Origin of the sequence: Phytobacter sp. RSE-02 (assembly GCF_040578655.1) — a bacterium.
GTDB classification, from domain to species: Bacteria; Pseudomonadota; Gammaproteobacteria; order Enterobacterales; family Enterobacteriaceae; genus Phytobacter; species Phytobacter diazotrophicus.
Map to the genome: position 1 here is coordinate 56,309 of NZ_JBEULY010000011.1, position 111,329 is coordinate 167,637.

Sequence of the window (111,329 nt, forward strand, 5' to 3'; positions counted from 1 at the left end):
AACAAACCACCAACAATCGGAGGCAGAAACGTCAGCAGCGCGGTTTTAAAACGCCCCTGTGCCGAATCATCAAAACCGAACAGATCGGCCAGATAGTCAAACAGGCCCAGGGTCACGCCAAGGAAAGAACTCGCCACCGCAAAGTTGGAGAAGACCACCAGCAGCAGATCCAGACTGCGGCTGTTCAGCACGCCGCTTAACGCCTGCACCAGCACATCAATATTGCCGCCCTTCTGGGCAATGCCGATAAACTCCGGACGTGGAATATTCCCCATCGTGCCCAGCAGCCACACCATATACAGGGCCAGCGCCAGCAACGTGCCATATACCAGGCAACGTGCGATAGTGCGCGGATCTTTACCGTAGAACTTCATCAGGCTCGGCACGTTACCGTGGTAACCAAACGACGCCAGACAAAACGGCAGTGTCATCAGCAAGTACGGCGTATAGGACGCATTGCTTTCCGCCACATTGAATAATGTCGCGGGCTGAACATGCCCCAGCAAACTGCCGAAGGTGAGGAAAAAAGTGATAACTTTCGCCCCCAGCACTATCGCCGTCATCCGGCTCACTGCGCGGGTAGATAGCCAGACAATAAAGGCGACCAGCAGCGCAAACCCAAGGCCTGCAATACGAGACGGGACGTTTAACGACAGCTCAGCAAAGGTGTGATGCAGAATAGAACCGCTCGCTGAAATATAAGCGTAGGTCAGGATATAGAGCACAAAAGCGATGGAGAGACCGTTAATCACATTCCAGCCGTTGCCCAGCAAATCTTTGGTAATGGTATCGAAGCTCGCACCAATGCGGTAATTGAGGTTCGCTTCCAGAATCATTAGCCCGGAATGCAGCATACAAAACCAGGTGAACACCAGGGCCGCTATCGACCAAAAGAACCACGCGCCTGACATGACCACTGGCAGTGAAAACATCCCCGCACCAATCACCGTTCCGCCAATAATCACCACACCGGCAAGCAACGAAGGGGTCGCTTGTGTGGTTGTCAGTGTTGCCATGCTATCTTCTCCAGTAAGGTAAAATACCGATGCATTGTACCAGTACAAGAGTACATAACAGATAAAAGAAACCCCGATGTTTTGCACCGGGGTTGTATCAATTACTTTACGAAGTGTAAAGCTGGCTTACTGCGCGATTATGCGTCACCGAAACGACGACGGCTGGAGCCTTCTTCGCGGTCACGACGCGGAGCGCGACGTTCGCCACTGAAGTTACGACCTTCGCTACGACCGCCTTCACGACGCTCACCACCGAAGCTGCGACCACCTTCACGGCGTTCACCACCGCCGAAGCTGCGGCCACCTTCGCGACGCTCACCACCGCCACGACGCTCAGGACGCGGCTGTGCATCACCCAGAAGCTGCATGTTCATCGGCTTGTTCAGGATGCGGGTGCGAGTAAAGTGCTGCAGAACTTCGCCCGGCATGCCTTTCGGCAGTTCGATGGTAGAGTGGGTACCGAACAGCTTGATGTTACCGATATAACGGCTGCTGATGTCGCCTTCGTTAGCAATCGCGCCAACGATATGACGAACTTCCACACCATCATCACGGCCAACTTCAATACGGTACAGTTCCATTTCGCCAGCATCACGACGTTCACGACGCGGACGATCTTCACCACCACGCTCAGGACGGTCGCCACGCGGACCACGGTCGTTACGATCGCCACGGCGTTCAAAGCGGTCGTCGCGCTCACGGAATTCACGCTTAGGACGCATCGGCGCGTCTGGCGGAACGATCAGCGCACGTTCACCCTGTGCCATTTTCAGCAGAGCAGCGGCCAGCGTTTCGAGATCCAGCTCTTCACCTTCCGCAGACGGCTGGATTTTCGCCAGCAGAGCACGGTACTGATCCAGATCGCTGCTTTCCAGCTGCTGCTGTACTTTCGCGGCGAATTTTTCCAGACGGCGTTTGCCCAGCAGTTCTGCGTTCGGCAGTTCTACTTCTGGAATAGTCAGCTTCATGGTGCGTTCGATGTTACGCAGCAGACGACGTTCGCGGTTCTCAACAAACAGCAACGCACGACCAGCGCGACCTGCACGACCGGTACGGCCGATACGGTGAACGTAAGATTCGGAATCCATCGGGATGTCATAGTTAACAACCAGGCTGATACGCTCAACGTCCAGGCCACGTGCTGCCACGTCGGTTGCAATCAGGATATCCAGACGACCGTCTTTCAGACGCTCCAGAGTCTGCTCACGCAGGGCCTGGTTCATGTCGCCATTCAGCGCGGCGCTGTTATAGCCACTACGCTCCAGCGCTTCTGCCACTTCCAGGGTCGCGTTTTTGGTACGAACGAAGATGATCGCCGCATCAAAATCTTCTGCTTCCAGGAAACGTACCAGCGCTTCGTTTTTACGCATGCCGTACACAGACCAGTAGCTCTGGCTGATGTCCGGGCGAGTAGTCACGCTGGACTGAATGCGCACTTCCTGCGGCTCTTTCATAAAGCGGCGGGTAATGCGGCGAATCGCTTCCGGCATGGTTGCAGAGAACAGTGCGGTCTGATGACCGTCCGGGATCTCCGCCATGATGGTTTCAACGTCTTCGATGAAGCCCATACGCAACATTTCATCGGCTTCGTCCAGCACCAGACCGCTCAGTTTAGAGAGATCCAGCGTACCGCGTTTCAGGTGGTCAAGCAGACGACCCGGGGTACCGACAACAATCTGAGGCCCTTGACGCAGGGCGCGTAACTGCACGTCATAACGCTGGCCGCCATAAAGGGCAACCACGTTCACGCCGCGCATATGTTTAGAGAAATCTGTCATGGCTTCGGCAACCTGAACCGCAAGTTCGCGGGTCGGCGCCAGCACCAGGATTTGCGGTGCTTTCAGCTCAGGATCAAGATTGTTCAGCAGCGGTAATGAAAACGCTGCGGTTTTGCCGCTACCCGTCTGGGCCATACCCAGTACGTCGCGACCGCCCAGCAGATGCGGAATGCACTCTGCCTGGATTGGAGATGGTTTTTCGTAACCCAGATCGTTAAGGGCTTCAAGGATAGGAGCCTTCAGGCCCAGATCTGCAAAAGTGGTTTCGAATTCAGCCATGTAGTACGTGTGCCTCGATATTAATGGCGGCCAGTCTACATAACTCATCGTGAAAATTTTCGGTAATTTTCATTAAAAGTGTGAACCGGCTCAAAGTAGGTGTATTAACGAACAACAACGCCCTCACCCGCGAAGGTGATGGCAATCAAAGTAATGATTACGGGCTGATGTGTACGTCAGCTATTGCTGGTCCGATTCTGCCAGGTCATCTTGCTCCTGGCCCAAGAGCGCTAATTCCAACAATGCATAACGGTGCTCAACAAAATTATGAACGTTGTTAGCCACCGCTAATTTGAACAGTGCCGCAGCGCTGTCCTTTTCCCCCAGACTTAGGTAGTACTTACCTAAATAGAAGTTGGTTTCACTGAGATGCTCAGCGAGCGAGGTGTTATCCGTTGCGTCTGCCTTCAGGCGGTTCATTAGCTCTTGTTCGCTAATATCGCCAAGGTAGAACTCGACAATGTTCCATCCCCATTGCTCTTTGCCCGATTTTTCGAAGCGTTGTTTCAGCGCTTCTTTAGCCTGCTTCTCATCGAGCTTCCGCTCAACGATGTAAAGCCACAGACTCCGGAAAGGGTCATTGGGATCGTCTTGATAAAACGCCAGCAGATCATCTTGCGCTAACTTATCGCGACCGCCGTAATATAATGCGATACCGCGATTCAAGTGCGCGTAGTTGTAAGTTGGATCAAGCTCAAGTACAGAATCAAACGCTTCATAGGCAGCATCAAAATTGCCTGCCTGCGTTAAATAAATGCCTAAGTAATTGAATACTTCCGGCATATCCGGTCGGATGGCCAGCGCTTGTGAAAAATCATTTCGCGCCAGTGCTCTCAAACCAAGACTATCATACAATACTCCGCGCTCATATAAAAGCTGTGCGCGTTCATCATCGGATAAAGCCCGACTGGCAAGAATTTGTTCCATGCGCGCCAGAATCACTTCTTGCTGCAAAGTCGGTTGCAATGGCACCGCGAGGACTTCGCTCTTACGCCAGGCAGAGTTGCTGCATCCTGCCAGCGTTAAAGCTGTCGCAACGAAACACCAGCGCAAAAAAGGCTTCATTTCCCACTCCCGAAGACAACAATTGGATGAACGTCCTGTCCCCCGGCTGCAAACACGGCGTCCTGCCAGTTAAATAACCCTCCGCTTTCGCGGAGGGCAAACACCATTTTACTCGCCCTGCTCTGCTTGCGGCGCTTCCGGCGCTGCTTCAGGCTGAGTTTGTTCAGTGGCTTCTTTAATGCTAAGACGAATACGGCCCTGGCGATCAACTTCCAGAACTTTCACCGGTACTTCCTGACCCATCTGCAGATAGTCAGTCACTTTCTCAACGCGTTTGTCAGCGATCTGAGAGATGTGAACCAGACCTTCTTTACCGCCGCCGATGGCAACGAACGCGCCAAAGTCAACAATGCGGGTCACTTTACCGTTGTAGATACGACCTACTTCGATTTCTGCAGTGATCTCTTCGATACGACGAATAGCGAATTTCGCTTTCTCGCCATCGGTCGCTGCGATTTTCACGGTGCCGTCATCTTCGATTTCGATGGTAGTGCCGGTTTCTTCGGTCAGCGCACGAATCACAGAGCCACCTTTACCGATGACGTCTTTGATTTTGTCCGGGTTGATCTTGATGGTGTGGATACGCGGTGCGAATTCAGAGATATCGCCGCGCGGCGCATTGATCGCCTGCTCCATCACGCTCAGGATGTGCAAACGAGCACCTTTAGCCTGGTTCAGCGCAACCTGCATGATCTCTTTGGTGATGCCTTCAATTTTGATATCCATCTGCAGTGCAGAGATACCGTCGCGGGAGCCCGCTACTTTGAAGTCCATATCGCCAAGGTGATCTTCATCGCCCAGGATGTCAGAAAGAACAACAAAGTTGTCGCCTTCTTTCACCAGGCCCATTGCGATACCCGCAACGGCTGCTTTGATCGGTACGCCTGCGTCCATCAGAGCCAAAGAAGCGCCACACACGGAAGCCATGGAAGAAGAACCGTTGGATTCGGTGATTTCAGACACCACACGAACGGTGTACGGGAATTTATCCGCTTCCGGCATTACAGCCAGTACACCGCGCTTCGCCAGACGACCGTGACCAATTTCACGACGCTTCGGCGAGCCAACCATACCGGTTTCACCTACGGAGTACGGAGGGAAGTTGTAATGGAACAGGAAGCTGTCAGTGCGCTCACCCATCAGCTCATCAATGATCTGCGCATCACGGGCTGTACCCAGCGTTGCGGTAACCAGAGCCTGAGTTTCACCACGGGTAAACAGCGCGGAACCGTGAGTACGCGGCAATACGCCAGTGCGCACGTCCAGACCACGGATCATGTCTTTTTCGCGACCATCGATACGCGGTTCGCCTGCCAGTACGCGGCTACGAACAACATTTTTCTCGATAGCGTGCAGGATGTCGCCCAGCTCGTTGGCATCCAGGGTTTCATCTTCTGCAACCAGCGCAGCTACAACGTCAGATTTAATGACATCAACCTGAGCATAACGCTCTTGTTTGTCAGTGATGCGGTAAGCATCGCTCAGACGCGCTTCAGCCAGAGCAGCAACGCGTGCGTTCAGCGCTTCGTTGACGGCTTCTGGCTGCCAGTCCCAACGCGGTTTGCCCGCTTCTTTTACCAGGTCGTTAATGGCCTGGATAACAACCTGCTGCTGTTCGTGGCCAAATACGACTGCGCCCAGCATCTGGTCTTCGCTCAGCAATTCTGCTTCGGATTCCACCATCAATACCGCACCTTCGGTACCCGCTACCACCAGGTCCAGTTTGCTGGACTTCAGTTCTTCCTGGGTCGGGTTCAGTACGTATTGATCGTTAATGTAACCCACGCGCGCTGCGCCAATCGGTCCATTGAACGGAATACCTGACAGAGACAGTGCTGCGGAAGCACCAATCATAGAAACGATATCCGGGTTAACCTGCGGGTTAACGGAAACCACGGTTGCAATAACCTGAACTTCGTTAACGAAGCCTTCCGGGAACAGCGGACGAACCGGGCGGTCAATCAGACGCGCAATCAGAGTTTCGCCTTCGCTTGGACGGCCTTCACGACGGAAGAAACCACCCGGGATTTTACCAGCAGCGTAGGTACGCTCTTGATAGTTAACAGTTAACGGGAAGAAATCCTGGCCCGGTTTAGCTTTTTTAGCGCCCACAACGGTAACGAATACCGCAGTGTCATCCATGCTAACCATAACGGCTGCCGTCGCCTGACGTGCCATCATGCCGGTTTCCAGCGTAACGGTATGTTGGCCGTACTGGAATTTACGAACGATCGGATTAAGCAAAATATTATCCTTTCTTAATCTTAATGAATGACAGCAACCCCCAGGGATGCTGTCGTTTAAACCCGATCTTCCTGCATCCTCGCGACTAATGACAACCCTAACCCCGCTCTCGTGGGTAAAGCCTCTCATTAGCCGCGCGAACCTCTGCAACGAAGATCATTCATAGCAACAATACATTATTGTACTGTTAATTACTGCCGTCTGGTTGAAAAAAGGGGCCTTACGGCCCCTTTCTTGAAACTCGCAAGAATTAGCGACGCAGACCCAGACGCTCGATCAGCGCGGTGTAGCGTGCAACATCTTTACGTTTCAGGTAGTCGAGCAGTTTACGACGCTGAGAAACCATACGCAGCAGACCACGACGGCTGTGGTGATCTTTTTTGTGCTCTGCAAAGTGGCCCTGCAGGTGGTTGATCTGTGCAGTCAGCAGTGCAACCTGAACTTCGGTAGAACCGCTGTCGTTTTCGCCACGACCAAACTCAGAAACGATTTTTGCTTTAGCTTCAACGCTTAGAGACATTTTGTACTCCAGTGATAAAAAAATGAGAGGGTGCCGATCTCTAATTCAGCAACCCCGGAATTAATACCAGATATTGTTAAACAATTGACCCGGCATTAAGCGCCAATATTCTACTCTCAGTGGCTGGTTATCGCAAGACGAGGCTTAGACTGGCGGGTACTCAACCACCAGACGACGCGGAGCAACACGCCCTTCGTCATCCATTTCGCCCATGCCGATAAATTTCGCCTCTTCACCTTCAGTGACACGCACCAGACCTTCATGCGGCACATCGGTGGTTCGCACTGGATTACCGTTGCGGAAGTAAACCGACGAAGTCAACGGAAGGTTAACAACAGGGTAGTCAGCTGCCGGGCTATCCATGGGCATTAACAACGGATCGAGTAATTGAGCCGCCGGGATATCACGTTGCTCAGCTTGCGCGACCAGGTCATGCAATTGTTCCAGCGTCACCATTCGCTCAGCAGGATATTTACTCACCGCCAGACGGCGCAGATAAATCACATGTGCGCCACAGCCCAGTTTCTCGCCCAGATCGTCAACAATCGTACGAATATAGGTGCCTTTCGAGCAGTGAACTTCCAGTTCCAGTTCATCGCCTTCGTGGCGGATGAACAACAGTTCATACACCGTAATAGGTCGGGCTTCACGTGGAACTTCGATACCCTGGCGCGCGTATTCATACAGCTTTTTGCCCTGATATTTCAGTGCAGAATACATTGAGGGTATTTGTTCGATATCGCCACGAAAGGTCTCCAGCGCGGCGGCAAGTTGCTCAGCGCTAAAATCGACCGGACGCTCTTCGACGATTTGACCATCAGCATCAGAAGTATCGGTGCGCTGGCCCAGCTTCGCAATCACACGGTAACGCTTGTCAGAATCCAGCAGATACTGAGAGAACTTTGTCGCCTCCCCCAGACAAACCGGTAGCATACCCGTGGCCAACGGATCCAACGCGCCAGTATGCCCGGCACGATTGGCATTAAAGAGACGTTTAACTTTTTGCAGTACATCATTGCTGGATGCACCTTGTGGTTTATCCAGCAACAGCACGCCGTGCACATCGCGACCGCGACGACGAGGACGACTCATCAGTCCTCCTTGCTGTCGTCCGTTGGGTTCACACGACGTTCATCGTCATGTTTCACCACGCTGGTGACGAGGTTAGACATACGCATCCCTTCCACCAGTGAGTTGTCGTAGAAGAAGGTCAGTTCTGGCACGATACGCAGGCGCATAGCTTTGCCGAGCAGCGTACGGATGAAACCGGATGCTTCCTGCAGCGCTTTGATGCCCGCTTTAACGGCGGCTTCATCTTTGTCGTTCAGGAAGGTCACAAACACTTTGGCATAGGCCAGATCGCGAGAGACTTCAACGCCCGATACAGTCGTCATCATGCCAACACGCGGGTCTTTAATTTCGCGCTGCAGGATGATGGCGATTTCTTTCTGCATCTCCTGGGCTACGCGCTGTGGGCGACCAAATTCTTTCGCCATAATAAATTCTCCAGACAAAAAAGGGGCTTATAGCCCCTTTTGAAATTCATACCGGGTGGCGCTGCGCTTCCCCGGTCTACGCTAATCAATTTTCTAAGCTTTTGGGATTCCGGCAAGGCGGCACGCTCATCAATCCCCGGGAGCATAGATAACTATGTGACCGGGGTGAGTGAACGTAACCAACACAGTGGCGGCCCAAAAGCCGACGAAAATTAATCGATGCTACGTTGGATCTCGATAATTTCGAACACTTCGATCATATCGCCAACGCGAACGTCGTTGTAGTTCTTAACGCCGATACCACATTCCATGCCGTTACGGACTTCGTTAACGTCATCTTTGAAGCGGCGCAGGGATTCCAGCTCGCCTTCATAGATAACCACGTTGTCACGCAGGACGCGGATTGGGTTATGGCGTTTAATCGTGCCTTCGGTAACCATACAGCCCGCGATCGCACCGAATTTCGGTGATTTGAACACGTCACGAACCTCAGCCAGACCAATGATCTGCTGTTTCAGTTCCGGAGACAGCATGCCGCTCATCGCTGCTTTCACTTCGTCGATCAGGTTATAGATGACGGAGTAGTAACGCAGATCCAGACCTTCGGCTTCGATCACGCGGCGCGCAGAGGCGTCGGCACGAACGTTAAAGCCAACCAGAATGGCATTCGAAGCCGTTGCAAGGGTAGCATCGGTTTCGGTGATACCACCAACACCGGAACCTACGATCTTCACTTTCACTTCGTCAGTAGACAGTTTCAGCAGAGAATCGGTGATCGCTTCCACAGAACCCTGAACGTCCGCTTTCAGAACGACGTTCACTTCGTGGACTTCGCCTTCGGTCATGTTGGCGAACATATTTTCCAGTTTGGATTTCTGCTGACGCGCCAGTTTGACTTCGCGGAATTTACCCTGACGATACAGTGCAACTTCACGCGCTTTCTTCTCGTCACGAACAACCGTCGCTTCATCACCCGCTGCCGGAACACCAGACAGGCCGAGGATTTCAACCGGAATAGACGGACCCGCTTCGCTAACTTCACGACCAAGCTCATCACGCATCGCACGTACGCGGCCATATTCAAAGCCACACAGAACGATATCGCCTTTGTGCAGAGTACCTTCGCGTACCAGAACGGAAGCAACCGGGCCACGACCTTTATCCAGGAAGGATTCGATCACAACACCGCTCGCCATACCGGTACGGATAGCTTTCAGTTCAAGAACTTCAGCCTGCAGCAGGATAGCGTCAAGCAGCTCGTCGATACCGGTACCCGCTTTTGCAGATACATGAACGAACTGGCTTTCGCCGCCCCACTCTTCCGGCATAATGCCGTACTGGGACAATTCATTCTTAACGCGATCCGGATCCGCTTCTGGCTTATCGATTTTGTTCACTGCAACAACAACCGGTACCTGCGCCGCTTTTGCGTGCTGGATAGCTTCGATTGTTTGCGGCATCACGCCATCGTCAGCAGCCACAACCAGAACCACGATATCCGTTGCCTGCGCACCACGTGCACGCATCGCGGTAAACGCGGCGTGGCCCGGGGTATCCAGGAAGGTGATCATGCCGTTTTCGGTTTCGACGTGGTATGCACCGATGTGCTGGGTAATGCCGCCCGCTTCACCTGAGGCTACTTTCGTTGAACGAATGTAGTCCAGCAGAGAGGTTTTACCGTGGTCAACGTGACCCATGATGGTCACGACCGGCGCACGCGGTTCAGCCGCAGCACCCGTATCACGGTCGCTCATTACCGCTTCTTCCAGCTCGTTTTCACGACGGAGGATAACTTTGTGGCCCATTTCTTCGGCTACAAGCTGTGCGGTTTCCTGGTCGATAACCTGGTTGATGGTGGCCATTGCGCCCAGTTTCATCATCGCTTTGATGACCTGAGAGCCTTTCACCGCCATTTTGTTAGCCAGCTCGCCAACGGTCAGCGTTTCACCGATCACAACGTCACGGTTAACTGCCTGTGCAGGCTTCTGGAAGCTCTGTTGCAGGGCAGAACCTTTACGCTGTTTGCCGCCTTTACCACCGCGAATGGCCGCACGGGCTTCTTCACGATCGGCTTTGCTTTCGGCATGCTTGTTGCCTTTTTTCGCTGGGCGTGCCGCTTTCGCGTTACGACCACGACCACGACCACCTTCGACTTCACGGTCGCTATCGTCCTCAGCCTGGCGTGCATGGTGAGAAGTGGTTACATGATAGTCGCTGCTTTCTTCTTCTTTATCGCTGCTGGCATTCCAACGGGATTCGTTTTCCTCAGCCATGCGACGAGCTTCTTCCGCTACGCGACGCGCATTTTCTTCCAGCTTACGACGAGCCTCCTCTTCCGCTTTGCGCTTAAGATCTTGCGCTTCAGCTTCACGACGGGCTTTTTCACCCTGGGCTGTCCTGGTCATTTCGTCAGATTGTTGGTTGCTCACTTTGCTATTTTCCGCAGCTTCACGTTTTGCTTTATCAGCAGACTCGCGTTTGGCTTTTTCATCCGCTTCACGCTTCGCTCTTTCTTCGGCATCACGTTTGGCTTTTTCCTCGGCTTCGCGCTTAGCAGCTTCCTCTGCTTCACGACGGGCCTTATCCTCCGCTTCACGCTTCGCCTCTTCTTCCGCTGCGAGACGTTCCGCCTCTTGTGGATCGCGTTTTACAAAGGTGCGTTTTTTACGGACTTCGATCTGCACCGATTTACTTTTCCCACCGGTGCCCTGAATGCTTAATGTGCTACGCGTCTTGCGCTGCAACGTCAGCTTGTCAGGACCTGAGCCGTGTTCACGGTTCAGATGCGCTAACAGCGTCTGTTTTTCTTGTGCCGTCACTGAGTCTTCAGCGGACTTACGGATCCCTGCATCAGCAAATTGCTGTACCAGGCGGTCCACAGAGGTCTGAATCTCAGCGGCCAGCGTTTTTACGGTTACATCTGTCATGCTGTTCCTTCCTGCTACAGTTTATTACGCTTCGCCACCAAACCAGCAAATATTACGTGCGGCCATGATGAGCTCCCCGGCTTTCTCGTCGGTCAAACCGTCGATATCGCTCAGGTCATCTACGCCCTGGTCGGCGAGATCTTCCAGCGTACAAACACCGCGGGCTGCCAGTTTAAACGCCAACGCACGATCCAAACCTTCCAGGTTCAGCAGATCTTCAGCCGGTTCTTTATTACCGATGCTTTCTTCCTGCGCCAGAGCCAGGGTGGTCAGGGCATTTTTCGCGCGTTCACGCAGGGCTTCAACGGTATCTTCATCCAGACCGTCGATTTCCAGCAGCTCTTTCATTGGCACATAGGCCAGTTCTTCCAGCGTGGAGAAACCTTCTTCAACCAGAACAGTGGCGAAGTCTTCGTCAATGTCGAGGTAGCGAGTGAAGGTGTCGATCGCTGCATGGGCTTCTGCCTGATGCTTCGCCTGCAGGTCTTCAACGGTCATCACGTTGAGTTCCCAGCCGCTCAGCTGCGAAGCCAGACGAACGTTCTGGCCATTACGGCCAATCGCCTGAGCCAGGTTACCGGCTTCAACGGCGATATCCATGGTGTGCTTGTCTTCATCAACAACGATAGAAGCAACATCAGCAGGTGCCATGGCGTTAATAACGAACTGCGCCGGGTTATCATCCCACAGGACGATATCGATTCGCTCGCCGCCCAGTTCGGTTGATACTGCCTGAACACGTGCGCCACGCATCCCTACACACGCACCGACCGGGTCGATACGTTTGTCGTTGGTTTTCACAGCAATTTTTGCACGAGAACCAGGATCGCGAGCAGCCGCTTTGATTTCGATAACTTCTTCGCCGATTTCCGGTACTTCAATGCGGAACAGTTCGATCAGCATCTCAGGTTTGGAACGCGTCACGAACAACTGTGCACCACGCGCTTCGGGACGTACAGCGTAGAGCACGCCGCGAATACGGTCGCCCGGACGGAAGTTTTCACGCGGCAGCATGTCTTCACGCAGAATGACCGCTTCGGCATTGCTACCCAGATCAAGCGTGATGTTGTCGCGGTTCACTTTCTTCACCACACCCGTGATGATCTCGCCTTCATGCTCACGGAACTGGTCAACAACCATTGCACGTTCAGCTTCGCGCACTTTCTGCACGATAACCTGTTTTGCCGTTTGGGTGGTAATACGGTCAAAGGTGACAGATTCAATCTGGTCTTCAACAAAATCACCAACATTCATGCTTTCGTCTTCGAAGCGAGCCGCTTCCAGCGTAATTTCGCGCGTCGGCTGGGTAACTTCTTCGACCACAACCCAACGGCGGAACGTATCGAAATCACCGCTCTTACGATCGATCTCTACGCGGACATCAATCTCTTGCTCGTATTTTTTCTTGGTTGCTGTAGCCAGAGCACTTTCCAGCGCTTCGAAGATTTTTTCACGCGGCAGCGCTTTTTCGTTAGAAACAGCTTCAACAACAGCCAAAATTTCTTTATTCATCGGGGGCCTTTCACCTCAATCCAGACTGTTAAAAGTGGGGGACCAGGTTCGCTTTCTGAATGTTGCTCAATGCGAACACTTCATCTTTACCTTCGACCGTAACGGTGATCATCTCGCCATCGACACCTTTGATAACGCCTTGCCATTTGCGACGGTTCTGTACCGCCATACGCAAGACCAGCGACACCTCTTCACCCGTAAAACGCGCGTAGTGTTCCGCTGTAAATAAGGGACGATCAAGGCCTGGTGAGGACACTTCCAGGTTATAAGCAACGGTAATAGGATCTTCAACATCCATCACCGCGCTGACCTGGTGGCTGACATCGGCACAATCATCAACATTGATGCCATCTTCACTATCAATATAGATGCGCAGTGTAGATGTGCGACCACGCACAAATTCAATACCAACCAGCTCGTAGCCCAGTGCTTCAACCGGTGCTGTGATCATCTCTGTTAATTTTTGCTCTAATGTGGACAAGCCCACCCCCAAGACATAAAAAAAGGGCGTAAAGCCCAGTTATTCCGTAGTCAGATAACAAAAAACCCCGATAAATCGGGGCTTTAAATAACTGAACCCTATAGCCGCAACTGCGGCCTGGAGAACCTTCCGGGAGTATTTTTTTCAAATCCAGCGACGAAGGCGTTAAGTCTTCATAGTATATTTGAAAAAGAACACTTAGGGAAAGTGGTTGCGGGGGCCGGATTTGAACCGACGACCTTCGGGTTATGAGCCCGACGAGCTACCAGGCTGCTCCACCCCGCGCCTGAAACGTGGCAAATTCTACTCGGTTAGCAGAAGATTTGCAAATAATGCTGGGATTTGGTACCGAAGACGGGACGTATAATCTGCGTACATTATATTGATAAACATAACTATCTGTCAACCCTGACAGATATGCCTTTTATGCGCCCGGACTTGTATTATCATGCGCAATGGCGGATGCATTTTCAGAGGGCATTATCAGCCATTATTGCGATGAAAATTGCACTCTTCTCTTCCTGTCATCGCCAAAAGATGTTTAAATGAAAACTCATTTATTTTGCATAACCATTCATTATCGCAACAACAGTGAATGGTATTAAACATCATGGCGTGGCTGTTAAGTCTCTCACCATAGGTATATTAAGCAGGGATTTATTTTATGACGACGATTCTCAAGCATCTTCCGGTTGGTCAACGTATTGGTATCGCCTTCTCAGGGGGCCTGGATACCAGCGCGGCATTGCTGTGGATGCGCAAAAAAGGTGCCGTTCCTTACGCATACACTGCGAATCTGGGTCAACCGGACGAGGACGACTATGACGCAATTCCTCGTCGTGCAAAGGAATATGGCGCGGAGAATGCCCGCCTGATCGACTGCCGTAAGCAACTGGTTGCCGAAGGCATTGCCGCAATTCAGTGCGGCGCGTTTCATAACACAACGGGCGGCCTGACCTACTTCAACACCACCCCGCTCGGTCGTGCGGTAACCGGTACCATGCTCGTTGCTGCAATGAAAGAAGATGGCGTTAACATCTGGGGCGATGGCAGTACCTATAAAGGTAATGATATTGAGCGCTTCTATCGTTATGGCCTGTTGACCAACGCCGAGCTGAAAATCTATAAGCCGTGGCTGGATACCGATTTTATTGATGAGCTGGGCGGCCGTCAGGAAATGTCCGAATTCATGATCGCCTGTGGTTTCGACTACAAAATGTCCGTGGAAAAAGCGTATTCCACCGACTCGAACATGCTCGGCGCAACGCATGAAGCGAAGGACCTCGAATTCCTGAACTCCAGTGTGAAGATCGTAAACCCGATCATGGGCGTTAAGTTCTGGGATGAAAATGTAAAAATCCCGGCAGAAGAAGTGACCGTACGTTTTGAGCAAGGCCATCCGGTTGCCCTGAACGGTAAAACGTTTAGCGATGATGTTGAGCTAATGATGGAAGCTAACCGGATCGGTGGCCGTCACGGTCTGGGCATGAGCGACCAGATTGAAAACCGTATCATCGAAGCGAAAAGCCGCGGCATCTATGAAGCACCAGGGATGGCATTGCTGCATATCGCTTATGAACGTCTGCTGACCGGTATTCACAACGAAGACACTATTGAGCAGTATCATGCGCATGGTCGTCAGTTGGGTCGTTTGCTGTATCAGGGCCGCTGGTTTGACTCTCAGGCACTGATGCTGCGTGATGGTCTGCAACGCTGGGTGGCGAGCCAGATTACGGGCGAAGTGACGCTGGAACTGCGTCGCGGTAACGACTACTCCATCCTGAATACTGTGTCTGATAACCTGACTTATAAGCCAGAACGTCTGACCATGGAGAAAGGCGATTCCGTATTCTCTCCGGATGATCGTATTGGTCAGTTGACGATGCGTAACCTGGACATTACCGATACACGTGAAAAACTGTTCGGTTATGCGCAGTCCGGTCTTCTTTCCGCCTCTTCTGCGACAGGTCTGCCGCAGGTAGAAAATCTGGAAAACAAAGCTAAATAAGCGCTGATCAAAAATGAGAAAAGCCGCGAAAGCGGCTTTTTTTATGCCACGCATTTATGCAGTAACATCACGCCATGGAGAAGATAGCCATCAACCCGTGTCCGAGTCACATACATTCAGGTGCATGGCCTTTTCTACAGACGAAAAAAGACGCTTATTAGCGTCTTTTTTCGGAATATTGGTACCGAGGATGGGACTCGAACCCACAAGCCCGTTAGGGCACTACCACCTCAAGGTAGCGTGTCTACCAATTCCACCACCTCGGTACGACGACTTCTTATTTCGGGATATCGCTGCTCGGCTGCGCCGGAGCTGCTGGCTGAGTCTGCTCAGTTTGAGCCGGAGCACTCAGTCTTTCCCATTCACTTCCTTTATTGGTTTTGTTGGTATTAATGTTACCCAGCACCAGACTGATGATGAAGAACAGTGTCGCCAACACAGCGGTCATACGGGTCATGAAGTTACCAGAACCACTTGAACCGAACAACGTTGCAGAAGCGCCTGCGCCAAATGAGGCTCCCATATCAGCGCCTTTACCTTGCTGCAGCATGATTAAACCAACAAGGCCAATTGCCACAATAAGGAAAACAACTAAAAGAGCTTCGTACATAATCAACCTGTTCCTTGCGGGGTTGCCGCATGCCAATGCTTCAAACCAATAAAAGTGGGGTTGTTAATGTTTCCCACTGAAGCGGGTGTGAATACTAACCAAAGCGAATCACCTTCGCAAGGCCATTTTAATCGCATTTTATCAAGTGAGGAAAAAAACAGCAAAAACGGGGATGTCGCGCATTAAAAAGGCAGCAAACGCCGCCTTTTTAGACACTTAATGGCCGTTAAACCGCTTTAACCGCATCGGCGATACGGTTGGCAAATGCGACAACGTGCTCTTCAACCTCGCCTTCCACCATGACGCGAATCAGTGGTTCAGTGCCGGATTTACGCAACAGCACGCGGCCACGATTCCCCAGTGCCGCTTCAACCTCAGCGGTCACGCTTTTAACCTGCTCATCTTCAAGCGGATCAATATCACTGGAGGTGTAACGCACATTCACCAGTACCTGAGGGAACATTGTCATCCCGCTGCACAAATCATGCAGGCTCATATGATTACGCACCATCGCCGCCACAACCTGCAAGCCCGCGACAATGCCATCGCCTGTCGTGGTTTTGTCCAGCAGAATGACGTGGCCCGAGTTCTCCGCACCAAGGCGCCAGCCTTTCTCCTGCAATTTCTCCAGCACATAGCGGTCGCCCACTTTCGCACGTGCAAACGGAATGCCGAGCTGTTTGAGCGCCAGTTCCAGCCCCATATTGCTCATCAGTGTACCGACAGCACCGCCGCGCAGTTGGCCCTGACGCAGGGCTTCGCGAGCGATGATATAGAGAATTTGGTCACCATCGACTTTGTTACCTTCGTGGTCAACCATGATCACGCGGTCACCGTCGCCATCAAAAGCGATACCTAAATCTGCTTTTTCACTCAGAACGCGTTGCTGCAATGCCCGGACATCCGTAGCGCCACAGTTTTCATTGATGTTGACGCCATCAGGCTCGCAACCCATTGCGATCACTTTCGCACCCAGCTCACGGAAGACACTCGGGGCAATGTGGTAGGTAGCACCGTTCGCGCAGTCCACAACGATTTTAAGCGTGTTCAGGCTGAGCTCGTTCGGGAATGTGGCTTTGCAAAATTCGATATAGCGGCCAGCGGCATCCACGATACGGCTGGCTTTCCCCAGCTCTGCAGAATCCACACAGGTCAGTTCTTTTTCCATCTCAGCTTCAATGGCTTCTTCTACCGCATCCGGCAGCTTGGTACCGTCAATAGAAAAGAACTTAATGCCGTTGTCATAGAAAGGGTTATGTGATGCGGAGATGACAATCCCCGCTTCCGCACGAAACGTACGGGTCAGGTATGCCACTGCGGGAGTCGGCATCGGCCCGGTAAAAGAGGCAGATAACCCCGCAGCAGCGAGACCCGCTTCGAGTGCAGATTCCAGCATATAGCCGGAAATTCGGGTGTCTTTGCCAATAATAATTTTGCGTGAGCCATGACGGGCCAGCACCTTACCAGCCGCCCAGCCCAGCTTAAGCACAAAATCAGGGGTAATTGGCGCATCACCAACGCGACCACGGATGCCATCGGTGCCAAAATATTTACGATTACTCATAGCGTTTATTTTCCTTCGCTGACGCTGACAGTGTGGCTTCCACCACCCGCATGGCTTCAACCGTTTCTTTTACATCGTGGACACGAATAATGTGCGCACCTTGCATGGCGGCAATCACCGCACATGCCAGGCTACCACTCAACCTTTCGTTCGGGCCAACATTCAGTAACTGGCCAACCATCGATTTACGCGACATTCCTACCAACAGGGGCAGGTTAAAATGATGAAACTCCGCCAGGCGGGCGAGGAGCGCGTAGTTGTGTGAGAGATTTTTACCGAAACCAAATCCAGGGTCGAGTAACAATTTCTCTTTTGAGATACCTGCCCGCTCGCACCGGGCAATATGATTTATAAAGAAGCTATTCACATCCGTAAATACGTCATCATACTTAGGCGCTTCCTGCATCGTTTTTGGCTGGCCCTGCATATGCATCAGGCAAACAGGCAAACCTGTTTCCGCAGCGGCTTCCAGCGCGCCGGGTTCAGTCAGCGAACGGATATCATTGATGATATGCGCCCCTACTCTTGCCGACTCACGGATAACGTCGGGTTTAGAGGTATCGACAGAAATCCACACTTCAAAGCGCTGCGCTATCGCTTCGACGACCGGAATAACGCGCTCCAGCTCTTCCTCTACACTGACATCTGCCGCCCCCGGACGCGTAGATTCGCCACCGACATCCACAATCGTTGCGCCAGCATTAATCATCAGATTGGCATGCCTGACCGCCTCGACCAACGTGTTATGCGTTCCGCCATCGGAAAAAGAATCCGGCGTTACATTGAGAATTCCCATCACATGCGGATGAGAAAGATCGAGGGTGGTGCCCTGGGCATGCAATTTCATGACGTAAAACCTTTTTGAATATTTGGTTGCGCAAAAAAGAAAAACCCCGGAGCAAGCCCCAGGGTTTCAGCAAAAGAACACATTATCGACAATAAAAAACTTACTTGTCGCCCAACTGTTCAGACATCGTGTTACCCGGGTTCGGCGTACGCGGTTCATCTACCGGACGCGGTGCACGCGGAGTGCCATTACTGTCAGAATTGTTGGTGCCTGGTTCTTCCCAGCCAGCAGGCGGGCGAACATCACGGCGAGCCATCAGATCATCAATCTGCGGCGCGTCGATGGTCTCATATTTCATGAGCGCATCTTTCATCGCGTGCAGGATGTCCATGTTTTCATTCAGGAGTTGACGCGCACGATTGTAATTACGTTCAATCAGCGATTTCACTTCCTGGTCGATGATACGCGCGGTCTCATCGGACATATGTTTGGCTTTCGCGACGCTACGGCCGAGGAATACTTCACCCTCTTCTTCGGCGTACAGCAACGGACCGAGTTTGTCAGAGAAGCCCCACTGCGTCACCATGTTGCGCGCCAGGTTGGTCGCGACTTTGATGTCGTTCGACGCGCCGGTAGAAACATGTTCAACGCCGTAGATGATCTCTTCCGCCAGACGGCCGCCGTACAGCGTGGAGATCTGGCTTTCCAGCTTCTGACGGCTGGCGCTGATTGCGTCACCTTCAGGCAGGAAGAAGGTCACACCCAGCGCACGGCCGCGCGGAATAATCGTCACTTTATGCACCGGATCGTGTTCCGGCACCAGACGACCAATAATCGCATGGCCCGCCTCGTGGTAAGCGGTAGATTCTTTCTGCGCTTCCGTCATCACCATGGAGCGGCGTTCCGCACCCATCATGATTTTGTCTTTCGCTTTTTCGAACTCAACCATTGAAACGACGCGCTTGTTGCCACGAGCAGCAAACAGCGCTGCCTCATTCACCAGGTTCGCCAGATCCGCACCGGAGAAACCAGGCGTACCACGCGCGATAATTGCCGCATCAATATCCGGAGAGAGCGGTACGCGACGCATATGCACTTTCAGGATTTGCTCACGACCGCGAACATCCGGCAGACCCACAACGACCTGGCGGTCAAAGCGGCCCGGACGCAACAGCGCAGGGTCAAGAACGTCCGGACGGTTAGTCGCAGCAATAACGATGATACCTTCGTTACCTTCGAAACCATCCATCTCAACCAGCATCTGGTTAAGCGTCTGCTCGCGTTCATCGTGACCACCGCCTAAGCCAGCGCCACGCTGGCGACCGACGGCGTCGATTTCATCGATGAAGATAATGCATGGTGCTGCTTTTTTGGCTTGTTCGAACATGTCACGCACACGGGATGCACCGACACCAACGAACATTTCCACAAAGTCAGAACCAGAAATGGTAAAGAATGGAACCTTCGCTTCACCCGCGATAGCTTTTGCGAGCAGTGTTTTACCGGTACCCGGAGGGCCGACCATCAAGACGCCTTTCGGGATTTTACCGCCCAGCTTCTGGAAGCGGCTCGGCTCACGCAGGTACTCAACCAGTTCACCCACTTCTTCTTTCGCTTCGTCACAACCTGCGACATCAGCAAAAGTGGTTTTGATCTGATCTTCCGTCAACATTCGCGCTTTGCTTTTACCGAACGACATGGCGCCTTTGCCACCGCCGCCCTGCATCTGGCGCATAAAGAATATCCAGACCCCAATCAGCAACAGCATCGGGAACCAGGAAATAAAGATCGAAGCCAGCAGGCTCGGTTCTTCCGGCGGCTCGCCAACCACTTTGACATTTTTAGTCAGCAGGTTATCAAGCAGTTTCGGATCGTTCACCGGGATGTAAGTCGTGTAACGGTTACTATCTTTCTTGGTAACGTTGATCTCACGTCCGTTGATACGCGCTTCGCGAACCTGGTCCTGATTGACCTCCTGCAGGAAGGTAGAATAATCCACCTTACGGCCATTAGACTCGCTGGGCCCAAAGCTCTGGAATACTGACATCAGCACAACGGCAATGACCAGCCAGAGTATTAGGTTTTTCGCCATGTCACTCAAGGGATTAACCTCATATTACAACTGTGTTAAAAACAGCGTCAGGTTACTATAGTTTTCGCCCGGTCGCTACAATGTACACTTCTCGTGAACGGGCACGGGAAGAGTCCGGCTTACGAACTTTCACTTTCGTAAACAGAGAGCGAATTTCCCTAAGGTACTCATCGAAACCTTCGCCCTGAAAGACTTTCACAACAAAACCACCACCAGGCGCTAACACATCCCGGCACATCTGCAGCGCCAGTTCCACCAGGTACATAGAGCGGGGAATATCAACTGCTGGGGTTCCGCTCATGTTTGGTGCCATATCTGACATGACAACTTGTACTTTACTGTCCCCGACTCGATCCAGTAATGCTTTCAGGACTAATTCATCACGAAAGTCACCCTGAAGAAAGTCCACACCAACGATTGGATCCATAGGTAAAAGATCACACGCGATGATACGGCCTGTGCCCCCGATTTGCGTGACCGCATATTGCGACCAGCCACCAGGAGCAGCACCGAGATCGACAACCGTCATTCCCGGCTTAAAAAGTTTGTCACTTTGCTGTATTTCATCAAGTTTAAACCAGGCACGGGAACGCAACCCTTTTTTCTGCGCCTGTTGAACATATTTATCGCTAAAGTGTTCCTGAAGCCAGCGACTCGAGCTGGCAGAACGCTTCTTACCTGTCATTTCACATTCCGTCTGGGTTCATCGTATACAGCAACGTAAAATTACACGCGGCGATTTGGTGATATATGGGAGATGGCGGTAGAATGACCCGTTTTCAATCCCAACGTAAGCAAAATATACGATGAATCTGAGTACTAAACAAAAACAGCACCTGAAAGGTCTGGCACATCCGCTCAAGCCTGTAGTTATGCTTGGCAATAATGGTTTGACCGAAGGGGTACTGGCCGAGATCGAACAAGCGTTAGAGCACCATGAACTTATCAAGGTCAAAATCGCTACCGAAGACCGCGAGACTAAGACCTTGATCGTGGACGCTATTGTACGCGAAACCGGCGCCTGTAACGTACAGGTCATCGGTAAAACGCTGGTGCTTTATCGTCCTGCTAAAGAGCGCAAAATCTCGCTGCCGCGCTAAGAATATCCTTAATTGAACACAAAATCTGTGTAAAACGAGGGGTTTTCGCTAACAGACGAGCAAAATGCCATGCTCACTGAGTTGTTAAAAGGCCGCAATGCGGCCTTTTTCTTTTCTTTACAATACGTCAACAACTGCGGTTAACGAAATTATTCAGAGGTATTCCACTTTGATAATTTCGAATTCGACATCACCGCCCGGGGTACGAATGACAACGACATCGTCTTGTTCTTTACCGATCAGGCCACGCGCGATCGGTGAATTTACGGAGATCAGATTCTGCTTAAAGTCAGCTTCGTCGTCACCCACGATGCGATAAGTCTGCTCTTCCTCGGTATCCAGATTAAGCACACTTACCGTACTGCCAAAAATCACACGTCCGTTGTTCGGCATTTTAGTGATATCGATAACCTGTGCGTTGGACAGTTTCGCTTCGATATCTTTGATACGCCCTTCACAAAAGCCTTGCTGTTCGCGGGCCGCATGGTATTCCGCATTTTCTTTCAGGTCACCATGCTCACGCGCTTCCGCGATCGCGGCAATAATTTCAGGACGGCGCACAGATTTCAAAAAATCCAGTTCTTCGCGCAGTTTTTCGGCACCACGTAAGGTCATCGGAATAGCTTGCATTTGTTATACCTCTTAAACATTCCTGTAAGGAGCAGTCTCCCGCCCCGGCTGCTATGTCTGCCCGGATTCAGGCGCATAACCCCCGACCAGAAGCAAAAGAAAACTGACCCGGAGACAAAGCCCCAGGTCAGCAGTAATTTTTCAATTTGATACGCATTTTACCCGGAAGTTCACTATGGGTCATCGTTTACTTTCCGGGTCGATGCGCCGTAGTATGACGGCTTGTTTCCAGGTTGTTAGCGCGAGATTATGCGATTTTCCAGATTTTTCATCGGATTGACCACAAGTATAGCCCTGAATGCCCAGGCCGCGAATGTCGACGAGTACATTAACCAATTACCGGACGGCGCGAACCTTGCCCTCATGGTGCAAAAGGTAGGTGCACAAGAACCGGACATCGATTATCACGGCAAGCAAATGGCTTTACCGGCGAGTACGCAAAAAGTCATTACCGCGCTGGCTGCTTTATTACAGCTTGGCCCTGATTTCCGTTTCACCACCACGCTGGAGAGTAAAGGTACGGTTACCGATGGTGTATTGAAAGGGGACTTAGTAGCGAGATTTGGCGGCGATCCGACGTTAAAACGTCAGAATATCCGCAACATGGTCGCTATCCTGAAAAAATCCGGTGTGCAAAAAATCGAGGGTAATGTTCTTATCGATACATCGATTTTTGCCAGCCATGACAAAGCCCCCGGCTGGCCATGGAACGACATGACACAGTGTTTCAGCGCCCCGCCCGCCGCCGCTATTGTTGACCGCAACTGTTTCTCTGTTTCGTTATACAGCGCGCAGAAACCCGGAGACCTCGTCTATATCCGCGTCGCATCGTACTACCCCGTGAACATGTTCAGCCAGGTTCGTACGCTGGCACGCGGCTCATCCGAAGGGCAATACTGCGAACTGGATGTTGTACCAGGCGATTTAAACCGCTTCACGCTCACCGGCTGCCTGCCACAACGTACTGACCCGCTTCCGCTGGCTTTTGCCATTCAGGATGGCGCCAGTTATGCGGGGGCCATAATCAAGGCAGAACTCAAGGATGCAGGCATTACCTATACGGGGACCCTGCTGCGCCAGACCCAAGTCAACGAACCTGGTACAGTTATCGCCAGCACGCAATCGGCCCCTTTGCACGATTTGCTGAAAATCATGCTGAAAAAATCGGACAACATGATTGCCGATACCGTTTTCCGCATGATTGGTCATGCCCACTTTGGCGTACCGGGAACCTGGCGCGCTGGTTCTGATGCTGTACGTCAAATTCTGCGTCAGCAAGCCGGTGTGGATATCGGAAACACGATCATTGCGGATGGCTCCGGCCTGTCGCGCCATAATCTGATTGCCCCTGCCACTATGATGCAGGTACTCCAGTATATTGCCCAGCATGACAGCGAGCTTAACTACATCTCTATGCTACCGCTTGCGGGCTATGATGGCTCATTGCAGTATCGCGCGGGCCTGCATGAGGCTGGTGTGGACGGCAAGGTTTCCGCCAAAACAGGTTCACTGCAAGGCGTTTACAACCTGGCAGGCTTTATCACTACCGCCAGTGGGCAGAGAATGGCCTTCGTGCAATATCTGTCGGGTTATGCGGTAGAACCCGCCGATCAGCGTAACCGCCGTATTCCACTGGTTCGCTTTGAAAGCCGTCTGTACAAAGATATCTATCAGAACAATTAATAAAAAAGCCGGGTAGCGTTAACGCTTTCCCGGCTCAGAGTGCCTGTAACCCCGTCAGGCTTGCGCCTGCGGGGAAGTAGCAGAATCAATGCTTGTAGATGAACTCAACGCCTTCTTCGTCATCTTCGTCCCAGTCATCATCGTCCAGGTCGTCTTCTTCATTTTCTTCAAGCTGCTGACGGTGGTAATCGTCCCACATAAACTCGACTTTCTCTGGCTGCTTCTCTTCCTGCGCCTGAGTGATCGGATTTTCGATGATAAAGGTCATCACATCCCAGCAGAGATCCTTAACACCTTGCTGGCTGGCCGCAGAGATAAGGTAATATTTATCTTCCCAGCCTAATGCTTCGGTGATCTCTTTGGCTTTTGCTTCTGCTGTGGCTTTGTCCATCAGGTCAATTTTATTGAAGACCAGCCAACGCGGTTTAGCCGCCAGTTTTTCGCTGTATTTTTCCAGCTCGCCAATGATGATCCGCGCGTTATCAACCGGATCAGAACCGTCAATCGGATCGATATCGATCAGATGCAGCAATACGCGGCAGCGCTCAAGATGCTTGAGGAAGCGAATGCCCAGACCGGCGCCTTCGGATGCCCCTTCAATCAGCCCCGGTATGTCCGCGACAACAAAGCTTTTTTCGTTATCCATACGCACGACGCCGAGGCTTGGCACCAGCGTGGTAAACGGATAGTCAGCCACTTTAGGTTTTGCCGCAGAGACCGCACGGATGAAAGTCGATTTGCCCGCATTCGGCATACCCAGCATCCCCACATCCGCCAGCAGCATCAGCTCCAGCATAAGGTCACGTTTATCACCCGGCGTACCCATCGTCTTCTGACGCGGCGTACGGTTAACGGATGATTTGAAACGGGTATTACCCAGACCGTGCCAGCCGCCTTTCGCCACCATCAGGCGCTGACCGTGTTTGGTCATATCGCCCATGGTTTCGCCAGTGCCCTGGTCAATCACACGCGTCCCCACAGGTACTTTCACCGTCACATCTTTACCGCGTTTACCTGTGCAGTCACGGCTTTGACCGTTCTGCCCACGTTCAGCGCGGAAAGATTTTTCAAAGCGGTAGTCAATCAGGGTGTTCAGGTTCTCGTCTGCTTCCAGCCAGACGTCGCCACCATCACCACCGTCACCGCCATCCGGGCCACCGTTAGGAATGTATTTTTCGCGACGGAAGCTCACACAACCGTTACCACCGTCACCCGCCACGACCAGGATGACCGCTTCATCAACAAACTTCATTTTACTCTCCGTAACTCATTCGCCTGAGCGGGGCAAAGTGACAATCACTTCGCGCTTGCGCCAGCGTCCCCAAAGACGATGGCCAATGGCGGAATACATTGCTCCCGCAACCACGACAAACGCACCGAGATAACCGATAAGGTTTAACATCGGTCTGGCGAAAACATCGGGCCAGGCCATTGATAATAAATCTGAAAATAACAGCGTAAACAGCGGCGTCAGGGTGATGAGCGCGCTTACCTGCGCGGCCTGCCAGCGCGCCATTGCTTCTGCCAGTGCGCCATAGCCAACCAGTGTATTCAGGCCACAAAAAAACAGACACGCAAGTTGCCAGTTGCTGAGCAAGGAAATCACTCCGGGTCTGGCTAACGGCAGTAACGCTATCGTACATAAAGTGTACAGCAAAAAGAGTATCTGTTGTGAAGCCAGACGCCTCAATAATACTTTTTGCGCGACACCATAACTGACCCAAACCGTTGCCGCCCCGACACCGAAAATAACGCCCCAGGTGTAGTCGGTCAGTTTGGTAAAAATCTCTATCAGGCTGGTATTGAAAAACATGACCAGACCGCAAAGCAACATAATTGCGCCTATCACCTGCGTCCCGCGCATCTTCTCTTTCAGGATAAAGACGCTGGCTACCATCATGCCGACCGGGGAAAGCTGACCAATCACCTGGGACGCCGTGGGGCTAAGATATTGCAGGGAAGAACTAAACAGGATGAAGTTACCGAACAGCCCCCCCGTCGCAATAGCCAGCATTACCAGCCAGCGCGGCTTACGAAAGATACGCAGCGGTGGAAGCTTGCCTTTAACGGCCAGAATGGCCCCCAGACCGATACTCGCCATTAGAAAGCGATAAAACACTACTGTCGGGGGTTCCATCACTGTCAGCACCTGCTTCATTGCGATTGGCAATGCACCCCAACACATTGCGGTGGTGAGCGCCAAAAGAATACCAATGCCAGCCTGCTGCTTCATGCCCGTTTTCCCTACAGAAACTTTTCCGGACTTCTAATGTAAAAAGCCCCGCAACGTGTTGCGGGGCTTTCATCCGTTACCGGACCACGAAAAACTTACTCAGCAACGATGCTGATGTATTTACGGTTATTCGGGCCTTTAACTTCAAATTTCACTTTACCGTCTGCTTTAGCAAACAGAGTGTGGTCACGACCGCAACCTACGTTAGTACCAGCGTGGAATTTGGTGCCACGTTGACGAACGATGATGCTACCCGCCAGAACGGATTCGCCACCGAAACGCTTAACGCCGAGGCGTTTAGCTTCTGAATCGCGACCGTTACGAGTTGAGCCGCCAGCCTTTTTATGTGCCATTTAAATCTACTCCTCAGGTCTTAGGCGCTGATGCCAGTAATTTTCACATCAGTGAACCACTGACGATGGCCCTGTTGCTTACGATAGTGTTTACGACGACGAAACTTAACGATTTTAACTTTCTCGCCACGACCGTGAGCAACAACTTCAGCTTTGATTACGCCGCCATCAACGAAAGGAACGCCGATTTTGACTTCTTCACCGTTTGCGATCATCAGAACTTCAGCGAATTCAACAGATTCGCCAGTTGCGATGTCCAGCTTTTCCAGGCGAACGGTCTGACCTTCGCTTACTCGGTGTTGTTTACCACCACTTTGGAAAACCGCGTACATAAAAAACTCCGCTTCCGCGCACATCATCGTATGATTCAGAGTGCGCTATAAATATTCACAATAGGGCGCGAATATTACGCAAAACGCGAGCCTTTGACAAGAGCGATCGTCAATCCATGCAGAAAAAAAACACAATGCGTAGGGTAACGTTTATCTGGCGCGTTTTTTCAGTACAATCAACAATACTATTCTAACCCGTAACCCTTCGTTATCCCATTTTGATATGTGGTAAACAGGACTGAAAGCCCGGCTTTTGCGATGAATTTAGAAAAAATCAATGAGTTAACCGCGCAAGATATGGCGGGTGTTAATGCGACAATTCTGCAACAGCTCAACTCTGATGTTCAGCTAATCAACCAGTTGGGTTATTACATTGTTAGCGGCGGCGGTAAACGTATCCGTCCAATGATTGCCGTACTGGCAGCGCGTGCCGTTGGCTACGAAGGCAACGCGCATGTGACCATCGCCGCGTTAATCGAATTTATCCACACGGCGACGCTGCTCCACGACGATGTTGTGGATGAATCAGACATGCGCCGCGGCAAAGCCACCGCTAACGCTGCGTTTGGTAACGCGGCCAGCGTACTGGTCGGTGATTTTATTTACACCCGCGCCTTTCAGATGATGACCAGCCTTGGCTCGCTAAAAGTACTGGAAGTCATGTCCGAAGCGGTGAATGTAATAGCCGAAGGTGAAGTTCTGCAGCTGATGAATGTCAATGACCCGAACATCACTGAAGAGAACTACATGCGCGTAATTTACAGTAAGACCGCGCGTCTGTTTGAAGCGGCAGCCCAGTGTTCGGGTTTGCTGGCGGGCTGCAGTGACGCACAAGAAAAAGCGTTGCAGGATTATGGCCGCTATCTGGGTACTGCCTTCCAGCTCATCGATGATTTGCTGGACTACAGTGCAGATGGTGAAACGCTGGGTAAAAACACCGGCGATGACCTCAACGAAGGTAAACCGACTCTCCCCTTGCTGCATGCGATGCACAATGGCACTGCAGAGCAGGCACAGATGATTCGTGAAGCCATTGAGCAGGGCAACGGACGACATCTTCTGGAACCTGTTCTGGAAGCTATGGCAGCCTGTGGTTCGCTGGAATGGACGCGTCGTCGCGCGGAGGAAGAGGCGGATAAAGCTATCGCTGCTCTACAGATTCTTCCGGACTCCCCATGGCGTGAAGCCCTCATTGGCCTGGCCCATATCGCGGTCCAGCGCGATCACTGATCACCTCGCTTTCCCGCCAGCAACGGGAAAGCGCCAATAAGTTCCTGTAAAAATAAATTCACATCCAAAAAACCACGCTTTGCAACCTTGGTGAATTCTTAAAGCCACCGTTCTTACTTGAACTTTTTAGAGCAAAAGCTCTTATATAAGCATGATAAGTACTCAACACATTGCCATCACGTTTTAATGGCTTTCACCAGGGAGAGAAAATGGAAAGTAAATTCATTGACTGGCACCCGGCGGATATCATTGCCGGACTGCACAAAAAAGGGACATCACTGGCCGCAGAATCACGCAAGTGTGGTTTGAGTTCATCGACACTGGCGAACGCGCTAACACGCTCCTGGCCAAAAGGAGAGCTCATCATTGCCCGCGCGCTGGATACCGATCCCTGGGTGATATGGCCATCGCGCTATCACGATCCCGTAACCCATGAATTTATCGACAGAACCAGCATGATGCGGCAAAGGAAGCCAAAATAAACAGGATAACCCCCTTCCCGAAACGGGTTGGGGGTTTTAGTGCAAAGAGAGATTATTCGCCTTTTACGCGCTCAATATGGGCGCCCAGCGCACTCAGCTTGTCTTCAATGCGTTCGTAACCGCGATCGATATGGTAAATACGATCCACGATTGTCGTCCCTTCCGCGATACAACCCGCCAGCACGAGGCTTGCAGACGCGCGCAGGTCGGTCGCCATCACTTGCGCGCCGGAGAGTTTTTCAACGCCGTGACAAATCGCGGTGTTGCTTTCGATTTCCGCATGCGCGCCCATACGAATCAGTTCCGGGATATGCATAAAACGGTTTTCGAAGATCGTCTCGGTGATCACACCTGTGCCTTCCGCAACCAGGTTCAGCAATGTGAACTGTGCCTGCATGTCTGTCGGGAACGCCGGGTGCGGCGCAGTGCGCACGTTGACGGCCTTCGGACGCTTACCATGCATATCCAGGCTTACCCAGTCGTCGCCTACTTCGATTTCCGCACCGGCTTCGCGCAGCTTAGCCAGCACGGCGTCAAGGGTATCGGGTTTCGCGTTACGGCATACGATTTTGCCACCAGAGATTGCGGCAGCCACCAGGAAGGTACCTGTTTCAATGCGGTCCGGCAGCACACGATAGACACCGCCGCCCAGACGCTCAACGCCTTCAATGGTGACCCGGTCGGTGCCCTGACCGCTGATTTTCGCACCCAGTGCATTGAGGAAGTTTGCAGTATCAACGATTTCCGGCTCACGCGCGGCGTTTTCGATGATAGTTGTCCCTTCAGCCAGGGTTGCCGCCGTCATGATGGTGACGGTCGCGCCGACGCTGACCTTATCCATGACGATATGCGCGCCTTTCAGGCGACCATTAACGCTCGCTTTGACATAACCTTCTTCCAGCTTAATTTCTGCACCAAGCTGTTCCAGACCCGTGATATGCAGATCTACCGGACGCGCGCCAATGGCACAGCCCCCCGGTAAGGAAACCTGTCCCTGACCAAAACGCGCGACCAGTGGTCCCAGCGCCCAGATAGAGGCACGCATGGTTTTGACCAGATCGTAAGGCGCGCAGAATACGTTAACCTTGCTTGCATCGATCCAGACTGACCCGTTGCGTTCAACTTTGGTACCCAGCTGGCTCAGCAGCTTCATGGTGGTATCAATGTCTTTCAGTTTCGGAACGTTGCGGATCTCTACCGGTTCTTCTGCCAGCAGTGCGGCAAAAAGGATCGGTAACGCGGCGTTTTTAGCACCTGAAATTGTGACTTCGCCCTGGAGCCGGGTTGGCCCCTGTACACGAAACTTATCCATTCATCTGATCTCTGTTAAGAATTCACACGCGCTGCGGGCGTAATACCCGTAGCTCAAAAACCGTTTAGTTTGCGATCGCGAGCCCACTCTTGCGGGGTATACGCTTTGATCGAGAGAGCGTGAATGCGGTTATCCGCTATATATTCCGCTAATGGGCCATACACGGCCTGCTGTTTTTTGACCCGGCTCATGCCGTCAAAAATCTCACCCACAGCAATAACCTGAAAGTGACTGCCGTCGCCAGTGACGTGGGCTTCCTGGAGAGAGAGTGCGTTCATCAGCACTGTCTGAATTTCATGATTTTCCATGGGCGTTAATTTCATCTGATAGTGAAAACAGCCCCACATCTTAGAGGAAAGTGAGGCGGTCTTAAATAAGCAAAAAGCCCCGTTGGTATACCAAACGAGGCTTTAAAGAGTAACGTACTGAAAAAATTAGCGAGGCAATACGTCTGCAGGCAAATTATATAATGCAGCAAGCGTCTGCAAATTCTCGCTGATCCCTTCGAGTGAAACCTGGTGACCCTGCATTTTCCCCTGAGCAATCAGGTGAATTAATAGTGCCACACCAGCAGTATCAACGCGCGATACGGCGTGAAGATCGATGCAGGTTGTCCCTTTCATTGCCTCCTGACGAGCATTCCACAGAGGATTCAGCACATCCTGATCGAGCTCACCCTGCAACACCAGCCTTTCACCTTCACGCACCCAGCTTAATTGCGGCGTCATTATTTCTTCTGGTCCAGAGTAATTTTCTGGTGAGAAATGGACTGCAACTGCACGGTCAGACCATCGATACCTTTGGTGCGCAACAGGTCGCTCCATTCATTTTGCTTGGTGGTGATCATGCTCACCCCTTCGGCAATCATGTCATACGCCTGCCAGTTACCGGACTGCGTGTTTTTGCGCCACTGAAAGTCCAGACGCACTGGCGGACGACCGTTAGGATCGATAATGGTCACACGGATCGGCACGATCGTGGCATCACCCAGCGGTTGCTCCGGGGCAATCTCGTATGTCTGACCGTGGTACATTGCCAGCGCCTGGCCATAGGCCTGTTTCAGATATTCACGGAAAGCAGCGAAGTAGGCTTCGCGCTGTGCAGGGGTTGCGTCTTTATAGTAACGCCCCAGTACCAGAGCACCGGCATATTTAATCTGGACGTATGGCAGTAATTCCTGGTCAACCACATCACGTAAATAATCAGGATTCGCGCGAATCTTCGGCTGCTCATTTTTGAGGCGATCAAATGTTTTCTTTGCCGCTTCCTGCATTGCTTTGTACGGATTAGCTTGCTCCGCCGCGTTGGCGAGCCCAAGTGGCGCGATAACCAGCATGGCAACCATTAATAGACGTTTAAACATGCGTCAACTCTCCTCGTTAATTCGTCTTACCAGCAGACGGTGCGCTGGAAGTATCATCCTGCGGTTTTGACTGCGCATCGCCAGAATTCTTATTGTCACTGCCTTTACTGTTGTAAAGGAATTGTCCGATCAGGTCCTCAAGCACCATGGCGGATTTCGTATCCTGGATTGTGCTGCCTTCTTTAAGCATAGAAGTTCCCAGCTCAGGATCCTCAAAACCTATGTTCAAAGCCAAATATTGCTCACCCAGCAAACCTGACGTGCGAATAGCCAGCGAACTTGTATCCGGAATCTGGTTATAACGTTCTTCGATATCCATCGCGACGCGCGGCAGATAGGTTTTCGGATCGAGCTCAATATCCGCAACACGACCAACCACTACGCCACCAATACGGACCGGCGAGCGTGCCTTCAGACCGCCAATGTTGTCGAAGGTTGCGTACACGCGATACGTCGGTTCGGTGCGCATAGAGGCGACATCGGCCGCTTTCAGGCAGATAAACAGCCCCGCCAGCAGCGCCAGTAACAGAAAAATGCCTACCCAAATTTCACTTTTTTTCGTTTGCATGAACTCAATTCCCAAACATCAATGCGGTGAGCACAAAATCCAGACCAAGAACGGCCAGTGAAGAGTGCACAACGGTACGCGTCGTTGCCCGACTGATCCCGGCAGAAGTCGGGATCGCGTCGTAACCATTAAATAAAGCAATCCAGGTTACAGTGATAGCAAAGACGACGCTCTTAATCAGACAGTTCACCAGATCCAGTCGCCAGTCGACGGCATTTTGCATCGCCGACCAGAAGAACCCTGAGTCGATTCCTTTCCAGTTCACACCCACCAGCGAGCCGCCCCATATACCAACCGCAACGAAGATAATTGTCAGCAATGGCAAGGAGATAACACCCGCCCAAAAGCGAGGGGAAATCACGCGCCGCAGTGGATCAACAGCCATCATTTCAAGGCTTGAAAGTTGCTCAGTCGCGCGCATCAGGCCAATTTCCGCAGTCAGTGCAGACCCCGCACGCCCTGCATAAAGCAGCGCAGCGACAACCGGCCCCAACTCACGCAACAAGGAGAGTGCCACCAGCATTCCCAGACTGGTTTCCGCGCTGTAGGTCGTCAGCACCAGATAGCCCTGCAAGCCAAGCACCATGCCAATAAAGACGCCGGACACGATAATAATGAGCATCGACAGGACACCCACATTATAGAGTTGGCGCACCAGCAACGGCGCGTGTTTGCCAAATTCCGGCTTACCGACCAGCGCGTTGAAGAGCATTAAACCAGCGCGGCCAAACGTCGCGATCGTCTTGATCCCGCGATGTCCAAGCGACGCCAGTGCATGTAACAACATGAGTGGCTTAACTCCCTGTCTCAAATAAATCGGATTGATATTGACCTGCGGGATAGCGGAACGGCACGGGTCCGTCAGCAATGCCGTCGAGGAACTGACGGACACGAGGGTCGGCGTTTTCTTGCAAGCCTTGCGCGCTGCCCTGCGCCACAATTTTCCGGTCTGCAACTATATACGCATAATCGGCGATGCTCAGCACTTCCGGCACGTCATGGGAGACGACAACACAGGTTACGCCCAGCGCGCTATTCAGTTCAGAGATAAGCTTCACCAGCACACCCATGGTAATAGGATCCTGGCCAACAAAAGGTTCGTCGAACATGATTAAATCAGGTTCCAGCGCGATAGCCCTTGCCAGCGCCGCACGACGCGCCATCCCACCAGAAAGTTCAGAGGGCATGAGTTTTGCCGCACCGCGCAGCCCTACCGCCTCCAGTTTCATCATGACCGTACTTTTCAGCAACGCAGCCGGTAAGTTCGTATGTTCGCGCAGCGGATAGGCAACATTATCGAACACGGTCATATCGGTAAATAATGCGCCGGACTGGAACAACATGCTCATCCGTTTACGCACGGTAAATAGCCGGGAGCGACTCATCTCGGGGATATTCTCGCCGTCAAAGAGGATCTCACCCGCGTCTGGCGGTATCTGTCCACCAATAAGACGAAGCAACGTTGTTTTACCAATCCCGGACGGCCCCATGATGGCGGTAATTTTACCGCGCGGCACCGTCAGCGAGATATTGTCGAAAATACGCCGACTTCCACGGGAGAAGCTCACGCCACGGATATCGACCAGATTCGCCACAGTCTGGCTCATTCTTTCTTCCTTATAAGCCTTGATTGGGTCTAAGCATGATGCCGGATAACAGCAAGAACCCACCATTTTTACAGAATATTACCCGTATGAGTTAGCGAAAGCTGGCATTTGTTTTACTTTTGAGCCGCATAAAGTCAAAATTAAGAATTCTCTACGCCGCTTAAAATTCCCGGTTTTCCCCGGCAATCGCAGCCTGCGGACCGGCAGATTATACCTCAAGAAAGGACTTTAGATGCTTTTAGCGACGGCGCTGTTAATTATTGGTTTACTGTTAGTGGTATACAGCGCTGACCGACTGGTATTCGCCGCCTCGATTTTATGCCGCAGTCTTGGCATTCCACCGTTACTCATTGGGATGACAGTGGTGAGCATCGGCACCTCTCTTCCGGAGATGATTGTCTCCGTTGCTGCCGCCATGCATGGTCAGCTTGATCTGGCGATGGGTACGGCCCTCGGCTCTAATATCACCAATATTCTGTTGATTCTTGGACTCGCTGCGCTTCTGCATCCATTTACCGTCCATTCCGATATCTTGCGCCGTGAATTGCCGCTAATGTTAATAACCAGCCTGCTGGCAGGGTTCGTCCTGTTTGACGGGCAACTTACCCGGCTGGACGGCCTGTTTTTACTTCTGCTGGCCGTGCTATGGCTGGTATACATTGTTAAAATCGCCCGTCTGGCTGAACTGCAAGGTAGCGATACGCTAACACGTGAACAAGTTGCAGAGTTGCCGCGTGGCGGCAGCCTGTCAGTGGCATTCTTGTGGCTTGGCGTTGCACTCATCATTATGCCGATGTCAACGCGTATGGTCGTAGACAATGCCACGGTGGTCGCAAACTATTTCGCGATGAGCGAATTAACCATCGGCCTGACGGTGATTGCCATTGTGACCGGGCTGCCGGAACTGGCGACAGCTATTGCCGGGGCACGTAAAGGAGAAGACGATATTGCGATCGGTAATATCATCGGCTCAAATATTTTCAACATCACGCTGGTGCTGGGTTTACCCGCGCTGATAGCGCCGGGTCATTTTAACAGCCTGGCTTTTACGCGAGATTACGGCGTGATGTTACTGGTGAGCGTCATTTTTGCCCTCACCTGCTGGCGGCGTAAGCAGCAGACAGGCAAAGGAACTGGCGCATTATTATTAGGCGGTTTTATCACCTGGTTGGCACTACTGTACTGGGTTACGCCGCGTTTGACAGGATAACTGGACACACATTTATGTCGCATATCGATCTGCAACCGGGCTTCGACTTTCAGCAGGCTGGCCGTGACGTTTTGCAAATTGAACGTGAAGGCCTGGCTCAGCTTGATCAATACATCAATCAGGATTTTGCACAGGCCTGTGAGAAAATTTTCTATTGCAGCGGCAAAGTCGTCGTAATGGGAATGGGGAAATCCGGTCACATCGGCCGCAAAATGGCCGCAACATTCGCCAGTACCGGGACCTCTTCTTTCTTTGTTCATCCGGGAGAAGCGGCGCATGGCGATCTGGGTATGGTCGGTTCGCAGGATGTGGTGATCGCGCTGTCGAACTCCGGTGAGTCGAATGAGATCCTGGCGTTGATCCCGGTGCTCAAACGACTCAAAGTCTTTCTGATCTGTATGACAAGCCGTCCGGACAGCAGTATGGGCCGCGCGGCTGACATTCATCTGTGCGTGAAGGTGCCGCAAGAAGCCTGTCCATTAGGGCTGGCACCGACATCCAGTACAACCGCCGCACTGGTCATGGGAGATGCCCTGGCCGTCGCGCTGTTAAAAGCCCGGGGTTTTACAGCAGAGGATTTTGCGCTTTCCCACCCCGGTGGTGCGCTTGGGCGTAAGCTCCTGCTGCGGGTCAATGACATCATGCATACCGGGGATGAAATTCCGCATGTGAGTAAAGAGGCCACGCTGCGTGACGCCCTGCTCGAAATCACGCGCAAGAATTTAGGCCTGACGGTTATTTGCGACGATCTGATGAAAATCGAAGGCATTTTTACTGATGGCGATTTGCGCCGCGTATTTGATATGGGCGTAGATGTGCGAAGTTTAGGTATTGCTGAGGTCATGACGCCAGGCGGTATTCGCGTACGTCCTGGCACACTGGCGGTGGACGCGCTCAATCTGATGCAGTCCCGCCATATCACCTCTGTTTTGGTTGCCGATGGCGACCAATTGCTGGGTGTGTTACATATGCATGATTTGCTGCGCGCGGGCGTGGTGTGAAAAAGGATCGAAGAATGAGTAAGGTTGGAGCGTCGCTTGCGACATGCTACGGACCCGTCAGTACGCAGGTAATGGCGAAGGCAGAAAAAATTAAGCTGTTAATTCTTGATGTAGATGGTGTTTTATCTGATGGATCTATCTACATGGGTAATAATGGAGAAGAGTTGAAAGCGTTCAACGTTCGCGATGGTTACGGTATCCGTTGTGCATTAACGTCCGACATTGAGGTTGCCATTATTACTGGCCGAAAAGCTAAACTGATGGAAGACCGCTGCGAAACGCTGGGCATTACGCACCTCTATCAAGGGCAATCAGATAAGTTGTTGGCTTATCGCGAGTTATTGAGCAAACTTTCGCTGACGCCGGAACACGTTGCGTATGTGGGAGACGACCTCATCGACTGGCCTGTGATGGCTGAAATCGGTTTAAGCGTGGCGGTGGCGGATGCGCATCCGTTGCTCATTCCTCGGGCGAATTATGTCACCCGTACAGCAGGCGGGCGTGGTGCGGTTCGTGAAGTGTGTGATTTGTTATTGCTGGCGCAAGGCAAGCTTGATGAGGCCAAAGGGCAATCAATATGAGTAAAACCAGACGTTGGGTCATCATTGTGCTGTCACTGGTCGCACTGATACTGATTGGGGTGAACCTGGCCGATCGCGAACAGCCAGAACAAGTGACCGTTAACAATACTGACCCAACGTATAAAAGCGAGCATACCGATACAGTAGTCTACAGTCCGGAAGGTGCATTGAACTATCGGCTGATAGCACAGCATGTTGAATACTATTCTGCTGATGCGATCACCTGGTTTACCCAACCGGTGCTAACCACTTTCGACAAAGATAAAATTCCCGAGTGGTCCATTAAGGCGGATAAAGCGAAGCTGACCAATGACCGGATGCTTTACCTTTACGGACATGTTGAGGTCAACGCCCTGACCGCGGATGCTCAACTGCGAAAAATTACGACGGATAATGCACAGATAAACTTGATCACGCAGGATGTCGCCTCTGATGATCAAGTCACGTTATACGGAACAACATTTAATTCCACCGGCCTGAAAATGCGCGGCAATTTACGCAGCAAAAACGCCGAGCTTATTGAAAAGGTTAGAAGCTCCTATGAAATTCAGAACAAACAAACTCAGCCTTAATTTTGCCCTGGCCAGTGTCCTTTTTGCCGCCAGTCTTCCGGCGCTTGCGGTGACCGGCGATACCGAGCAACCGATCCATATCGACTCCGATCAGCAGGCGCTGGATATGCAGGGGAATGTGGTGACCTTCACCGGTAATGTTGTCGTGACCCAGGGCACCATCAAAATCAATGCCGACAAGGTTGTGGTAACACGCCCTGGCGGTCAGCAAGGTAAAGAAATCATTGATGGCTACGGTAATCCTGCCACCTTTTATCAGATGCAGGATAACGGCAAACCCGTGAAAGGCCACGCCTCCCAGATGCACTATGAGCTGGAAAAAGATTTCGTGGTCCTGACAGGCAATGCCTACCTTGAACAGCTTGATAGCAACATCACGGGCGACAAAATTACCTATCTGGTGAAAGAGCAGAAAATGCAGGCTTTCAGCGATAAAGGCAAACGCGTGACGACGGTTCTGGTGCCGTCGCAGTTGCAGGATAAGAGCAACAATAAAACCCCGGCTCCGGCTCCGGCTCCGGCTCCGGCTCCGGCGCAAAAAAAGAGTAACTAATTCGTTATGGCAACATTAACTGCAAAGAATCTCGCCAAGGCCTACAAAGGTCGTCGTGTGGTGGAAGATGTCAGTCTGACAGTCAATTCAGGCGAAATTGTCGGGCTGCTCGGTCCTAACGGTGCAGGTAAAACCACGACGTTCTACATGGTCGTTGGTATCGTGTCGCGTGATGCGGGCAATATCATCATTGATGATGAAGATATCAGTCTGCTGCCGCTGCATGCCCGGGCACGTCGAGGTATCGGCTATTTGCCGCAGGAAGCCTCTATTTTCCGGCGCCTGAGCGTATTTGACAATCTCATGGCGGTACTGCAAATTCGCGACGATCTCACATCTGAACAGCGTGTGGATCGGGCGAACGAGCTGATGGAAGAGTTTCATATTGAACATCTGCGCGACAATATGGGGCAGGCGCTTTCTGGTGGTGAACGTCGTCGTGTCGAAATTGCTCGCGCGCTGGCCGCAAACCCGAAATTTATCCTGCTGGATGAACCGTTTGCTGGCGTTGACCCGATATCGGTAATTGATATCAAGCGCATTATTGAGCATCTGCGTGATAGCGGACTTGGCGTGTTGATTACCGACCACAACGTTCGCGAAACGTTGGCGGTGTGTGAGCGGGCTTATATTGTCAGCCAGGGGCATTTGATCGCGCACGGTACGCCTCAGCAAATCCTTGAAGACGAACATGTTAAGCGCGTATATCTTGGGGAAGACTTCAGACTCTGATAGGGTAGGGTTTATTGACGTGTTTAGTCGGAGAGTACTGCTCTGAATATGAAGCAAGGTTTGCAATTAAGGCTTAGCCAACAGCTAGCCATGACGCCACAGTTGCAACAGGCTATTCGCCTGCTGCAACTGTCCACGTTGGAACTTCAGCAAGAACTCCAGCAAGCTCTGGAAAGTAATCCATTGCTTGAGCAAACCGATCTTCACGAAGAAGTGGATGCACAACAATCCCAGGACAACGAAGGGCTGGACACGGTTGACGCTCTCGAGCAAAAAGAGATGCCCGAAGAGTTGCCCCTGGATGCCAGTTGGGACGAAATCTATACCGCTGGCACCCCTTCCGGTAGCAGCACCGATTATCTTGACGATGAACTGCCTATTTACCAGGGAGAGACCACCCAGTCGCTACAGGATTACCTGATGTGGCAGGTTGAACTCACCCCCTTTTCGGATACCGATCGCGCCATTGCGACCTCCATTGTCGACGCTGTTGATGACACGGGTTATCTCACCGTTCCCCTGGAAGACATCCTGGAAAGCATGGGTGATGAAGAGATCGGCCTGGATGAAGTCGAAGCGGTACTGAAACGTATTCAGCGTTTCGATCCGGTCGGTGTTGCGGCCAGGGATCTGCGCGATTGCCTGTTGATCCAACTCTCTCAATTTGCCAAAGAGACCCCCTGGTGCGATGAAGCGCGTTTAATCATCAGCGATCACCTGGATCTGCTCGCTAACCATGACTTCCGTACGCTGATGCGCGTCACACGTCTGAAAGAAGATGTGCTAAAAGAGGCGGTCAATTTAATCCAGTCTCTTGATCCACGTCCTGGCCAGTCAATCCAGACCGGCGAGCCCGAATATGTCATTCCTGACGTGCTGGTGCGCAAGCACAATGGGCGCTGGACGGTCGAGCTGAACTCCGACAGCATCCCTCGTTTGCAAATCAACCAGCACTACGCCGCTATGTGCGGTGGTGCGCGTAACGATGCCGACAGCCAGTTTATCCGCAGCAATCTGCAGGAAGCGAAATGGCTGATCAAAAGCCTTGAGAGCCGGAACGATACCCTGTTAAGGGTAAGCCGCTGCATTGTTGAACAGCAGCAGGCGTTTTTCGAGCAAGGCGAAGAATTTATGAAACCGATGGTACTGGCCGATATCGCTCAGGCCGTCGAGATGCATGAATCAACGATTTCCCGTGTCACGACCCAAAAATATCTGCACAGTCCGCGTGGCATCTTTGAGCTTAAATATTTCTTCTCCAGTCATGTGAATACCGAAGGCGGCGGCGAAGCCTCGTCAACGGCTATCCGTGCACTGGTGAAGAAATTAATTGCCGCAGAGAATCCTGCGAAGCCGTTGAGTGACAGTAAGCTGACTACCATGCTCTCAGATCAGGGTATTATGGTAGCGCGGCGAACCGTTGCGAAGTATCGAGAGTCTTTATCCATTCCGCCGTCTAATCAGCGCAAACAGCTGGTGTGACCTAACCGATAAGGAAGACACTATGCAGCTTAATATCACTGGACATAACGTCGAGATAACCGAGGCCCTGCGCGAATTCGTCACCGCGAAATTTGCCAAGCTCGAACAATATTTCGAAAGGATCAATCAGGTCTATGTTGTGTTGAAAGTGGAGAAAGTGACTCATATCTCGGACGCGACCCTGCACGTAAACGGGGGGGAGATTCATGCAAGTGCGGAAGGACAAGACATGTATGCTGCTATCGACGGTTTAATTGATAAACTGGCGCGGCAGCTCACGAAACATAAAGATAAACTGAAACAACACTAATTGTCCGGGCACTCGTCTGGCGCGTATCACCCTGCCGCAACCCGGCAGGGTGTCTGCACTGGCGACGCTTAGGTGAAATTATGATGAACAACGATTCCGCTCTTCAATTGAGCAATGTCCTTAACCAGGAATGTACCCGTAGTGGCGTTCACTGCCAGAGCAAAAAACGTGCCCTGGAAATTATCAGTGAACTGGCTGCAAAGCAGTTGAGCCTGCCACCACAAGTGGTCTTCGAAGCGATCCTGACGCGTGAGAAAATGGGCAGTACCGGCATTGGTAACGGTATCGCCATCCCTCACGGAAAACTCGAAGAAGATACTCTTCGTGCCGTTGGTGTTTTTGTGCAACTGGAAACACCTATCGCCTTCGATGCCATTGATAACCAGCCAGTCGATCTGCTCTTCGCGCTTCTGGTTCCCGCCGATCAGACCAAAACCCACCTGCATACGCTTTCGTTGGTGGCCAAGCGTCTGGCGGACAAAACCATCTGTCGCCGCCTGCGCTCAGCGCAAAGCGATGAGGAGTTGTATCAGATCATCACGCTGACAGAAGGCGAAAATGACGATGCGTAACGCAACAGCCGCCTTTCTGTCATTGGTTCTGAGGAGAATTGGCTCATGGTCCTGATGATCGTTAGTGGTCGTTCGGGCTCTGGTAAGTCAGTGGCCCTGCGCGCCCTGGAAGACATGGGATTTTACTGCGTCGATAACCTGCCGGTCGTCCTGTTGCCAGAGCTGGCAAGAACGCTGGCTGACCGCCAGACGTCAGCCGCCGTCAGCATCGATGTGCGTAATATGCCGGAATCCCCGGAAATTTTTGAGCAGGCGATGAGCAGCCTGCCGGACTATTTCTCACCGCAACTGCTGTTCCTGGATGCCGATCGTAACACCTTGATCCGCCGCTACAGCGACACGCGTCGTCTGCACCCTCTTTCCAGCAAAAACCTGTCTCTGGAAAGCGCCATCGATGAAGAGAGCAATCTGCTGGAGCCACTGCGCTCACGCGCGGATCTCATCGTCGATACATCGGAAATGTCTGTTCATGAGCTCGCCGAGATGCTCCGCACCCGCCTGTTGGGTAAACGCGAGCGCGAGCTGACGATGGTGTTCGAGTCCTTTGGCTTTAAGCACGGTATCCCTATCGATGCCGACTATGTGTTTGACGTACGCTTCTTGCCTAACCCGCACTGGGACCCGAAATTACGCCCAATGACCGGGCTGGATAAACCGGTTGCCGCCTTCCTTGACAGACATACGGAAGTGCACAATTTTATCTACCAGACCCGCAGTTATCTCGAACTGTGGTTACCGATGCTGGAAACCAATAATCGCAGCTATTTAACGGTAGCGATTGGGTGTACCGGCGGTAAACACCGTTCCGTCTATGTGGCTGAACAACTTGCGGACTATTTCCGCTCGCGCGGTAAAAACGTTCAGTCTCGTCATCGTACGCTGGAAAAACGGAAAACATGACCGTAAAACAAACTGTGGAAATCACCAATAAGCTGGGTATGCACGCCCGCCCGGCGATGAAACTGTTTGAACTGGTTCAGGGCTTTGATGCTGAGGTGCTGCTGCGTAACGACGAAGGAACCGAAGCCGAGGCCAATAGCGTGATTGCGCTACTCATGCTGGACTCCGCCAAGGGCCGGCAGATAGAGATAGAAGCGACAGGCCCCCAGGAAGAAGAAGCGCTGGCGGCCGTTATTGCGCTTTTTATTGCCGGGTTTGATGAAGACTGACTGCATGCGTTTTCCCTCTCCCAATGGAGAGGGTATCGTCAATGCAGTTTATTGCGTTCCAGGAACTCTTCTCCGCCAAGCTGACGCATCTGACGCATAATCCACGCCTGACGGCTGCGCACATACCCTGAGGGCGCATCCGCGCGAAAACGTACCGGGTTTGGCAATACCGCCGCCAGCAATGCCGCCTCAGCCATCGTCAACTTGCTGGCGGGTTTATGAAAGTAACGCTGCGAAGCGGCTTCCACACCAAAGATGCCATCGCCAAATTCAGCAATATTCAGATAGACCGTCAGAATACGCCGCTTGGTCCAGACAGCCTCCGTGACCAGCGTTAATCCCGCTTCAAAGCCTTTACGCACCCAGCTTTTACCGTCCCAGAGCAGCAGGTTTTTAATGGTCTGCTGGGAAATGGTTGACGCACCACGAATACGATTTTCATGCTGTTCATTGTGCGATAAGGCTTTTTCAATCGCGCCAAAATCCAGCCCCCAATGGTCCGGGAAACGCTGATCTTCGGCGGCAATCACCGCCAGCGCCGCCCAGGGTGAGATCTCATCCATGCCGACCCAGTCCGAGTGAGCGACATAGCCGAAATCCCCGGTAAGCCACGCCCCAAACTGCCGTTCGACCATCACGGCTGAAAACGGCACCGGCAAAAAACTGAACAGAAGAATACCGCCACCCCAGAAAATGCCCAGCGCCAGCACCACCCGGAGTAATAGCTTTTTGATTTTCGCCATTAGCGGGCCACGCGCCCCTCTCATTCAGTGAGCACCAGAACGCGAGAGACCAGTTTTTCGATCCCTGCGGCCGCCTCCGCAATATTCTGCGCCAGCATATACGCCGGAGTGGTCACCACTTTGTTGTCCTCATCGACCACGATATCGTCGACAGGGCAAGGCACGTGTTCAGCCCCCATATCTTCCAGTACCTCAGCGGTATCGATATCCGTACCAATCGTCAGACGCAACGGGAAAGCAAAGATTTTTGGTAGCATCGCAGGCGCAATACACATAAAGCCGAGCGGTTTCCCCGCCTGGTGCATCTCCAGAGCCAGTCTTTTCAGATCCGGGTCGACCACGCTTTCACTACCGAGACTGGCAAAGCTGCTCAGGTTTTTCGCTGCGCCAAATCCGCCAGGAACAATCAGCGCATCCAGATCGTTTATTGATGCCTGTGCGATTGGAAGGATCGCACCGCGAGCGATGCGGGCCGCTTCGATCAGCACGTTCCTGCTTTCCCCCATCGGTTCACCCGTGAGATGATTAATGACATCGGTCTGGGGCTTGTCCGGTGCAAAACATACCGCCTCAGCGCCTTCGCGAGCGATCGCCAGTAGGGTGATGACCGCTTCGTGGATCTCCGATCCGTCATAAACGCCTGATCCGCTGAGAACAACACCGATTTTTTTCATTTTGCTCATCCTTTATGCAACGTACTGGGGATAATTAAAAATTTTGATAAGGGCGCTACGCTTCACACATTTCGCTGATTGATGTAACAAATACTTTAAGATTTGCTATCTTATGTGCGTGCAGTTCAAATTTTCCCGACTGCGCCCTTGATAAAAAAATATATAACTTTACGGCGCAGCCACGATTTCCCTGGTGTTGGCGCAGTATTCGCGCACCCCGGTTAATCCGGGGTCATTTTTTTCCAGCGTTTGCCACCCACGCTTTCAAAACGTCCACATCGTGCTGCCATTCCTGCTTCATCTCTTCAACCCATTCACCGACGTTATCCCACCAGGCTGGCAGGTCGGGTGACTGAATTTGTTGACCCAGTTGTTGCAGGTGGCGAAGACCGACCGATCCCGCGGCACCTTTGATCTTATGCCCCTCTTCGACGATCCCTTTTTGATCCCGCGCGGTGAGGTTAGACTCCAGTACACTCAGATAGCCCGGCATCATTTTCTCGAATACCGCCAGCCCATCGGTGATCAGCTTTGGCCCGACCAGTTCGATATACTGTTCAAGCATCGGGATATCCAGCAGGTTTTGTGATTTTTGACCCTCGGTAACAGACATTGCGTCTTTCTCCTCTTCTTCGCCCGCATCCCAGAATTTCTTAATCATGGCAGTTAATGCCGGGACCGCCAGCGGCTTGCTTAAGACGTCGTCCATCCCTGCATCCAGATACTCTTTTTTATCTTTCAGTACGTTGGCGGTAAGCGCCACCAGCGGCGGTAAATCATCGCGGGCAAACTGGCTGGTAAGGATGCGCGAAATGTCCAGCCCGGTCATGTCCGGCAACTGAATATCCAGCAGTACCAGGTCGTATTCTCCAGGCTTAAACATCTCCAGTGCGGCCTTTCCTGTCATCGCCACATCCACACTATTGCCCAGCTTTTCCAGTACGGAACGGGCAACGATCACGTTAAGCTCAATGTCTTCCACCAACAGCACATGCAGCGCTGGCAGCGGCATATCATCGTCTTCAAACGCATCTTCCACTTCCTCTGCCACCGCAGGCGCGTGAACGGTCAGGGTGAAGATCGAACCTTTGCCCGGCTGGCTGGTAACAACGATGTCACCGCCCATGTTTTTCGCCAGGCGACGCGATACCGCGAGACCAATCCCGGTACCGGTAGCAGGCTTGCCGCCATGGCTATCTTTCACCTGATAATACATGGCGAAAATTTTATCCAACTCTTCGCGAGGAATACCAATCCCGGAATCTTCGACCTCGAAGTGCAGCATATCGCCTTCGTCATAGCGCACACGGACGGTGACTTGCCCCTCACGGGTAAATTTGACGGCGTTGCTGATAAGGTTCCACAGGATCTGCCGCAACCGCGTGCCGTCAGTGACCACCTTATGCGGTAACGGCAGGGTAGGCTCCATGACAAAGCGCAGACCTTTCTGGTGCGCCTGCAGGCCGGAAAGGTTTTCCAGGTCGGCGAGGAAGCTGGTGAAATCCACCGGCTGGTTATCGAGCTGGACTTTACGACGCTCCATTTTATCCATATCAATAATATCGTTGAAGATATTGCCCAGAGTGACGGCAGAGACATGAATGGTTTTCAGGTATTTTTCCTGCTCGGCCGTTAAATCGGTATCCAGCAGAATACGGCTCAGCCCGACGATGCCATTAAGCGGCGTGCGCAGTTCGTGGCTGATAGTAGAGATAAAGGTGGTTTTATCGCGGCTGGCACGCTCCAGGGCGTCCTGATAGCGCTTACGCTCGGTGATATCACGCCCGAAGCCCATCAAGCCGTGGCGCTTACCTACGCGGTCATAATAGGGCACCTTGCGAATTTCAAAACAGGCTTTGCGTCCATCCGGATAATCCAGCCACTGCTCATAGGTCAGCGAAACATTGTGGCGAAACACCTTCTCATCGGTCTCAATGACCTTCTCCGCCGCTTCCGGCGCGTAGACATCCTGTGGTTTAAGGTTAATCAGTTGCTTCTCGCTTTTGCCCGTCAGCAGTTCCATTGCCCGGTTACAGCCGGAAAACTCTTTGTCTTCGTTGCGATAGAAAACCAGGTCCGGGGAGGCATCAAGGAAGGAGCGTAAAAAGGTGGATTGCTGTTCAAGCTGAATCTGCGTCTGCTCGCGCTCCTGCATCTCCACTTTAAGCTGCTCAAATGTCGCCTGACGTTCAGCTTCGGCTTTCTCGCGATCCGCCATCTCCTGGTTAAGCCGGGTGATGTTGTCTTTAAGCTGGATATTCAGTTTGAGGTCGCGGTCGCGCATCTCTTCCAGCTTGTCCACCAGCCGCGACAGGCGCTGGCGTGACTCTTCAAGCTGCTCAACGACAACCGATAAGAAATAGACCGCCCAGGGGGTAATTAACAAGCCAAAAAAGATAGAGCGAATGACGTCGATGCTCGCCACCTGCCCCTGTAAGACCATCGTCACCGCCATTTGTACGACGATAGCCAGTACCACCAGCGCCAGGGCAAGTAACAGGGAGAAACGAACCAACCCGAGCTTCATCATCAGGTCGACGTAATATTGCGCCAGTAAACGGATTTGCTTCATAGCGATTTCCTTAAACAATTCCGTTCAATAATACCCAATTCTGAGCAACACGTTGAAGGTTGTGCGAAAAATGCGGAGCCAGGCAACCGTCACGGTTGGATCCAGGGGCGACCCACTGCGGAACCTTGCACACCATGTTCAGTAAGATAGCGATCCAGCTCAACCATTCCTGTCCAGCGATTTTCGCACCACAACGGCGCCAGAAGCGTCGGACGACGAGCGCTGGCAGAGACGCGATGGTAAATCACCTCCGCTGGCGTGGCGCGAATCATCTCCCCGGCGGTGACAGTGTAGTCTTCCAGTTCAATACCCCGCAGACGGCCCGCCTCCCAGGCTTTCGCCATAATGCTGCCCTTCACAATATGCAGAGGATGCAGCTTGATACCGTCTACGCCAGTCTCTACCACGCGATGGAGCGTTTGCAGGCATTCCGACTGCCTTTCCCCTGGCAAACCGACGATAAGGTGGCTACAGACTTTCAGCCCGCGCTCGCGGGCCAGACGGGTGGTTCGCTGGTAACAGGCGAAATCATGCCCACGGTTAATACGGTGCAGCGTTTTATCGTGCGCGGTTTGCAGCCCCAGCTCCAGCCAGACTTCATACCCCTGATCTTTATATTCGCTTAGCAAATCCAGCACCGCCTCGGGTACACAGTCCGGGCGTGTGCCGACACACAGGCCAACAATGCTGGCCTGGCTTATTGCCTGTTGATACATGGAACGCAGCACCTGTACTTCGGCCCAGGTACTGGTGTAAGCCTGGAAATAGGCGAGGTAGCGTTTAGCGCGATTCACCAGGTTTGCCTGATGCGCCAGTTGTTCGGCAATCGAACGATGCTGCTGCTCTTCGTCGGCGAAAGAAGCGACATTGCAGAACGTACAGCCGCCCCGGCCGATGGTGCCATCCCGATTCGGGCAGCTAAAACCACCGTGAAGCGTCAATTTATGAACCTTTTGCCCATGACGACGGGCAAGATCCCCACCAAACATATTGACTAATTTTTGTAACTGCATAATCTGACAGGCCGTGCCTTTGAAAAGAGGCCAAGCCTGCCATTTTTAGCTTTCGACGGCGATGATGTGGATCAATCGCCCGGCAAGGCTTTTATTCATTGCATAACCAGTCAAGATTACCGCAATTTCATTCACTCCTCGGGCAATTACTTTTCCTTATGTTCAGACGATATTTTGCAGAAATAGTGTCACACGTGAAAAACAGTGCGTTGATGTGCTCATAAGAACATTCTCAGAATAATATTCTGAAATCCACATTTCCCTTAGTAGGGTAACGCATTAACAACGCTTCCCGATAGTGAGTCAGATCACATTACTCTGCCGCTCCGCGCTGGGCTTATTGATTGTAAATAAGGTTAAATTGACTTACACATCAATTAATTAAGCATTCTTTAGCACATTATTAGATAAATAAGCCTGGCATTTGACCTGTGTACGGATTCCCGATAAGTTGGGAATCCGCTGGAAGCTTTCTGGATGAGTGGTCTGCTCATCATATTTATGCAGTTATTGAGATTCCCTCTTAAGCAAGTCCTCAACACTTGTGTACCGATGCGAAAAGGAAATTAAAGAGGGCGACATGCGAGGCTTTATTAGCCCCGTCGCCATGCTCTTGCTGTGCCCGCGCGCAATCGGTATCGGATGGGAATCCCGCAGAGCCTGGGGAGGTTCACTGATATGTTGTACGATAAATCCCTTGAGAGGGATAACTGTGGTTTCGGCCTGATCGCCCACATAGAAGGCGAACCTAGCCACAAGGTAGTGCGTACCGCTATTCACGCACTGGCCCGCATGCAGCACCGTGGCGCAATCCTCGCTGATGGTAAAACCGGCGACGGTTGCGGTCTGCTGCTGCAAAAACCCGATCGTTTCTTCCGTATCGTTGCGGAAGAGCGCGGCTGGCGTTTAGCCAAAAACTATGCCGTTGGTATGCTGTTCCTGAATAAGGATCCAGAAAAAGCCAGCACATCTCGCCGTATTGTAGAAGAAGAACTTCAACGTGAGACCCTGTCTATTGTCGGCTGGCGCGATGTGCCAACCAACGAAGGGGTACTCGGTGAAATCGCCCTCTCCTCGCTGCCTCGTATTGAGCAAATTTTTGTTAACGCCCCGGCTGGCTGGCGCCCGCGTGATATGGAGCGCCGTCTGTTTATTGCCCGTCGTCGCATTGAAAAGCGTCTGCAGGAAGATAAAGAGTTCTACGTTTGTAGCCTCTCTAACCTGGTGAACATCTATAAAGGTCTGTGTATGCCGGCTGACCTGCCGCGCTTCTACCTGGACCTGGCGGATCTGCGTCTGGAATCGGCCATTTGCCTGTTCCACCAGCGCTTCTCCACCAACACCGTACCGCGCTGGCCGCTGGCACAGCCGTTCCGCTATCTGGCGCATAACGGTGAAATCAACACCATCACCGGTAACCGTCAGTGGGCACGCGCGCGTACCTACAAATTCCAGACCCCGCTGATCCCGGATCTGCATGATGCTGCGCCGTTTGTCAACGAAACCGGCTCTGACTCCAGCTCCATGGATAACATGCTCGAACTGCTGCTGGCAGGCGGGATGGATATCGTGCGCGCCATGCGCCTGCTGGTGCCACCGGCCTGGCAGAACAACCCGGATATGGACCCGGACCTGCGCGCCTTCTTCGATTTTAACTCCATGCATATGGAACCCTGGGATGGCCCGGCGGGCATCGTCATGTCCGATGGCCGTTTCGCGGCCTGTAACCTGGACCGTAACGGCCTGCGTCCGGCACGCTATGTCATCACCAAAGATAAGCTGATCACCTGTGCCTCCGAAGTGGGCATCTGGGATTATCAGCCTGACGAAGTGGTCGAAAAAGGCCGCGTCGGTCCGGGCGAGCTGATGGTTATCGATACCCGTGGCGGTCGCATTCTGCACTCCGCAGAGACCGATGACGATCTGAAAAGCCGCCATCCTTATAAAGAATGGATGGCGAAAAACGTTCGCCGTCTGGTGCCGTTTGAAGATCTGGCCGATGACCAGGTTGGCATCCGCGAAATGGATGACGACCTGCTGACAAGCTATCAGAAGCAGTTTAACTACAGCTTCGAAGAGCTCGATTCTGTTATCCGCGTACTCGGTGAAAACGGTCAGGAAGCGGTCGGCTCCATGGGTGACGATACCCCGTTTGCTGTGCTCTCCAGCCAGCCGCGTATCATTTACGACTACTTCCGCCAGCAGTTCGCACAGGTGACGAACCCACCGATTGACCCGCTGCGTGAAGCCCATGTGATGTCGCTGGCCACCAGTATCGGTCGTGAGATGAATGTCTTCTGTGAAGCAGAAGGCCAGGCACACCGTCTGAGCTTCAAATCGCCGATCCTGCTGTACTCCGATTTCACGCAGCTCACCACCATGAAAGAGGAGCACTATCGCGCAGATGTGCTGGACATCACTTTCGATGTGACCGAAACCTCGCTGGAAGAGACGGTGAGAGCGCTGTGCGATAAAGCAGAACAGATGGTGCGTAACGGCACCGTGCTGCTGGTGCTGTCTGACCGTAACATCGCTAAAAACCGTCTGCCGGTACCGGCACCAATGGCGGTTGGCGCGGTGCAGACCCGTCTGGTTGAGAAAAGCCTGCGCTGCGATGCCAACATCATCGTAGAAACCGCCAGTGCCCGTGACCCGCACCATTTTGCAGTGCTGCTGGGCTTCGGCGCCACCGCGATTTATCCGTACCTGGCGTACGAAACGCTGGCAAAACTGGTCGATACCAAAGCCATTGAGAAGAATTACCGCACGGTGATGCTGAACTACCGCAACGGCATCAACAAAGGGCTGTACAAGATCATGTCCAAAATGGGCATCTCGACGATTGCCTCTTACCGTTGCTCAAAACTGTTCGAAGCCGTCGGTCTGCACGAAGAGGTTTCCGAACTCTGCTTCCAGGGCGTGGTCAGCCGTATCAGCGGCGCAGGTTTTGCTGACTTCCAGCAGGATCTGCTGAACCTCTCCAAACGCGCCTGGCTGGCACGTAAACCGCTCGAAGCAGGCGGTCTGCTGAAATACGTTCACGGCGGTGAATACCACGCCTATAACCCGGATGTGGTGCGCACCCTGCAACAAGCCGTCCAAAGCGGTGAATACAGCGACTATCAGCAGTACGCCAAACTGGTGAATGAGCGTCCGGCTGCGACCCTGCGCGACCTGCTGGCTATCACGCCGAACGGCGAAACCGTCAGCATCAACGACGTTGAACCGGCAAGCGAACTGTTCAAACGCTTTGATACTGCGGCAATGTCCATCGGCGCATTGAGCCCGGAAGCGCATGAAGCGCTGGCAGAAGCCATGAACAGCCTCGGCGGCTTCTCCAACTCCGGTGAAGGCGGCGAAGACCCGGCGCGCTATGGCACCAACAAAGTTTCACGCATTAAACAGGTCGCTTCCGGTCGCTTCGGCGTCACCCCGGCGTATCTGGTCAATGCTGACGTGATTCAGATTAAAGTCGCTCAAGGTGCGAAACCGGGTGAAGGTGGTCAGTTACCGGGCGATAAAGTGACCCCGTACATCGCTAAACTGCGCTATTCCGTACCGGGCGTGACGCTGATTTCTCCGCCGCCGCACCACGATATCTACTCTATCGAGGATCTGGCGCAACTGATTTTCGACCTGAAACAGGTCAACCCGAAAGCGATGATCTCCGTGAAGCTGGTTTCCGAACCGGGCGTCGGCACCATCGCGACCGGCGTGGCGAAAGCCTATGCGGATCTCATCACCATCGCCGGCTACGATGGCGGTACCGGTGCGAGCCCGCTGTCATCGGTGAAATACGCGGGTTGTCCGTGGGAACTGGGCCTGGTGGAAACCCAACAGGCGCTGGTGGCCAACGGTCTGCGCCACAAAATTCGTTTACAGACAGATGGCGGTCTGAAAACCGGCCAGGACATCATCAAAGCGGCAATTCTGGGTGCGGAAAGCTTCGGCTTTGGTACCGGCCCGATGGTGGCGCTGGGCTGTAAATACCTGCGTATTTGCCACCTGAACAACTGCGCAACCGGCGTAGCAACTCAGGATGAAAAACTGCGTAAAAACCACTACCACGGTCTGCCGTTCAAAGTGACCAATTACTTTGAATTTATCGCCCGTGAAGTGCGTGAGTTAATGGCGCAGCTCGGCGTGAAACGCCTGGTGGATTTGATTGGCCGCACCGATCTGCTTAAAGAGCTGGACGGTTTCACCGCCAAACAACAGAAGCTGGATTTGTCGAAACTGCTGGAAACCGCCGAGCCGCATCCTGGCAAAGCGCTCTACTGCACCGAAAACAACCCGCCGTTCGACAACGGTGTGTTGAACGCGCAGTTGCTGCAGCAGGCCAAACCGTTTGTCGACGAACGCCAGAGCAAAACGTTCTGGTTTGATATCCGCAACACGGACCGTTCTGTCGGTGCGTCTTTGTCTGGCTACATCGCGCAAACGCATGGCGATCAGGGGCTGGCGGCGGATCCGATTACCGTGCACTTTAGCGGTACCGCAGGCCAGAGCTTTGGCGTCTGGAACGCCGGTGGCGTTGAGCTGTATCTGACTGGCGATGCCAACGACTACGTAGGCAAGGGCATGGCAGGCGGTTTAGTCGCGGTACGTCCGCCGGTAGGCTCTGCTTATCGTAGCCACGAGGCCAGCATTATCGGTAACACCTGCCTGTATGGCGCAACCGGTGGTCGTCTGTATGCCGCAGGCCGTGCGGGTGAACGTTTCGGCGTGCGTAACTCCGGCGCGATTACTGTCGTGGAAGGCATCGGCGATAACGGTTGTGAATATATGACCGGCGGTATCGTCTGTATCCTCGGTAAAACAGGCGTGAACTTTGGCGCAGGGATGACCGGCGGCTTCGCCTATGTCCTGGATGAAGACGGCGAGTTCCGCAAACGTGTGAACCCGGAACTGGTGGAAGTGCTGAGCGTCGATGACCTCGCCATCCACGAAGAGCATCTGCGCGGTCTGATAACCGAGCATGTGCAGCATACCGGTTCATCTCGCGGCGAAGAAATTCTGGCTAACTGGCCAGCCTTCGCGGAGAAATTCGCACTGGTTAAACCGAAGTCCAGTGATGTGAAAGCACTGTTGGGTCATCGTAGTCGTAGCGCAGCAGAGCTGCGTGTGCAGGCGCAGTAAGGGGCAGCAATGAGTCAGAACGTATACCAGTTTATCGACTTACAGCGCGTGGATCCGCCAAAGAAACCGCTGAAGATCCGTAAGATTGAATTTATTGAAATCTACGAGCCATTTTCGGAAGGCCAGGCCAAGGCGCAGGCAGATCGCTGCCTCTCCTGTGGTAACCCGTACTGCGAATGGAAATGTCCGGTCCATAACTACATCCCGAACTGGCTGAAACTGGCCAACGAAGGGCGTATTTTTGAGGCCGCTGAACTGTCTCACCAGACTAACACCTTGCCGGAAGTCTGCGGGCGCGTTTGCCCGCAGGACCGCCTGTGTGAAGGTTCCTGTACGCTAAATGATGAGTTCGGCGCGGTCACCATCGGTAACATCGAACGCTACATCAATGATAAAGCGTTCGAGATGGGCTGGCGCCCGGATATGACCGGCGTGAAGCAGACGGACAAACGCGTGGCGATTATCGGTGCAGGTCCGGCAGGTCTGGCATGCGCCGATGTGCTGACCCGTAATGGCGTCAAAGCAGTGGTGTTTGACCGCCATCCGGAAATCGGTGGTCTACTCACCTTCGGTATCCCGGCATTCAAGCTGGAAAAAGAGGTGATGACCCGCCGTCGCGAAATCTTCACTGGCATGGGGATTGAATTCAAGCTGAATACCGAAGTCGGTCGTGACGTACAGCTTGATGACTTGCTGAAAGATTATGACGCGGTATTCCTTGGCGTCGGCACCTATCAGTCGATGCGTGGCGGCCTGGAAAACGAAGATGCCGATGGCGTATTCGACGCTCTGCCGTTCCTTATTGCGAACACCAGGCAGATCATGGGCTTTAGTGACTCCGCTGAGGAACCGTATATCAGCATGGAAGGCAAACGCGTTGTTGTTCTGGGTGGTGGCGACACCGCAATGGACTGCGTGCGTACCTCCATCCGCCAGGGTGCGAAGAACGTTATTTGTGCTTACCGTCGCGACGAGGAAAACATGCCAGGCTCTCGCCGTGAAGTGAAAAACGCGCGCGAAGAGGGTGTGGAATTCCAGTTTAACGTGCAGCCGCTGGGTGTCGAAGTGAATGCCAACGGTAAAGTCTGCGGCGTGAAAATGGCGCGTACCGAAATGGGTGCGCCAGATGCCAAAGGCCGTCGTCGTGCGGAGATCGTTGCGGGTTCCGAACATGTGGTACCGGCTGATGCGGTCGTGATGGCGTTTGGTTTCCGCCCACACAGCATGGAATGGCTGGCGAAACACAGCGTCGAGCTGGACTCTCAGGGCCGCATCATCGCCCCGGAAGGCAGCGAGAACGCGTTCCAGACCAGCAACCCGAAAATCTTTGCCGGTGGCGATATCGTTCGCGGCTCCGATCTGGTGGTCACCGCCATCGCCGAAGGCCGTAAGGCAGCAGACGGCATCCTCAACTGGCTTGAAGTATAAGGGTTTTCCCGGAAATCCAGGGCAGGCAAGAAAAAGCCGGATGGTGTACCATCCGGCTTTTTTTATGCCGTAAGCAGGCTGGCACAGACCTTAATCACCACCTTTTTAATCTCTTGCGCAGTACCCACCATACACCCCGGTTTATGTGGCTCACCCGGCATAAAAATCGCGAACATGCCAGGCGTTAGCGTGACAACCTGCCCGGCACAAATCGCGGCGCAAAGCTGATAATCGTCCTCAACATGCCAGTCATCGCACTGCCGTGCAGACCCTGGAGTGCCATACAAAATGCGCTCTTCACCCGCCAGCAATAGCTGGATATCAATGTATTGCGCATGCAGCTCGGCCTTCTTCTGTTCCGCGGGTTGTGTGGAAAATTGCATGATGTTCATAAAGATAGCATCACCCTGTAGCGGGTAACTCCCCGGCGGCTTTTCCTGCACGCGCGCATCCAGTGCCAGCGTCAGCGCATTCAGCAGCACCGGATGCAACCCCGAGTGGGCGAGCGACGCCAGTTCACCTGTCATCATTTTTTCACTCCTTGTGCCAGCAGCGCGGCACCCAGTAAGCCTGCATCATGGCGATAGTGCGCCTCACTTAACACCACCCGATAGACTGATGGCTCCAGGGCCAGACACGCACGCACTAGCGTCAGATACCCCGGTGCAAGGCCAATACTGCCGCCCACCACCACACGTTGGCAGTCCGTGGTCGCCTTCACATCGGCAACGAGGCGCGCCAGCGTCTGCGCCGAGCGCTGAACCAGTTCACGCGCCTGCGCATGCCCATTTGCAGCATGGGCAAAAATGGCCTTCGCATCGCAGCCTGCCAGATCACCCTGCGCCGCTGCCGCGATACCGCGCCCGGAAGCGATCGCTTCAACGCATCCCACTCGCCCACAGCCGCAGCGCGGACCGCCAGGATCGGCAAGCGTATGGCCCAAATGGCCTGCCAGCCCCTCATGGCCCATACGCAGCACACCATCGCTCACCACACCGCCGCCTACGCCAGTGGATACGGTGATAAACACCATATCGTCGATGCTCGCGCCCAGTGCGTGGTACTCCGCCCAGGCAGCGGCCTGCGCATCATTCACCGCCAGCGCAGGCAAGCCTGTTATCTCCGTCAGGCCAGAAGCCAGCGGAAAATGCAGCAGACCGCCCAGATTTTGTGGATTGATCGCCTGCAAGGTACCTTCACGAATAATTCCGGTTGAGGCAACTGCCACCTGCCGGGCCTGAGAGGCAAGCGGGGCGACCAACGCCAGGAGTGCCGCCCGCAGGGCATCCGGGGTTTTGCTGGCAGGTGTGGGCAACTCACGGCGTTGGTGAATCTGCAGGTCACCGTCCACCAGCGCGGCAGCAAGCTTGGTGCCACCGATATCAATCGCCAGCGTGGTCATGTCGCTGCCTCCTGGAGTGCATCGCAATACCACTGGCAAATGTACTCCAGCCGCGTAATGGCTGAGCCGACGGTCACCGCCCATGCTCCATGACGCTTCGCCTGCGCCGCCAGTTCGGGCGAGTTATAGCGCCCTTCCGCCATCACCCGGCATCCGGCCTGACTGAGCGTGGTGACCAGCGCCAGGTCCGGTTCTGCGGGGGTGTGTTCGCTGGTGTAGCCAGACAGCGTGGTGCCAATCAACTCCGCTCCTGCTTGCTGGCAATACAAGCCATCCTGCTCGCAGGAACAATCGGCCATCGCGATAAGCCCGTGGTGATGTATACGCGCCAATAATTCACGCACCGCAACCGGACGAACACGATCGGTACCATCAATGGCGATAATATCTGCCCCCGCCTGTGCCAGCGCATCGACATCCTCAGCGTAAGGGGTAATGCGCACCGGGGAGTCCGTTAAGTCGCGTTTAATGATGCCGATGATGGGTAGTGTTACAGCCTGACGGACGGCACGCAGGTTGTTAATGCCTTCAATACGTACCGCCACCGCCCCGGCCTGCTGGGCGGCCAGTGCCATCGCCGCCACGATGTCCGGCTTATCCAGCGGGCTATCCGGAACAGGCTGGCAGGAGACCACCAGCCCACCCTGGCGGCCAATTTGTGCATCCATTTTCGCTATCAGAGACATGTCTGGTTATCCTTTCGTTTTTAATAACCCGTTCTTACCATCGCTGTGGCTGACCGCGCCGCTGAATGGCTTACCATCGATCGCATCATGGGTACGCAGCGCTTCGGGGCGTAGCCAACGCTGTACGCGCGACGGCATATCCAGCCCAATCAACAGGATCACCACAAATGTCAGGCTAAAGGAGAGCGATCCCAGTGCGGTACCCAGATCCAGACGCTGAGCGATCAGCGCCCCCAGGATTGGTGCCAGTGCGCCGCCCAAGGCCCCAACGTTGTAGGTGAATCCCAAACCTGCCGCACGCTGGTCGGTATCGAAGTAGCCGCCGATCAGTTTAGGCAGAATGCCTGAGATCCCCTGCCCCAGCATTTGCTGGAAGAAGAGCAGAAAACCGAGAACCCATACGCTGGTGCCACCAATGGCAAACACCGGGATGATCAGAATTTGTGAGGCGAGAAGACTGTAGACGTAGGCTTTGCGCGTCCCCAACCAGTCGCCCAGAAAACCGCCAACACAACAGCCCACCGCCGCGCCAAAGCCGCTAAAGAACAGCACTTTAGCTACCGTCGCAGGCGAATAGGCCAGTTCGGTTTTGAGGTAAGTCGGCAACAGCGACTGGATGGGCCACGAGTAGAGAAACGCAAAGAGCACTACCACCATCAGCATTACGCCGGTTGGCCAGCGTTTTCCGCTGCTTTGCACCATAAAGCTGATAAAGATAAACGCGCACACCAGACCAAGAATCGCCACCAGCGCGGCATTCTTCATTTCACCGGCAAAGCAGTACCACAATGAGGTCGCGGCAATGACTGTCATCGCCACGTTTATTACGCGATGTTTGCCGCGATACAGAATATCCACCATCGTGCGTACCGGCGCTTTACCCGCATGTCTCTCTTTCCAGTCTTCCGCTTCCGGAATGTTTTTCCTCAGCCACAGGGCAAAGACGATGGGCAAAATGCCGATGAAAAACAGCGCGCGCCAGCCCCAGACGGGCACTACCAGGCTGTAGACCTGCGCCGCGATAACGGCCCCGACGGAGAAGCCGGAAATCAAAAAGCCGCTGGCTTTGTTTCGCAACTGTCGGGGCCAGCTTTCAATCACATAAGTCGCGCTGGAGCCATACTCTCCGGCCATCCCCATACCGATCACCAGCCGGGCGATAAACATGGTGGTGAAGCCAGGGGCCAACCCGCAGGCCAGCGTACCGCATGAGAACAGAAGGATACTGGTGACCATCGCCAACCGTCGGCCGTAGCGGTCACCCATTGCGCCCAACATCAGCCCTCCAAACCAACGGGAGATAAAGGCTGCGGAGATGAGGCTTGCCGCCTGTACCGTCGTCAGACCAAATTCGCTCTGAATTTCCGTTAACACCAACGCGATAAGGACAAAATCAAAACCGTCGAGCAGATAGCCCAGCCAGGCGGCGCAGAAAGCCCGCCATTGCGCCCGATCAAGATGGCGATACCATGGGATATTTTGCATAGCAGTACTCATGTGATACTCCCGCGATGGGAGCTGCCCATCGCTTTTGTAGACCGACAGAGTTAAGAGCGGCTCCGTCTGTCCGGTCAGCGCAGCGCTTCCGGACAGACAGCTCCGGATCACTGTTGTTGTTCTTTCTCTTGTTGCAGTGCTGCCGCCAGCGCTTTAAGTTCTGGCAAATATTTTTCCGCCACCGGTGCGAACGGCTTACGACACAGCGGTACCGCCAGGACATCCATGTAGTGCAGCACCGTTTTCAGACCGCGGAAAACACCGACTTTGATCAGCAGATCGATAACCTCATTGCATTGCGCCTGCAGGCGCTGCGCGGTGGCAATGTCGCCCATTTGCAGCGCGCGAACGATGCCCAGATAGCGCCAACCCATGATGTTGTAAGTACTGCCGATTCCACCATCCGCGCCCGCCATCAGCCCGGATGCAAAGATCTCGTCATAACCGTTATAGAGCACCAGATCCGGATTCGCCCGGCGGATCTGCTCCATCTGGAAGAGATCGCCAGATGTTTGTTTCAGCGCGCCCACGCCCGGCAGGGTAACCAGCGTGTCGATTTGATCCAGCGTGAGTTTCACCCCACTCAGCGCCGGAATGTTGTAAACCACCATCGGCAGACCATTAGCGGCGTCGATCACTGCACGATAGTGGTCGCAGTGCTCTTCAAAGCTGAACGGATAGTAGAACGGAGTAACGGCAGAGACGGCGTCAAAACCATAGCGGCTGGCCGCCTGCGCAAGCTGCCGGGTTTCGTGGGTGCTGACGGTGCCGACATGGGCAATCAGCGTCAGTTTGCCTTTCGCCTCTTCGGCGACTACCTCCAGTACCTGTTCACGCTCAGCAATGCTTTGCACGAACGCTTCCCCGGTAGATCCCCCCACATACAGCCCATCGATCCCCTGATTGATGTTAAAACGCACCAGACGGCGCAGGCTCTCGGTATCCAGCTTTTCGCTGGCATCAAACGGGGTCAACAGCGCGGCCATCACCCCTCTTAACTGAGCAGTCATCATCTTCTCCTGTTGCATGAGTGCGTTTTGACTATATACCTTTATACCTATTATACCAGTGCAAATGATCGCCATCGGGGAGAGAAAACGCTAAATGGGATCTAACGCACTAAACGATCGCTAGCGCGCAAAAGGGATCGGTCAATCAGTTGCTGGATTTTTGCTGTTTATCGAACGCGTGCCAGGTGGCGAAAACGCTGTTGAGGTGAACATGCAATGCGCGATCGGCGGCATCGGGATCGCGCTGGCGAATCGCATTGACGATCTCAATATGCTGCTGATAACTGAGGTTATTGTGCTGATGCAGCTCTTTTTCCGGCACCGTGGGGCGAGCTGCAATCAGCCAGTCCAGCAGGGCAACATGGATCGTCAGAAAGATAGGATTGCCGGGGATTTCAGCCAGTACGCGATGGAATTCAACATCGGAGCGAATAAATAGCGCGTTGTCGTCCAGCGACTGACTGTTCAGCTCCAGCGCCTTACCGAGACGTTCAATTTGCTCATCCGTGGCATGTTCCGCCGCATGGCGAACCAGGCTGGATTCGAAAAACAGGCGTAGCTGCTCAAAATGGGCAATACCACCGGGACGGGAGAGAAAATCTTTCGCCATGCCGGAAAGCTCGCCAATGATGGTATCGGCAGATGGGCGGGAAACGCGGGCGCGTTCACCGTTGCTGATTTGCACCAATCCTTTACGCTTGAGCGCCGCCAGCGCTTCGCGTACCGAGGGGCGGCCCACATTGAAAAACGCCATCAGCTCACGCTCGGAGGGCAGCACATCGCCTTCGGCAAACTCCCGGCGGCGGATCATCTGTTCGAGCTCTTCTTCCACCATCTCGGATAATTTTTTGCGCGCCAACGGACGGCGACGCAGCGTGCGCCCGATATTTTCAGCAGTGTTTTCAGCGTGCAAATCTGATGATTTCATAGCGCTCATGGCAGTGGAGTATGACAAATGTGATAGCAACTTCATCATATCACAGGAATATCTGACTGGCGAAGTTAGCACCAGAGGGGGAAGTCGGCGAGTGATGAGTAGGGATATTCCCGGGTGGCGCTTCGCTTACCCAGGCTACTCGCGCTAGTGTAGCCTGGGTAAGGTACTAACGTCGGTAGATCTCCTCCGTCAGATAATCTGGCCAGTTCTTTTCAAAGAAGATCGTCGAGAGGTCATCAAGCGTACGTAATGGCCGCTGCTCGACAACAAACTCGCCGTTGCGCCATGTCACCTGTATTTGCTCCTGCCGGTGCTCCGCCTTTTCAGAGATGAAACGAAACTCAGACAATACCCCTTCACGTGTTTGCGGTACGACGTCTCCCTGCGCAGAGCACAACATCCGTGCGCCACGGCTACCGCCGCCACGGGCAATATAGCTTTCCAGCGCCACCAGTAACGCTTCCGATGCCAGCGCCATCTGACGCCACTGGAGGCTAAACGCCGTCTGGTTCGGATGGGTTATAGCCACCCCGTTTTGCGCAATACGCTGATTGAGTCGACGGGCCGCCTGAACGGCGCCAGGTACCTGCCCGGCATCACAGACAAAACCGGCACGCTCACTCATGCGCTGCTGGATTTCGTCGCGAATATCGTCAATCCGCAACGCCTGAGGATGGCTGCTGTCACGCTGGATCTGCTGCAAAAGCTCAGCCGTTTCACGGGCAAAAAGAGATTCCGATGCGGCCCGTGGCGTCGCCGCGATATGCTTCGCGCAGCGCAGCCCAAAGACCTGTCCGGCATTGAGCGCCGCACCGCCGGGGCGCGTTACTCCGTGCGTGCCCGCCGCTTCGCCAATCGCATAACAGCCACTTAACGACGAATGGCCCCATGTATCTACCGCAATCCCGCCATTCATATGCTGGTGATTGACGTTAAACGGCAGCGGCTGTGTTGTCAGGTCATGACCATGATGTTTATAAAGCTCAATGGCCAGTGGGTTCATCCGCTGCAGGCGCGCAATCGGTAGCTCCAGACAGGCATCGTTATTGCGCAGATAGTGGTAAACATCCTCGTCCAGATTGCCAAGGGCAAAGGGTTCATCACCCGGTACCGGCAGCGGATTGCGGTTAAAATCCATATAGATCGTGCGCCCGGCCTGCGACTCATTGTAGATAGCCAAATCCACCAGACTGGAGCCAAAATCCAGCATTCGCGTGGCGTGAATCGGCCACTGATACCCCTTACGGAAGATATTCGAGGCCAGCTCCCGCGTGGTGCGATAGTAGCGGGCAAGAAAGTTATGCTCCTGGCCCTGCGCATCTATCGAGTAGATATAGGGCATGCTCTGCACGTAAGTACCGGAGAGATTCCAGGGAAACTCATCGCGCCGCGTACCGATACCAAACTGATGTTCCGTCAGGTTGACCGTCGCAATCCCCGCCTCCAGTGCCAGCCCCAGCGAACCAAAACAGCGCTTCGGGTAGACGCTGTCGCGGAACAATTCACCCGGTCCACCGGCCGCCAGGACTACAGTCGCGCTACGCATCAGACATAGCCCCCACGGGTTATCCTCTTGCCGTGCGCCTTTCACAATGGCCAGCACTCCGGCGACCCGGCGCTGCTCTCCTTCCCCTTCGGTGAGCAGACGTACGGCTGTCGCGTGATCGACAAACGGCACACCCAGCAGTACCGCCTCTTCCGCCAGCACTTTGACCATCAGGCGGGAAGTACGTGGCCCACAACTGGTTGCGCGGCCCACTTCATCGTGATCGGTCTGGTAGCGCAATACGGCGCCGTAGCGGTCCTCAGGTAAGGGAAGCCCCATGCTTTTCAGGCCGATAAATGCCTCCACCGAACCGACCGCTTCAACATACGCCGTGTCGGCATCCATCGCCCCACCCGCGCCGATAGCACTGGCGAGGGCTGTAAAATTATCGCCCCGGAAGCTGGTCGAAGCGGTATGCAGGGTCTGTTTATCCGATCCGGAGCAGGCCGATGTTCCCCAAAACAAGGTTTGGGTCGCCACCAGAACATCCACTTTGCGGCGACGCAACTCCACCGCCGCGCGCAGCCCGGCGGCGCCGCTGCCAATCACTAACGCCTCGCTGTGGTAGAGCGGAATGCGGTATCCCGCCACATCCAGCGTCTGTTGCGGCTGCGCCATCGTGACATGGCGCGGCATGGAGACATTCGTAAGCGCTTCCAGGATCGATTGCGGGATCGCTGTGGTCATGTTTTACCTCGTTAAACGCGTGATGACAGCCCGGATATTTCCATCTCTTTCACTGGCCTGGGCGCTTTACGCACCCCCAGCAGCAGTACCGAACTGACGACCATCACGCAGGCCGCAACAAACCAGACGGCAGACATGGAATATTTATCCGCGAAATAGCCCGCCAGGACGGGTGAAATCCCACCGGCCGTCATGCCGACATTCATCACAAAGCCAATGGCGGAGCCGCGAAGCTGTGGCGGTACCAGTTCGGCGGTAAAGGAGAGGACCAGCGGTGTGATGGGATAACCAAGCAGCCCCAGGAACAACACCAGAATCACCACGGCGAAGACCGGCAGTTGCAGAACCATCGCGGCCATCAGCAGGCTGCTGGCGAGCGTGATGCCTATCAACACTGCACGCTTACGCGAGAAGTCGCCACGGTCACATAAACGCCCAAGCAGAAAGCCCCCCAGCGCGCCGGTCAGCCCCAGCAGGCTGGCAATGGTTCCTGCGGTACTGATTGGCAGTTGTTTTACATTCATCAGGAAGGTCGGCGCCCACAGCAACACAATCCACCAGCCGCTCAGCAGCAGGAAGTAATAGAACGCCATAAGCATGACGGACTGGTTACGAAACAGTTGTTTTAACGGCACTTTTTCTTTTGTCGTGGCGACAACCACTTTTTTCGGCTCGTTTTTCACCATGAAGGCGTACGCCAGCGCTACCAGCAGACCCAGCGCCCCGGCGACATAGAACACGACGCGCCAACCGTACACCGGGCCGAGCATTGCACCGAGCCAGGTACCGAAGAAGCCGCCAATCGGATAACCCATCCAGTAAAGGGACATCACCGTCGTACGCTGTTTCTCGGTGGTAACGTTGGCCACTTCCAGCGATGCGGCGGGCCAAAAGACACCCTCGCCGATACCGGTCATCACGCGGTAAAAGATAAGCGATGTCAGACTACCCGCCACCCCCGTCAGGATCGTCGCGAGCGAGAACATCACTAAACCAAGAATGAGCACCGGTTTGCCGCTAAGTTTGTCGGCGATAATCCCGGAGATAAATAAGAAACCAATAAAGCCATAGAAGAATGAACTCATCAGGATCCCGGACTGGGCTCTACCGAGCCCAAAATCCGTCGCGATAAGTCCAATGGCGGAGGAGACAGTCATACGGTCGACGGAGTACATCATGTAGCCAAGGCCACACAGCACCGACACCAGTATCATCTTTTTTGTATCTGTATTCATAATTCCCTCGACTAACCTGGTAAGACTGACGAGACATCAGATACAGCCAAAATCTGATTAACAATGCGTTAAATGACGCGCTTTGCAGGTAGCGAGCACCGTATCCGGGTCACGTTGCCACCAGTCGTGTTCGGAGAAAATCTCCACTTCATGCGCCCCCTGATACCCCAGCGCCTCCACCGCCTGACGGGCGGCGCGAATGTCGATCACCCCATCCCCCATCATGCCGCGATCGAGCAGCAGATGCTGTGTCGGCACCAGCCAGTCGCAGATGTGAAAACCCAGGATACGTTTCCGTCCGGCGCGTTCGATCTGCTGGAAAAACTTTGGATCCCACCAGGTGTGGTAGAGATCGACGGCCATTCCTAACCCATCATCACCGAGCTCATCACACAGATCGTTGGCCTGCTCAAGGGTGTTTATGCAGGCGCGGTCCGCCGCATACATCGGGTGTAGCGGCTCAATCGCCAGCGGCATTCCTACCTTGCGCGAATACTCCAGCAGGCGGCCCAGACCATCCCGTACCTGGCTACGCGCGCCGGCAATATCTTTCGAATCACCCGGCAGGCCGCCCACCACCAGCACCAGACAGGCGGCATTCACTGCCAGTGCTTCATCTACCGCCCGGCGGTTATCGTCATCCGCCGCACGGCGTGCCGCCTCATCGATGCCGGGAAACATCCCGCCGCGGCAATAGCCGCTGACGGTCAGTTCGTTACTGCGGATCATCTGCGCGGTGCGTTCTAACCCCAGCGCCTGGACCTGATCGCGCCACGGCGAGATGCCGCGAATGTCATGACGGGCGCAGCCGTCGATGATCTTATCCAGCGTCCACTGCTTACGGACGGTGGCGGTATTCATCGATAAACGACGTGGATCGGGCTGTTGCATACGGCCTCCTTAGCGCACCAGTGACGGAACATCGACCCAGCGGCGTTCTTTCCAGCTTTGTAGCGCCAGTTCAACCAGTTGCACCCCTTTTGCCCCTTCCAGCAGGTTCCAGCGGAAGTCTATTTCACCGTGAACATGGCGCAGGAAGAGTTCCCACTGCACTTTGAAGGCGTTGTCATAGGTGGTGGTATCAGGTACTGGCGCCCAGTCTTCGAAGAAGTCATGTGTCTGGCGAACATCCGGGTTCCAGACAGGTTTCGGGGTGTTCACACGTGATTGCGTGAGACAGTCGGTCAGGCCCGCGACCGCAGAACCGTTCACGCCATCCACCTGGAAAGTCACCAGGTCATCGCGGCGCACCCGGACACACCAGGAGCTGTTGATCTGCACGATAGTGCCATTGTGCAGTTCAAATGTGGCGTAGGCGGCGTCATCAGCGGTGGCTTTGTAGGCGTTCCCCTGCTCATCAAAACGTTCCGGAATATGGGTCGCGCCCAGGCAACTGATGCTTTTGATTTCGCCAAACAGGTTGTCGACGACATAACGCCAGTGGCAGATCATATCGAGGATGATGCCGCCGCCATCTTCCTGACGGTAGTTCCAGGATGGGCGCTGGGTCGGCTGTAAATCACCTTCAAACACCCAGTAACCAAACTCGCCGCGAACCGACAGCACCTGACCGAAGAAGCCCGCCTGATTGAGCATTTGCAGTTTACGCAGCCCCGGCAGCCACAGTTTGTCCTGTACCACGCCGTGGCAAACGCCCTGCTGCTCTGCATAGTGATATAACTCGACGGCTTCTGACAGGCTGACCGCTACCGGTTTTTCGCAGTAAATATGTTTACCGGCGGCAATGGCTTTTTTCAGTAAACCGGGGCGCGCCTGCGTCGTGGCGGCATCAAAGAAGATCGTATCGTTTGGGTTGGCCAGCGCCGCATCCAGATCCGTGCCCCAACGGCTGATACCGGTTTGTTTCGCCAGTGCGGCAATTTTTTCTTCATTTCGACCAATCAGGATCGGGTCCGGCATGAGTCTGTCGCCGTTTGCCAGCTCAACGCCGCCCTGTTCACGAATTGCCACGATGGAGCGGATCAGATGCTGATTTTTGCCCATCCGCCCGGTTACGCCATGCATGATGATGCCAACGGAAATTGTCGCCATTGCTGTGCCTCGTAATTAAAAGTGGGATTTGTTCAGGCCGCCGTCGACATCAATAATTTGACCGACAGTGAAAGGTAAGTTGCCGTTTGCCAGCGCATCGACGACCACGGCAATGTCCGTCGGCTGGCCCCAGCGTTTCATCGGCACCAGACCGCCGCCGATCAACTGGTCATACTTCGGTTTCACACCGCTGGTCATGTCAGTTTCGATGATGCCAGGGCGAATTTCATAAACACCGATGCCTTCTTCCGCCAGGCGCAGCGCAAAAAGTTGCGTCACCATGCTGGCGGCTGCTTTCGATACGCAATATTCTCCGCGAGAAATCGATAAGCTGTGGGCGCTACAGGAAGTGATGTTGATAATAGAGCGGTGCTGATTATTGAGCTCACCCTGCGAAAGCATGGCGCGCGCCGCTTTTTGACAAAAGAAGAACATTGCCCTGGTGTTGACGTCCTGACAGTACTGGTAATTCTCCGGCGTGACCTCAAGCAGATCGCCACGCTGCTTTGCCGCCGTCCCGGCGTTGTTGACAAGGCAGTCCAGTCGCCCCCAGCGTTGCAAAACGGTGTCCAGCATCCCTTGCTGGAGAATTAAATCTGAAACATCACCCGGTAACGCCAGAGCTTCGATGCCAAATTGTTCTAATTCCGCTACCATGGCTTGTTGTCGGGCGCGACCTTCTTCGTTATCGCGTCCGTTAATTGCGACGTGAAACCCGGCTCTGGCAAGCGTCAACGCGCACGCTTTACCAATTCCCCGTGTCGAGCCTGTCACTAATGCTACCGGACGTTGCGAATGGATCATGAGCATACTCCCTGATGAGTGCCAAACATTTCAACTAAACAGTTGAAACTGTAAACGCAGTATAGAAAGAGAGAAAAATTAAATTCATGATCGACTTCTCAAAATCAACCAACTGGTTGATTTATTTAAAACTACAATTAAAACAATAAATTGAATGGAGGATCTATGAAAGGGGAAGCCAGAACAAAGCGCAGGCATGATCCAGATCTCACAAAAAGCCTGATCCTTGATGCGGCCAAAAAGGAGTTCGCTGAAAAGGGTTTTGACGGGGCGAGGATTGATCAGATCGCCGCGACGGCGAACGTGAACAAACAGTTGATTTACTATTACTTCGACAACAAAGATACGCTGTTTACCCATGTTTTGCAGGCCGCGTACCAGGATATTCGTACCAAAGAGGCCGCACTGGAACTCGATCATCTGCCTGCCCGCGACGCGGTACTAGAACTGATGGATTTCACCTGGCACTACTACCTCGAGAACCCGGAATTTATCCAGTTGCTCAACAGTGAAAACCAGCTCAAGGCGCGTCACCTTAAGGAAGTGGATACGATTGTCCCCATCAACAGTAGCTGGCTTTCGATAACCCAGCGCATTCTTGAACGCGGCCAGCAGGATGGGACGATCCGCCCAGGTATTGATGCGATGCAGCTAAACATCACAATGTCGGCTTTGGGGTTTTTCTATCTGATTAACCAGTCCACGCTGTCGATCATCTATCAGCAGGATCTTAAGCGTCCGGAAGCGCTGGCAACAAGGCGGAAGGTAATGCGCGAAACGATCGCGTGTTGGCTGGCGCCGGGGTTGCTGCCGTAAAAAAAAGCAGGGTCGATTGACCCTGCCTTTGTGTTACTTCACGACACGCAGCGATGGACGCCCGCCGCGTGGTGGGGGATCATCATCCGGATCGTTATCGTCCGCATGATCGGGTTTGTCGCCATCGATAACCGACATCACCGTCTCGCCATCCGGCAGAGAGGTTTCGTCGTCGTCATTCACCGTGACCACGTCTTCATCGTATGCCGTTTCAGGTTCGAACATCGTACCCGCGCCGTTTTCACGTGCGTAGATAGCAAGAACAGCGGCAAGCGGCACAGCAACCTGACGCGGGACGCCGCCAAAGCGCGCGTTAAAACGCACTTCATCATTCGCCAGTTCAAGATTACCCACGGCTCGCGGCGCAATGTTCAACACGATCTGCCCGTCGCGCGCATATTCCATGGGCACGCGCACACCCGGCAACGTTACGTCGACGACCAGATGCGGGGTGAGCTGGTTATCGAGCAACCACTCATAAAAAGCCCGCAACAGGTAAGGACGGCGCGGTGTCAGTTGCGACAAGTCCATTCGATTAACCCCGGCCCAGGCGCATTTCGCGCTCGGCTTCTGTCAGAGACGCGAGGAATGAATCGCGTTCGAAAACACGTGTCATGTAGCCTTTCAGCTCTTTAGAGCCTGCACCACTGAGTTCAATACCCAGAATCGGCAAACGCCACAACAACGGCGCCAGGTAGCAATCCACCAGGCTGAATTCATCACTCAGGAAGTAAGGCTTCTGACCGAACACCGGAGCAATCTGCATCAGTTCTTCACGCAGTTGACGGCGGGCGTTATCGGCCTGCGCGCCACTGCTGGACATGATCACTTCCATCAGCGAGTACCAGTCTTTCTCAATGCGATGCATGTAAAGACGGCTTTCACCACGCGCAACCGGATAAACCGGCATCAGCGGCGGATGAGGGAAACGCTCATCCAGGTATTCCATGATAATGCGTGATTCCCACAGAGTGAGTTCACGATCGACAAGAGTCGGTACGCTTTGATTCGGGTTGAGGTCAATCAGATCCTGAGGAGGATTATCCTTTTCCACGTGCTCAATTTCGAAGCTGACACCTTTTTCTGCCAGCACGATACGGACCTGATGGCTATAGATGTCAACAGGACCAGAAAACAGCGTCATTACCGAACGTTTGTTGGCAGCGACAGCCATGAAAACCTCCAGGTATATTCAGTATTTTTACTGCTACCAGTCTTACTTTGACCGGCGAGATGTTGGTAACCCACCCACGCGCACAGTCACTCTCGTTTAAACATCAAACAAAAAATGAACAATCCCAGGCATTTGGGCAGAAAATTGGATGATAGTTTACCAGATTTTGCGGGCTTTGTGGTGAGGGGATTCTGGAAATGCTGAAAAAGAAGAGAGAATCAACTCATTACTGTGGATAACGTGATTTTTATCCATAAAAAAACCCGGTAGAAACCGGGTTTTTTCGCCAATCGTTCTGCTTTCGCAGAAAGCAATTAACGTTTGGAGTACTGCGGACGGCGACGTGCTTTACGCAGGCCGACTTTCTTACGTTCAACCTGACGAGCGTCACGAGTGACGAAGCCAGCTTTACGCAGTTCAGAACGCAGGGACTCGTCGTACTCCATCAGAGCGCGGGTGATACCGTGACGGATCGCACCAGCCTGACCAGAGATACCACCACCTTTAACAGTGATGTACAGATCGAGTTTCTCAACCATGTCGACCAGTTCCAGCGGCTGACGAACTACCATGCGGGCAGTTTCACGACCGAAGTACTGTTCCAGAGAACGCTGGTTGATTACGATTTTACCGTTGCCCGGTTTGATGAACACGCGAGCAGCAGAGCTTTTGCGGCGACCAGTGCCGTAGTATTGATTTTCAGCCATTGCCTATAATCCCGATTAGATGTCAAGAACTTGCGGTTGCTGTGCCGCGTGGTTGTGCTCGTTGCCAGCGTAAACTTTCAGTTTACGGTACATAGCACGACCCAGCGGGCCTTTTGGCAGCATGCCTTTAACCGCGATTTCAATCACACGCTCAGGACGGCGGGCAATCATCTCTTCAAAGGTCGCTTCTTTGATACCACCGATGTGGCCAGTGTGGTGGTAGTACATTTTGTCTTCGCGCTTGTTGCCGGTTACAGCAACTTTTTCTGCGTTCAGAACGATGATGTAGTCACCAGTATCAACGTGCGGAGTGTATTCCGCTTTATGCTTACCGCGCAGGCGACGTGCCAGTTCAGTAGCCAGACGGCCCAGAGTTTTACCTGTCGCGTCAACAACATACCAGTCGCGTTGTACGGTTTCTGGTTTAGCTGTAAAAGTTTTCATTAAAAGCTTACCCAAATAATAAGTTACACGTTGGTGAACACCCAAACGTTTAGTCAGTTGAGGTTCACACGACATTGTCCAGCAAACCTACCCCTTCGAATAGCCTATGCCGGCGCAGAGAAAGTTTTGGGAAAAAAACCTTCTTGTAACGTGGGGTCGCAGGATTATAGAGAAGTCGGGGTCAAAGATCGACCCCTATTTGTGATTTGAAGAGGCTTTTTCGGTGTTGGGGCTGTGCGGTCTGTCGCCCTCCCCCCCAGCCCCTCTCCCACAGAGAAGCGGGCAGTTATGGCATATGTTGCCGCTTGAGGTACTCCTCGCTCTGCATCTCCTGCAGACGAGACAGACAGCGCTGGAACTCGAACTTCAGTCGCTCGCCCTGATAAATCTCGTACAGCGGAACCGCCGCGCTCACCACCAGCTTCACATGCCGTTCGTAGAATTCATCCACCAGTGCGATAAAACGCCGCGCCTCACTCTCCATTAACGGTGTCATGACAGGGACATCAAATAGCATGACGGTGTGATACAGACGAGAGAGGGCAATATAGTCGTGCTGACTGCGGGCATCCACACACAGCGTGGCGAACGATACCGCCAGCGTCTGATTTTCCACCCCCAGCGTCGCCAGCGGACGGTGATTGACCTCTAATACTGGAGAATGAGCCCGTTTTGCCCCTGCCAGCGCTTGCCAGAGTTTATCCATCTGCTGCTGCGTCTCTTCATTTAATGGCGAAAGCCACAGATGGGCCAGGGTCAATGTACGCAGACGATAATCCACACCCGCATCGACATTCATCACATCGCAGTACTGTTTGATGGCATCAATGGCCGGTAAAAAACGCGCCCGTTGCAACCCGTTACGATAAAGTTCGTCTGGCGGAATATTCGAAGTGGCGACCAGCGTAATCCCTCTGGCGAAGAGAGCCTTCATTAGCCCGCCGAGCAACATGGCGTCGGTGATATCCGATACAAAAAACTCATCAAAACAGAGCACATCGGTTTCGGCTTTGAAATGGTCGGCGACAATCTCCAGCGGATCGCTATGTCCCTGTAGTTGCGTTAATTCCTCATGCACACGCAGCATAAAACGGTGGAAATGCAGACGCTGTTTCCGTTCCCCAGGCAGGCTTTGATAAAAGAGGTCCATTAACCAGGTTTTACCGCGCCCGACGCCGCCCCACATATAAAGGCCGCGTACGGGGGTAAGCGTCGTGGGCTCACGCTTACCTAACAATTTGCCAAATTTCGCCATCAAGCCACCGCTTTGCGGGGCGGATTGTTCTTTGGTCACAATTTGCTGGTAAATGAGATCAAGACGGCTAACAGCTTCTTTTTGCACATCATCCGGCTGATGGCTACCCTCGTTGAGGGCATTGAGGTAACGCGATGTCGGGGTAAGGCTCTGCATGGTGTTATCGTTATTCCTTGAAAATCGATCCTGCCCACAGGGTTGGCGAAAAAAAGGTCGTTCTACCCTACGCGATGCCGCGTCGGGATTCCACTTCTGCGCGAATAGCGGTTATAGTGGCATAATCAGGCGCAGGCAAGGAGCTTGCAGCTATTACCCTACGGAACCATAAGACAATGGGAGAAGTACATGACCTGGGAATACGCGCTAATTGGGTTAGTCGTCGGCGTCATCATTGGTGCTGTGGCCATGCGTTTTGGAAACCGGAAATTACGCCAGCAACAGGCAATGCAGTACGAGCTGGAAAAAAATAAAGCAGAACTTGAAGAGTACCGTGAAGAGCTGGTCAATCACTTCGCTCGCAGCGCAGAACTCCTCGACAATATGGCGCATGATTACCGCCAGCTTTATCAGCACATGGCAAAAAGTTCCAGCAGCTTACTGCCGGAAATGTCTGCTGAGGAAAACCCATTCCGTAACCGTCTGGCGGAGTCCGAAGCGGGCAACGATCAGGCACCGGTACAGATTCCTCGCGACTATTCCGAAGGTGCCTCCGGCTTGCTGCGCGGCAACGCAAACCGCAAATAATCACTTTATTACCGCATTTTTAACGGGCGCACAGGTTGCGCCCGTCTTGTCTTTATAATCACAGCTATCATTTAGTCATTAACCTCATTGTTACCCGATTGAAATTTCAATAACATCAAACTGTTTTGCATCGTTTTCCCTTTCACTTCAGGTTACGAGAGCCAGCATCAATGAAGAAACAAACCCAGCTGTTGAGTGCGTTAGCGTTAAGTGTCGGGTTATCTCTCTCGGCACCCATCCAGACTATGGCAGCGATGCCATCGCAGGTTCCAGGCCAGGGAGCGCTTCCCAGCCTCGCGCCAGTGCTGGAGAAAGTTTTACCTGCCGTGGTGAGCGTGCAGGTGGAAGGAACGGCGGTACAAGGACAGAAAGTCCCTGATGAACTGAAAAAATATTTTGGCGACGAGTTGCCCGAACAGCAGCAGGCTCAGCCTTTTGAAGGGTTGGGTTCCGGGGTCATCATTGATGCAGCAAAAGGTTACGTGTTGACGAATAACCACGTCATTAACCAGGCGCAAAAAATCAATGTCCAGCTCAACGATGGTCGCGAGTTCGAGGCCAAACTGATTGGCGGCGACGATCAAAGCGACATTGCGCTGTTGCAGCTACAAAACCCCAGCAACCTCACGCAAATCGCGATCGCCGATTCCGATAAGTTAAGAGTGGGTGACTTTGTCGTTGCCGTGGGGAACCCGTTCGGGCTGGGGCAAACAGCGACATCCGGGATTGTTTCTGCTCTGGGCCGAAGCGGACTTAATCTCGAAGGACTGGAAAACTTTATCCAGACAGATGCCTCGATTAACCGCGGTAACTCCGGCGGCGCATTGCTGAACCTGAACGGTGAGCTTATTGGCATCAACACAGCAATCCTTGCGCCAAGCGGCGGCAGCGTCGGTATCGGTTTTGCGATTCCGAGTAATATGGCACAGACACTGTCTCGCCAGTTGATTCAGTTCGGTGAAATCAAACGCGGCCTGCTGGGTATTAAAGGGACCGAGATGAGTGCTGATATCGCCAAAGCCTTTAACCTGAATGTGCAGCGTGGCGCCTTTGTCAGCGAAGTATTGCCGAACTCCGGCTCAGCGAAAGCAGGCATTAAATCTGGCGACGTGATTGTCAGCCTTAATGACAAGCCGCTGAACAGCTTTGCCGAACTGCGTTCACGCATTGCAACGACAGAACCGGGCGCAAAAGTGAAGTTAGGCATCCTTCGTGATGGCAAACCGCAGGATATTGAAGTCACACTGGATAAGAGCACTTCGTCTTCCGCCAGCGCTGAACTGATCTCCCCGGCGCTGCAGGGCGCCTCGTTGAGTGATGGTCAACTCAAAGACGGTACGAAAGGTATCAATATTGAGAACGTCGAAAAAGGCAGTGCGGCTGCTCAGGCAGGCCTGCATAAAGACGATGTCATTATTGGCATTAACCGTACGCAGGTGCAGTCCATTGCCGAGCTGCGTAAGGTTCTTGAAACCAAACCGTCGGTAATTGCTCTGCAAATCATCCGCGGCAATGAAACACTCTATTTATTGCTACGTTAAGCAAATGCGATCCCGGACATCACCGCTGCATGTGATGTCCGGAAAACTCGTGCTATGCTGCTGCGACTCCCTAATGACGACGCCTGCATCATGTTTTTGAAGCTCTTACGCTCGGTTGCAATTGGTTTAATGGTTGGTGGCATTATCCTCGCCGCCCTGCCTTCGCTACGCCAGCATAACCCGCTAACCGCAACGCAATTTGACAGTACCGATGAAACGCCCGCCAGCTACAACCCGGCGGTTCGCCGTGCCGCGCCCGCGGTAGTCTATGTCTATAACCGTAGTATGAATACGTCATCCCATAATCGTCTGGAAATTCGTACCCTGGGTTCCGGTGTGATTATGGATCAGCGTGGCTATATCGTTACGAATAAACATGTTATCAACGATGCAGACCAGATAATCGTTGCCTTGCAGGATGGCCGCGTTTTTGAGGCGCTTCTGGTGGGGTCGGACTCCCTTACCGACCTGGCGGTACTGAAAATTAACGCCACTGGCGGCCTGCCGGTGATACCGATCAATCCGCGTCGTGTACCGCATATTGGCGATGTGGTATTGGCGATTGGTAACCCCTATAACCTGGGGCAAACCATTACTCAGGGGATCATCAGTGCCACCGGGCGTATCGGCCTGAACCCAACCGGTCGCCAGAATTTCCTGCAAACGGATGCCTCCATCAACCACGGCAACTCCGGCGGCGCGCTGGTGAACTCGCTGGGTGAGTTAATGGGTATCAATACTCTCTCTTTCGACAAGAGCAACGATGGCGAGACACCGGAAGGTATTGGTTTCGCTATCCCCTTCCAACTCGCGACGAAAATCATGGATAAGTTGATTCGCGATGGTCGGGTGATCCGTGGCTATATCGGTATCGGCGGAAGAGAAATCGCCCCTATGCATACCCAGAACGGCGGTATCGATCAAATTCAGGGGATCGTGGTTAATGAAGTCTCGCCAGATGGTCCGGCAGCCCGGGCAGGCATTCAGGTGAATGATGTTATTGTCAGCGTAAATGGTAAGCCTGCGGTCTCGGCACTGGAAACCATGGACCAGGTCGCGGAAATTCGTCCCGGGTCAGAAATACCGGTTGAAGTGATGCGTGATGACAAGAAACTGAAACTACAGGTCACGATCCAGGAATATCCAGCGACCAACTAAAAGCCATAAAAAAACCGGAGCCCAATGAACTCCGGTTTTTTTGCGCGTCTCTGGAGGCAAACGGCGTACCAGACGGCGGCAGCTATTTATTTGTTAACAAAATCTTCGCCGAGCTGAATATCTTTTTTCAGGGTTTCCAGCATCCCTTCCAGCGCCTGCTGTTCAAAGGCGCTTAATTTACCAATCGACTGGCGTTCTTCAATACCATTTTTACCTAACAGCAGCGGCTGAGAGAAGAAGCGGGCATACTGGCCATCGCCTTCAACATAGGCACATTCAACAACACCTTTTTCGCCCTGCAACGCACGCACCAGCGACAGGCCAAAGCGCGCGGCTGCCTGGCCCATAGAGAGTGTTGCAGAGCCGCCACCCGCTTTTGCTTCGACCACCTCAGTGCCCGCGTTCTGAATACGTTTTGTCAGATCGGCAATTTCCTGCTCAGAGAAGCTGACACCCGGAATTTGCGACAGCAACGGCAGAATGGTGACGCCTGAATGTCCGCCCACGACCGGCACTTCAACCTCGCCCGGCTGCTTACCTTTCAGCTCAGCCACAAAGGTATTGGAGCGAATGATATCCAGCGTTGTCACGCCGAACAGTTTGTTTTTGTCATACACACCGGCTTTTTTCAGCACCTCTGCGGCAATCGCCACCGTAGTGTTAACCGGGTTAGTGATCACGCCAATACAGGCTTTGGGGCAGGTTTTGGCAATTTGCGCGACCAGGTTTTTCACAATACCGGCATTCACATTAAAGAGATCGGAACGATCCATACCCGGTTTACGCGCGACGCCCGCGGAAATCAGCACCACATCCGCACCGTGCAGGGCAGGCGTTGCGTCTTCTCCAGAAAAACCTTTAATTTTCACAGCGGTAGGAATATGGCTGAGGTCAACAGCAACCCCAGGGGTTACAGGAGCAATATCATAGAGCGAGAGTTCTGAACCTGAAGGCAGTTGTGTTTTAAGTAGTAGAGCTAACGCCTGGCCGATGCCACCAGCTGCGCCGAGGACTGCAACTTTCATCATAAACTCCTTATTATGGTTAGCTAAATATTTTGTTACTCCATTGCGGCGACCTTAATTCACCCTGATAATTATGGCAACGAACCAGCCAAAATTCTGCGGCATGGCACGCTTTTAAAATATTATAATGGGCTTTCACGACCGTCGGACCGGCAAACCAAGCAACTAAGATTGAGAGTTTACAATATAGCGCTGATATCCATCTAAACAATATCATTTCAGTAACATTTATTTTACTTTTGCTTGAATTTGCGACACATGACACAGTAGGTTCCATAACGTAATTTGATAAAATTTACGTGAACTATAAGAAAATTTGAGTTATTTCCACAGTAGATTATTTGCATAAAAATTCATCCATGTGCATAATAATGTAGTTTTCACGGCCTTAATACGGGTGACTTATGCGAAGCTCGGCAAAACAAGAAGAATTAGTTAAAGCGTTTAAAGCGCTACTTAAAGAAGAGAAATTTAGTTCTCAGGGAGAGATTGTTCTGGCGTTACAAGAACAGGGCTTTGACAATATCAATCAGTCTAAAGTGTCCCGCATGTTGACTAAATTCGGCGCGGTGCGTACGCGCAACGCCAAAATGGAGATGGTGTACTGTTTGCCTGTCGAAATGGGTGTTCCAACCACCTCCAGCCCGCTCAAAAATCTGGTGCTTGATATCGATTACAACGACGCCGTTGTTGTTATTCATACCAGCCCAGGCGCTGCACAACTGATTGCGCGCTTACTGGACTCGCTGGGCAAAGCGGAAGGTATTCTGGGTACTATTGCCGGTGACGATACCATTTTCACTACCCCGGCAAGCGGCTTTACGGTCAAAGAACTTTACGAAGCCATCCTCGTACTCTTCGAACAAGAGCTTTAATTCCTTCCCCCGGTTTCGTGCCGGGGAAGTGCCTCTGTTAGGGTCACATCTCTTTCTGATCCCCTTTGCTTTAACACAATGTGCGAATTTCTGTCGCATTTCATTCACGCAATGAATGTTTTCGCACAAAAAATCAAAATCACACATCCCCTTGATTTTAAATATTAAAAAATAAAACCCCGCTCAAAATCACCCGTTTTTTATGCCTTTTTGGCTATAAAAAAAGGTTTCTTTACCACTTACTTACAATAGCAATAATTAGCTCAGTATTAATTTTACACGTTATTAGTGTATACTTGATTTTGTGATGAGGGTCACGAAACAAAGCCCTCAGGAATTAAGATTCGACGAGGTAAGCATTATGAAAATCAAATCAACTGTAGCAACACTCAGCATCCTTTCTGTTCTGTCATTTGGCGCATTTGCAGCAAGCTCTATCGATGCTGGCCAGGCGCAAAATCGCCAATCATTAGGCACCGTCTCCGTCGGTGGCATTGCATCATCCCCGATGGATATGCGTGCGGAACTGAACAAAAAAGCTGAAGAACAGGGTGCGTCTTCTTATCGCATCATCGAAGCACGTACCGGCGATAGCTGGCACGCCACTGCTGAACTGTATAAATAATTAACCGACAACCCTATGTCATCATCACTCAGCGGCACCAGGCATAAAAATAGCGGTATAAACCTTCTCGCCGTTGAGTATTGAGGAGAAAGACAATGAAACGTAACGCAATCATCGCAGCCCTTGGTTTAGCTTCACTGATCTCTTTTGGTGCCAGCGCAGCCACCCAACTGTCCGATAACCAAACACAAAACATGCAGGCCATTGGGACCATTTCTGTTTCCCAGACCGCAAGTTCTCCAATGAGCATCCGTGACGAATTATCTGCTAAAGCGGACGCGGCAGGCGCGAAAGCCTACCACGTGACCGAACTCCAGGAAGGTGATACCTGGCACGCAACGGCGGAACTCTACAAATAAACCCTCGTCGTCTACTCCGACGACTTGCCCCCGCCTGTCGGGGGCTTTTTTTTGTGCTGCATTAGCGCACGTTAAAACGCAACTGCCCTTCCAGCTCTTCCTCCGCTTCATCAAACAGCAGAATGAGCGCGCCGAAACGCCGCCGCAGTGTTTCGCTAAGATGAATGAACTCAATTTCAACCGGCAACGGCAACTTTTCCGTCACTATTATCCATAATGAATCCAGATCGGTAATGCTTGCCTCATTGAGAGCAAACTGGCGGGAAAATTCGCGATAGAACTTACTTTGCGTGTCGATCTCAGCAAAATCGAAGGTATAGGTATTCATTGTCCGCCATCCAGCCCTGTCGGGCGGCTTACGCCACCCATTTCACTATAATCCCCCGAGATGCAGGGTTTTGACTTCCATAAACTCTTCCAGCCCCAGAACGGAGCCTTCCCGCCCCAGGCCGGACTCTTTTACACCGCCAAAGGGGCCCAGCTCGGTAGATACCGCGCATTCATTGATACCAATCATCCCACTTTCAATCGCCTGGGAGACGCGAAATACGCGGGATAAGTTTTGGGTGTAGAAATAGGCAGCAAGACCAAACGGCGTTGCGTTAGCGCGCTGGATAACTTCATCCTCGGTCGTAAAGCGAAAACAGGCGGCGACCGGGCCAAACGTCTCTTCGTTCGCCAGCTTCATGCCATCGCTGCAATCCCCCAGGACGGTGGGCTGCCAGAAATTCCCCCCTAACGCGTGCGCTTTACCCCCAGCCAGAACTTTCGCCCCTTTTGCGACGGCGTCTTCCACGTGTTCACGCACTTTATCCACCGCAGAAGGTTCAATAAGCGGGCCGACCACCACACCGTCGTCAAGACCATTCCCGACTTTGAGGGCATTGACCGCCTCTGCCAGTTTCTGCGTGAAGGTGTCATACACCGACTCATGAATATAAAAACGGTTAACGCTCACGCATACTTGCCCGGCATTACGGAATTTATTGGCAACCGCCCCTTTTACCGCCGCATCAATATCTGCGTCTTCAAAGACGATGTAAGGCGCGTTGCCCCCGAGTTCCATGGAGACTTTCTTCATGGTTTCAGCCGCGTTACGCACCAGCGTTTTACCGACGGCGGTAGATCCGGTAAAGGAAATTTTGCGTACATCATGGCTCGCCATGATCGCATCGCTAATTTCCGATGTATTCCCGGCAACTGCATTTAGCACACCGTCCGGCACGCCCGCTTTTTTCGCCAGCGCCAGCAGCGCAAAGGCACTGAGCGGCGTGTTATTGGCGGGTTTAATCACGCCCGTACACCCTGCGGCTAACGCAGGTCCCAGCTTACGGGTCAGCATCGCCATCGGGAAATTCCATGGGGTTATCGCTGCCACAACGCCAATGGGTTCGCGGGTAGCAAAAATACGCGATCCGGGTTTTATCGGCGGGATAATTTCGCCATTAGCACGCTTCGCTTGCTCGGCGAACCATTGAATAAAGCTTGCAGCATAGTCCACCTCACCTTCGGCTTCTTTTAAGGGCTTGCCCTGTTCGGTGGTCATCAACCTTCCCAGCCAGCTTTTGTTTTCAATGATCAATTCGTACCAGCGATAAAGGATAGCGGAACGCTCTTTTGCCGTTTTCGCACGCCAGGCGGGAAAAGCCCTGGTGGCTGCGGCGATAGCGGCTTCCGTCTCTTTTTTCCCGGCTTTTGCTACCTTTGCGACAACCTCGCCGGTCGCCGGGTTCAGTACGTCAAATGTCGTGTCCAACGATTTCCAGACGCCATCGACAAGATAGCCCGTCTGGAAAAGTTCGCTGTCCTGCAATGCCTGCGTTGTCATTTGTCCTCCTGATCTGTGATTTACAAAAGCTCCCGTAAAGTATAGCCATAAAAAAACCGACGCTTCTGGCGTCGGTTTTGGGTCTAGCTGCTGGTTAGGGCATGCTGATATTTGTGTAACATTCCGGTAAGTCGTTTTACCGGCTCGGTCACCTGCGGCGGTGCATCCCAGTGCTGCAATTTCGCCTGATAGACCTCCAGCTCCTCCAGCAACTGCGCGAAATAGTGCCGTCGTCTACTGTCAGATCGGGCGGAAATGACGCTATCAGCCGTACGGCGAAGCTGTCGATGAAATGCCGAAAGCTCATCATTCACCGGTACAGGCGCATCACGTAAACGCTGATGAGCAATGATCAACGTCAGAGCCAGGCGGAATTTCGCCACATCGCCAGGGAATTTATTCAACAGTAAAAACAACTGCTGATAGAGCGCAGGTAAATGGTTCTCTTTACGTCGCGCGCTGTTGGTTGTCATCGCCGAAACGGCCGCCGAGACAAACTGATTGAGCAACATCCGCCCGGTACGTGCCTGCGAATTGTCCCGCACCAGCAAAATAACGATCAGCGCCAGCCCGCAGCCGATAATTTGCCCGAGCGCGCTATCAAGAAATTGGCTGAACTTAAACGTCATCGGGTTATCAAGCACGATAATGTTGATGGTACTTGCCAGCGCCCCCAGCGAACCCAGCCGCCGTTTCTGCACCTCGACACCGGCAAAAAAAGCCAGTACAGCCAGGCTGATGCAGAGCAATAGCATGCTCTGCTGCGTCGAAGGGATGATAAACAGAAAATAGAGCGCACCGACCGGCAGGGCGACCAACGTCCCTATCAGAAAATCAATGGCTACCATCTTCGGATTTGGCAGACGCATTGCCAGCGACGTCACCACCGCGATCATCACCATGGTTCCACTGCCGGAAGTCCAGCCGCTCCACAACCAGAATAAGGTTCCTAATCCGCAGGATAGAGTGGTACGCCAGAAGTTGACCATCGCATGATGGCGTTCCGCCGATGCCGGCTTGATAACCACTTCGCCGCGCAGGACTTCTTCTTCCGTCGCACTGATTTTGGTATTGCTCACCACCCCGCGTTTGAGCAGCAAATACCGTGTTGCCGCCCCCACCCAGCTATAGATGGTGACTGGTGTTTCACGTTCACCGGTCCAGGCAATCACCCGGCGCATCCGCTTCATTTGTCTATGCACGTCCTGAACGGTTTCTACGGGCGCATCGAACAGTTCGCGGAACGTGTCGGTAATCAATTCGGGTCGCGTATTTTGGATCAGATACGTTTCACACGCCTGGGTAATCAGCGTAAGCGACAACGTATTGATCGCTGTCAGACGGCGGTTGGCGCGCCCCCAGCGGGAAGATTCAATTTTCAGGTTGCTGCGCATCCCTTCCAGGGCAGTCGTGCGCCGCACCAGCGCTCCCCAGGCTTTATCCACATCTTCAGGGTCGCCATGTTTAATGCACAACTGCATTAGCTGGTATTGGGCCACCAGCAAACTGTCCAGCTCGCGGTCAATCTCGCGTTTAATCGAACGGGGAGAAAACAGCAAATCTGCCGCAATGGCGCAGACAATACCGATAACGATTTCACTGCAACGCTCAACGGCAAACTGAGGGGCCAGTAGCGGTTCGCTCTGGATCGTTACAACAATAATCAGCGCCGTATAGCCTGCCAGTCCCCAGGCATAAGAGTTCTCCACACGGACGAGCGAAGAAACCCAGGTACAAAACCCCGCCCAGATACAGCAGACCGTCAGCATCAGGAATGGAGCGCGGATCATGGCGATGATGATGGTTAGACCGGCGATAGAGCCAATAAAAGTACCGACAATACGCAGCATACCGCGGTAACGAATCGCGCCCGACCAGGGTTCTCCCCCGGCAGCAAAAGCCGGACCTGCCGCCACAATCGCCGCCGTCAATACTGCCCAGCGCGGTGTTTCCAGTTGGAAATGAAAACCGACAAATAGCGCCAGTACGATAGCGCATGCGAGTTTAAGGGCGAAGCGAACGTGGTAGCTGGCGATGGAAAACATAGCCATAGGGGTTAACCAAATTCACGCAGGCGATGAGCCAGTTTACGGAAAAAGGAGTCGTGGCTCTCATCGCGATCGGTTTGCCCCGTTACCACAACCGTAGCCGTCGTGCCTGCTGGCCAGAGATTCCCCTGCTGCTCATCCAGGCGAATACGTACCGGCACGCGTTGCGCCAGACGTACCCACTCAAGATTCGAATCAATGGTCGCCATCCCTTTGCTGTCATTGCTGCTGCTGGCATTGGTCACCCCGGCGGCCACGCTCTCTACCGTGCCTTTCAGAACCCGGTTACTGCCCAGCGGGGTGATTTCGGCCCGGAAGCCAGGATGAACGCCCTCCAGTTTGGTCTCTTCCATATAAGCCTGAACATAGAAGGAGTTCTGTTTGACCAGCGCGACGGCCGTTGAACCACGGGTAATAAACTCCCCGGCGTAGACATTGAGGTTGGTAACCCAGCCGTCTGCCGGTGCGCGAATCACCGTGCGTTCCAGATCCAGTTTTGCCAGGTCACGTGTGGCCTGCGCTTTCGCCAGTTGATGTAATACTGTCTGCAGGACGTTGTTGGCCTGATCGATTTCTTCGCGGGACATCGCCTGAACGCCAAGCTGGTTACGGCGGCCTGCTTCACGGCGCTTTTCACTTTCCAGCGCCTGATAGTAAGCGACATCCGCTTCTGCCTCTTCCAGCGCTTTCTGATAACGCGGCTGATCGATGGTAAACAGCACCTGGTCTTTTTTAACCAGTTGGTTATCGTGAACGCTGACGTCGGTAATTAATCCGGCGACGTCAGGCGCGATAGCGACCACGTCGGCGCTAAAGCGCGCATCGCGGGTCCAGGGGGATTCTGTGTAGTACACCCATGCGCGGAAAATAGCGATGAAAGCGAGGATAACCAGCGCCAGGGTGATGGCGGTACGAAAGAAATTTCTTGTTAGTGTTTTCACTTCTACCTCAAACAAACAGACGCGACAGCAGGTAAAACAAGCAGCAGTAGAGCGCAGTATTGAACAACGCCGGATGCCAGACAAAATCATAGATCCCGGTTGGGATCAGCATGCGGCGCACCAGCCAGAAGATCGCCAGTGACAAAAGCAATTCAAAAAAAATCGGTGGGAACGACAGACCGAACACCACGATAACGGGAAACAGACTCATGTTGACCTTGATTAGAGAGAATGCAGGCGACAATATTTCTTATACGCACCGCAGCGGAGCAGGAAGCAAGGCGAGATCGGCACGTTAATTATTCAGCGAATAGTATATTAACGTAACTGTTATGCTGTTATCTATATTATGTGATCTAAATCACTTTTAAGCCAGAGTGAATAATGGAACGACTTAAACGCATGTCGGTATTCGCCAAAGTGGTGGAACAAGGCTCGTTTACTGCCGCGGCCCGGCAGTTGCAAATGAGCGTATCTTCCATCAGTCAAACGGTGGCGAAGCTGGAAGATGAGCTACAGGTTAAGCTGTTAAACCGCAGTACACGCAGCCTTGGGCTCACCGAAGCCGGGAAAATTTATTATCAGGGTTGCCGACGCATGCTGCATGAAGTGCAGGATGTCCATGAACAGCTTTACGCCTTCAATAACACGCCCATCGGTACGCTGCGCATTGGTTGTTCTTCAACCATGGCGCACAATGTTCTGGCACAGATGACCGCCGCGATGCTGAAAGAGTACCCCGGTTTATCGGTGAATCTGGTGACGGGCATTCCCGCGCCGGATCTGATTGCCGACGGGCTGGATGTCGTCATCCGGGTGGGCGCGTTGCAGGATTCCAGCCTGTTTTCACGTCGTCTGGGCGCGATGCCAATGGTCGTCTGCGCGGCTAAAAGTTATCTGGCCCAGTATGGTATTCCGGAAAAACCCACGGATCTTGTTAATCATTCATGGCTGGAATACAGCGTCAGACCGGATAATGAATTTGAGCTGATCGCACCAGAGGGCATTTCTACTCGCCTGATCCCCCAGGGCCGCTTTGTCACCAACGATCCGATGACCATGACACGCTGGCTTACCGCCGGGGCCGGGATCGCCTATGTACCGTTGATGTGGGCGATCAACGAGATCAATAACGGGACGCTGGAGATCTTGTTCAGCCGCTATCAGTCCGATCCGCGTCCGGTCTGGGCTCTGTATACGGAAAAAGACAAACTGCCGCTAAAGGTGCAGGTGTGTATTAACTATTTGACGGATTATTTTAACGAGGTCGCCAAGCTGTATCAGGGCGTACAGGGGCGGAGATTGTAGGATGTGCTCCCGGATGACAGCGCTGCGCCATCCGGGAATAAAGCGAACTTACGCCGTCCCACCGACGGTCAGGTTATCCACTTTCAGCGTCGGCTGACCGACACCCACCGGCAGACTCTGGCCTTCTTTGCCGCAGACACCGACGCCGTTATCCAGTTTCAGGTCATTACCCACCATGGAGATCTGCTGCATGGCTTCAATGCCCGAGCCAATCAGGGTTGCCCCTTTCACCGGCTTCGTCACCTTGCCTTTCTCAATCAGGTAGGCCTCTGAGGTAGAGAACACGAACTTACCGGAGGTGATATCCACCTGGCCACCGCCAAAGTTCGGCGCATAAATACCAAACTCGACCGACTCGATGATCTCCTGCGGCGTTGATTTCCCTGCCAGCATGTAGGTGTTGGTCATACGCGGCATCGGCAGATGCGCATAGGATTCGCGACGACCGTTACCGGTTGGCGCAACACCCATCAGACGGGCATTCAACTTATCCTGCATGTAGCCTTTCAACACACCGTTTTCAATCAGCACATTGTACTGACCCGGCGTACCTTCGTCGTCGATAGAGACGGAGCCTCGGCGATCGGCAATGGTGCCATCATCAACAACAGTACAAAGCTCAGAGGCTACCAGCTCGCCCATGTGACCACTGAATACTGATGTGCCCCGGCGGTTAAAGTCGCCTTCCAGACCGTGCCCGACCGCCTCGTGCAGTAATACGCCCGGCCAGCCAGCGCCCAGCACCACAGGCAGTGTTCCGGCAGGCGCCGCCACAGCAGAGAGATTCACCAGTGCCATCCGCACCGCTTCTTTTGCCCAGGCATCGGCACGGACGTCGCCATCGACATCTTTCAGGAACCAGTCATAGCCAAAACGACCGCCGCCACCGCTGGAACCGCGTTCGCGTTTGCCGTCATCTTCCACCTGCACACTCACGGAGAGGCGTACCAGCGGGCGAACATCCGCCGCCAGCGTACCGTCCGTCGCGGCAACCAGAATTAATTCATACACACCGGTCAGGCTGGCGGACACTTCCTGCACACGCTTATCTTCCGCGCGCGCCACTTTGTCGACGCGGCGCAGAATATCCAGCTTCTCTTCCCGGCTCATGCTTTGCAGCGGGTCAATGCTGGCATAGAGTCCCTGATGCTCAACGGCGCCGAGCGTTTGCACGCGCCCATCGCCCGACTCACGCACGATGGTACGTGCCGCCTGCGCGCTCTGCTCCAACGCCAGCAGACTAATTTGGTCAGCGTAGGCAAAACCGGTTTTCTCACCACTTACCGCACGCACACCAACGCCCTGGTCGATATTGTATGACCCGTCTTTGATGATACTGTCTTCCAGCACCCAGGATTCGTGATAGCTCGACTGAAAATAGAGGTCGCCGTAGTCGAGTCGGCGCTCGGTCAATTGACCAAGGATGGAAAATAGATCCTGATGATTCAGGCCATTCGCTGCGAGCAATTGTTCACTTACCAGGTTCAGACTCATCGTTTGCTACTCGTCGTTGCCGCCACATCGGGCAATAAAAAAAGTGTGATATAAGGAGCTTGAGGCAATTCGCCGACGCCGTCAAATCATTGCTTTTTATCTGTACGCGGCTGGCGTAAGACTTCATTGATTTGTGGTTTGTCTACCGGACCGGTGATGCGATAACGCAAAATGGAGACTTTATTCCACAGCGGCCCCAAAACTTTACTGGCGGCGAACACCGCAGCACCGATAATCGGGTTAACGGCAAAGGCAGCCGCAACGCCTACCGTTGCTGAGATTTCCGGTGCGACAACTGCCTCGACATCTAACTGGCGCTGTACCAGATCCACCGACCCTTTCATCGCAATATCAGCTTCCAGGCCGTCCACCAACGTATCGTCAGTATGCAGAACACCATCTTTGATCCAGGCGGCGCTACGGATAGAGTCAAAATAGAACCCTTCACTGCTGAACGTGTCGCTGAAATCGAAACGAAGCTTGCGCAGCAACGCATCGACGCTAAACAGGCGCAACAGTTGCCCGGCGTGCCCGGTACTGATATCGGTAATATCCCCTTTGCCGAGGCGGGTGCGCAGAATACCGTTAAGTGACTCTTCCTGCGGCTGCCATGGCGCGCTACGCCAGTGTAAATCATAGTTCACATCAAACGGCGCATTGCGCACAGGCGTTGAAATCCCGAAGAAATTCATCGCCGAATCGATTTTGTCACCGTGCAGTGTGCCTTTCAGTGAGGTACGTTCTCCGCCGATTTTGTTGACCCACTCGCCATCGGCAGTGAGACGGGCAAAGCCGCTGTCAATGAGACCATTTGCCAGCGACAGGGTATCTCCGTTGATCGCGAAATCGCCCTCAATACGGCCATATTTTTGTCCCCACAACCAGCACTCAGCACAACGCAGTTGCAGATCCGGCCAGCCGGTGAAGTCCACCTGCGTCTTGCCGCGCAGCAACGTCGACGGCGAAGAGATATCGTTGTTATCCGACGCCGTCGCAGACGGGTTATAGTAAAGGTAGCGAATCGCAGCCTGCCACGGTGCGTTATCGCGCAGGGTAAACGTCCCGTTGATTTCACGCCCTTGTGCCTCGACAACCGATCCTGACGCCTGTGGCTGCGAGACAATGCTCAGGTTGTTCCACTGCTGACCTGCCAGAGTGAGCGCCGGAGTGCGCAGCGTGACACTGGCCGGGAAAGACGTTGCGTTGCTGACGTTACTGGCAACACCCTGGCGCAGCAGACCCAGCCACTGCGCACCATTCATTGGCGGCAGATTCAGTTCAAGACCGGCCTGCTCAGGCAGTGGCGGCAGCGTGCGGCTATCAGATGTCCAGATTGCCCTGTCTAGGGTGAGTTTCTGGTTGAGTAACCAGCGACTGTTAAAATGGTTGCTATTGCCTGCGCTGCCGGTCAGATCGAAACTGCGCAGATTGCCTTCAACATTCACCTTCACCGGCAAGGCTTTGCCCGCAGGCTTATCAAGCGGCGGCGGCAGGCGACTGGCGATATCCGTCAAATCACCGTCGATACTGACGTTATATTTCGCCCCGGCGCTGTGCGGCAGTTCGATGTCCACTTTGCCTTTCCAGCCCACATTGCCGCTCACCGCATCACTAAGCTGCTGCGGCATGACGCCCGTTTTCGCCGGTTGCCAGTTGCCATTCAGATTGACCGCCACCTGATAGGCTTTCGCCCCTTCGGTGGTCGTGAAATCAATGTTCACAGGCTGGTTAAACCACATCGCCTGCAGTGGCTCGCTTTTCAGATTACCGTTAACAAAGCTGAACGAGCCCCGCAAATCTTTCACCGTGCTGTTAAGCGGTTTGATGAACAGATTATTGTGGTTGAGGACGACATCGCCTTTCGCGGTCGTTATCTCGCCATCCAGCGGAATATCAAGATGTAAGCGAGCACTCACATCACCATCCAACTGGAGCTCATCAAGGGCTGTAGAAAGCGTATCTTTCAGCGGCGTATCTTTAAAATAGGGCCCAACCGCTTTCCCTGGCCCGTTGATATCGGCATCAATGAGCAGTTTCTCTTTAATGTAATCCGGAATGACAGCCGTCAGGTTTGTGGCTTTAACACCGCCCAATGCCACTTCATCCGTCTTCATCCACAGGCCGTCATTAATGAAATCGAGTTGAATATTGAAATTTTTCAGCGCTGGCCAGTCTGGCTGGAAGGCAAAGGTGGCGTTACGTAACGGCACCAGCACCTCAAACTGCCCTTCATTATGCTTATAAGGAAATAACTGTGGGTTGCCGCCGTAGACCAGCGTCGCGTTATCAGCCTGCCCGCCCTGAATCGCCGCGCTCAGGTAATCCACCAGCGCTTTGCCCATCAGGTTTTCCGGGAAGTAGCGCCATGCCTGGCCACCATCGGTAACATTAATGCCTGCCAGAATACCCAGCCACGGCTCGTCGTCTTTAGGCTGCAAGTAGCGGAAATCGCCCCTGGCGTGAATCGCATTCGCCTGCACGTCGATATCATGCCCATCAATCTGCAGACCACGCTCATCGTTTTGCCAGGCGAGGGTCGCTACCCCTTTCTCAATCTCCAGCGGCGCACGGAAAACCGTGGCATAAGGCATTTTTGCCTTTTCCATGTCGACAGTCACGCGCCCCTTTTCAACGCTACCGGACAACGTACCGGAAAGGTTCTCGACGCCGGGCAGCAGCTCCCACTGCTTCCAGGAGATGTCTTTCCAGTTTGCCTGGAAGCGTGTTTTTTCCGTCGCCTGTAGCGGAATATCCAGCGCCAGATTTTCCAGCAGCCCTTCCGGGGCCATTGTTCGCCACACTTTCCCCAGTTGTGGCGAAATTTTTTCGGCAATCGGCAACATACCGTCAAGCGCATCCAGATCGAGGCGACTGGCACGGACGCGTAATTCATCGCTACGCTGACTTTTTTCCCCACCCGCTTCCTGGGCCGGCACCCACGCAAAGGCCAGCGAGCCTTGCGGCCACGGGTGTCCATCCATTGTGATGCGCGTAGTGGGAATATCAAACTGCCAGCCCTGCTGCTGACGCGAGACGTGTGCCGTCAGGTTATCAACCAACAGTTGGTGATTATCTTTGTCTCCAGGCCAGCTTGCTCCGCCTTTTTTAAGCCAGACATCACCACTTTCCACCACACCTTTATTGAGGGTCATCCAGCCTTCGAGACTGAATTGGGCGCTCTCCAGGGCAACGTTGTCCTGCATCCATTTATTAAGCCAGGGCTTAACGTCGATGTCGTCCGCCTGTAGCCACAGCCGACCGTTATTGAGGATGCCCCTGTCATCGCGAAGATCCATTCTCACTTGCATAATGCCATGCTGTCCGGTCAGGCTGGACAGGCTCACCTGACCTTCTGCGCGGTGTCGGTCATCGCTATTAAGCCAGGTCAATTGAGGGATCGCGAGTTCGGCACGCTGGCCGGAGAGGGTCAAAAAGCTAAGGCGACTGTCGCGCAGAACGAAGTGATCGAACTGGCGAAGGAAAAGATCGCGGATACGGTCAGTTTCTATCGCTTTACCATCATCATTGCGCTGTAACGGGGTATTCGTGCGCACAGCCAACTGATAAAACGTGAGATCGCGGAACTGCCAGCGCATTTGTAGCAGACTTTGCCAGACGTCCAGCGCCAGTGTGACGCGTTTAGCGGACAGATCGCCGCCGTCATTGAGGGTGGCTTTAACGTCACGAACGTCGAGGATGGGGCCAAAATTTTCCCAACTGGCGTTCAACTGACTGGCATCGACCACAATACCGGTGTGTGCCTGAATTTTCGCCAGGATTTCAGGGCGCCAGTTATCCAGATGGGGCAGGATGAGGCGCAAGCCACTTACCAGCAGCGCCACTATCACCACCAGCGTCGCACCTGTAAGCAGCAATATCCCCGGCAATCGCCTCACGCACCTCTCCTTGTCAACAAACGTCTGGACGTAATCGTCTTTTACATCATCACCACATCAAACTGCTCCTGATTATAGAGCGGCTCAATTTGCACTTTAACTTGCTTACCGACAAAGATTTCGACCTCAGCCAGCGCATGGGACTCTTCCCCTTTCAGGGTTTCCGCCACAGCAGGAGAAGCATAGACCAGGAAACGATCCGAGTCGTAAGCATGGTGTACGCGAACAATCTCGCGCATGATTTCGTAACAGACGGTTTCCACCGTTTTTACTGTGCCTCGTCCATGGCAGGTTGGGCATTCATTACAGAGAACATGTTCCACGCTTTCACGCGTACGTTTACGGGTCATCTCAACCAGACCGAGTTGAGAGAAACCGTTTATGCTGGTCTTCACACGGTCCTTGCTCAAGGCTTGTTCCAGTGAATGCAGGACACGGCGGCGATGATCATCGTTATTCATATCAATGAAATCAATGATGATAATGCCGCCAAGGTTACGTAAACGCAGTTGCCGAGCGATAGCCTGCGTGGCTTCAATATTGGTATTGAAAATGGTGTCATCGAGATTACGGTGGCCAACGAACGCCCCGGTGTTGATATCCACCGTCGTCATCGCTTCGGTCTGGTCAATAACCAAATAGCCACCGGATTTCAATTCCACTTTTCTTTCCAGCGCGCGCTGGATTTCATTCTCAACGTCATAGAGATCGAATATCGGCTGGCGACCGCTGTAATGTTCAATCATGCTGGTCATTTCCGGCATGTATTCAGCGGTGAACTCCAGCAGCATCTCATAGGTCAGACGTGAATCAACGCGGATCCGGTCAAGTTGAGCATCGGCAAAATCTCGCAGCACACGCTGCGCCAGCGCCAGTTCGCCGTAGAGCTTGCACCGGGTCTGCTGACGCTTTTTGCGCTCCATGACTTTCGTCCATACCCGCTTGAGGTAGGCTGCATCGGAGGCGAGATCCTCATTGCACACCCCTTCTGCCGCCGTGCGAATGATGAATCCGCCCTGCTCATCGCAATACTCAGAGACGACCTGCTTGAGTCGCTCACGTTCAGCCTCGCTTTCGATACGCTGAGAAACCCCAACGTGTGATGCGCCAGGCATGAAGACCAGATAGCGAGAAGGTAGAGTGATGTCTGTGGTCAGGCGAGCACCTTTGGTACCCAGCGGATCTTTCACCACCTGTACCATCAGATCCTGTCCCTGGCGCACCAGCTCAGAGATATCGCGAACGGTGAAGTTCTTCTGCTCTTCCCCCGCCACACATTCGGTGTGAGGCATAATGTCCGAGGCGTGAAGAAACGCGGCCTTATCCAGACCAATATCTACAAAAGCCGCCTGCATACCAGGCAGTACGCGACTGACCCGACCCTTGTAGATATTGCCTACTATCCCGCGCCGCGCTTCACGTTCAATGTGAATCTCTTGCAGGATACCGCCATCGATATAGGCCACGCGTGTTTCCGATGGCGTAATGTTGACTAACAATTCAGCCGTCATGATTGTCTCTTCCCTCGCGCAATGCGTTAAAGTTGCTCAACAGTTCCCAGGTCTCTACCAGCGGTAAACCCACCACAGCGTGATAACTCCCGTTTATTTTTCTGACAAAACAGCCGCCCAGCCCCTGAATGCCGTACGCACCGGCTTTGTCCATCGGCTCACCGCTGGCAACATAGGTAGCAATATCATCATCAGAAAGGGTTCGGAACGTCACCTCAGTTGTCACCAGACAATCCAGCAGGTGTTGGTTGTCCGCCAGCGCGACGGCCGTCATCACCTGATGGGTCTGACCAGAGAGCTGTCGCAGCATTTTAGCAGCATGCGAGGAGTCTTTCGGTTTTTCAAGCACTTCACCATTAAATATGACAATGGTGTCAGCCCCCAGCACGGGTAAATCGCGAGAAACCATCGCCAAACCTGCGAGCGCCTTTTCCCTTGCCAGCCGCACAACATAATGTTGGGCGCTTTCTTGCGCCCGACGTTGCTCTTCAATACCGGGAGTAATTCGCTCGAAGGTCACGCCCAGTTGAGTGAGCAGTTCCTGACGACGCGGGGAACCAGAGGCAAGCCAAATCGATGTCATAAAAACCTTTATTGCACGGCAAACTGCTGGCGAATTTTACGCATAAGCAGGAAAAGCCACGGCCAAAGCACGCCATTAACGAAGCTACTCCAGAAAATTTCTGGTTTGAAGGAGACATTAATGACCAAAAACTCTGCCCAGAAGACGATGACTTCGGTTGCCAGCGACAAGACCATCACCACCAGCGCCTGTTGCCATAGCGCCAGGTTACGGAACAGTTGAAATTTAAGCGCGACCAGATAGGCGATGATGCTCAGAGACAACGCACGTACACCAAGCGTGGATCCGCTAATGAGATCCAGTATGGCACCCATAACGAAACCTGTGCCGACATTTACGCGGTGCGGTAGCGCCAGAATCCAGTAAAGCAGGATAAGTAACACCCAGTTTGGCCGGTAGACAAGAATGTCATCCGGCCAGGGCATAATTTGAAGCAACAATGCGATAAGAAACGAGAGCCAGATAACCCATCGCCCCTGGCTACGGTAACTTGCCACTATTGGCCTCCCCGGGAGCCTTGAGACGGTGACGGCGGCCCGGCAATACCGGTTGCAGGTGCAGGGATCGGCGCAGGCGGCCCCATCGCATCCGGGGCAGGCAACACTTGCGGCATCATCTGCATCAAACGTTCGTTAGCCACGCGGTGTACTTCTTCCGGCGTCATCGGATTCGTGCCGTTACGATCGGCACCCCACAGCAAAAGCAAGTAGCGCAAACGCTGCAAGCCTGCGGTAGGACGCGCCTGGATAACGGTATACGCCCGCTGCGTGTCGAGTTTTACGGAAGAGACCACCCCAACAGGATAACCTTCCGGGAAGCGCCCACCGAGACCGGACGTCACCAGCACATCCCCTACCCGAATATCGGTATTGGCTGGCAGATGTTCCAGTTGCAGATCGTCGGTACAGCCATTGCCTGCGGCAATAACGCGAATATCGTTACGCAGCACCTGAATCGGCAGTGCATGGGTCGCATCACAAATCAACAGGACCCGGCTGGTCAGTTTGGCTACGGCGACAACCTGGCCTACCACGCCTTTATCGCTGATCACCGGCTGGCCTTCATAGACACCGTTAGCGCTGCCCTTGTCAATAACAACCTGGTCGCTATACGGATCGTTGACCGTTGAAATAACCTGGGTGACCATTTTCTGTTCGTCCTGACGCAGCGGCGAACCCAGCAGCTCGCGCAGTCGCGCGTTCTCCTGTTTATATTGCCCTAACATCAGCAGCTCGCTGTTTTTCAGCAGCAGTTCCTGACGCAATGCCCGATTTTCAAGCTCAAGTTGATCGCGCGACGAGATCGTTTGTGAAACGCTATCTAATAATTCGCGAGGACCATTGGAAATAAAGTAGAAAGGACTGACGGCAGTATCCATGTACGTTCGAATTTGACTGAACGTACCGAGGCGGCTGTCGGCAATAATAACTCCGAGCGCCACTACCACCGCCAGGAAAAGGCGAATCTGTAGCGACGGGCCACGGCTAAAAATTGGCTTCATAGGCTTTGCGTATTCTCAGGCCAGACAAATCCAGGGCGATATCTTCGCCCCGAATCTGAATCAGACTATTCTTCGCTGAACAAATCGCCGCCGTGCATATCGATCATTTCCAGCGCCTTGCCGCCGCCACGCGCTACGCAAGTCAGTGGATCTTCTGCAACTACGACAGGAATACCTGTCTCTTCCATTAACAGGCGGTCAAGGTTGCGCAGCAGCGCGCCACCACCGGTCAGAACCATACCGCGCTCAGAAATATCGGACGCCAGTTCTGGTGGGCACTGTTCCAGTGCAACCATCACCGCGCTAACAATACCGGTCAGAGGTTCCTGCAGTGCTTCCAGAATTTCGTTAGAGTTCAGCGTGAAGCCACGCGGAACACCTTCTGCCAGGTTACGGCCACGAACTTCGATTTCGCGGACTTCGTCACCTGGGTAAGCCGAACCGATCTCGTGCTTAATACGCTCAGCGGTCGCTTCACCGATCAGAGAGCCGTAGTTACGGCGAACGTAATTAATGATCGCTTCATCGAAACGGTCACCACCGATACGTACAGAGGAGGAGTAGACCACGCCGTTCAGAGAGATAACGGCCACTTCTGTGGTACCACCACCGATATCGACAACCATAGAACCGGTTGCCTCAGAAACCGGCAGGCCTGCACCGATTGCGGCAGCCATAGGTTCTTCAATCAGGAAAACTTCACGCGCACCGGCGCCCTGAGCGGATTCACGGATCGCACGACGCTCTACCTGGGTCGCGCCAACCGGCACACACACCAGAACACGCGGGCTTGGGCGCATAAAGCTGTTGCTGTGCACCTGTTTGATAAAGTGCTGGAGCATCTTTTCTGTCACGAAGAAGTCGGCGATCACGCCATCTTTCATCGGGCGGATAGCAGCAATGTTGCCCGGCGTACGGCCCAGCATCTGCTTAGCTTCATGACCTACCGCGGCTACACTTTTCGGTGAACCGGCACGATCCTGGCGAATGGCTACCACGGAAGGCTCATTCAATACGATGCCTTGTCCTTTTACATAAATCAGGGTATTCGCGGTACCCAGGTCAATGGACAGGTCATTGGAAAACATGCCACGAAATTTTTTCAACATACTAAGGGATAATCCTGAAAGCTGGGGCGGAAAACAAAATCCGCTTACTTTACCAACCACACGCAGCAGCGACAAGGCGCAAAAATCATCTGCTACGGTGAAAATTAGTGCAGTTTGTTTCCTTTGTTACAAACAACCTGACTCCTTCAGGAATGAACCATGGCGGGAGCAATCCTTGCCCTGCGTTTGTAACCTGTCAAAGGTTAAAACTAGCGTTCGCGCTGTGGCAATCTGGCGGGCAGGCAAGCACACCCCCATACGTACGATACAGCGCGCGTTATTCTACGTGAAAACGGCTTAAACGGCAGTTCAAACCGAGTATCTTTGCGAATATTTTTTCACATTGGTGTCAAGCGGCTGGGAGGAAGCAAAAAAATCCCCCTGACCACCCGAAACGCCACGTTCAATCAGCGTCTGCCATTCGCCACGGGAACGAACGCCAGTGGCGAAAACGCGCGTATGCGTACCTTTGCAGGCTTCCACGAGACTTTGCACCAGTAGCTGATTTTCCGTGCGTTTCTCAATGTTCCTGACAATCCCAGGATGAAGTTTTAGCAATTCAACATCCAGCGCTTTAATCCAGCTGGTACTGACCAGGGTGAGACCCGCCTGCGTGACAGCAACTCGCGAGCCTAACGCATTAATCAACCGCACCACCGGTTGTAACCGGCTGATATGTTGACAAACATCAGCCTCGGCAAGTTCAAAAATAATCCGTCGACGCTGTGATTTTTCACATTGCATCAAGGTATCGCGCAGCCAACGCTGAAAACGAGGTCGAATAAGCGACTCCACGGTCACCTGCATGGCGAGGGTTTCTTCCGGCCAGTACCCCAGATAAGGAATGAGGCGTCCAATTTGCAGTCGGTCATACTCCTCAGACAGACCAAACTGCAGCACCATGGGCATATATTCCGCAGAAATAACCTCCTGGTCACCATCATAGATGCGGCACATCAATTCGCGATGGTGAACAATCCCTTCGCGATTCACTGCTGGCTTCTGGTAGACCCGCGGGCCGCCACGGCTAAGCATTTGCTCAATAAGCGTGCGCCAGCGAACGTTGCCGCGCCCCTGCTCCGGCAGCGTATCGTCGTAAACCGACCAGCTATTTCCCCCTTGTAATACCGCATTGCGGGTCGCCGCTTCGGCATGCTCCATGACCTGCTCTGTTGACTGTCCGCTACGCCAGGCGCAAATGCCAATGTGCATCATATCTTCACGATCGAGCATTTTGCTGGGTTGCAGGCCATCCACGGCCTTTAAAATCTGCCCGGCGATACTTTCTGCTTCTTTTAATGTGCGGTGCGGTAACAGCACGGTAAAGTCACTGCGGTGGTAGCGCGCCAGCAGCGCGCCGGGATAACGCATAATAAATGTCGATAACAGGTTAATGAGCATAAACAGATGCTCTTCGACAGCCGGGCGCCCCCAGCTATCGCGCAGTAATTCAAAATCGGGTAACCGGATCATCATGACAACGCCGTGCGCGCCGACTTTCTCCTGATCCTCAAGCAATGTGGCCAGTTGATTATCAAAGAAGAGACGGTTATTGAGCCCGGTTTTGGTATCCTGGGCGGCGTAGGAGCGGATCAGCGTATCGATATGACTGCGCTGATCGCTGGCAAACTGGATCTCTGAGAGCAGAACATCCAGCGCGCTACTGGCGCGGGATGGCCATTCATAAATAGAACCGCGCGCCTGCGCCCCGCGCTCCCCATTAAGAATGCGGGTGGAGCGAAGTTCGAGTAATTCCTGCCCCGAGAGCTGTCGGCGCAGCCAGCGTACAGAGAGGAAAATAATCAGGACCATAAAACCGATCGCCAGCGTCAGCGGTACGGTGGTTAAGAGAGAACGGAAATAGTTAGCCATCGGGTCCTGATAGACCAGCGTGATGGTCATGCCCGGATTTTTAAGGGAGTTAATCTCTAATTCACGATACTGGTAATTACTACCGGCGGGGCGATAACTGCTTTTGCGGGTGTGCTGCAGAACGGTTTGCTTTCCCTGACGTACCTCAATCCCCACAATGTCCACTGGCACCATAAGTTCATCCAGATGGGATGAGATGGCCGAAGGAGACATAAAAATCAAACGGGTATCGACCACCGCCGCAACCGATTCAACGCGGTTAATCACCTTCGACTGAATGGCGTTGTAAAAGCTCAGTGAGCAGCCAAACAGGGTGACAAATATTGCCAGGCCCGTTAGTAGCGTCACAAAAGCTGAGAATTTCGTCGTTAATCGCATCCTTGTGTTAACTCCGTAGTGTAAAAGAACGAGACGCGGCAAACCCTGAAAACAAAGTAAGCGCTAACTTGAAAAACGAGCCCGGCATACTAGCAGGCCTGACGCTTCTGGCAATCAGTATTGCATACAACTATGCGAGTATAGCCCTCAGAATTTATTTGCCAATCATCCAGGGGAGCAAAGGCCACCTGCAGGCAGTAAACGGCCAGATTTCAATTTTTCGTGATAATCCCCCGCCCCCATATTCGCCGTGCTACAAGTAATAAAAAGGGGGGAAATTTATGCACAAGAAAAAACTTACTGAATCCGATGTCACCGCCGAATCCGTTTTTATGTTGCGACGTCGCCAGATCCTGAAAACGCTGGGCATTAGCGCCGCTGCCCTGAGCCTGTCTCCCACTGCGCGCGCCGATCTGCTTGACTGGTTTAAAGGAAATGATCGGCCTAAAGCCCAGCCCGGCAAACCACTCCAGTTCAGTAAACCGGCTCAGTGGCAAAACACGCTGACATTAACGCCGGAAGATAAAGTGACGGGCTATAACAATTTTTATGAGTTTGGGCTGGATAAAGCCGATCCCGCGGCTAACGCGGGAAGCATGAAAACCAATCCATGGACGCTCAAAATTGACGGTGAAGTAGCCAAACCCCTTATGCTTGATTATGACGCGCTTACCACGCGTTTCCCACTGGAAGAGCGCATCTACCGCATGCGTTGTGTTGAAGCCTGGTCGATGGTGATTCCATGGACCGGCTTTCCGCTGCATAAGCTGCTGTCGCTGGTCGAGCCCACCAGCAACGCTAAATATGTGGCTTTTCAAACCCTCTATGCCCCCGATGAGATGCCCGGTCAGAAGGATCGCTTCATTGGCGGCGGTCTGGAATATCCTTACGTAGAAGGGTTACGTATAGATGAAGCGATGCACCCCCTCACATTATTGTCGGTTGGCGTTTATGGCAAAGCGTTGCCGCCACAAAATGGCGCGCCGATCCGCCTGACCGTCCCGTGGAAATACGGCTTTAAAGGCATTAAGTCGATAGTCAGTATTAAGCTAACGAAAGAACGTCCCCCCACCACCTGGAACCTTGCGGCACCAAATGAGTACGGTTTTTTTGCCAATGTAAATCCGCATGTCGACCATCCTCGCTGGTCACAGGCGACCGAGCGCTTTATCGGATCCGGCGGCGTACTGGATGTAAAACGCCAGCCTACGCTTCTCTTTAACGGCTATGCGGATGAAGTGGCGTCCCTTTATCGTGGTTTGGATCTGCGGGAGAATTTTTGAGTGCGTTTAACAGCAAAACAGATTGTCTGGCTTAAAGTATTGCTGCACCTGGCAGGTTTTCTGCCGTTTGTCTGGTTGTTCTGGGCATCGTCGCAGGGGTATTTTAGTGCCGACCCGGCAAAAGACATTCAGCATTTTACCGGCAGAATGGCGCTGAAATTTTTACTGGCAGGCTTGCTGGTTGCGCCACTGGCGCGTTACGCTAAACAACCGTTGCTTATTCGCACCCGTCGTTTACTGGGATTATGGTGTTTTGCCTGGGCAACATTGCATCTGACCAGTTACGCACTGCTGGAACTGGGGATCAACAATCTGGTTCTGCTTGGCCGGGAGCTGACAACGCGCCCCTATTTAATGTTAGGAATTGTGAGCTGGTTTATTCTGCTGGCCCTGGCAGCGACATCTACCCAGTGGGCACAGCGAAAAATGGGTAAACGATGGCAACAATTGCATAACTTCGTCTATCTCGTCGCGATCCTGGCCCCTATCCATTACCTGTGGTCAGTGAAGATATTATCGCCGTTGCCGCTCCTTTATGCAGCCGCTGCATTCGGACTATTAGCGTGGCGATACAAGAAGTTCCGCCAGTGGTGGCGCTAAAGTTTCGATATGTGCACTCCTCCGCAGTTCCATTATCAATCGCAGGGATAAAACCAAATGCGGTTGATAATCTTCCCTGATAAGACCAGTATTTAGCTGCGAAATGCTACGAAATAGTTATAATGTGCGACTTTGGTTTTCCCCAGAGGGCTTTTTAAGGTCCAAAAAGGTGACAACCACGCAATGAAGGTATATTTTGTTTTTTACCGGAAAATTGCAGGAGATAGCAGCACGATGACTGGCAAGTTGCGCATTTTGCTTTTAAACGGCCCCAATCTTAACATGCCGGGAGCACGCAAGTCGGAAACCTATGGCACCCTTCGACTTTACTGAGTTCACTCTGAGCAATATGCATGCGCACGAACCATCTCGCCATCATTCCTGGCTCTCCGAAATCGCTACTGGCGTGGTCTTCGGACCTTATGCTGGCAGTTGTACATACGCTTTACAGACGGCGGTAACACGCCTGTCACAATCAAACTAAACAAGAGTACGGAACCCACTCATGGATATTCGTAAGATTAAAAAACTGATCGAACTGGTTGAAGAATCAGGCATCGCTGAACTGGAAATTTCTGAAGGCGAAGAGTCTGTACGCATCAGCCGCGCACCGGTGAACACGGGCTTCCCGGTGATGCAGCAAGCTTATGCGGCTCCGGTTATGCAGCAGCCAGCCCCTGCGCTTTCTGGCGCAGTCGCTCCCGCAGCTCCGGCTACGGCAGCAGAACCTGCGGCTGCGCAAATCAGTGGTCACATCGTACGTTCCCCGATGGTCGGGACCTTCTACCGCACGCCGAGCCCGGACGCTAAAGCGTTCTGTGAAGTCGGCCAGAAAGTCAATGTCGGCGATACACTGTGCATCGTTGAAGCCATGAAAATGATGAACCAGATCGAAGCCGACAAAGCGGGCGTAGTGAAAGCCATTCTGGTTGAAAGTGGCCAGCCGGTAGAGTTTGACGAGCCGCTGGTCGTCATCGAATAACGAGGCGCACATGCTGGATAAAATTGTCATCGCCAACCGCGGCGAGATTGCACTGCGTATTCTTCGTGCCTGTAAAGAACTGGGTATCAAGACTGTCGCCGTGCATTCGACTGCGGACCGCGATTTAAAACACGTACTCCTGGCGGATGAGACGGTCTGTATTGGCCCGGCTCCGTCCGTAAAAAGCTACCTGAACATCCCGGCTATCATCAGCGCGGCGGAAATTACTGGCGCGGTGGCGATTCACCCCGGTTATGGTTTCCTTTCCGAGAACGCGAACTTTGCCGAGCAGGTTGAGCAGTCCGGCTTTATCTTCATCGGCCCGAAAGCCGACACTATTCGCCTGATGGGCGACAAAGTGTCTGCCATTACCGCTATGAAGAAAGCGGGCGTACCGACTGTACCGGGCTCCGACGGCCCGCTGGGCGACGATATGGATGTCAACCGCGCACATGCCAAACGCATTGGCTACCCGGTTATCATCAAGGCGTCCGGCGGCGGCGGCGGTCGCGGTATGCGTGTCGTTCGCGGTGACGCTGAACTGGCACAGTCCATTGCCATGACCAAAGCTGAGGCCAAAGCGGCGTTCAACAATGACATGGTGTACATGGAAAAATACCTGGAAAATCCTCGTCATATCGAGATCCAGGTACTGGCTGATGGCCAGGGGAACGCCATTTATCTGGCTGAACGTGACTGCTCCATGCAGCGTCGTCACCAGAAAGTTGTCGAAGAAGCACCGGCTCCGGGCATTACTCCGGAACTGCGCCGCTATATCGGTGAGCGTTGCTCCAAAGCCTGTGTGGATATCGGCTACCGTGGAGCAGGTACGTTTGAGTTCCTGTTCGAAAACGGCGAGTTCTATTTCATCGAAATGAACACCCGTATCCAGGTGGAACATCCGGTGACCGAAATGATCACTGGCGTGGACCTGATCAAAGAGCAGTTGCGTATCGCTGCCGGTCAGCCACTGTCCATCAAACAGGAAGAAGTTGTGGTGAAAGGCCATGCGGTAGAGTGCCGTATCAACGCCGAAGATCCGAACACCTTCCTGCCGAGCCCGGGTAAAATTACCCGTTTCCATGCGCCAGGCGGTTTTGGCGTGCGCTGGGAATCACATATCTACGCCGGTTACACCGTACCGCCGTACTATGACTCAATGATCGGCAAGCTGATTTGCTTTGGTGAGAACCGTGATGTGGCAATTGCGCGTATGAAAAATGCGTTGCAGGAGCTGATCATTGACGGTATCAAAACCAACGTGGATCTGCAGATGCGCATCATGAGTGATGAAAAATTCCAGCAGGGTGGCACCAACATCCACTACCTGGAGAAGAAACTCGGTCTGAACGAAAAGTAAGACTGGGTGACTTGTCATGTAAAAGGCCGGATTTTCCGGCCTTTTTTATTTCAGGGGATCGCTGACTATCCATAAGGTACAATCCCCGCTTTCTTTATCCACATGGGACACAAAATGGACAAACGTTTTGTTCAGGCCCACAAAGAAGCGCGCTGGGCGCTGTGGCTGACCCTCCTCTACCTCGCCGCCTGGTTAGTGACTGCTTACTTACCTGATTCAGCGGTCGGGTTTACCGGATTACCTCACTGGTTTGAAATGGCCTGCCTGTTAACGCCGCTGGTTTTTATTCTGCTGTGCTGGGCGATGGTGCGCTTTATCTTCCGCGATATCTCACTGGAGGATAACGATGCGGCTTGAAGTCATTATTCCTCTGATTGCCTACATGTTGATTGTCTTAGGGTTGTCGGTCTATGCCATGCGTCAGCGTAAGTCCGGGACATTCCTGACCGAGTATTTTCTTGGCAGTCGTTCGATGGGGGGACTGGTACTGGCAATGACGCTCACCACGTCCTATATCAGCGCCAGTTCGTTTATTGGCGGTCCGGGCGCAGCCTATAAATATGGGCTGGGTTGGGTACTGCTGGCAATGATTCAGGTACCGACCATCTGGCTATCGCTGGGCATACTCGGCAAAAAATTTGCGATTCTTGCGCGCCGCTACAACGCGATTACCCTGAACGATATGCTGCTGGCGCGCTATCAAAGCCGCACCGTTGTGTGGGTCGCCAGTATCAGCCTGCTGGTTGCGTTTGTGGGTGCCATTGCCGTGCAGTTTATCGGTGGTGCTCGCTTGCTGGAAACCGCGGCCGGTATTCAGTATGAATCCGGGCTGCTGATATTCGGGATCAGTATCGCCCTCTACACGGCATTTGGCGGTTTTCGCGCAAGCGTACTGAATGACACCATGCAAGGTATGGTGATGCTGGTCGGTACTATCGTCTTACTGGTCGGTGTGGTACACGCCGCAGGCGGCTTACACAGTGCCGTAGATAAGTTACAGCATATCGATCCGAAGCTGGTGACGCCGCAGGGAGGGGATGACATACTTTCGCCCGCGTTTATGGCTTCGTTCTGGGTTCTGGTCTGTTTCGGCGTGATTGGTCTCCCCCATACCGCCGTTCGCTGCATCTCCTATAAAGACAGTAAAGCCGTACATCGGGGCATTATCATCGGTACCATTGTGGTGACGTTACTGATGCTGGGTATGCATCTGGCCGGGGCACTGGGACGCGCGGTGCTGCCTGATTTGAAAGTGCCTGACCTGGTCATCCCAACGCTAATGGTTGAAGTTCTGCCGCCGTTTGCCGCCGGGCTGTTCCTGGCCGCGCCTATGGCGGCAATTATGTCGAACGTTAATGCGCACCTTTTGCAGGCGTCCGCTACGATCATTAAAGATCTCTGGCTCAATACGCGCCCGGAACAGCTACGTAATGAGCAACGTCTGAAACGTATTTCTATGATCATCACCCTGGTGCTCGGTATTTTAATGATGCTGGCTGCCTGGCGACCACCGGAGATGATTATTTGGCTGAACCTGCTGGCGTTTGGTGGGCTGGAAGCTGTATTCCTGTGGCCGCTGGTGCTGGGGCTTTACTGGGAACGTGCAAATGCGGCAGGCGCGCTAAGTGCAATGCTCGTTGGTGGTGTTCTGTATGCCGTGCTGGCTACGTTTAAGATCCAGTACCTGGGCTTCCATCCGATTGTGCCTTCGTTACTATTAAGTTTACTGGCGTTTGTGGTTGGCAACCGTTTCGGTCAGCCTGTTTCACAACCCGCTACGATTTCTACTGATAAATAAAGAGTTTTGCCATGCCGTGGATCCAACTAAAACTGAATACAACTGGCGCTAACGCCGAAGACCTGAGCGACGCGCTGATGGAAGCCGGTTCGGTCTCCATCACCTTTCAGGACACGCATGACACGCCGGTCTTTGAGCCGCTGCCGGGCGAGACGCGCCTGTGGGGTGATACCGACGTTATTGGCCTGTTCGATGCCGAAACCGACATGAAAGAAGTCGTCGCGATTCTGGAAAATCATCCGCTGCTCGGCGCAGGTTTCGCACACAAAATTGAACAGCTCGAAGATAAAGACTGGGAGCGCGAGTGGATGGATAACTTCCACCCGATGCGCTTTGGCGAACGTCTGTGGATCTGCCCGAGCTGGCGCGATGTGCCGGACAAAAACGCGGTAAATGTGATGCTCGATCCAGGCCTGGCGTTCGGTACCGGCACGCACCCAACCACGTCATTATGTCTGCAGTGGCTTGATGGTCTGGATTTAGCGGGTAAAACGGTGATCGACTTTGGCTGCGGCTCCGGCATTCTGGCGATTGCCGCGCTGAAACTGGGGGCGGCAAAGGCGATCGGTATCGATATCGACCCGCAGGCGATTCAGGCCAGCCGCGACAATGCCGAGCGTAACGGCGTTTCTGAGCGCCTGGAGCTGTATCTGCCGCAAGACCAGCCTGACGCGATGCAGGCGGACGTGGTGGTCGCCAACATTCTGGCAGGGCCTTTGCGTGAGCTTGCCCCGCTTATCAGCGTACTGCCGGTCTCAGGTGGCCTGCTCGGCCTTTCCGGCATTCTCGCCAGCCAGGCTGAAAGTGTCTGTGAAGCCTATCGCGATACCTTCGCACTCGACGCTGTGGTGGAAAAAGAAGAATGGTGCCGCATCACCGGCCAGAAAAAGTAAGTCGGTAACCTGGCAATAAGGCCACGAAGCATTCAGCAACATAATGCTCCATAGGGTGAAAATGGGAGTCTGATCTCATTTTCACCCTCTTTTTTGACGATTAAAACAGCAAGATATGCCGCTGAATCAGGGTTATGGTGAAGAAAAACAGAGAAGTTTGACGAATTTATATTTGTTCACAAATTCGCCATTTTAATATAACTCAATGATTTTAAATCATTAATATTTTCACCTATCGCCTTTCGCTGTGATTCATTGATCTGCGACAGTGGATTGGTCAAAGTTTGGCCTTTCATCTCGTGCGAAAAATGCGTAATATACGCCGCCTTGCAGTCACAGTATGGTCATTTCTTAACTCATGCGCATCGGACACCACCAGCTCAGAAATCGACTGATCGCAGCGCCAATGGCTGGCATTACTGACAGACCGTTTCGGACGTTGTGCTACGAGATGGGAGCCGGATTAACGGTATCCGAGATGATGTCCTCCAACCCTCAGGTTTGGGAGAGTGACAAATCAAGGCTGCGGATGGTGCATATCGATGAGCCCGGTATTCGTACCGTGCAAATTGCCGGTAGTGACCCGGAAGAAATGGCGGAAGCCGCACGTATCAACGTGGAAAGCGGCGCCCAGATTATTGATATCAATATGGGCTGCCCGGCAAAGAAAGTGAATCGCAAGCTTGCGGGCTCTGCCCTGCTGCAATACCCGGATCTGGTGAAGTCTATCCTGAACGCGGTAGTGAAAGCAGTGGATGTGCCCGTCACGCTTAAGACTCGCACTGGCTGGGCTCCGGAACACCGTAACTGCGTAGAAATTGCCCAACTGGCTGAAGACTGTGGCATTCAGGCTCTGACCATTCATGGACGCACCCGCGCCTGTTTGTTCAATGGAGACGCTGAGTACGACAGTATTCGGGCAGTTAAGCAGAAGGTTTCCATTCCGATTATCGCGAATGGTGACATCACTGACCCGCTTAAAGCCAGAGCTGTACTCGACTATACGGGGGCTGATGCCCTGATGATAGGACGTGCAGCTCAGGGAAGACCCTGGATCTTTCGGGAAATCCAGCATTATCTGGACACTGGGGAGCTGCTCGCCCCACTGCCTTTGGCAGAGGTAAAGCGCTTGCTTTGCGCGCATGTTCGGGAATTGCATGACTTTTATGGTCAGGCAAAAGGGTACCGAATTGCACGTAAACACGTCTCCTGGTATCTCCAGGAGCACGCTCCAAATGACCAGTTTCGGCGCACATTCAACGCCATAGAGGACGCCAGCGAACAGCTGGAGGCGTTGGAGGCATACTTCGAAAATCTTGCGTAATGAAATAAAGAGCTGACAGAACTATGTTCGAACAACGCGTAAATTCTGACGTACTGACCGTTTCTACCGTTAACTCTCAGGATCAGGTAACTCAAAAGCCCCTGCGTGACTCGGTTAAACAGGCACTGAAGAACTATTTTGCTCAACTGAATGGTCAGGATGTTAATGATCTGTATGAGCTGGTACTGGCTGAAGTTGAACAGCCACTGTTGGACATGGTGATGCAATACACCCGCGGCAATCAAACCCGCGCTGCCCTGATGATGGGTATCAACCGTGGTACGCTGCGTAAGAAACTGAAAAAATACGGCATGAACTGATAGTTATCAGAGACTGCTTGTTAAAAGGCGCGGACCGGCATGGGGACGCGCTTTTTTTTCGCTGGAATTCCGCCAAAAAACTTATCTTTCCTCAACGCCTGCCGATAACATTTTCGTGTATATTCCCAACGAATGGTTGCACGAAAAGGATATGCGGGATGATTCGAAAGTATTTTTGGCTGGTTATTTTTGCCCTTTCTGTCCTGTTGCTGGATGCATTGATCATGCAGTGGATCGAATTCCTGACAACAGAGGTAGATAAATGCCGAAACATGGATTCCGTCAATCCTCTCAAGCTGGTGAACTGTGCTGATTTAAATTAGCTGTTTTCCCGCCCGGCCTCTTGCTTCGTGCAAGCAGAGAAACCGTTTTGAGTCATCCACTTGCAATGATAATGTCACCACCTTTTTTGTCTTCTCAAGTGTAGTTACGCATAATACTTTTGTGAATGAGTTGATGACATCATGCTGGTTAGCCAATACGACCAAATCCTGGTTGTTGTTTCTTTTATTGTTGCCATTCTGGCTTCCTACACTGCGCTAAATATGGCAGGTCGTGTGTCCACCAGCTCAGGGTCTTCATCATGGGTGTGGTTGACCGGCGGCGGTGTAGCAATGGGCATTGGTATCTGGGCCATGCATTTTATCGGCATGCTGGCGATGGATATCTCAATGCACCTGAGCTATGACCCGTTATTAACGGCGATCTCCATGCTCATTGCCATCGGCGCCTCATTGTTCGCACTCTGGTTAGTCAGCGGTAATGAACTGACCATGCTGCATCTTCTCCCCGGTTCCTTTGTGATGGGGATGGGGATCGTTGCCATGCACTATACCGGCATGGCAGCACTGAAAGTGGAGCCCGCCATTGTCTGGAATATGTTCTGGGTCGCCATCTCGGTCGTCATTGCATTAACCGCTTCTTTTGCCGCGCTATGGCTGACGTTCCGTCTCCGTCATGAAGCCGCTCAGGTGGCCTTAATGCGCTTTGGCGCGGCCATTTTAATGGGGTTCGCCATTGCCGGTATGCACTACAGCGGCATGATGGCCGCGCAATTCCCTAACCACGAGCCAATGAGTCACCATGGCGTTAACGGCAACTGGCTGGCAGTGCTGGTAAGCGTCGTGGCATTTTCCATCCTCGGCATCACCCTACTTGTTTCCATGCTGGATGCACGCCTGCAGGCGCGGACATCTCAGTTGGCCTCGTCACTGGCAGAAGCGAACCGCGAGCTGGCCCAACTGGCGCTACACGATACCCTAACGCGCCTGCCTAACCGCGTGCTACTGGAAGACCGTCTGGATCAGGCGATAAATAAAGCCAGACGTGAAGGTTCTTTCTTCGCACTGATGTTTATGGACCTGGACGGCTTTAAAACCGTTAACGACGCCTATGGGCACGACGTGGGCGATAAATTGCTGGTTGCAGTGGCTGATCGTCTCAAGCAGCAGCTCAAGGGGCAATATACGCTGGCTCGTATGGGTGGTGACGAATTCGTCCTGCTGACAGAGGTGAGTGCCCCGGATGAAGCAGCGACGCTTGCAGGCTCGCTGGTACGCGTTATCGACAAGCCGTTTAATATCGACCCTTATGACATGATGGTCACCCTGAGCGTGGGCATCGCACTCTATCCGCACGATGGTAAAAATGAGCGCGAGCTGATGTTTAATGCCGACGCGGCGATGTATCACACTAAACATATGGGGCGAAACGGCTATCACTTCTTCCAGCCGTCCATGAACACCCTGGCCCAGACGCAGTTACAACTGATGAACGACCTGTGGCTGGCTATGGAACGTAAAGAATTCCGCCTGGTTTATCAGCCCAAATTTCAGGCGCCAGCGGGACCAATCATTGGCTTTGAAGCCCTGCTCCGCTGGCAGCATCCAAAACGAGGGATGCTCTCTCCGGACGTCTTTTTACCGTTAGCGGAGAAGACGGGGCTGATTGTCCCGCTCGGAAACTGGGTCATTGATGAAGCATGTCGCCAGTTAAGCGAATGGCGGACACAGGGGAATATTGACTGGTCCGTGGCAGTCAACTTATCAACACTTCAATTTGAACAGCCGTCGCTGGTTCAGACCATCATGGATAGCCTGCAAAAGCATGAGGTGCCACCTGACACGCTAATACTTGAGGTCACCGAGACCACAGCGATGACGAACCCTGACGAGAGCGTTCGCGTCTTGACGGAACTTACCGATGCAGGCGTTCAGGCATCCATTGATGACTTTGGCACTGGCTATTCCAGCTTGCTTTATCTCAAGCGGCTTCCCGCGTGTGAACTGAAAATTGATCGCGCTTTTGTCAGAGAACTCAACAGCGATGGCGACGATGCAACCATCGTCTCGGCTATCATCGCGCTGGCGAAAACGTTAAATCTGAAAGTGGTGGCGGAAGGGGTTGAAACCACAGAACAGCAGGCCTTTTTGACTGCGCTGGGGTGCAATACGCTACAAGGTTATCTGTTAGGTCGCCCGGTCACGCCTGAGGTTATCAGCGCTCAGGGAAATACTTTGTGCCAACAGGAACCTGTTTGTTAAATATCAATAGAGTAGATAAAAGGGAGTTTAATTTTGCACCCTTTTATCTATTAGCCTCTCGGCGTTTTTAGTCTACCTTGTTATTGCCATTTCCATTATTTTTATTAAAATCATTGGTTCACAATAGATAACGAACTTTAAACTTTTATATTTCCTTATCCCCCTGCATAATCTCTTCATCACCTCCATTTTTTCTGCATTATTTGATGAAATATCGTTATTCTCTTCACGATGTTTACACTGCTCATACTTTGAGATTATTGAACGGGGCATTCTTAATCTTCGCGATGTTAAAATAGCGTATCGATTCTGCGCTGGTGTCGTTATTTGATACCGGGGATCGGGACTAATTAGAGGTAACATCATGAAAAGATTAATTTCCGTTGTTCTGCTTACCGCTACCCTGGCAGGTTGTGCGCACGATTCACCTTGCGTCCCCACGTATGACGATCAAGGGCGTCTGGTCCATACCAATACCTGTGTAAAAGGAACGACTCAGGACAACTGGGAAACCGCAGGTGCGATTGCGGGAGGGGCTGCGGCTCTGGCAGGCTTAACGCTGGGTATCGTCGCGTTAACTAAGTAATTTATCCAAAGCGCGGTTATGCCGCGCTTTGCTTTATTACAGTGCATTTCTTTTAATTGGCGTAAATTTTTAGCATCAAAAATGAGCAACTCATTTAAATAATTCTGCAGTCCTGCCTGATTTCCCACCACATTTTTAATTATTTCATCACTGCTCGTGACGCGTTTCACAAAGTAATGCGTTTAGCTTTCTTGCTTATATTACCCTATGAAACTTATTTGTTAGCAGAATCGGCTAAGTGAAAGTTTTTTGCTCTGTTTTGTGGCGCAGGTTGGAATTTTGCACCATAGCAGGGCGTTGAGGTTATTTTTTCCTGTCTACACTCTCCATATTGTGCTCGCGGCTCGCATTTTTCCGCGTTCGCAAAAACTGGCACTACCTTTGCTTTAAAGAGTATGGCCAAAGCCACAGACAGGTTTAAGGCGTTTCCCGGACGCCTTCATATAACGATAATTTTTCGCCACACAGGATGCATTATGAAAAAGATGATGATTGCCAGCCTGGCAGCTGCCGGCGTGCTGTTTGCCGTTGCAAATCAAGCCCATGCTGGCACAACTCTGGATGCCGTTAAGAAGAAAGGCTTCGTACAGTGCGGTATCAGTGACGGTCTTCCTGGCTTCTCTTACGCGGACGCTAACGGTAAATTCACCGGTATTGATGTTGATGTATGCCGTGGCGTTGCCGCTGCCGTATTTGGCGATGACACGAAAGTAAAATACACCCCGCTGACCGCAAAAGAGCGTTTCACCGCACTGCAATCCGGCGAGGTAGATATCCTTTCCCGTAACACCACCTGGACCTCTTCACGCGACGCTGGTATGGGGATGTCCTTTACTGGCGTAACCTATTACGACGGTATCGGCTTCCTGACCCATAACAAAGCAGGCCTGAAAAGCGCCAAAGAGCTGGACGGCGCAACCGTATGTATTCAGGCGGGTACCGATACCGAGCTCAACGTGGCGGATTACTTTAAATCCAATAATATGAAATACACGCCGGTGACCTTTGACCGCTCTGATGAATCCGCAAAAGCGCTGGAGTCAGGCCGTTGCGATACGCTGGCATCTGACCAGTCTCAGTTGTACGCACTGCGTATCAAGCTGAGCAATCCGGCTGAATGGATCGTCCTGCCGGAAGTGATCTCCAAAGAGCCGTTGGGCCCGGTCGTTCGTCGCGGTGATGAAGATTGGTTCTCCATCGTTCGCTGGACGCTGTTTGCCATGCTGAACGCAGAAGAAATGGGCATCAACTCGAAAAACGTTGACGAGAAAGCGGCTAAACCAGCAACGCCAGATATGGCTCACCTGCTGGGTACCGAAGGTGATTTTGGTAAAGACCTGAAACTCGACAACAAATGGGCCTACAACATCATCAAGAAAGTGGGCAACTACTCTGAAATCTTCGAGCGTAACGTCGGTGCTGACAGCGCGCTGAAAATCAAACGCGGCCAGAATAACCTCTGGAACAACGGCGGTATTCAGTACGCTCCGCCAGTACGTTAAGACGTAAGCGCTGTAACGGGCGCTGCCTATGCGGCGCCCACTCCAGAGTCATGGTTACCGAGGTTTTCTTATGTCCCAACGCCGCCCAACCGTTAAAGGAACACTCTCCTTTTCAAACCCTGCGGTTCGTGCCTGGCTGTTTCAAATTATCGCTATTTTTGCTGTTATCGGCATCGCGATCTATTTGATACACAATACCGTTACTAACCTGAACAGCCGCGGTATTACTTCTGGTTTTGCATTTCTTGATCGTGCTGCCGGATTTGGCATTGTTCAGCACCTTATCGACTACGAACAGGGTGACACTTATGGCCGCGTTTTCTTCGTTGGCCTGCTGAATACCTTATTGGTATCAGCGCTGTGTATTGTTTTTGCGTCATTTATCGGCTTCTTTCTGGGGCTTTGCCGTCTTTCAGAAAACTGGCTGTTACGTAAGCTCTCTACGATTTATATCGAGACGTTCCGTAATATTCCCCCGCTGCTGCAAATCTTCTTCTGGTATTTCGCCGTATTGCGTAATTTACCTGGCCCACGTCAGGCTATTGGCGCTATGGATTTGCTGTTCCTCAGTAACAGGGGGCTCTATATCCCATCACCTCAACTGGGGGAAGGGCTATGGGCGTTTATCGGCACGATTGTTATCGCACTGGCCATCAGCATCGGTCTGTATCGCTTTAACAAAGCGCACCAGATTAAAACCGGCCAATTGCGCCGCACATGGCCAACGGCACTGGGGCTGATTATTGCGCTCCCGTTGCTGGCTCATTGGGTATTTGGCGCGGCGCTTCACTGGGACATCCCGCACTTGCGCGGTTTCAACTTCCAGGGCGGTATGGTGTTGATTCCGGAACTGGCGGCACTCACGATTGCACTGTCGGTTTACACCTCGGCATTCATTGCTGAGATTATCCGCTCAGGCATTCAATCTGTTCCCTACGGTCAACATGAAGCGGCACGTTCGCTTGGCTTGCCCAACCCGGTGACGTTACGTCAGGTCATCATTCCACAGGCACTGCGTGTCATCATTCCACCGCTGACCAGCCAGTATTTGAATATTGCAAAAAACTCGTCTCTGGCGGCCGCGATTGGTTATCCGGATATGGTGTCGTTGTTCGCCGGTACGGTGTTGAACCAGACAGGCCAGGCCATCGAAACGATCGCGATTACCATGTCGGTTTACCTGATTATCAGTCTGTCAATTTCGTTGCTTATGAATATCTATAACCGCCGCATCGCATTAATTGAGCGCTAAGGACCTCTGATGACAAAAGCTATTCTGTCTCAATCTACGCGCCAGACCCGTGCAGGAAGCAGCGGTATTGTGCTGTGGATAAAGAAAAATTTATTTTCAAGCTGGCTGAACGCACTGCTGACGCTCTTCTGCCTGTGGCTGATGTGGGAATTGATTCCACCGCTACTGAACTGGGCTCTTTTTCAGGCGAACTGGATAGGATCGACGCGCGCAGACTGTACCAAAGCGGGTGCGTGTTGGGTGTTTATTCATGAGCGTTTTGGTCAGTTCATGTATGGCCTCTATCCGCATGAGCAACGCTGGCGCATTAACCTCGCCCTGATTGTCGGACTCCTTTCTATTGCACCTATGTTCTGGAAAAAGCTACCTAGCCGTGGTCGCTATATCGCTTGTTGGGCTGTGGCCTATCCGATCGTGGTGTGGTGGTTGATGTACGGTGGTTTTTTGGGACTCGATCGCGTGGAAACGCGCCAGTGGGGCGGGTTAACGCTGACGTTGATCATCGCCTCTGTGGGTATCGCTGGCGCTTTGCCTCTGGGCATATTGCTGGCGCTCGGGCGTCGCTCAAAAATGCCGGTCGTGCGGGTATTGTCAGTGATTTTTATCGAGTTCTGGCGTGGCGTACCGCTGATCACTGTACTGTTCATGTCCTCGGTCATGCTGCCGCTGTTTATGGCGGAAGGCACAAGTATCGATAAGCTGATCCGTGCGCTGGTCGGGGTGATTCTGTTTCAGTCCGCCTACGTCGCCGAAGTCGTGCGTGGCGGCTTGCAGGCTCTGCCAAAAGGGCAATACGAAGCTGCCGAGTCACTGGCGCTGGGATACTGGAAAACACAAGGGCTGGTGATTTTACCGCAGGCATTGAAACTGGTTATTCCGGGTCTGGTGAATACCATTATCGCGCTGTTTAAAGATACCAGCCTCGTTATCATCATCGGCCTGTTCGATCTTTTCAGTAGCGTCCAGCAGGCAACGGTTGACCCCGCCTGGCTCGGTATGTCGACCGAAGGTTATGTATTTGCTGCGTTAGTTTACTGGATTTTCTGTTTTAGCATGTCGCGCTATAGCCAACATCTGGAGAAGCGCTTCCATACCGGGCGTTCAGCGCATTGAGGAAATTATGAGTCAAATTACTATGCAACCTGCCGATGCGATGATTACGCTCGAAGATGTGAATAAATGGTACGGGCAATTTCACGTACTTAAAGATATTAACCTTAAGGTAAAGCAGGGGGAACGCATCGTTCTGTGCGGCCCTTCCGGCTCAGGGAAATCCACGACTATTCGTTGCATTAATCATCTGGAAGAGCATCAGCAGGGTCGTATCGTAGTGGATGGCATCGAGTTAAACGAAGATATTCGTAATATCGAGAAGGTTCGCCAGGAAGTGGGGATGGTATTTCAGCACTTCAACCTTTTCCCGCATCTGACGGTACTGCAGAACTGTACGCTGGCACCGATCTGGGTACGGAAGATGCCGAAGAAGGAAGCTGAAGCGCTGGCAATGCACTATTTAGAGCGCGTTCGTATTGCTGAGCACGCCCATAAATTCCCGGGGCAAATTTCTGGTGGTCAGCAGCAGCGTGTGGCTATCGCCCGCTCACTCTGTATGAAACCGAAAATTATGCTCTTTGATGAACCAACCTCTGCGCTTGACCCTGAGATGGTGAAAGAAGTGCTGGATACCATGATTGGTCTGGCTGAATCGGGAATGACAATGCTGTGTGTGACTCACGAAATGGGATTTGCACGTACCGTTGCTGACCGGGTGATCTTTATGGATCGTGGTGAAATCGTTGAACAGGCGCCGCCGCAGGAGTTTTTCGCTAATCCTAAGTCTGAACGCACCCGTGCTTTTCTGTCTCAGGTTATCCACTGATAGTTGTTATAGAAATGCAAAAGGCCATCCCTACGGATGGCCTTTTTTATTGATTCACTTCCCGTAGGTGTACTGGAAAAGAAGCTGCAAACGCGCTGATAAACGTATATCAAAAACAAAAGGCCCAGTCTTTCGACTGAGCCTTTTGTTTTAATTGATGTCTGGCAGTTCCCTACTCTCACATGGGGAGACCCCACACTACCATCGGCGCTACGGCGTTTCACTTCTGAGTTCGGCATGGGGTCAGGTGGGACCACCGCGCTAAAGCCGCCAGACAAATTCTTTCTAAGCGCCGAACTTTAACCTTAAAACTGGTGCTGATACCCAGAGTCGAACTGGGGACCTCACCCTTACCAAGGGTGCGCTCTACCAACTGAGCCATATCAGCACGCTTAATTTGATGCCTGGCAGTTCCCTACTCTCACATGGGGAGACCCCACACTACCATCGGCGCTACGGCGTTTCACTTCTGAGTTCGGCATGGGGTCAGGTGGGACCACCGCGCTAAAGCCGCCAGGCAAATTCTTTGTGCTCAGTACGCAATCTTTTATTGCGTACTCAACTCTGAATCTAAGCTGAAAATCGTCTCAATCCGCCAAAACATCTTCGGCGTTGTAAGGTTAAGCCTCACGGTTCATTAGTACCGGTTAGCTCAACGCATCGCTGCGCTTACACACCCGGCCTATCAACGTCGTCGTCTTCAACGTTCCTTTAGTGTCCTTAAAGGACAAGGGAGAACTCATCTCGGGGCAAGTTTCGTGCTTAGATGCTTTCAGCACTTATCTCTTCCGCATGTAGCTACCGGGCAGTGCCATTGGCATGACAACCCGAACACCAGTGATGCGTCCACTCCGGTCCTCTCGTACTAGGAGCAGCCCCCCTCAATTCTCCAGCGCCCACGGCAGATAGGGACCGAACTGTCTCACGACGTTCTAA

104 protein-coding genes, 3 tRNA genes, 3 rRNA genes and 1 pseudogene (1 of these 111 cut by a window edge) are annotated in these 111,329 nt (G+C 53.0%); 43 read left to right on the forward strand and 68 right to left on the reverse strand.

What is annotated here, in order from left to right; genetic code table 11:
• From mtr to ABU190_RS20360, 12 genes are all read right to left on the reverse strand, one after another.
• Positions 1 to 1,016, reverse strand: the 5' portion of a protein-coding gene (gene mtr, locus ABU190_RS20305) for a tryptophan permease (protein WP_354692250.1). It extends 229 nt beyond the left edge of the window; only the first 1,016 of its 1,245 coding nucleotides appear in the window; its start codon is at positions 1,014 to 1,016; the stop codon falls past the left edge of the window.
• 137 nt (positions 1,017 to 1,153) lie between these two features.
• Positions 1,154 to 3,073, reverse strand: a complete 1,920-nt coding sequence (locus tag ABU190_RS20310) for a DEAD/DEAH family ATP-dependent RNA helicase (protein WP_039077483.1) — start codon at positions 3,071 to 3,073, stop codon at positions 1,154 to 1,156.
• The gene (yrbN, locus tag ABU190_RS20315; protein WP_103245196.1) at positions 3,066 to 3,146 is read right to left on the reverse strand and encodes a protein YrbN; all 81 of its coding nucleotides are present in this window, start codon (positions 3,144 to 3,146) and stop codon (positions 3,066 to 3,068) included. The genes ABU190_RS20310 and yrbN overlap by 8 nt, the downstream gene beginning before the upstream one ends.
• Positions 3,147 to 3,253: 107 nt before the next feature.
• The gene (gene nlpI / locus ABU190_RS20320; protein WP_039077482.1) at positions 3,254 to 4,138 is read right to left on the reverse strand and encodes a lipoprotein NlpI; all 885 of its coding nucleotides are present in this window, start codon (positions 4,136 to 4,138) and stop codon (positions 3,254 to 3,256) included.
• Between the two features lie 108 nt (positions 4,139 to 4,246).
• Positions 4,247 to 6,382 (reverse strand): polyribonucleotide nucleotidyltransferase, encoded by a 2,136-nt coding sequence (gene pnp, locus ABU190_RS20325; RefSeq protein WP_071194447.1) that lies wholly within the window; start codon positions 6,380 to 6,382, stop codon positions 4,247 to 4,249.
• A 250-nt stretch (positions 6,383 to 6,632) separates the two neighbouring features.
• Positions 6,633 to 6,902 carry a 30S ribosomal protein S15 gene (rpsO, locus tag ABU190_RS20330; protein ID WP_004385056.1) on the reverse strand — a complete coding sequence of 90 codons (270 nt, stop codon included), beginning with the start codon at positions 6,900 to 6,902 and terminating at the stop codon, positions 6,633 to 6,635.
• 144 nt (positions 6,903 to 7,046) lie between these two features.
• Positions 7,047 to 7,994, reverse strand: a complete 948-nt coding sequence (gene truB, locus ABU190_RS20335) for a tRNA pseudouridine(55) synthase TruB (RefSeq protein ID WP_296409609.1) — start codon at positions 7,992 to 7,994, stop codon at positions 7,047 to 7,049.
• On the reverse strand, positions 7,994 to 8,398 hold the full coding sequence (gene rbfA / locus ABU190_RS20340) for a 30S ribosome-binding factor RbfA (RefSeq protein WP_039077479.1): 405 nt from the start codon (positions 8,396 to 8,398) through the stop codon (positions 7,994 to 7,996). Before rbfA ends, truB begins: the two co-directional genes overlap by 1 nt.
• Before the next feature lie 212 nt (positions 8,399 to 8,610).
• Positions 8,611 to 11,325, reverse strand: a complete 2,715-nt coding sequence (gene infB / locus ABU190_RS20345; RefSeq protein WP_039077478.1) for a translation initiation factor IF-2 — start codon at positions 11,323 to 11,325, stop codon at positions 8,611 to 8,613.
• Positions 11,326 to 11,349: 24 nt separating this feature from the next.
• Positions 11,350 to 12,837 carry a transcription termination factor NusA gene (gene nusA, locus ABU190_RS20350; RefSeq protein ID WP_039077477.1) on the reverse strand — a complete coding sequence of 496 codons (1,488 nt, stop codon included), beginning with the start codon at positions 12,835 to 12,837 and terminating at the stop codon, positions 11,350 to 11,352.
• A 28-nt stretch (positions 12,838 to 12,865) separates the two neighbouring features.
• The gene (rimP, locus tag ABU190_RS20355; protein ID WP_047373469.1) at positions 12,866 to 13,318 is read right to left on the reverse strand and encodes a ribosome maturation factor RimP; all 453 of its coding nucleotides are present in this window, start codon (positions 13,316 to 13,318) and stop codon (positions 12,866 to 12,868) included.
• A 208-nt stretch (positions 13,319 to 13,526) separates the two neighbouring features.
• Positions 13,527 to 13,603, reverse strand: a tRNA-Met gene (locus ABU190_RS20360).
• A 379-nt stretch (positions 13,604 to 13,982) separates the two neighbouring features.
• On the opposite strand from ABU190_RS20360, the gene argG reads away from it, so the two are divergent.
• Positions 13,983 to 15,326, forward strand: coding sequence for an argininosuccinate synthase (gene argG / locus ABU190_RS20365; protein ID WP_039077476.1), 1,344 nt, complete (start codon positions 13,983 to 13,985; stop codon positions 15,324 to 15,326).
• A gap of 179 nt (positions 15,327 to 15,505) precedes the next feature.
• On the opposite strand, the gene ABU190_RS20370 is transcribed toward argG, so the two are convergent.
• The 6 genes from ABU190_RS20370 to rlmE all read right to left on the reverse strand — a co-directional run bounded on the left by ABU190_RS20370 (position 15,506) and on the right by rlmE (position 21,064).
• Positions 15,506 to 15,592, reverse strand: a tRNA-Leu gene (locus ABU190_RS20370).
• Between the two features lie 11 nt (positions 15,593 to 15,603).
• Positions 15,604 to 15,936 (reverse strand): preprotein translocase subunit SecG, encoded by a 333-nt coding sequence (gene secG, locus ABU190_RS20375; RefSeq protein WP_071194444.1) that lies wholly within the window; start codon positions 15,934 to 15,936, stop codon positions 15,604 to 15,606.
• Positions 15,937 to 16,162: 226 nt separating this feature from the next.
• The gene (gene glmM / locus ABU190_RS20380; protein WP_039077474.1) at positions 16,163 to 17,500 is read right to left on the reverse strand and encodes a phosphoglucosamine mutase; all 1,338 of its coding nucleotides are present in this window, start codon (positions 17,498 to 17,500) and stop codon (positions 16,163 to 16,165) included.
• The gene (gene folP, locus ABU190_RS20385) at positions 17,493 to 18,347 is read right to left on the reverse strand and encodes a dihydropteroate synthase (protein WP_079497058.1); all 855 of its coding nucleotides are present in this window, start codon (positions 18,345 to 18,347) and stop codon (positions 17,493 to 17,495) included. Before folP ends, glmM begins: the two co-directional genes overlap by 8 nt.
• Before the next feature lie 100 nt (positions 18,348 to 18,447).
• Entirely contained in the window at positions 18,448 to 20,379 is a 1,932-nt protein-coding gene (ftsH, locus tag ABU190_RS20390) for an ATP-dependent zinc metalloprotease FtsH (protein ID WP_039077472.1), read from the reverse strand.
• A gap of 55 nt (positions 20,380 to 20,434) precedes the next feature.
• Positions 20,435 to 21,064, reverse strand: coding sequence for a 23S rRNA (uridine(2552)-2'-O)-methyltransferase RlmE (gene rlmE, locus ABU190_RS20395; RefSeq protein WP_039077471.1), 630 nt, complete (start codon positions 21,062 to 21,064; stop codon positions 20,435 to 20,437).
• A 121-nt stretch (positions 21,065 to 21,185) separates the two neighbouring features.
• Between rlmE and yhbY the strand changes: the two genes are divergently transcribed.
• Complete coding sequence (gene yhbY, locus ABU190_RS20400; protein WP_044179624.1) at positions 21,186 to 21,479, forward strand: ribosome assembly RNA-binding protein YhbY; 294 nt, start codon at positions 21,186 to 21,188, stop codon at positions 21,477 to 21,479.
• 153 nt (positions 21,480 to 21,632) lie between these two features.
• Here the strand turns inward: yhbY and greA are convergent, their stop codons facing one another.
• The gene (gene greA / locus ABU190_RS20405; RefSeq protein ID WP_039077469.1) at positions 21,633 to 22,109 is read right to left on the reverse strand and encodes a transcription elongation factor GreA; all 477 of its coding nucleotides are present in this window, start codon (positions 22,107 to 22,109) and stop codon (positions 21,633 to 21,635) included.
• Positions 22,110 to 22,358: 249 nt separating this feature from the next.
• On the opposite strand from greA, the gene dacB reads away from it, so the two are divergent.
• Positions 22,359 to 23,792, forward strand: coding sequence for a serine-type D-Ala-D-Ala carboxypeptidase (dacB, locus tag ABU190_RS20410; RefSeq protein WP_354692251.1), 1,434 nt, complete (start codon positions 22,359 to 22,361; stop codon positions 23,790 to 23,792).
• A gap of 85 nt (positions 23,793 to 23,877) precedes the next feature.
• Here dacB and cgtA read toward each other — a convergent pair whose 3' ends face one another.
• The 4 genes from cgtA to rplU all read right to left on the reverse strand — a co-directional run bounded on the left by cgtA (position 23,878) and on the right by rplU (position 26,710).
• Positions 23,878 to 25,044 carry an Obg family GTPase CgtA gene (cgtA, locus tag ABU190_RS20415; protein WP_354692252.1) on the reverse strand — a complete coding sequence of 389 codons (1,167 nt, stop codon included), beginning with the start codon at positions 25,042 to 25,044 and terminating at the stop codon, positions 23,878 to 23,880.
• A gap of 15 nt (positions 25,045 to 25,059) precedes the next feature.
• The gene (locus ABU190_RS20420) at positions 25,060 to 26,025 is read right to left on the reverse strand and encodes a DMT family transporter (RefSeq protein ID WP_354692253.1); all 966 of its coding nucleotides are present in this window, start codon (positions 26,023 to 26,025) and stop codon (positions 25,060 to 25,062) included.
• Positions 26,026 to 26,120: 95 nt separating this feature from the next.
• Positions 26,121 to 26,378 carry a 50S ribosomal protein L27 gene (gene rpmA / locus ABU190_RS20425; RefSeq protein ID WP_003861831.1) on the reverse strand — a complete coding sequence of 86 codons (258 nt, stop codon included), beginning with the start codon at positions 26,376 to 26,378 and terminating at the stop codon, positions 26,121 to 26,123.
• Between the two features lie 20 nt (positions 26,379 to 26,398).
• The gene (gene rplU, locus ABU190_RS20430; protein ID WP_003025032.1) at positions 26,399 to 26,710 is read right to left on the reverse strand and encodes a 50S ribosomal protein L21; all 312 of its coding nucleotides are present in this window, start codon (positions 26,708 to 26,710) and stop codon (positions 26,399 to 26,401) included.
• 258 nt (positions 26,711 to 26,968) lie between these two features.
• Between rplU and ispB the strand changes: the two genes are divergently transcribed.
• Positions 26,969 to 27,940, forward strand: a complete 972-nt coding sequence (gene ispB / locus ABU190_RS20435; protein ID WP_039077465.1) for an octaprenyl diphosphate synthase — start codon at positions 26,969 to 26,971, stop codon at positions 27,938 to 27,940.
• A gap of 209 nt (positions 27,941 to 28,149) precedes the next feature.
• On the forward strand, positions 28,150 to 28,422 hold the full coding sequence (sfsB, locus tag ABU190_RS20440; RefSeq protein ID WP_039077464.1) for a DNA-binding transcriptional regulator SfsB: 273 nt from the start codon (positions 28,150 to 28,152) through the stop codon (positions 28,420 to 28,422).
• A 52-nt stretch (positions 28,423 to 28,474) separates the two neighbouring features.
• On the opposite strand, the gene murA is transcribed toward sfsB, so the two are convergent.
• The 7 genes from murA to mlaF form a co-directional block, all read right to left on the reverse strand.
• On the reverse strand, positions 28,475 to 29,734 hold the full coding sequence (gene murA / locus ABU190_RS20445; RefSeq protein ID WP_039077463.1) for a UDP-N-acetylglucosamine 1-carboxyvinyltransferase: 1,260 nt from the start codon (positions 29,732 to 29,734) through the stop codon (positions 28,475 to 28,477).
• A 53-nt stretch (positions 29,735 to 29,787) separates the two neighbouring features.
• A complete protein-coding gene (ibaG, locus tag ABU190_RS20450) occupies positions 29,788 to 30,042 on the reverse strand; it encodes a BolA family iron metabolism protein IbaG (RefSeq protein ID WP_039077462.1) in 255 nt (84 codons plus the stop codon).
• A 126-nt stretch (positions 30,043 to 30,168) separates the two neighbouring features.
• Entirely contained in the window at positions 30,169 to 30,462 is a 294-nt protein-coding gene (gene mlaB, locus ABU190_RS20455; protein WP_354692254.1) for a lipid asymmetry maintenance protein MlaB, read from the reverse strand.
• Complete coding sequence (gene mlaC / locus ABU190_RS20460) at positions 30,462 to 31,097, reverse strand: phospholipid-binding protein MlaC (protein ID WP_354692255.1); 636 nt, start codon at positions 31,095 to 31,097, stop codon at positions 30,462 to 30,464. Before mlaC ends, mlaB begins: the two co-directional genes overlap by 1 nt.
• A gap of 16 nt (positions 31,098 to 31,113) precedes the next feature.
• Positions 31,114 to 31,665, reverse strand: coding sequence for an outer membrane lipid asymmetry maintenance protein MlaD (mlaD, locus tag ABU190_RS20465; protein ID WP_039077459.1), 552 nt, complete (start codon positions 31,663 to 31,665; stop codon positions 31,114 to 31,116).
• 4 nt (positions 31,666 to 31,669) lie between these two features.
• The gene (mlaE, locus tag ABU190_RS20470; RefSeq protein WP_039077458.1) at positions 31,670 to 32,452 is read right to left on the reverse strand and encodes a lipid asymmetry maintenance ABC transporter permease subunit MlaE; all 783 of its coding nucleotides are present in this window, start codon (positions 32,450 to 32,452) and stop codon (positions 31,670 to 31,672) included.
• 7 nt (positions 32,453 to 32,459) lie between these two features.
• On the reverse strand, positions 32,460 to 33,272 hold the full coding sequence (gene mlaF / locus ABU190_RS20475; RefSeq protein ID WP_108700569.1) for a phospholipid ABC transporter ATP-binding protein MlaF: 813 nt from the start codon (positions 33,270 to 33,272) through the stop codon (positions 32,460 to 32,462).
• A 232-nt stretch (positions 33,273 to 33,504) separates the two neighbouring features.
• Between mlaF and ABU190_RS20480 the strand changes: the two genes are divergently transcribed.
• From ABU190_RS20480 to npr, 11 genes are all read left to right on the forward strand, one after another.
• A complete protein-coding gene (locus tag ABU190_RS20480; RefSeq protein ID WP_354692256.1) occupies positions 33,505 to 34,482 on the forward strand; it encodes a calcium/sodium antiporter in 978 nt (325 codons plus the stop codon).
• A 14-nt stretch (positions 34,483 to 34,496) separates the two neighbouring features.
• Complete coding sequence (kdsD, locus tag ABU190_RS20485) at positions 34,497 to 35,483, forward strand: arabinose-5-phosphate isomerase KdsD (RefSeq protein WP_271849908.1); 987 nt, start codon at positions 34,497 to 34,499, stop codon at positions 35,481 to 35,483.
• A gap of 14 nt (positions 35,484 to 35,497) precedes the next feature.
• Positions 35,498 to 36,064, forward strand: coding sequence for a 3-deoxy-manno-octulosonate-8-phosphatase KdsC (kdsC, locus tag ABU190_RS20490; protein WP_039077454.1), 567 nt, complete (start codon positions 35,498 to 35,500; stop codon positions 36,062 to 36,064).
• The gene (gene lptC, locus ABU190_RS20495; RefSeq protein ID WP_039077453.1) at positions 36,061 to 36,636 is read left to right on the forward strand and encodes an LPS export ABC transporter periplasmic protein LptC; all 576 of its coding nucleotides are present in this window, start codon (positions 36,061 to 36,063) and stop codon (positions 36,634 to 36,636) included. Before kdsC ends, lptC begins: the two co-directional genes overlap by 4 nt.
• A complete protein-coding gene (gene lptA / locus ABU190_RS20500; protein ID WP_296409689.1) occupies positions 36,605 to 37,189 on the forward strand; it encodes a lipopolysaccharide ABC transporter substrate-binding protein LptA in 585 nt (194 codons plus the stop codon). Before lptC ends, lptA begins: the two co-directional genes overlap by 32 nt.
• Before the next feature lie 6 nt (positions 37,190 to 37,195).
• A complete protein-coding gene (gene lptB / locus ABU190_RS20505) occupies positions 37,196 to 37,921 on the forward strand; it encodes an LPS export ABC transporter ATP-binding protein (protein ID WP_039077451.1) in 726 nt (241 codons plus the stop codon).
• 48 nt (positions 37,922 to 37,969) lie between these two features.
• Positions 37,970 to 39,403, forward strand: coding sequence for an RNA polymerase factor sigma-54 (rpoN, locus tag ABU190_RS20510; RefSeq protein ID WP_071194438.1), 1,434 nt, complete (start codon positions 37,970 to 37,972; stop codon positions 39,401 to 39,403).
• Between the two features lie 22 nt (positions 39,404 to 39,425).
• The gene (hpf, locus tag ABU190_RS20515) at positions 39,426 to 39,713 is read left to right on the forward strand and encodes a ribosome hibernation promoting factor (protein WP_039077449.1); all 288 of its coding nucleotides are present in this window, start codon (positions 39,426 to 39,428) and stop codon (positions 39,711 to 39,713) included.
• 80 nt (positions 39,714 to 39,793) lie between these two features.
• Complete coding sequence (ptsN, locus tag ABU190_RS20520; RefSeq protein ID WP_039077448.1) at positions 39,794 to 40,285, forward strand: PTS IIA-like nitrogen regulatory protein PtsN; 492 nt, start codon at positions 39,794 to 39,796, stop codon at positions 40,283 to 40,285.
• Between the two features lie 45 nt (positions 40,286 to 40,330).
• Entirely contained in the window at positions 40,331 to 41,185 is an 855-nt protein-coding gene (gene rapZ / locus ABU190_RS20525; protein ID WP_039077447.1) for an RNase adapter RapZ, read from the forward strand.
• Positions 41,182 to 41,454 carry a PTS phosphocarrier protein NPr gene (npr, locus tag ABU190_RS20530; protein ID WP_039077446.1) on the forward strand — a complete coding sequence of 91 codons (273 nt, stop codon included), beginning with the start codon at positions 41,182 to 41,184 and terminating at the stop codon, positions 41,452 to 41,454. The genes rapZ and npr overlap by 4 nt, the downstream gene beginning before the upstream one ends.
• Before the next feature lie 38 nt (positions 41,455 to 41,492).
• On the opposite strand, the gene mtgA is transcribed toward npr, so the two are convergent.
• The 4 genes from mtgA to ABU190_RS20550 form a co-directional block, all read right to left on the reverse strand.
• The gene (gene mtgA / locus ABU190_RS20535) at positions 41,493 to 42,197 is read right to left on the reverse strand and encodes a monofunctional biosynthetic peptidoglycan transglycosylase (RefSeq protein WP_223878759.1); all 705 of its coding nucleotides are present in this window, start codon (positions 42,195 to 42,197) and stop codon (positions 41,493 to 41,495) included.
• A 20-nt stretch (positions 42,198 to 42,217) separates the two neighbouring features.
• Complete coding sequence (gene elbB / locus ABU190_RS20540) at positions 42,218 to 42,871, reverse strand: isoprenoid biosynthesis glyoxalase ElbB (protein WP_039077444.1); 654 nt, start codon at positions 42,869 to 42,871, stop codon at positions 42,218 to 42,220.
• Positions 42,872 to 43,103: 232 nt separating this feature from the next.
• Positions 43,104 to 45,443: an aerobic respiration two-component sensor histidine kinase ArcB gene (gene arcB / locus ABU190_RS20545; protein WP_354692257.1), complete on the reverse strand. Its 2,340-nt coding sequence runs from the start codon at positions 45,441 to 45,443 to the stop codon at positions 43,104 to 43,106.
• A gap of 89 nt (positions 45,444 to 45,532) precedes the next feature.
• Positions 45,533 to 46,456 carry a TIGR01212 family radical SAM protein gene (locus tag ABU190_RS20550; protein ID WP_354692258.1) on the reverse strand — a complete coding sequence of 308 codons (924 nt, stop codon included), beginning with the start codon at positions 46,454 to 46,456 and terminating at the stop codon, positions 45,533 to 45,535.
• A gap of 678 nt (positions 46,457 to 47,134) precedes the next feature.
• Here ABU190_RS20550 and gltB point away from each other — a divergent pair.
• The gene (gltB, locus tag ABU190_RS20555; protein WP_354692259.1) at positions 47,135 to 51,595 is read left to right on the forward strand and encodes a glutamate synthase large subunit; all 4,461 of its coding nucleotides are present in this window, start codon (positions 47,135 to 47,137) and stop codon (positions 51,593 to 51,595) included.
• A 9-nt stretch (positions 51,596 to 51,604) separates the two neighbouring features.
• Entirely contained in the window at positions 51,605 to 53,023 is a 1,419-nt protein-coding gene (locus ABU190_RS20560; protein WP_271849902.1) for a glutamate synthase small subunit, read from the forward strand.
• A gap of 62 nt (positions 53,024 to 53,085) precedes the next feature.
• On the opposite strand, the gene nanQ is transcribed toward ABU190_RS20560, so the two are convergent.
• From nanQ to ABU190_RS20615, 11 genes are all read right to left on the reverse strand, one after another.
• Entirely contained in the window at positions 53,086 to 53,553 is a 468-nt protein-coding gene (gene nanQ / locus ABU190_RS20565) for an N-acetylneuraminate anomerase (protein ID WP_354692260.1), read from the reverse strand.
• Complete coding sequence (locus tag ABU190_RS20570) at positions 53,550 to 54,425, reverse strand: N-acetylmannosamine kinase (protein ID WP_354692261.1); 876 nt, start codon at positions 54,423 to 54,425, stop codon at positions 53,550 to 53,552. The genes nanQ and ABU190_RS20570 overlap by 4 nt, the downstream gene beginning before the upstream one ends.
• Positions 54,422 to 55,111: an N-acetylmannosamine-6-phosphate 2-epimerase gene (locus ABU190_RS20575; protein ID WP_354692262.1), complete on the reverse strand. Its 690-nt coding sequence runs from the start codon at positions 55,109 to 55,111 to the stop codon at positions 54,422 to 54,424. Before ABU190_RS20575 ends, ABU190_RS20570 begins: the two co-directional genes overlap by 4 nt.
• A gap of 6 nt (positions 55,112 to 55,117) precedes the next feature.
• Positions 55,118 to 56,608, reverse strand: a complete 1,491-nt coding sequence (locus ABU190_RS20580) for an MFS transporter (protein ID WP_193794481.1) — start codon at positions 56,606 to 56,608, stop codon at positions 55,118 to 55,120.
• A gap of 107 nt (positions 56,609 to 56,715) precedes the next feature.
• Complete coding sequence (gene nanA / locus ABU190_RS20585; protein ID WP_354692278.1) at positions 56,716 to 57,618, reverse strand: N-acetylneuraminate lyase; 903 nt, start codon at positions 57,616 to 57,618, stop codon at positions 56,716 to 56,718.
• 145 nt (positions 57,619 to 57,763) lie between these two features.
• A complete protein-coding gene (nanR, locus tag ABU190_RS20590; protein WP_354692279.1) occupies positions 57,764 to 58,555 on the reverse strand; it encodes a transcriptional regulator NanR in 792 nt (263 codons plus the stop codon).
• Positions 58,556 to 58,721: 166 nt separating this feature from the next.
• Entirely contained in the window at positions 58,722 to 60,788 is a 2,067-nt protein-coding gene (locus tag ABU190_RS20595; RefSeq protein WP_354692263.1) for an FAD-binding protein, read from the reverse strand.
• A gap of 11 nt (positions 60,789 to 60,799) precedes the next feature.
• Entirely contained in the window at positions 60,800 to 62,023 is a 1,224-nt protein-coding gene (locus ABU190_RS20600; RefSeq protein WP_071194427.1) for an MFS transporter, read from the reverse strand.
• A 57-nt stretch (positions 62,024 to 62,080) separates the two neighbouring features.
• Positions 62,081 to 62,914 (reverse strand): sugar phosphate isomerase/epimerase family protein, encoded by an 834-nt coding sequence (locus ABU190_RS20605; RefSeq protein ID WP_271849895.1) that lies wholly within the window; start codon positions 62,912 to 62,914, stop codon positions 62,081 to 62,083.
• A gap of 9 nt (positions 62,915 to 62,923) precedes the next feature.
• A complete protein-coding gene (locus tag ABU190_RS20610) occupies positions 62,924 to 64,075 on the reverse strand; it encodes a Gfo/Idh/MocA family oxidoreductase (protein WP_296409712.1) in 1,152 nt (383 codons plus the stop codon).
• Positions 64,076 to 64,090: 15 nt separating this feature from the next.
• Entirely contained in the window at positions 64,091 to 64,879 is a 789-nt protein-coding gene (locus tag ABU190_RS20615) for a 3-ketoacyl-ACP reductase (protein WP_354692264.1), read from the reverse strand.
• Positions 64,880 to 65,044: 165 nt separating this feature from the next.
• Between ABU190_RS20615 and ABU190_RS20620 the strand changes: the two genes are divergently transcribed.
• Positions 65,045 to 65,695, forward strand: a complete 651-nt coding sequence (locus ABU190_RS20620) for a TetR/AcrR family transcriptional regulator (protein ID WP_079497045.1) — start codon at positions 65,045 to 65,047, stop codon at positions 65,693 to 65,695.
• A 33-nt stretch (positions 65,696 to 65,728) separates the two neighbouring features.
• Here ABU190_RS20620 and sspB read toward each other — a convergent pair whose 3' ends face one another.
• The 5 genes from sspB to zapE form a co-directional block, all read right to left on the reverse strand.
• Complete coding sequence (gene sspB / locus ABU190_RS20625; protein ID WP_039077428.1) at positions 65,729 to 66,226, reverse strand: ClpXP protease specificity-enhancing factor; 498 nt, start codon at positions 66,224 to 66,226, stop codon at positions 65,729 to 65,731.
• A 4-nt stretch (positions 66,227 to 66,230) separates the two neighbouring features.
• Complete coding sequence (sspA, locus tag ABU190_RS20630; protein WP_039077427.1) at positions 66,231 to 66,869, reverse strand: stringent starvation protein SspA; 639 nt, start codon at positions 66,867 to 66,869, stop codon at positions 66,231 to 66,233.
• A 314-nt stretch (positions 66,870 to 67,183) separates the two neighbouring features.
• Complete coding sequence (rpsI, locus tag ABU190_RS20635; protein ID WP_002437466.1) at positions 67,184 to 67,576, reverse strand: 30S ribosomal protein S9; 393 nt, start codon at positions 67,574 to 67,576, stop codon at positions 67,184 to 67,186.
• Between the two features lie 15 nt (positions 67,577 to 67,591).
• Positions 67,592 to 68,020 (reverse strand): 50S ribosomal protein L13, encoded by a 429-nt coding sequence (gene rplM, locus ABU190_RS20640; RefSeq protein WP_013364512.1) that lies wholly within the window; start codon positions 68,018 to 68,020, stop codon positions 67,592 to 67,594.
• A 286-nt stretch (positions 68,021 to 68,306) separates the two neighbouring features.
• A complete protein-coding gene (zapE, locus tag ABU190_RS20645; protein WP_354692265.1) occupies positions 68,307 to 69,431 on the reverse strand; it encodes a cell division protein ZapE in 1,125 nt (374 codons plus the stop codon).
• Between the two features lie 189 nt (positions 69,432 to 69,620).
• Between zapE and zapG the strand changes: the two genes are divergently transcribed.
• The 3 genes from zapG to degS all read left to right on the forward strand — a co-directional run bounded on the left by zapG (position 69,621) and on the right by degS (position 72,718).
• A complete protein-coding gene (gene zapG, locus ABU190_RS20650; RefSeq protein WP_039077425.1) occupies positions 69,621 to 70,019 on the forward strand; it encodes a Z-ring associated protein ZapG in 399 nt (132 codons plus the stop codon).
• Between the two features lie 170 nt (positions 70,020 to 70,189).
• Complete coding sequence (degQ, locus tag ABU190_RS20655; protein ID WP_039077424.1) at positions 70,190 to 71,560, forward strand: serine endoprotease DegQ; 1,371 nt, start codon at positions 70,190 to 70,192, stop codon at positions 71,558 to 71,560.
• Between the two features lie 90 nt (positions 71,561 to 71,650).
• The gene (gene degS / locus ABU190_RS20660) at positions 71,651 to 72,718 is read left to right on the forward strand and encodes an outer membrane-stress sensor serine endopeptidase DegS (RefSeq protein WP_039077545.1); all 1,068 of its coding nucleotides are present in this window, start codon (positions 71,651 to 71,653) and stop codon (positions 72,716 to 72,718) included.
• Between the two features lie 86 nt (positions 72,719 to 72,804).
• Here degS and mdh read toward each other — a convergent pair whose 3' ends face one another.
• Positions 72,805 to 73,743, reverse strand: a complete 939-nt coding sequence (gene mdh / locus ABU190_RS20665) for a malate dehydrogenase (protein ID WP_039077423.1) — start codon at positions 73,741 to 73,743, stop codon at positions 72,805 to 72,807.
• Between the two features lie 404 nt (positions 73,744 to 74,147).
• Here mdh and argR point away from each other — a divergent pair, with 404 nt between their 5' ends.
• From argR to yhcN (ABU190_RS20680), 3 genes are all read left to right on the forward strand, one after another.
• Entirely contained in the window at positions 74,148 to 74,618 is a 471-nt protein-coding gene (gene argR / locus ABU190_RS20670) for a transcriptional regulator ArgR (protein ID WP_039077422.1), read from the forward strand.
• A gap of 361 nt (positions 74,619 to 74,979) precedes the next feature.
• Entirely contained in the window at positions 74,980 to 75,243 is a 264-nt protein-coding gene (yhcN, locus tag ABU190_RS20675) for a peroxide/acid stress response protein YhcN (RefSeq protein WP_039077421.1), read from the forward strand.
• 95 nt (positions 75,244 to 75,338) lie between these two features.
• Entirely contained in the window at positions 75,339 to 75,602 is a 264-nt protein-coding gene (gene yhcN, locus ABU190_RS20680) for a peroxide/acid stress response protein YhcN (protein WP_039077420.1), read from the forward strand.
• A gap of 61 nt (positions 75,603 to 75,663) precedes the next feature.
• Here the strand turns inward: yhcN (ABU190_RS20680) and ABU190_RS20685 are convergent, their stop codons facing one another.
• The 5 genes from ABU190_RS20685 to aaeX form a co-directional block, all read right to left on the reverse strand.
• Entirely contained in the window at positions 75,664 to 75,930 is a 267-nt protein-coding gene (locus ABU190_RS20685) for a hypothetical protein (protein WP_354692266.1), read from the reverse strand.
• A gap of 45 nt (positions 75,931 to 75,975) precedes the next feature.
• Positions 75,976 to 77,430, reverse strand: a complete 1,455-nt coding sequence (locus ABU190_RS20690) for an NAD-dependent succinate-semialdehyde dehydrogenase (protein ID WP_354692267.1) — start codon at positions 77,428 to 77,430, stop codon at positions 75,976 to 75,978.
• Positions 77,431 to 77,513: 83 nt separating this feature from the next.
• On the reverse strand, positions 77,514 to 79,481 hold the full coding sequence (aaeB, locus tag ABU190_RS20695) for a p-hydroxybenzoic acid efflux pump subunit AaeB (RefSeq protein ID WP_354692268.1): 1,968 nt from the start codon (positions 79,479 to 79,481) through the stop codon (positions 77,514 to 77,516).
• Between the two features lie 5 nt (positions 79,482 to 79,486).
• A complete protein-coding gene (aaeA, locus tag ABU190_RS20700) occupies positions 79,487 to 80,419 on the reverse strand; it encodes a p-hydroxybenzoic acid efflux pump subunit AaeA (protein ID WP_039077416.1) in 933 nt (310 codons plus the stop codon).
• A 7-nt stretch (positions 80,420 to 80,426) separates the two neighbouring features.
• Positions 80,427 to 80,630 carry a p-hydroxybenzoic acid efflux pump operon protein AaeX gene (aaeX, locus tag ABU190_RS20705; protein WP_039077415.1) on the reverse strand — a complete coding sequence of 68 codons (204 nt, stop codon included), beginning with the start codon at positions 80,628 to 80,630 and terminating at the stop codon, positions 80,427 to 80,429.
• 173 nt (positions 80,631 to 80,803) lie between these two features.
• Between aaeX and aaeR the strand changes: the two genes are divergently transcribed.
• Positions 80,804 to 81,727: an HTH-type transcriptional activator AaeR gene (gene aaeR / locus ABU190_RS20710; protein WP_071194419.1), complete on the forward strand. Its 924-nt coding sequence runs from the start codon at positions 80,804 to 80,806 to the stop codon at positions 81,725 to 81,727.
• Between the two features lie 48 nt (positions 81,728 to 81,775).
• Here aaeR and tldD read toward each other — a convergent pair whose 3' ends face one another.
• The 8 genes from tldD to csrD form a co-directional block, all read right to left on the reverse strand.
• The gene (tldD, locus tag ABU190_RS20715) at positions 81,776 to 83,221 is read right to left on the reverse strand and encodes a metalloprotease TldD (protein WP_296409737.1); all 1,446 of its coding nucleotides are present in this window, start codon (positions 83,219 to 83,221) and stop codon (positions 81,776 to 81,778) included.
• Between the two features lie 86 nt (positions 83,222 to 83,307).
• On the reverse strand, positions 83,308 to 87,117 hold the full coding sequence (yhdP, locus tag ABU190_RS20720) for an AsmA2 domain-containing protein YhdP (protein WP_354692269.1): 3,810 nt from the start codon (positions 87,115 to 87,117) through the stop codon (positions 83,308 to 83,310).
• Positions 87,118 to 87,158: 41 nt separating this feature from the next.
• Entirely contained in the window at positions 87,159 to 88,628 is a 1,470-nt protein-coding gene (rng, locus tag ABU190_RS20725) for a ribonuclease G (RefSeq protein ID WP_039077411.1), read from the reverse strand.
• Complete coding sequence (locus tag ABU190_RS20730) at positions 88,618 to 89,211, reverse strand: nucleoside triphosphate pyrophosphatase (protein ID WP_354692270.1); 594 nt, start codon at positions 89,209 to 89,211, stop codon at positions 88,618 to 88,620. Before ABU190_RS20730 ends, rng begins: the two co-directional genes overlap by 11 nt.
• Before the next feature lie 8 nt (positions 89,212 to 89,219).
• Positions 89,220 to 89,708, reverse strand: a complete 489-nt coding sequence (gene mreD, locus ABU190_RS20735) for a rod shape-determining protein MreD (RefSeq protein WP_039077409.1) — start codon at positions 89,706 to 89,708, stop codon at positions 89,220 to 89,222.
• Positions 89,708 to 90,712, reverse strand: coding sequence for a rod shape-determining protein MreC (gene mreC, locus ABU190_RS20740; RefSeq protein WP_071194416.1), 1,005 nt, complete (start codon positions 90,710 to 90,712; stop codon positions 89,708 to 89,710). Before mreC ends, mreD begins: the two co-directional genes overlap by 1 nt.
• A gap of 65 nt (positions 90,713 to 90,777) precedes the next feature.
• Positions 90,778 to 91,821: a rod shape-determining protein MreB gene (gene mreB / locus ABU190_RS20745; protein WP_006818047.1), complete on the reverse strand. Its 1,044-nt coding sequence runs from the start codon at positions 91,819 to 91,821 to the stop codon at positions 90,778 to 90,780.
• 309 nt (positions 91,822 to 92,130) lie between these two features.
• Positions 92,131 to 94,071: an RNase E specificity factor CsrD gene (gene csrD / locus ABU190_RS20750; protein ID WP_079497037.1), complete on the reverse strand. Its 1,941-nt coding sequence runs from the start codon at positions 94,069 to 94,071 to the stop codon at positions 92,131 to 92,133.
• A gap of 281 nt (positions 94,072 to 94,352) precedes the next feature.
• On the opposite strand from csrD, the gene msrP reads away from it, so the two are divergent.
• From msrP to ABU190_RS20835, 17 genes and pseudogenes are all read left to right on the forward strand, one after another.
• On the forward strand, positions 94,353 to 95,354 hold the full coding sequence (msrP, locus tag ABU190_RS20755; protein WP_354692271.1) for a protein-methionine-sulfoxide reductase catalytic subunit MsrP: 1,002 nt from the start codon (positions 94,353 to 94,355) through the stop codon (positions 95,352 to 95,354).
• Positions 95,355 to 95,954 carry a protein-methionine-sulfoxide reductase heme-binding subunit MsrQ gene (msrQ, locus tag ABU190_RS20760; protein WP_110295858.1) on the forward strand — a complete coding sequence of 200 codons (600 nt, stop codon included), beginning with the start codon at positions 95,355 to 95,357 and terminating at the stop codon, positions 95,952 to 95,954.
• 234 nt (positions 95,955 to 96,188) lie between these two features.
• Positions 96,189 to 96,438, forward strand: a pseudogene (locus tag ABU190_RS20765) (type II 3-dehydroquinate dehydratase).
• Between the two features lie 21 nt (positions 96,439 to 96,459).
• Complete coding sequence (gene accB / locus ABU190_RS20770; RefSeq protein ID WP_039077404.1) at positions 96,460 to 96,936, forward strand: acetyl-CoA carboxylase biotin carboxyl carrier protein; 477 nt, start codon at positions 96,460 to 96,462, stop codon at positions 96,934 to 96,936.
• A 10-nt stretch (positions 96,937 to 96,946) separates the two neighbouring features.
• Positions 96,947 to 98,296: an acetyl-CoA carboxylase biotin carboxylase subunit gene (gene accC, locus ABU190_RS20775; RefSeq protein WP_039077403.1), complete on the forward strand. Its 1,350-nt coding sequence runs from the start codon at positions 96,947 to 96,949 to the stop codon at positions 98,294 to 98,296.
• A gap of 114 nt (positions 98,297 to 98,410) precedes the next feature.
• A complete protein-coding gene (locus ABU190_RS20780; RefSeq protein WP_354692272.1) occupies positions 98,411 to 98,653 on the forward strand; it encodes a YhdT family protein in 243 nt (80 codons plus the stop codon).
• Positions 98,643 to 100,094 carry a sodium/pantothenate symporter gene (gene panF, locus ABU190_RS20785; RefSeq protein WP_354692273.1) on the forward strand — a complete coding sequence of 484 codons (1,452 nt, stop codon included), beginning with the start codon at positions 98,643 to 98,645 and terminating at the stop codon, positions 100,092 to 100,094. Before ABU190_RS20780 ends, panF begins: the two co-directional genes overlap by 11 nt.
• A gap of 11 nt (positions 100,095 to 100,105) precedes the next feature.
• Positions 100,106 to 100,987 carry a 50S ribosomal protein L11 methyltransferase gene (gene prmA, locus ABU190_RS20790; protein ID WP_354692274.1) on the forward strand — a complete coding sequence of 294 codons (882 nt, stop codon included), beginning with the start codon at positions 100,106 to 100,108 and terminating at the stop codon, positions 100,985 to 100,987.
• A 358-nt stretch (positions 100,988 to 101,345) separates the two neighbouring features.
• Positions 101,346 to 102,311: a tRNA dihydrouridine synthase DusB gene (gene dusB / locus ABU190_RS20795; protein WP_039077399.1), complete on the forward strand. Its 966-nt coding sequence runs from the start codon at positions 101,346 to 101,348 to the stop codon at positions 102,309 to 102,311.
• A gap of 23 nt (positions 102,312 to 102,334) precedes the next feature.
• Positions 102,335 to 102,631, forward strand: coding sequence for a DNA-binding transcriptional regulator Fis (gene fis, locus ABU190_RS20800; protein ID WP_000462905.1), 297 nt, complete (start codon positions 102,335 to 102,337; stop codon positions 102,629 to 102,631).
• A 158-nt stretch (positions 102,632 to 102,789) separates the two neighbouring features.
• Complete coding sequence (locus tag ABU190_RS20805) at positions 102,790 to 102,954, forward strand: DUF2556 family protein (RefSeq protein WP_039077398.1); 165 nt, start codon at positions 102,790 to 102,792, stop codon at positions 102,952 to 102,954.
• A gap of 141 nt (positions 102,955 to 103,095) precedes the next feature.
• A complete protein-coding gene (locus ABU190_RS20810; protein ID WP_354692275.1) occupies positions 103,096 to 105,174 on the forward strand; it encodes an EAL domain-containing protein in 2,079 nt (692 codons plus the stop codon).
• A 364-nt stretch (positions 105,175 to 105,538) separates the two neighbouring features.
• A complete protein-coding gene (locus ABU190_RS20815) occupies positions 105,539 to 105,760 on the forward strand; it encodes a membrane protein (protein WP_039077395.1) in 222 nt (73 codons plus the stop codon).
• A gap of 476 nt (positions 105,761 to 106,236) precedes the next feature.
• Positions 106,237 to 107,262: an amino acid ABC transporter substrate-binding protein gene (locus ABU190_RS20820; RefSeq protein WP_039077394.1), complete on the forward strand. Its 1,026-nt coding sequence runs from the start codon at positions 106,237 to 106,239 to the stop codon at positions 107,260 to 107,262.
• Between the two features lie 70 nt (positions 107,263 to 107,332).
• The gene (locus ABU190_RS20825; protein ID WP_354692276.1) at positions 107,333 to 108,514 is read left to right on the forward strand and encodes an amino acid ABC transporter permease; all 1,182 of its coding nucleotides are present in this window, start codon (positions 107,333 to 107,335) and stop codon (positions 108,512 to 108,514) included.
• Positions 108,515 to 108,523: 9 nt separating this feature from the next.
• On the forward strand, positions 108,524 to 109,627 hold the full coding sequence (locus ABU190_RS20830; RefSeq protein WP_250353635.1) for an amino acid ABC transporter permease: 1,104 nt from the start codon (positions 108,524 to 108,526) through the stop codon (positions 109,625 to 109,627).
• A gap of 7 nt (positions 109,628 to 109,634) precedes the next feature.
• On the forward strand, positions 109,635 to 110,393 hold the full coding sequence (locus ABU190_RS20835) for an amino acid ABC transporter ATP-binding protein (RefSeq protein ID WP_039077391.1): 759 nt from the start codon (positions 109,635 to 109,637) through the stop codon (positions 110,391 to 110,393).
• Positions 110,394 to 110,552: 159 nt separating this feature from the next.
• On the opposite strand, the gene rrf (ABU190_RS20840) is transcribed toward ABU190_RS20835, so the two are convergent.
• The 4 genes from rrf (ABU190_RS20840) to ABU190_RS20855 all read right to left on the reverse strand — a co-directional run.
• Positions 110,553 to 110,668: ribosomal RNA gene (gene rrf, locus ABU190_RS20840) — 5S ribosomal RNA — on the reverse strand.
• A gap of 37 nt (positions 110,669 to 110,705) precedes the next feature.
• A tRNA-Thr gene (locus ABU190_RS20845) sits at positions 110,706 to 110,781 on the reverse strand.
• Between the two features lie 14 nt (positions 110,782 to 110,795).
• A 5S ribosomal RNA gene (gene rrf, locus ABU190_RS20850) occupies positions 110,796 to 110,911 on the reverse strand.
• A gap of 98 nt (positions 110,912 to 111,009) precedes the next feature.
• Positions 111,010 to 111,329, reverse strand: a 23S ribosomal RNA gene (locus tag ABU190_RS20855); the annotation flags it as partial.

Bases quoted from the DNA above. Each gene is read 5' to 3' on its own strand.
- ABU190_RS20730 (WP_354692270.1), bottom strand. From the start codon at position 89,211: ATGACATCGATTTGGCTTGCCTCTGGTTCCCCGCGTCGTCAGGAACTG.
- accC (WP_039077403.1), top strand. From the start codon at position 96,947: ATGCTGGATAAAATTGTCATCGCCAACCGCGGCGAGATTGCACTGCGT.
- aaeB (WP_354692268.1), bottom strand. From the start codon at position 79,481: ATGGCTATGTTTTCCATCGCCAGCTACCACGTTCGCTTCGCCCTTAAA.
- msrP (WP_354692271.1), top strand. From the start codon at position 94,353: ATGCACAAGAAAAAACTTACTGAATCCGATGTCACCGCCGAATCCGTT.
- rlmE (WP_039077471.1), bottom strand. From the start codon at position 21,064: ATGACAGGTAAGAAGCGTTCTGCCAGCTCGAGTCGCTGGCTTCAGGAA.
- mtgA (WP_223878759.1), bottom strand. From the start codon at position 42,197: ATGGCGAAAATCAAAAAGCTATTACTCCGGGTGGTGCTGGCGCTGGGC.
- ABU190_RS20825 (WP_354692276.1), top strand. From the start codon at position 107,333: ATGTCCCAACGCCGCCCAACCGTTAAAGGAACACTCTCCTTTTCAAAC.
- sspA (WP_039077427.1), bottom strand. From the start codon at position 66,869: ATGGCTGTCGCTGCCAACAAACGTTCGGTAATGACGCTGTTTTCTGGT.
- ABU190_RS20420 (WP_354692253.1), bottom strand. From the start codon at position 26,025: ATGAAGCAGCAGGCTGGCATTGGTATTCTTTTGGCGCTCACCACCGCA.
- panF (WP_354692273.1), top strand. From the start codon at position 98,643: ATGCGGCTTGAAGTCATTATTCCTCTGATTGCCTACATGTTGATTGTC.
- argR (WP_039077422.1), top strand. From the start codon at position 74,148: ATGCGAAGCTCGGCAAAACAAGAAGAATTAGTTAAAGCGTTTAAAGCG.
- dacB (WP_354692251.1), top strand. From the start codon at position 22,359: ATGCGATTTTCCAGATTTTTCATCGGATTGACCACAAGTATAGCCCTG.
- npr (WP_039077446.1), top strand. From the start codon at position 41,182: ATGACCGTAAAACAAACTGTGGAAATCACCAATAAGCTGGGTATGCAC.
- infB (WP_039077478.1), bottom strand. From the start codon at position 11,325: ATGACAGATGTAACCGTAAAAACGCTGGCCGCTGAGATTCAGACCTCT.
- nusA (WP_039077477.1), bottom strand. From the start codon at position 12,837: ATGAATAAAGAAATTTTGGCTGTTGTTGAAGCTGTTTCTAACGAAAAA.
- yhcN (WP_039077421.1), top strand. From the start codon at position 74,980: ATGAAAATCAAATCAACTGTAGCAACACTCAGCATCCTTTCTGTTCTG.
- folP (WP_079497058.1), bottom strand. From the start codon at position 18,347: ATGAAATTGCATGCCCAGGGCACCACCCTCGATCTTTCTCATCCGCAT.
- degS (WP_039077545.1), top strand. From the start codon at position 71,651: ATGTTTTTGAAGCTCTTACGCTCGGTTGCAATTGGTTTAATGGTTGGT.
- zapG (WP_039077425.1), top strand. From the start codon at position 69,621: ATGACCTGGGAATACGCGCTAATTGGGTTAGTCGTCGGCGTCATCATT.
- prmA (WP_354692274.1), top strand. From the start codon at position 100,106: ATGCCGTGGATCCAACTAAAACTGAATACAACTGGCGCTAACGCCGAA.
- rbfA (WP_039077479.1), bottom strand. From the start codon at position 8,398: ATGGCGAAAGAATTTGGTCGCCCACAGCGCGTAGCCCAGGAGATGCAG.
- mlaD (WP_039077459.1), bottom strand. From the start codon at position 31,665: ATGCAAACGAAAAAAAGTGAAATTTGGGTAGGCATTTTTCTGTTACTG.
- csrD (WP_079497037.1), bottom strand. From the start codon at position 94,071: ATGCGATTAACGACGAAATTCTCAGCTTTTGTGACGCTACTAACGGGC.
- kdsD (WP_271849908.1), top strand. From the start codon at position 34,497: ATGTCGCATATCGATCTGCAACCGGGCTTCGACTTTCAGCAGGCTGGC.
- ABU190_RS20690 (WP_354692267.1), bottom strand. From the start codon at position 77,430: ATGACAACGCAGGCATTGCAGGACAGCGAACTTTTCCAGACGGGCTAT.
- ABU190_RS20820 (WP_039077394.1), top strand. From the start codon at position 106,237: ATGAAAAAGATGATGATTGCCAGCCTGGCAGCTGCCGGCGTGCTGTTT.
- fis (WP_000462905.1), top strand. From the start codon at position 102,335: ATGTTCGAACAACGCGTAAATTCTGACGTACTGACCGTTTCTACCGTT.
- greA (WP_039077469.1), bottom strand. From the start codon at position 22,109: ATGCAAGCTATTCCGATGACCTTACGTGGTGCCGAAAAACTGCGCGAA.
- hpf (WP_039077449.1), top strand. From the start codon at position 39,426: ATGCAGCTTAATATCACTGGACATAACGTCGAGATAACCGAGGCCCTG.
- ABU190_RS20560 (WP_271849902.1), top strand. From the start codon at position 51,605: ATGAGTCAGAACGTATACCAGTTTATCGACTTACAGCGCGTGGATCCG.
- ispB (WP_039077465.1), top strand. From the start codon at position 26,969: ATGAATTTAGAAAAAATCAATGAGTTAACCGCGCAAGATATGGCGGGT.
- lptA (WP_296409689.1), top strand. From the start codon at position 36,605: ATGAAATTCAGAACAAACAAACTCAGCCTTAATTTTGCCCTGGCCAGT.
- nanR (WP_354692279.1), bottom strand. From the start codon at position 58,555: ATGAGCGCTATGAAATCATCAGATTTGCACGCTGAAAACACTGCTGAA.
- mlaC (WP_354692255.1), bottom strand. From the start codon at position 31,097: ATGTTTAAACGTCTATTAATGGTTGCCATGCTGGTTATCGCGCCACTT.
- cgtA (WP_354692252.1), bottom strand. From the start codon at position 25,044: ATGAAGTTTGTTGATGAAGCGGTCATCCTGGTCGTGGCGGGTGACGGT.
- degQ (WP_039077424.1), top strand. From the start codon at position 70,190: ATGAAGAAACAAACCCAGCTGTTGAGTGCGTTAGCGTTAAGTGTCGGG.
- rpsI (WP_002437466.1), bottom strand. From the start codon at position 67,576: ATGGCTGAAAATCAATACTACGGCACTGGTCGCCGCAAAAGCTCTGCT.
- ABU190_RS20615 (WP_354692264.1), bottom strand. From the start codon at position 64,879: ATGATCCATTCGCAACGTCCGGTAGCATTAGTGACAGGCTCGACACGG.
- arcB (WP_354692257.1), bottom strand. From the start codon at position 45,443: ATGAAGCAAATCCGTTTACTGGCGCAATATTACGTCGACCTGATGATG.
- yrbN (WP_103245196.1), bottom strand. From the start codon at position 3,146: ATGAAAATTACCGAAAATTTTCACGATGAGTTATGTAGACTGGCCGCC.
- rpoN (WP_071194438.1), top strand. From the start codon at position 37,970: ATGAAGCAAGGTTTGCAATTAAGGCTTAGCCAACAGCTAGCCATGACG.
- rplM (WP_013364512.1), bottom strand. From the start codon at position 68,020: ATGAAAACTTTTACAGCTAAACCAGAAACCGTACAACGCGACTGGTAT.
- ABU190_RS20570 (WP_354692261.1), bottom strand. From the start codon at position 54,425: ATGACCACGCTGGCGATTGATATCGGTGGCACCAAGCTTGCTGCCGCG.
- mreB (WP_006818047.1), bottom strand. From the start codon at position 91,821: ATGTTGAAAAAATTTCGTGGCATGTTTTCCAATGACCTGTCCATTGAC.
- secG (WP_071194444.1), bottom strand. From the start codon at position 15,936: ATGTACGAAGCTCTTTTAGTTGTTTTCCTTATTGTGGCAATTGGCCTT.
- ABU190_RS20550 (WP_354692258.1), bottom strand. From the start codon at position 46,456: ATGCAGTTACAAAAATTAGTCAATATGTTTGGTGGGGATCTTGCCCGT.
- argG (WP_039077476.1), top strand. From the start codon at position 13,983: ATGACGACGATTCTCAAGCATCTTCCGGTTGGTCAACGTATTGGTATC.
- rplU (WP_003025032.1), bottom strand. From the start codon at position 26,710: ATGTACGCGGTTTTCCAAAGTGGTGGTAAACAACACCGAGTAAGCGAA.
- zapE (WP_354692265.1), bottom strand. From the start codon at position 69,431: ATGCAGAGCCTTACCCCGACATCGCGTTACCTCAATGCCCTCAACGAG.
- ABU190_RS20835 (WP_039077391.1), top strand. From the start codon at position 109,635: ATGAGTCAAATTACTATGCAACCTGCCGATGCGATGATTACGCTCGAA.
- accB (WP_039077404.1), top strand. From the start codon at position 96,460: ATGGATATTCGTAAGATTAAAAAACTGATCGAACTGGTTGAAGAATCA.
- yhbY (WP_044179624.1), top strand. From the start codon at position 21,186: ATGAATCTGAGTACTAAACAAAAACAGCACCTGAAAGGTCTGGCACAT.
- ABU190_RS20810 (WP_354692275.1), top strand. From the start codon at position 103,096: ATGCTGGTTAGCCAATACGACCAAATCCTGGTTGTTGTTTCTTTTATT.
- dusB (WP_039077399.1), top strand. From the start codon at position 101,346: ATGCGCATCGGACACCACCAGCTCAGAAATCGACTGATCGCAGCGCCA.
- ABU190_RS20605 (WP_271849895.1), bottom strand. From the start codon at position 62,914: ATGCAACAGCCCGATCCACGTCGTTTATCGATGAATACCGCCACCGTC.
- ABU190_RS20595 (WP_354692263.1), bottom strand. From the start codon at position 60,788: ATGACCACAGCGATCCCGCAATCGATCCTGGAAGCGCTTACGAATGTC.
- lptB (WP_039077451.1), top strand. From the start codon at position 37,196: ATGGCAACATTAACTGCAAAGAATCTCGCCAAGGCCTACAAAGGTCGT.
- ABU190_RS20480 (WP_354692256.1), top strand. From the start codon at position 33,505: ATGCTTTTAGCGACGGCGCTGTTAATTATTGGTTTACTGTTAGTGGTA.
- ABU190_RS20805 (WP_039077398.1), top strand. From the start codon at position 102,790: ATGATTCGAAAGTATTTTTGGCTGGTTATTTTTGCCCTTTCTGTCCTG.
- ABU190_RS20780 (WP_354692272.1), top strand. From the start codon at position 98,411: ATGGACAAACGTTTTGTTCAGGCCCACAAAGAAGCGCGCTGGGCGCTG.
- ABU190_RS20610 (WP_296409712.1), bottom strand. From the start codon at position 64,075: ATGGCGACAATTTCCGTTGGCATCATCATGCATGGCGTAACCGGGCGG.
- ptsN (WP_039077448.1), top strand. From the start codon at position 39,794: ATGATGAACAACGATTCCGCTCTTCAATTGAGCAATGTCCTTAACCAG.
- ABU190_RS20815 (WP_039077395.1), top strand. From the start codon at position 105,539: ATGAAAAGATTAATTTCCGTTGTTCTGCTTACCGCTACCCTGGCAGGT.
- glmM (WP_039077474.1), bottom strand. From the start codon at position 17,500: ATGAGTAATCGTAAATATTTTGGCACCGATGGCATCCGTGGTCGCGTT.
- tldD (WP_296409737.1), bottom strand. From the start codon at position 83,221: ATGAGTCTGAACCTGGTAAGTGAACAATTGCTCGCAGCGAATGGCCTG.
- rpsO (WP_004385056.1), bottom strand. From the start codon at position 6,902: ATGTCTCTAAGCGTTGAAGCTAAAGCAAAAATCGTTTCTGAGTTTGGT.
- ABU190_RS20310 (WP_039077483.1), bottom strand. From the start codon at position 3,073: ATGGCTGAATTCGAAACCACTTTTGCAGATCTGGGCCTGAAGGCTCCT.
- mdh (WP_039077423.1), bottom strand. From the start codon at position 73,743: ATGAAAGTTGCAGTCCTCGGCGCAGCTGGTGGCATCGGCCAGGCGTTA.
- mreC (WP_071194416.1), bottom strand. From the start codon at position 90,712: ATGAAGCCAATTTTTAGCCGTGGCCCGTCGCTACAGATTCGCCTTTTC.
- nlpI (WP_039077482.1), bottom strand. From the start codon at position 4,138: ATGAAGCCTTTTTTGCGCTGGTGTTTCGTTGCGACAGCTTTAACGCTG.
- lptC (WP_039077453.1), top strand. From the start codon at position 36,061: ATGAGTAAAACCAGACGTTGGGTCATCATTGTGCTGTCACTGGTCGCA.
- nanQ (WP_354692260.1), bottom strand. From the start codon at position 53,553: ATGATGACAGGTGAACTGGCGTCGCTCGCCCACTCGGGGTTGCATCCG.
- murA (WP_039077463.1), bottom strand. From the start codon at position 29,734: ATGGATAAGTTTCGTGTACAGGGGCCAACCCGGCTCCAGGGCGAAGTC.
- ABU190_RS20600 (WP_071194427.1), bottom strand. From the start codon at position 62,023: ATGAATACAGATACAAAAAAGATGATACTGGTGTCGGTGCTGTGTGGC.
- truB (WP_296409609.1), bottom strand. From the start codon at position 7,994: ATGAGTCGTCCTCGTCGTCGCGGTCGCGATGTGCACGGCGTGCTGTTG.
- rapZ (WP_039077447.1), top strand. From the start codon at position 40,331: ATGGTCCTGATGATCGTTAGTGGTCGTTCGGGCTCTGGTAAGTCAGTG.
- ABU190_RS20620 (WP_079497045.1), top strand. From the start codon at position 65,045: ATGAAAGGGGAAGCCAGAACAAAGCGCAGGCATGATCCAGATCTCACA.
- gltB (WP_354692259.1), top strand. From the start codon at position 47,135: ATGTTGTACGATAAATCCCTTGAGAGGGATAACTGTGGTTTCGGCCTG.
- rpmA (WP_003861831.1), bottom strand. From the start codon at position 26,378: ATGGCACATAAAAAGGCTGGCGGCTCAACTCGTAACGGTCGCGATTCA.
- aaeR (WP_071194419.1), top strand. From the start codon at position 80,804: ATGGAACGACTTAAACGCATGTCGGTATTCGCCAAAGTGGTGGAACAA.
- rng (WP_039077411.1), bottom strand. From the start codon at position 88,628: ATGACGGCTGAATTGTTAGTCAACATTACGCCATCGGAAACACGCGTG.
- mlaF (WP_108700569.1), bottom strand. From the start codon at position 33,272: ATGAGCCAGACTGTGGCGAATCTGGTCGATATCCGTGGCGTGAGCTTC.
- kdsC (WP_039077454.1), top strand. From the start codon at position 35,498: ATGAGTAAGGTTGGAGCGTCGCTTGCGACATGCTACGGACCCGTCAGT.
- aaeX (WP_039077415.1), bottom strand. From the start codon at position 80,630: ATGAGTCTGTTTCCCGTTATCGTGGTGTTCGGTCTGTCGTTCCCACCG.
- mlaE (WP_039077458.1), bottom strand. From the start codon at position 32,452: ATGTTGTTACATGCACTGGCGTCGCTTGGACATCGCGGGATCAAGACG.
- yhcN (WP_039077420.1), top strand. From the start codon at position 75,339: ATGAAACGTAACGCAATCATCGCAGCCCTTGGTTTAGCTTCACTGATC.
- ftsH (WP_039077472.1), bottom strand. From the start codon at position 20,379: ATGGCGAAAAACCTAATACTCTGGCTGGTCATTGCCGTTGTGCTGATG.
- ABU190_RS20830 (WP_250353635.1), top strand. From the start codon at position 108,524: ATGACAAAAGCTATTCTGTCTCAATCTACGCGCCAGACCCGTGCAGGA.
- nanA (WP_354692278.1), bottom strand. From the start codon at position 57,618: ATGACTGCTCAGTTAAGAGGGGTGATGGCCGCGCTGTTGACCCCGTTT.
- ABU190_RS20575 (WP_354692262.1), bottom strand. From the start codon at position 55,111: ATGTCTCTGATAGCGAAAATGGATGCACAAATTGGCCGCCAGGGTGGG.
- sfsB (WP_039077464.1), top strand. From the start codon at position 28,150: ATGGAAAGTAAATTCATTGACTGGCACCCGGCGGATATCATTGCCGGA.
- sspB (WP_039077428.1), bottom strand. From the start codon at position 66,226: ATGGACTTGTCGCAACTGACACCGCGCCGTCCTTACCTGTTGCGGGCT.
- ibaG (WP_039077462.1), bottom strand. From the start codon at position 30,042: ATGGAAAATCATGAAATTCAGACAGTGCTGATGAACGCACTCTCTCTC.
- ABU190_RS20685 (WP_354692266.1), bottom strand. From the start codon at position 75,930: ATGAATACCTATACCTTCGATTTTGCTGAGATCGACACGCAAAGTAAG.
- mlaB (WP_354692254.1), bottom strand. From the start codon at position 30,462: ATGACGCCGCAATTAAGCTGGGTGCGTGAAGGTGAAAGGCTGGTGTTG.
- elbB (WP_039077444.1), bottom strand. From the start codon at position 42,871: ATGAAAAAAATCGGTGTTGTTCTCAGCGGATCAGGCGTTTATGACGGA.
- ABU190_RS20580 (WP_193794481.1), bottom strand. From the start codon at position 56,608: ATGAGTACTGCTATGCAAAATATCCCATGGTATCGCCATCTTGATCGG.